This window comes from Photobacterium sp. MCCC 1A19761 (assembly GCF_037389125.1).
Lineage (GTDB): Bacteria > Pseudomonadota > Gammaproteobacteria > Enterobacterales > Vibrionaceae > Photobacterium.
On sequence record NZ_JAZGTF010000013.1, the window covers coordinates 57672 to 173014 of the forward strand.

Here is a 115343-nt window from a genome sequence, read left to right on the forward strand (position 1 = left end):
GTGCCAGTTGCCGTGGCTGTCCTGAATTGCCCGCTCGCCGAAGCCGCCCAGCTCGAGCTTTTTCGCCACATCAATAAAGAAGTTCTCCAGGTTGATGGCCCGGCCGTCGGCGGTTTTTTCTGTCAGCGGTTTCACAATCGGCCAGCGGGCGGTGACGCTTTTGGTCGGCACCCCGTGCCAGGGCACGGCCATCCCCCAGCTTTCATAGGTCACGGTGTCAGGCACCAGATAATCCGACAGCGCCGTGGTTTCATTGATAAAGGCATCGACCGAAACAATCAGGCCGAGCTGCTTGGGATCGGCCAGATTGTCGCGCAGCAAATTGCTCAGGCCCGGCACCCCGTACAGCGGATTGGCCATGTGGTTGATCCAGGCTTTGAGGCGATAGGGATACCCGTCAATCGCGGCGGACAAATGCTCGGTCAGCAGCGGTGCCGAGATCGGATACCAGGGGGCCCGTGTCGGGTAGGGCGACTGCCCGGCCGCGATGCGGCGTTTGTACTCGCTGGTTTTGTGATACGGGAATTTGCTGCGCGACAGGAACACCCCTTTGGGTTTGACCTTGCCCTGAAATTTGGTGAAGTCATAGCGTGGTCCGGCCGCTGCGGTCGGGTAGCCCCCGGCTTTGGCCATCGCACCGCCTTTGCAGTTAATATTCCCGACCAGGGCATTGAGCATCAGGATGGTAAACGAGTTATAAAAACCGTTGGTGTGCATGTTGCCGCCATGGGTATCGACCACCGCTTTGGTGCCGTGGCTGGTAAAGCGGCGGGCCAGATCGACAATGGTTTCTTCGGCAATGCCGCACTGGGCGCTGTAAAAGGCGAGATCGTATTTGAATGCGGCTTCTTTCAGTCGTTGCAGGGACGATTTCACCCGCACCGGGCCGTTGCCGAGCGCGATTTCACGATCGACAAACAGTGCCGCCTCGCCGGTTTGGGTGTGAATGCCCAATGTGCCGGATGTTGCGTCGACAATCACAAACGGGTCGGTGTCCGATAAGGGCTGGCCGGTATAGTCCAGATTGACATCCGACGCGCGCAGGAAACTGCCGTTACGCGGATGGTGGTCATCGCTGATCACCAGATGGGTGGCATTACACCAGTGGGCAGTGTTGGCCTGCTTCATCGCCGGGACGCCCGGCTGGGCGAGGAAGCGGTGATTGTAGCGCTCGTGGGTGAGGATCCACTGGATCATCCCCAGCACCAGTGCCGAATCGGTACCTGAGTTGATTGGCAACCAGTGGTTGTTATCTCCCGCCGCCAGACTGGACGATCCGGCCGGCAGGCTCGGGGTCACAATGGTGTAGTCAAACTGGCGCTCGCTACGGGCCTCGGCCAGCTGGCGCGCCTGACGTTTGAACGGGTTGCCCGCCTGAGCGGGAGACATGCCGATAAACAGCACGTATTCGGCATGGTCAAGGTCCGGTTTTAAGTGGGCGAATTTGTCCAGATCGCTCATCAGGGCACCGGAACCGGCGCGGAACGCATAGCCGCAGTAAGAGCCGTGGTGGCCGAAATTGCGGGTGCCGAAGCTGTTGAAGGCAAAGCGCTTGAGAATGTCATCCCGGCCTTCGTTTCCGGCATTGGTGACCAGCAACTGGTTGGCTTTGGGGCCGTATTCCGGGTTGGCCGGGTCGAGCGGGGTGTCGAGATCGCGGATCACCCGCAGGCCGTTGACATGGCCCTCGCCGAACAGATCGCCGCCTTCAACGATTTCTTCGATGAGCTGCTCGTAGCTGATCGGGATCCACTTGCCTTCGCCCCTTTTGCCGACACGCTTCAGCGGCTGGGTGATCCGGTACGGGCTGTTGCGGATCTCCATCATTCCATTGCCCCGGGCACAGGCGGTCGAGCGTCCGGCCAGCCCGGCCTCTCCGGCGAGTCCCAGATAGGCTTGCTTGACCGGGGTTTCAAAAGGGATCTGTTCATGATGGGACAACGGATGATACGGGTTGCCCGAAATGCGCAGGATCTCGTCGCTGTGATTATCGATCCGTACCCGCAGCCCGCACAGGGTCCAGCAGCCGAAGCACATGGACGGGGCCACCCGCTGGTCCGGGTTGGGAATAACCCGGCCGCTGTCGGTGACGGTCATTTCCGGTGCCAGCGAGTTGCCGTGGTGCGGATGGCGGGTGGCTTGCCCGGCGGTGCCTTCCAGGACGCCGTCGAACATGTGTTTGGCGGTGGTGCTGTAGCCTGCGGCAAAAGCGCCGACGCCGCCCACCGCCAGACCGGATTTTAATAGCTGTCGTCTTGTCTTATCCATGGTGTTGTCCTCTTACTGGCTGATGTGCGGGTGGTTCATGGGATGGTGCGGATCAGGCGGTGCGGTCCCGGTTTTGGCGTTGCCCTGGATCAGTTCCGATCCCAACAGTGCCAGCGCCAGCCACAGGCCGAACATTCCGGCAATGCCGAGTAGGCCGTTGGTGCCGAGCGGCAGCTGATAAGGGTAGGGACCGGCATCAAAGCGGGCGAGGGTCTGGACTTCGATCATGCTGATCCAGCGGGTCAGCCAAGCGGCGACCAGGGTGGTGAGCGTGAGCAGGCCCAGACTGAGTCGGCTCACTTGCCGCTCGCGCCCGAGGACCAGCCAGCTGGACACCGCGGCCAGCAGCATGCTCAGCGATAACACCGACAGGTTGATGATCCAGTCTGAGCGCTCATACAAGGTAAAACCGGGATTGTTGGCGGCCCAGATCGGGATCAGCAGGAACGCCAATACCGCGGCGGAAGTGGTGGTTTGTCGCAGTAATCTGTGGTCAAACGGCGTCAGTTGCGCCGAGTGGGTGCGATCAGACGGCAACAGGCTGTAGATCAGCGCCGTGAAACCGACGGCGGCCAAAAATGCGGTCACGAACCAGAGCAGCGGCGATGCCGGTTGGTGCCACAGGGGGCGGCTGGCGACGACGGCGATCTCGGCACCGGTATACAGGGCGATCGTCAGCCCGGACAGCGCCGTCACGATGGCGGAAGCCAGCAGGGTGTGGTTCGGGGTTGACCACGACCCCAGCGTCAGCCAGGCCAGTTTACGGATCAGTGGGCGCTCACTCTGACTGAGGGCTGCGAGATCGGCGCGCAGGTACAGCCAGGCCGTGAACACGGCCAGTGCGGTAAATATCGGCAAAAACAGCGATCCTAGTGACATCCAGGACCAAGGGGTGAAATGGGCGTAGAAGTGCCAGGCGCGTCCGGGCTGGTGGAGATCGCCGGTCAGGGCGAGCGGACCGACCATGGCCCCGATCGCCATCACCAGCACCAGCGCGGCCCGCAACCGGTGGCTGGTCTGACGGCGAAACAGCAGGCTGAGCACAAATAGCAGGGCGGCGGCATAGGCCGAACCGATGTAGAAAAAGTACTGCACTACCCAGGGAAGCCAGGCGACATCCTGCGCCGGGACAAGAATTTCGGTGATCATCATGCGTGGGCTCCTTGGGGATCATAGATCGCCGGTTGACCGTCGATTTGGGAAGTAAAACGTTCATCCATGCCGATATAGAACACATGGGGGTTGGTGCCGGCTTCGGGCTTGAGCACCTTCAGGTCGTCCTGGTTTTCCGCCATGATGCGGTTGATCTCGCTGTTTGGATTGTTGAGATCGCCGATAATCCGGGCGCCGCCGACACAGGTCTCGACGCAGGCCGGGAGCAGTCCGGCTTCCAGCCGATGGGCGCAGAAGGTGCATTTGTCGGCCGTTAATGTGTCCTCGTTGATAAAGCGGGCGTCATAAGGACAGGCCTGGACGCAGTAGGCGCAAGCCACACAGCGTTGGTTGTCGACCATCACCACGCCGTCTTCCCGCTGGAATGTTGCCTGCACCGGGCAGACCTTGACGCAGGGCGGGTTGTCGCAGTGGTTGCACAGCCGCGGCAGGGTAAATGCCTTGACGGTCTGGGTGGCGGTCGAGCCGTCATCCAGGGTGACTTCGTACTGTTTGACCGTTGTGCGGAACTGGCCGATTGGGGCCTGGTTTTCGATGCTGCACCCGACGGTACAGGCCTGGCAGCCGACGCATTTGCGCAGGTCGATCACCATGGCGTAGCGCTTGCCGGACTGGCCTTTGCGCTCGGGCAGCTGGTTGTTGCGAATGACGGGACTGGCGGCAACCGTCCCGGCGACCGGAATTAAGGCGGCACCGGCGGTAATAGCACCGATGCTGTTGAGGAATCGTCGTTTGGTGGTATCCATAGCGAACCTTTGTTGTGACCAGTGAAATGGGCCTGAGGAAATTGTCAGCAATTCGCCAAGTGCTTGATATTGTGGTTTTCCACATATCCGGCTTTGGTTTGATCTGGGACAAATGCCGTTGCCGGGGGAGAGCTGATATGCTGAGGCGGCATTTTAGGGGGGCGGGGAATCGTGGTCAGAACCAGGGAAATGAAATGAGACGGAACTACGCTGCAAAAATCAATCAGTGGCCACCTTTGTGGGCGTGGATGGCAGTGGGGCTGAGCCTGTTGATAGTGTCGGCCGCCTGCCGCAGCGCGGCGTCCGATGATTTGCCGGGCGATTTACCGGGCGTGAGCGCAACTGCAATCATTCAAGTGGATCAGCGCGCACCGCTGACGGTGGTGGAGGTCGGGGTACTGGCGACTCGCGGCGCACAGGCGGCCCGACAGCGCTGGCAGCCGACCATGGCTTGGCTGTCAGCGCAGATCCCGCACACCCGGTTTGTGATCCATCCATTTGATTTAGAGGCAATGGAGCAGGCGGTCAAACTGGGCATGATTGATTTTGTGATCACCAATCCCGGTCAGGCGGTTCAGCTCGGGCGTCAGTATGCGCTGTCCTGGCTGGCGACCATGACCAGCCGTTCGCCGGTCAGCCCGACCCATGGCATTGGCTCGGCGCTGGTGGTGCGCCGGGATTCCCCGTATACCCGGCTGGCACAGTTGAGCGGGATGCCGATTGCCGCCGTGGCGGAAAGGGCATTCGGCGGCTATTTAACCCTGCGCTATGAAGTCGCCGGACAGGGGCTCAATCCCAATCATTATTTTTCAGACGTCTCCTTTGTCGGGTTTCCGCTGGATGCCGGTGTGTATCAGTTGCGGGATGGGGCCGTGGACGCAGCCATCGTGCCGGTGTGCCTGCTGGAGAACATGCATCAGGAAGGGCTGATCGATGCCGGTCAGTACCGGGTGCTGAATGCGATGTCGCCGCCCGGGTATGGTTGTCAGGTGTCAACACCGCTCTATCCGAACTGGTCGTTTGCTCGCACAGAGCGGGCCGGGACGACGATGGCGAAAGCGATCGCCCGTGCGCTGCTGGCGATGCCGGGCGATCATCCGGCGGCGCTGGCAGCTGGTGCCGCAGGCTGGACTTCGCCGATCCCCCAGCTGGTGGTCGACAAATTGTATCAGGCGCTCGATTTGCATCCGTTGCAAAAACCCTGGTGGCAGGCGGCGATGATTTGGGTCAAGCAGAATCAGCACTGGGCCTGGAGTGCGTTCTTTTTGGTGGTGATTTTAAATATATACCACTTCTGGCTGGAATATCGGTTCAGTCGCAGCCAGAAAGCCCTCGAAGCGACGTCCCACCGGCTGAAAGAGAAAAGTGCGCAACTGGCGCACGCCCAGCGGGTGGCGATTGTCGGTGAGCTCGGCAGCAGTCTGGCCCATGAAATCAACCAGCCGCTGGCGGCCATACGCAATTACAGCGAAGGGGGGCAAATCCGGCTGAGCCAGTTGGACCGGACGCAGGGGGGGGCGCCACAGGACTTGCTTCCGGTGTTTGAAAAGATCCATACCCAGGTCGAGCGGGCAGATGCGATCGTGCAGCGGTTGCGGAACCTGATCAACAAGCGGGCGGTGAAAACCGAGCGGTGTGATATCGAGCAGTTGCTGAGTGAGACGCTCGAGCTGCTCGATCATGATTTGCAACTAAAGCAGTTGCGGCTGCACCGTCTCAGTCATGGGTTGCCGATCTCGGTTGTGGTTGATCCGGTGGGCGTCCAGCAGGTGCTGGTAAATGTGATCACCAATGCCGCCGATGCCTGTCTGGCCCGGCAGCACCAGGGCGCGGCACCGGACTGGCAGGGCACTATCACCATTGCCACTTTGTATCAGCCGGATGCCCTGCACATTACCGTAGCAGATAACGGCGTGGGCTTAACCGCGCATGATGCGCCGCTGACCCAGGCGTTTGTCAGCACCAAAGCCGATGGGTTGGGGCTGGGTTTGGCGATCTGCCGGGATGTGGCCGAAGCCCATGGCGGTCAGTTCAGTCTGGCCGCCGCTGAGCCGCGCGGGTGCTGCGCGACCCTTGTATTGCCGGTCATAAAATCTCAAGCAGAAGGAGTGTGAGATGGAGCGTGTTTATTCCGGTCAAGAGCCTTTTCATAACCAGCCACAGCTGCAACGCCAGCAGCGGAAGGCGCTGCCGGTTCATGTGGTGGATGACGATGCATCGGTTCGCGATTCGCTGGCATTTATGCTGGAAGGATATGGTTTTACGGTCCGCACCTATGCCGACGGACCGCTGTTTCTGGCGCAGGCTGATCTTGAGCAACCGGGCTGCGTGATCCTCGACAGCCGGATGCCGGTCATGCGTGGTCAGCAGGTCCACCAGTATTTGTCCGAACATCACAGCCCGCTGGCGGTGATCTACCTGACCGGCCATGGCGATGTGCCGATGGCGGTTGATGCCCTGCAGGCCGGGGCGGTTCACTTTTTTCAGAAACCGGTCAAAGCGCAAGCCTTGGCTGACGCGATTGAGCAGGGCTTTCAGGCTTCCGTCACCACGATGGCTCAGCTGCAATCGCGGGCAGCGTTTCAGTCGCTGACCCAACGGGAGAAGGAGATCCTGAGGTTGATCATTGCCGGAAAACGCAATCAGCAGGTGGCCGATACCCTGTGTATTGCAGTGCGGACCGTTGAAGTGCACCGGGCCAGCCTGATGAAAAAATTCGCCGCCAAAACCGTTGCCGAGTTGGCCTACTTTTACGGCCGGGTTGTTGAAGCATGACTCAAGCTCGGCATCGGTGACGAGCCCTCGACGCACTTTCGATGGTTTTGGCATCACCCTGATTGAATTGTTGTCTTTATGGTCTAGTCCATTTTGTTGATGTGTCATCGGGTGCAAATCAATCGAGTGAATATCGATTTAATTCATTGATAAATAAAATTTTAATTTTATCCGATTGGGCATGCCGCTTATCCCCTTTTGGGCCCAAGACGTGAGTTTTTCTGCCAAAGCGACTGTTTATATTCATTTTTTTGTTATTGAACTGTAATCCATTTCATCCGTGTTTGTCATAAATGCGCCCTAGTATGGCCTGCGTTCCGGTGTGGACTAGTCCATGAAAAGAGGCAGGACGCTCCACGGCCATGACTCACACGAAAAGGGAAAACCATGTTCATCACAACAAAATATGTCTTACCGACAGCGGTACTGATCAGCTCAACGCTGCTGCTGGGGTGTCAGGACTCCGAAACCAGTACGGCAGAGAATAAAGAAAGCGGTTCGGGCGGTGATATCAGCCAGCCGGCAATCAAAATCGTGCCGCCACCGAGCGCCGAAGCGGCCATCAACTTCTCGATTTCCCCTTATTTGCAGCAACCAAGCGCTTCAGGCATGGCCGTGTTGTTTGAAACGGATGCCGAACAGCCGGAAGTCTGGGCCAGGCCAGCAGGCAGCCAGGGCGAATTCACCATTGTTCAATCGGTCGCTGTGGATCACACCCATCTCTATAGCACGACCCTGGCCGGGCTCGTTCCGGGAACGCTTTATGAGTACTACATCGTCGCCCGCCAGGCCGGTGGGGAAGGGGAAAGTGATGTTTCGGTGATGTCGGCGCGTTTTGCCTTCAAAACCTATCCGGATGGCGAGCAGAGTAAGGCGCCGTTTAACCTGGTCGCCATCAGTGACACCCAGAACAACAGCACCCTGGGCGCGCTGAGCGATTTGGTCAGCAAAGGGATCATTCCTGAGGTGTGCGACGGCGCTGCCGAGCAGTGTGCCGATGCCATTGCCGCGATCACCATTTCCGGTGATATCGTCAACAGCGGCGACAGTCTGCTGCAATGGCGACGGGATTTCTTCGATCAGCTCAAAGCGATCACCCCGTATGTGCCGCTGGTGGCGGTACCGGGGAACCACGACTACTACGGCAATGCCGAGTTGTCCAATTACCGTCATTTCTTCCAGCAGCCGGAAAACGGTTCAACCGGCTATGAAGAGCGCTGGTACTCGCTTGATTACGGCAACTTACGCCTGATTGGCCTGGACAGCTACCCGGTCTCGAAGAATCACGGTCAGTTCCAGGCGGAAATTCTGGGGATCCAGCGCCAGTGGCTGCGTGAACTGCTGGTCAATACCGAAGCGGACGCCAATATCGACTATGCCCTCAGCATGTTCCACCACCCGTGTTTGTCCGAGCTGTGGTTATCCGGCGAGAGTATCGGCAGCTGTGAAATGGTCGCGGAGATGGAAGATTTCACCACCCGCAGCGGCAAGATTTCCGGTCACTTGTTCGGCCATACCCATGCGTACTCCCGGGGGCAGTCGAAAGATATCCATCACTTGTGGCTGAATGCGGCGACGGCGGCCGGGTATCGTGAAAAAATCAATGACGATAACTACTACCACAACAACACCCGTGATTACGATACCTTCGCCATCAGCCAGAGTGAGTTTGGGTTTAACCTGTTGCAGTTTAACCAGCAGGATGCCTTAGCGATGTCTTTGACGCGCTACAGTGCCAAGGTGAAATCCAAAGCCGACGGACTGGCCAGCCTGGAAGATACTTTCACCATTTCAGATACTTTGACGATGCGTCCCGGCCAGGTCGATGCGCCGCAAGTCTTGTCCGGCAGCGGCCAGGTTGATTACAACGCCCTGAATCTGGCGATCAGCTACCCACAGCCGGAGGCTATTTACGAAGTGCAGTGGCAACTCAGCCAGGATCCGAATTTTGCCCAGGGTGTATTTGATATCTGGGGGAATAAAACTCGCCAGCACAATATCTGGCCGATGCAGGATGGCACGATTCAGGGCACCCCGACCGACACCCAGCAGGGCGTTGATTTAACTCAGATTAATTTGGCGTCATTTTCCGGTCAGGTCAAAATGGGCGGCGATGAGAGTTACAAATGGCAAAAACGGACTTCGGAGCACTCCCACGATTCATTCCGCGACCCCTTCGCCGGTAGCTCTGCGCCAACGCTGACCGTGTTGCCGGGCGATACCTGGCACTGGCGGGCCCGGGTGCGGGACAAGCAACTGAACTGGTCGGACTGGAGTGATACCGCGACCCTGAACGTCGCTGCGGGCACAACCCAGACGCTGCCGCTGCAAAATGCCGGCGCCGAAGCCAACGATTTGAGTGGCTGGACCCTGGAGCAGGGATATTGGCGGATTTTGGAAGATGTCGACAATATTCAGGCCAAGGAAGGAACCTATTACTTCTCGGCGCGGCCAAATGACAGTGTAGCCAATAATGACCCATTTGACGTGATAAGCCAGACGCTAAACGTGTCCGGCTACAGCACGGCAATCAAGCAGGGCGCCGCCTTCGTTAAACTGAGTTTCAACAGCAACGGTTGGGGCGATGGTGACCACGCGGTGGTGAGTTTGCAGCCGCTGGACACGAATGGCACCTCCTTGGGTGAGCCGGTCACGGTGAAAACCGAGAGTAAAAAGCAGCAATGGCTGAGCAATGAAGCAAGCCTATTACTCCCGGCCGGAACCGGTTCAGTGAAACTCACTGTGCAGGCGGTGAAGAAGTCCGGCAGCATGGCGGATGTGCATCTGGATCATTTCGTCCTGACGGTGACCACGCCTTAACGGCTGAAGCCAATCTGAGTACCCATCCAGTCCTTCCACCAGGGCTGGGTGGGTGATTCAGCACTGCCGCATTTAGATTGCTCGATCTTGTCTTATTTGCTGACGTTTGATACTTTTTTGACCGAAGAGACGTTGACCTTCCCCCTGGGGGAAGCTTTAATCTATTGATAGTTTTCTGATTGACGGTCGGGTATGCGTTTGACTTCCATGCGTACAATTTGGGTTACAGCTTTGACGGTGCTGGCGCTTTTAGTGTCCGGTATCGCGTCAAGTTTACCCATGATGACCTTTCAGATGCTGACCCAAGCCAACCCGGCACCGTGCCACAGCGCTTCAATGTTGCCGGATACCCCCGTCGTTTCGTCGATGGTTTCAGCTGCTTCACATCATGCCCATCATGCGCCGCCAACAATCGCCGCTGTAGAACCACAGCTACCGGCGTCGCAGGTATTGGACAACGATCACCCGGCGTGTCTGAGCGACATGAGCATGATGCACGATGATTGTTGTACAGCTTCCTGCCTGAATGCGTTTGCCATGCTGCCGTTGCATGATGAAACCACCACCTTTGCAGCTCGGCTGGCCCTGATCGACCGGGAACCGCTGGCTGCCGCCGTGGGGATTCCCCGCGCGCTGTACCGACCTCCCATCGCTTAAATCCATCAATTACCCCGTGATCTCGCGTCGGCGCTGACCGCCGTCGCGGTGGACTGTTTGTGGCCCGAGGACTGCCTCGTGCCATGTTGATGATGGATCTCCAAAGTGAATATAAAACCAACAATACTCGCGGTTGCGGTGAGTGTCGGTGGTGTCGTTGCGTCGTGGCCGGTTGCCGCGGCGAACACCCCAGTTGCACCCGCAGCGGTGCAGCCCAGCACCTTAAACCAGCTGATTGCCCTGGCATTGAGCCATGATGCCGGACGGAAACAATTTGATGCCCAAACCAACGCGCTGCGTCAGACGGCGGTTGCCAGCGCGACCGAAATGGACCCGAAACTGAAACTTGGCTTTGGCGGCCTGCCCGTGGACAGCTTTCGGTTTGACGAAGACCCGATGACCAACATTTCGGTTGGCCTGATGCAGCAGTTTGAGCGTGGCGAGACGTTATCGCTCAAGCGAAAACAGACCCACCAGAAGGCGGATGGTGTTCAGTGGCAAACGGCCCTGCGGGAGCGGGAGGTCGTGAACCAAGTTACCCAACTGTGGCTGGAGCTGGGCTATCAGCAGACTGCCGCGCACATCCTACATGAAAACAAACGTCTGATGCAGGAAATGGAACGCTTTATTCAGACCAATTACTCGCTCGGCAAGAGCGAAGCGCAGGATTTGTTGCAGGCGCAGCTCCAGGTCAGCCGACTGGATGAGAAATTACAGGCCAATACCCAGATGCAGCGCCGGATCCAGTCGCAACTATCGGAGTGGCTGGGGGCGGCATGGCTGGCCCAGGAAGGGGCGGTGAAGGCCAGCAACCAGTTGGCCTGGCCGTTATTGGCGCAAAAACTGCAGCAAGTCTCGGGGGCTGAGCATTATGCGCTGCTGAGTTCCCATCCGAGTGTGCAGATGGCGGACACGGCCATTGCCGTCAACCGGACGCAAGTGGCGATCGCAGAAGAAGCCTATGCGCCGCAGTTCGGGGTCGAGGTGATGTATGCCTATCGGCAGGCCAACAATATGCGGGGCGAACCGGCTTCGGATTTGCTCAGTGCCTATTTAACCCTGGATATTCCGCTGTTTACCGACAACCGCCAGGATCGCACACGCGCTGCAGCGCAGCATCAGGTCGGGGCGGCGCAATCGAATAAAGATCTTCTGTTGGCGCAGATGAATGCCAAGGTCAATGCCCTGCTGACCGATAAAAGCAACCTGGAGCAGCGTCTTGCACGCTATCACAATACGCTCTTGGTACAGGCAAAAGCGCGAACCCGGGCGGTTGAGCGTGGTTATCAGAACAACACGGCTCAGTTTAACGATGTGATCATGGCCGCCAGTGATGAACTGGCACTGGCGCTGGAGCAGGCACGTTTAACGACGGACCTGAACCTTGTCAGTAGCAATCTGGCATTTTTCCTCGGTGGTGACCGAGTCACTGCCACACAGACCTCATCCACCCTATCTGACCGTCAGTCCATGATCGCAGGAGAAACACCATGAACACGTTAACCACGACCGCACTGGCGTTGCTGATCGGCGCTGCGTTGGGGGTTGCCGGCACACAACTGCTGCGTGAAAACCCATCCGCCACGCCGACCGAATCATCGGGAACCTCTGCAAATACGGCAAGTCATGAGCCGCTGTACTGGGTCGCGCCGATGGATCCGAACTATAAGCGTGATAAACCCGGGAAATCGCCGATGGGGATGGATTTGATCCCGGTCTATGCCGATGATGTGGCGGGGAGCAGCACCAAACCGGGCACGGTAAAGATTGATCCGGCGGTGGAAAATAATCTCGGGGTGAAAACGGCCGCGGTTGAGCTGGGAAAGCTGTCGCCCCGAATCTCGACCGTCGGGTATATCGCTTTTGATGAGAGTCGTCTATGGCAGACCAATGTCCGGGTCAGCGGTTGGGTCGAGAAACTGATGATCAACGCGGTTGGCGAGCAGGTCCGCAAAGGCGATGTGTTGTTTACTCTCTATTCGCCGGACCTGGTCAAGGCGCAGGAAGAGTTGCTTAATGCTTCCCGGACCGGCCGCACGGCGCTGGTCAAAGGGGCGCGGGAACGGCTGGTCTCCCTCGGTGTTGACCGGGCCCAGATCCAGCAAGTGCTCACGCGAGGTACAGCGGCGCAGACCATTCAGATCAAGGCGCCGGCTGATGGCGTGATTGCCAGCCTGAATATTCGCGAAGGGGCATATCTGTCTCCGGCGCAGGCGGTGATCAGTGCCGGTCCGCTGCATGAGGTTTGGGTAGATGCCGAAGTCTTTGAGCGACAGGCCCATTGGATCAATGCCGGCAGTCGCGCATCCATGACCCTGGACGCTTTGCCGGGACGCGCTTGGGAAGGGGCCGTGGACTATGTTTATCCCATTTTGGATCCGAAAACCCGCACCCTGCGGATGCGGCTCAAATTTTCCAACCCGAAGGGCGAGCTCAAGCCCAATATGTTTGCCAATATCACCTTGCAACCGGTGACGGCAGAGTCGGTGCTGACCATCCCGAAATCGGCGGTGATCCGTTCCGGTGGTATGACTCGGGTGGTGCTGGCTGAAGGCGAGGGCAAATATCGCTCAGCAAGAATTGAAGTCGGCCGGGAGGCGGATGACAAAATTGAGGTGCTGCAAGGACTGACCGAAGCAGATCGGGTGGTCACTTCCGCGCACTTCATGCTGGATTCGGAGTCGAGCCAGAGCGCGGACTTGTCTCGCATCAATGGCGTGGAAGCGGCTGCGGAAACAGTCTGGGCCAAAGGTGAAATTACCGCGGTCATGGCGGATCACCGGATGCTGACAATCCGTCATCAGCCGGTGACGGCATGGGACTGGCCGGGGATGACAATGGATTTTACCGCCAGCCCTGAGCTGGATCTCTCCACTGCGCAGCCCGGACAGCCGATCGAGTTTGAGATCCGCAAGACGGAGGACGGTCAATACGAAGTGGTTGACTTCAAAGCCGATAAACATGCACCGCCTGCCGAAGCCTGGATCCGTGGTGAAATCACCATGCTGATGGCTGATTTCGGGATGGTGACGGTGAAGCACGAGCCGGTTGATGTCTGGCAATGGGATGCCGGTGAGATGAATTTTTCAGTCGGGGAAGAGATTGACCTGAGCGGCCTGGCAGAAGGGGATTCCGTACGTTTTCTGGTGCGCCAGCAGGGCGGTGAATATGCGCTGCAATCGCTTGAGAAAGCAGGAGTGCAGCCATGATTGGAGCCATTATTCGCTGGTCGATTGCCAACCGTTTTCTGGTGTTGATCGCCACCTTGTTTCTGACGTTTGGTGGGCTGTACAGCGTGAAAAACACCCCGGTTGACGCCCTGCCGGACCTGTCTGATGTGCAGGTGATCATCAAAACCAGCTATCCGGGCCAGGCGCCGCAGGTGGTTGAGGATCAGGTCACTTATCCGCTGACGACCGCGATGCTGGCGGTGCCGGGTGCCGAAACCGTGCGCGGTTATTCGTTCTTCGGCGACTCCTATGTCTACATCATTTTTAACGATGAGACTGATATGTACTGGGCCCGATCGCGGGTGCTGGAATATCTGAGCCAGGTTGCGCCCAAGTTACCGCCTAATGCCAAGCCGACGCTGGGTCCGGATGCCACCGGCGTGGGTTGGATTTACAGTTATATCCTGCAGGATAAAACCGGCCAGCATGATCTCGCCGAGCTGAGGAGCTTGCAGGACTGGTTCCTCAAATATGAGTTGCAGACGGTGGATGGGGTGTCGGAAGTCGCCACGGTCGGCGGGATGGTGAAGCAGTACCAGGTGCAGATCGACCCGGCCAAGCTGCGCGCGTATAACCTGACATTGCAGCAGATCAACAAGGCGATTGAGGACGGCAACCGGGAAACCGGCGCATCGGTCATCGAAGTTGCTGAAGCCGAGCATATGGTGCGCACCACCGGTTATCTGTCGGGGATTGATGACATCGCCGCCTTGCCGCTGAAGGTGACGGAACAAGGCACGCCATTGCTGCTGGGCGATATTGCAGAGATCAACCTGGGGCCGCAGATGCGTCGCGGGATCTCTGAGTTTAACGGCGAGGGGGAAGCGGTCGGCGGCGTGATTGTAATGCGGTTCGGTGAAAATGCCAGTGAAGTGATTGACAACGTCAAAACCAAGCTGACGACGCTGCAACAGAGCCTGCCGGACGGCGTGGAAATCGTGGCGACCTATGATCGCTCAACCCTGATCAACGCCGCGGTTGAGAACCTGTGGCACAAGCTGGCGGAAGAGTTCATCGTGGTGGCGATTGTCTGTGCCCTGTTCCTGTTCCACCTGCGCTCCTCGCTGGTGATCGCCCTGAGTTTGCCGGTAGGGATTCTGGCGGCCTTTATGGTGATGCACTGGCAGGGGATCAACGCCAATATTATGTCCCTCGGCGGGATTGCGATTGCTATCGGGGCCATGGTCGACGGGGCGATCGTGATGATCGAGAACGTGCACAAGCATATTGAACGCACACCGCTGACCGATGAGAACCGCTGGCAGGTGATTGGCCGGGCCGCCGAAGAGGTTGGTGCGCCGTTGTTCTTCTCGCTGCTGATCATCACCCTCAGCTTTGTGCCGGTGTTTGCCCTGCAAGGGCAGGAAGGCAAGATGTTCTCGCCGCTGGCCTTCACCAAAACCTACGCGATGGCAGCTTCGGCCGGTCTCGCAATCACCCTGGTGCCGGTGCTGATGGGTTACTTTATTCGTGGCAAGGTGCTGTCCGAGCATAAAAACCCGATTAACCGGGGGATGGTGGCCCTGTACCGCCCGCTGCTCAATCTCAGCCTGGCTTACCCGAAATCGATGATCGTACTGGCGCTGGCCCTGATGGGATCGGCCTATTATCCGATCAGCAAAGTCGGCAGCGAGTTCATCCCGCCGTTGGATGAAGGCGATCTGATGTACATGCCGACCACCTATCCGGGGATCTCGATCGGCAAGGCGCGTGAGCTGTTGCAACAAACCAACAAGCTGATCAAAACGGTGCCGGAAGTGGCGACGGTGTGGGGCAAAATCGGCCGCGCGGAAACGGCAACGGATCCGGCGCCGCTGACCATGATCGAAACCGTGATCCAACTGAAACCCCGCGATCAGTGGCGCGAAGGGATGACGACGGCGTCGCTGCGCCAGACCTTAGATGAACTGGTGCAGTTCCCGGGGCTGACCAATGCCTGGGTGATGCCGATCAAAACCCGGATTGACATGCTGGCCACCGGGATCAAAACCCCGATTGGGATCAAAATCGCCGGACCGGATCTGGCGGTGATTGAGAAAATCGGTGCCGACCTGGAGCCGATCCTCAACCAAATTCCGGGTACTGCCTCGGTGTATGCCGAGCGAGTGGCCGGTGGGCGTTACGTGACCATTGATATTCTCCGCCGTCAGGCAGCTCGTTACGGGTTGTCGGTTAAAGAGGTTCAACAGGTCATTTCGACCGCGGTCGGCGGACTGAATGTCGGAGAAACCATCGAGGGGCTGGAGCGCTATCCGATTAACGTGCGTTATCCGCAGGATTATCGGGATTCGGTGGTGAAGCTGCAAAACCTGCCGCTGGTGACACCGAACGGTGCCCGGATTGCGCTGGCCGATGTTGCCGATATTCGTTACGAGGACGGGCCGCCGATGATTAAAACCGAGAATGCGCGGCCCAATGGCTGGGTGTTTGTCGACATTGAAGGGCGTGACCTCGGCTCCTACGTGCTTGAAGCCCGTCAGGCCGTGACGGAGCAACTGAACCTCCCGTCGGGATATTCGCTGGCCTGGTCCGGTCAGTATGAGTACATGGAGCGTGCCAAGGCACGGCTGAGTGTCGTCACTCCAATCACCTTAGTGATTATCATGCTGCTGCTTTATTTCAGCTTCCGTCGGGTCGGCGAGGTGCTGATCATCATGGCAACCTTGCCGCTGGCCATGGTCGGTGGCCTGTGGCTGATGCACGGGCTGGGCTACAACTTCTCCATTGCCGTCGGGGTCGGCTTCATTGCCCTGGCCGGGGTGGCGGTGGAGATCGGCGTTATCATGCTGGTGTATCTCAACCAGGCCTGGACTGCGCACAAGGCCGATCGGGAGCAGCATGGCCAGCCGCTAGAGAAGCAAGATTTAATTCATGCCATCCGCGAGGGGGCCGGGTTGCGGGTCCGGCCGGTCATGATGACGGTCAGCACCGTGATTATCGGCCTGATCCCCATCATGTACGGCGCCGGCACTGGTTCAGAGGTGATGCAGCGCATTGCAGCGCCGATGATCGGCGGCATGGCTTCGGCGCTGCTGCTGACTCTGCTGGTGTTGCCGGCGGTGTTTAAGCTCTGGAAAATCCGGGAAATTTCAACCCCTGATATCTAAGCAACTCAATTACAAAAGATGAAAACAAGGCCCCTGAGCAACAGGGGCCAATCTTGAATCACGGAGATATGATGATGAAAAAGACACTGATTGCAATGACACTGGCCCTGATGACAACAACGGTGCTGGCGGACGCCAGCCACGGCCATACGGCACAGGGCGGGATGAAGATGGACCACAGCAAGATGGGGCAGGGCGCGATGGATCAGGCTTCTATGAATCATGCAGATATGGATCACAGCAAGATGGATCATGGCAATATGATGGACATGGAAGGGATGTCTGATGTCGGGATGCCGGCGAAGGGGGCCAAGCCGGACAAAGTGGTGCATGTGATCCTGTCGGATGATATGAAAATAACCTTCAAGAAAAATGTGACGATTGCGCCCGATGATGTGGTGCAGTTTGTCGTGATGAATACCGGCAAGATTGATCACGAATTTTCGATCGGCTCTGCGACCGAGCAGTTGGCGCACCGGAAAATGATGCGGGAAATGACCGGCGGCCATATGCACGACAGCGGCAGTACCGTGACGGTTCAGCCGGGGAAAGCCAAACAGCTGCTATGGCATTTCCATGGTGAGAAGCAGGTTGAATTCGCCTGTAATATTCCGGGCCATGCCGAAGCCGGCATGGTGAAAAAACTCGCGTTGGAATGAGTTACTGCTGTGGTGTCAAAGCCTCCCCGCCTTGGGGAGGCTTTATTTTGAAGTGTTCGTGGGGGCGGGAGCAGGTGCTGGATTTTAGACCCAGATTCTGCCCCGGATAGTGGTGCCAGACTCAGGCATGCCCCAGCAGGCGGAAGTTCCAGTTTTCCAGTTCGTTGGTCTCCAGGCGCTTGTCGAGGGTGCGGGTCCAGCTTTGCGACAGTTTCGACTGGGCTTTGAGGCGCATCAAGGCGTCGCGGTTGAGTGGATCTCCGAAATAGATATCGCATACCTCGCGCAGCGTCATGGCATCGGGTTCGCGTGCAATCAGTTTGAGTGGATCATCGACACTGACGTAGCCCGGCTGGATCACCCGGTATAACCAGCCGCAGCGACTGATGTCCTGCATATCGACTGAGAACTTCTCGATATCCCAGCGTTGATTGAGTTTAAAGCATGGCGAGCGGGGCTGGCTTACTTCAATGATGGCCTCTCCCCACTGATAGCGATCGCCTAGACACACCGTTTCTTCGGTCATGCCTTCGGAGCTGAGGTTTTCGCCCATTCCCGGTGCTTGCCAGTTTTTCTCGATACCGTACTTCTCACGCCAGTAGGCATAGTGCTCCGCCGGGTATTGGTGCAACGCTCGCTCGGTCCCGCCGTGAAAGCGTTTCTCAGCACATTCATCTCCCTCCAGACCGGTTTCTGACAGGTAAATACGCTCGGTGGTCGGCACCTTGTCGATTGCAGTTTCCATGCCGTAGCGATGGGCGACTTTGCCGCGAAAAACTGCGTTCAAAACGGTCACTTGTTCCATAAATGCCTTACCTCCGGATGATGAGCGATGCCTGTAATCAGATTGAGCATGATATGCGCTTGGTTGAGTTCGGCTATCTTAAAGCTTGCATTGGGAAGGTCAAATGTTTCATCGGACAGATGATCGGCCCAGACGGCCAATAATGGACCGGGGGACTGGTCAAAGGTCGAGAGAAGGCGGGCGCTTGACTCTGGTTTGTAGCTTTGTAAACGCCATTCGCTGACGTTCCGGGATCAGGCGGTACGCGCTTATATGCCGCTCGCGAACGGGGGCTAGCCCCCGGTTCTGTGTCTGTCCCCTGGCCCGAAACGATTAGCTACGAATTTTTCAGGCGACCAGTTGCGTGCCAAGGTGACAGTTGCGGGCCAAGGTGACAGATGCGCGGATGACGCCGTCTATTCACGGCAGGGTTCTCTGACCGGAGCGGGCTCAGTGAGCTGATGATGCCAGAACTGCCGGTAATCCGGCCGTTGGGCTAACAACTGCTGATGCGTTGCGGCACCTTCTTGCTGGCCGTGGACCAGATAAATCACCTGATCGGCATGAGTGACCATGCTTTCCCGATGCGAGATAGAGATCAGGGTTTTGTCCTGTTTCAGCTCGGCCAGCAGATTCAGCAGGGCAGCTTCGTTACGCACATCCAGTGCCGCGCTGATTTCATCAAGCAGGATCACCCGGGCATCGCTGAGGATGGCGCGCGCCAGGGCAATCCGCTGTTTCTCACCCCCGGAGATTGCACCACCGGCTTCCCCGATTTGGGTGTCGTAGCCTTGCGGTAACTGACAAATGAAATCATGGCATTGCGCCATGTGGCACGCCCGGTAAATCTCGTCTTTCGTCAGTTCCGGACGAACCAGGCTGAGGTTGTTGAAAACGGTGTCATCCAGCAGGTGGATATCCTGGCTGACCAGGGCGACCTGGCGATAGAGGGCGGCATCGGAAAATGCATGGATGCTGTGGCCATCGTACTGGATCTGATCGCGCTCAACCTGCCAGAACCGGGCGAGCAGGTGCAGCAGGGTACTTTTGCCGGAGCCGGACGGACCGACAATCGCGGTTAAGGTGCCGGGTCTGGCTTCAAAGTTAATTTGTTCCAGCACGGGTTGCGCCCGGCCGGGATAACGGAAGCTGAGGTGACGGACGGACACTGTGCCCTGGATCGCGATATCTTGCTCGTCGGTTTGGATCGGGTCGCTGTCGAGCAGGGCGGTGATCCGTTTAGCGGCTTGCTGCATGAATCGAGATTCGGCCATTGTCAGGGCAACTTGCGTCAGTGAGCGATAAATGCGCACGGAAGCGATCAGAAAGACCAGAAAGACGCTCAGTTCGACGTGTTGGGAGAAGTATAAGTCGAGTCCGACCAGCAGGAAGACCAGAAATCCGGCTTCAGAGAACAGAATAAACAGGACCGGTACCAGACCCACCCGGATTTCATGACGTAGGCTGGTTTGGCGGGTTTTCTCGATTGTCGCCTGGAGTTTGGGAAACAGGGCGGCCCCGTTGCCGCTTTGCTTGATGTCACGGATCCCTAAAATCCAGTCCATGATACTGCGGTTGTTGGTGGCAATCTGCTGGAGCAGGTTTTGAGACACCCGGTTCGCCTGATGCCGCATGGTGACCTGAAGCAGAACAGCAATCGGGACACCGGCCAGCAAGCTGACCGCCAGACGCCAGTCATAGATCAGCAGGCATACCGCGACGGTGACGAGCAGGCTGATTGAAGCGATCACCTGCGCGAAATGGTGAGAGAAAATCGATTCGGTAAACTCGACATCCTTATTCATACTCTGGCTCAGTCGGCCGCTGTCGTGCTGCTCGAAAAATCCCAGCGGGACTTTAAAGAAATGCCCGGCGAGGGATTCCCGCAACGCTGCACAGGTGGTGTAGGTTATGGTGCCGGTGTGCACAATACTCATCCGGGTGATGAATGCCCGGAACAGTAAGATGGTCGCAATGGCTAAGGTGGTCATCAGGATGGTACTTGCATCCGGGTTGCCGTTCACCAGTTGCTGAACCAGATGGATAAACAGCCCGTAGGGCAACCCGAGGCAGATCCCTTCCAGCATGGCCAGAGAGACACTTTTGGTCAGATCTCGGGTCGCAAAAACCGGGAGATCACGCAAGAGACTAAGCATAAGTCGGCTCCTTCGATACGGTTGCCTGAGTTTGGTGATGGATAGCAACCAGCTGCTGGTATTCGGGACAGCGTTGTAGCAGCACGTCATGGCGATCGAATCCTACGACTTTGCCCTGATCCATCACCACAATGCGATCCGCTTTCTGGGCCATCGCAATCCGGTGGGTGACAAACAGAAACGTTTTGTCTTCCAATGCGGAAAACAGACGTGAAAGCATGTTGACCTCAATCAGCGGGTCAAAAAAGCTGGTGGCTTCATCGAAGAGATACACTTCGGGCGATTTCAGGAGCTGTCGCGCAATAGCCAGACGCTGCTTCTCTCCGCCACTGAGTTTGACCTGATGGCCGCCAATGGCGGTATCCAGTTCCTGCGGCAGCCGCTGCACGAAATCCCGGGCCTCGGCTTGTGAGAGTGCCTGCCAGATTTGCGCGTCGTCGACCGGTTGTCCCATCGCCAGATTCTCCCGCAGCGTTGTGTCGAAGATGTGGTTGGTTTGCATCACAATGCCAACCTGACGGTAAAAATCCTGCTCGCGATAGGCGGTGACGGGCTTGCCATCAAAGGCAATGGTACCTTGCTGTGGTTTGAGGTATCCGCTCAGGAGTTTCATCAGGGTACTTTTTCCTGAGCCGGAGCCACCGACAATGGCAATTTTTTCACCGGCACGGATAGCCAGCGACACGGCCTCAACAGCAGGTGTCGCGCGTCCGGGGAAACAGTACGAGAGCTGTTCTGTGTGGATGGTGTGCAACGGTGTCGGGAATGGTGCTTGTCCGTGTTCGCTGGTTTCGGCTTGCTCCACAGCGTTGATCCGGCTGACGCCCTGCATGATCTGGTTGAGGTTGCCGGTAAACATCATCAGGTTGTAAAACGGCTCGGTCAGGGTCAGACCGAGCATCATAAACAGCACAAATCCGCCCAGGCTCAGTTCATGGTTCAGCGTCATCCAGGCGGCAACCGGCAACAGAAGCACCAGACTGAAATCCAGCGCGACTTTCAGAATGGCAAACGGCCAACTGGCTTCGCGCATCCAGTCACCGACAATCACACTGTAGCGCTGCACACTGGTTCTTAAAGGGTTCATTCCCCCACCGGCATGGGTGAACATCCGCAGTGCCGTTACGCTGCGGATCAGTTGTGTACTTTGCCGGTTCATTTCGGCCAGCGCCTCGTAATAGCGATTCGCTTTTTCTCCAAAGCCCCGGTACATCACACTTTGCATACCCAGCGCCAGCGGGATTGGCACCAGCGCCACCAAAGCCAGTCGCCAGTCAAACCAGAACAAGACCACGGCGGCCAGAACCGGCGTCAGTAAGGCAGCCGCGAGATCGTTGAGATGATGCGCCACGAACAGTTCGATGCGATCGACATCTTCATCAATCACCTGACGTAGATCGGCGCTGCGGTTCTGATCAAAAAACGCCAGAGGCAGATGCATCAGACGTGCGGTGAGCTGGGTTTTGATAGCCGCCACCAGACGAAATGCCGCGTGGTGGGAAAATAGGGCGGCAGTAAACATCAACAGGTATTTGGCCAGCGCCGCACCGACGGCGATCAGGGTATAAGTCATCACCTCGGCTTCGGTGAGCTGTGCCGTGTGCAGGCCGTCGATAATCAGGTAGATCACCACGGGTGGAACCAGGTTGAGCAGCACCTGGAGCAAAGTACAGAGAGTGGCTGCGGCGAGCAGGGTTTGTTGGCTGCCGCTGACACGGAGTAACCACTTTAAGCTACTGAAAGCATTCGCTTGCATTGTCATGTTCCTGAAATCAGAAAAACGTTCGCCATACGTTAATGCCGTTGGAATTTGGTTTCTGCCCGAATCGGGAGTGTTTTCACCGTTAAAGGGAATATTTTCGGGGGTCTTTTGAATGAGGCGATGCGGTTACCCGAAGCTCCGGGTCAGGTTCGCGGAAAGGGGGGACGGACGGATGTCACTGAATGTCATCAAAAAACACAAAATAGATCTTGATCACATTTCAGAGCTGAATTATATTTGTTTTGAAAGTTAATTACGGAATTTACTTTCACTTTTGATGCGGCGGTGTCGTGTTGAGCAGGTGGTTTTCGTCGCCTCAACCGTCAAAGCGCACTTCTCAACGATTGTGAAACTCAGGAGCCGACTATGAAACAACTACGCCACTTTTTCTCGCTGTTTTCTAACCAGATGGATTACGACCGAAATCAGTTTGCGATTCGTGCCAATCGTTCACTACAAGGTTGATTTTCATCATCTTTAATTGTTTTATCGGACAAGTTTTCTTCTGCTGATTGCTGCTCAGCATGGCAACCTGACTCATTCAATACCCGGGACGTGGTAGGGTATGAATGAGTAGGGATATCCCCACAAACGCCTAAATTTGCCAGTTGCTGCTTCTGGCCCTCTGTTGAAGTTTATCTGCATCTCATCCTACTCTCTTTTTACACTCCTCTTTACCAGCCTCCTTTGTCTGCCCCTTGGCTCGTTTCCATCCGCTTTGTGCCTGAACCCGCAGAACAATATTATCCCCAGCAACTGTTGATAATCGCTGGAATGCCCGAATTCTGGGTCGGTATAAAGTTGAAGACCTTCAGCGCCGGTGGATAACTCTGGGTCGATTTGCACTACAGTGATCAGAGAGCTTGATGTAATTTGTCTGAGACGATTGGGAAAGACTGGACTGATGGTCTACCGGGTAATGGCCGATATTGTTGTTATTTTACACCTTCTGTTTATTGTGTTCGTCGTCTTTGGGGGTGTCCTGCTGTGGTGGCGCCGTGCCATTGCCTGGTTGCATGTGCCGGCGGTGATTTGGGTGTTGGTGCTTAGCCTGATGGGCTGGATTTGCCCGCTGACGCCGCTGGAAAACCGGCTGCGAATGATGGCGGGGCAATCGGGTTACCCCGGTGGCTTTATCGACCATTACCTGCTGCCGATCATTTATCCGCCGGGGCTGAGTCATGCGACGCAGCTTTGGGTCGGACTCGCGGTGTTTACACTCAATCTGCTTCTCTATCTCCTGCTTTATCTCTGGGTCTATAAAGGCGAGGCCACCCGCAGGTTCAGGGGGCGCGGGAATTGATGAAAAGGGTATTTGTCTGGGGAGTCGTGGGTTATACGGTATTGGTTATGACGTGTTGTTCCTTGCAGCGACAGTTTCTGTATTTTCCGCAACCGGCCAGCGCGCAGTTTGGTGAGGAAAACATTCGTTTTCAGCTGGATGATCGGGTTCTTCAGGGCTGGGTGATCAACCCCGGACAGTCACGGGCGCTGATTTATTACGGCGGCAATGCGGAAAGCATTGAGATGAATATTCCTTTCTTTCGGGCTGTGGTGCCGGACTACAGTGTGTATCTGATCCCGTACCGGGGTTATGGCAATAACCCGGGTCAGCCGACGGAGTTGGGGTTGTATCAGGATGCAATGGGCGTGTTTCAGGCGGTGAGTGAAAATCATCCCTTTATCGCCCTGATGGGACGTAGTTTGGGCTCCGGCGTGGCCACATATGTGGCGGCGGAACAGCCTGATCGGGTTGATCGGTTGCTGCTCGTCACCCCGTTCGACAGTATCGAGCAGGTTGCGAAAACCATTTACTGGATGCTGCCGATCTCCCTGCTGATTAAAGACAGGTTCGCTTCGATTGAGCGGGTTCATGCCATCCGGGCCAAGACATTTATCTTTATTGCCGAGCAGGACCGCGTGATCCCACGTGAAAGCGCTGAACACTTGGTCGCGGCTTTTGGCTCGCAACTGAAGAACGTTGTGGTGGTGCAAGGGGCCGATCATAACAATATCGCTCAGTTTCCGGTGTATGTTGAAGGGGTTCGGAGAGCGCTGTCCGTCATCCCTCCGTAAACCTTACTCAATAATTATGTGTTATAAATACTCCAGGTAATGCCGAGAGGCCGGTATTGATGGTGCAATGCCGATGTCGCGTTTTAAATGCTCGGAAATGGCACCATTGACAGGCTGACTCGTCAGGTGATGCATCCGTTTTTTCCAGGAAAAATACCAGGTTGGCAGTGAAATGCTGAATTCCAGATCCCAATTTATCGCGACTTTTATCATCATACGTTCCTTTCTCTGCGTGACTTTCTGGACAAAGTATGGGCATGATGGCGCGCAAACACGAACGATGAATGATTACAGTTAATATAAGTACAGGTTATGGATAATCGATTACGTTGGCTGGCCGGGCTGCGCTATTTTGAATCGGCAGCAAGGCTGAGCAGCTACAGTAAAGCGGCGCAGGAACTTCACGTCAGCCAGGCGGCAGTAAGTCAGAAAATCCGGCTGTTGGAAGACGGCTTACACTGTAAATTGTTTTTCCGCCAGGGGCGGGACATGATGCTCACCCGCAAAGGGCAGACGTTGTATCAACAGGTCACATCCGGCTTTGAACATATTCTTTCTGGCTTAAATGCCATTCAGTCTGAGCCGGTGGAAGGGATGCTGGCGGTGAACACGACCCCGTCGTTTGCCTCGCGCTGGCTGATGCCGAAGCTGTGGAAGTTCACCATGCTTCACCCCAATATTCCGATCCGGGTCTATGCCACCACGGAAGATCCGGAGATCAAATACGGCAGCATTGATGTTGCGATCCGCCAGGGGTACGACAGGCAACTGGGGGAAGGCATTGAGCAGACCATTTTGTACGAAGAGCCGGTTTATCCGATTTGCTCGCCGGAGCTGGCACAGTCACTGAAACTGGAACATCCGGCGCAATTACTGAAGTGCTGGTTGATCCACGGGGTGGAAACGAAAAGTTTCACCTGGGAGCGATGGTTTAACATTGCCGGTGTCACGATGCCCGACGCGCAGGTGCAGTGGATGGAAGTCAGCACCTTTGATATGGGGCTGAGTGCGGTGATGGCCGGCCATGGTGCGTGTCTGGGCACCGAAAGCCTGGCCGGTGATTTTATCGAGCGCGGTCTGCTGGTGAAACCATTTGATATCGGCATGACCCCCGGGGTCCGGTATACCGTCTATCATGATCCTCATTCATCCCGCCGAGCCCGGATCCAGGCGTTTACCGACTGGCTACATCAGGAAGTGGCGCAAGGTGGTGCGATGTCCGGGAATCAAGGATCCTCGGCATGCGCCGAAGCGGATTGAATCTGCGTCCGGATCACTTCCAGGCCGGATTTGAGTTGCGTGCGGCTGGTCGGGCCGGTCAGTGAGACCCGGATCGCCGCCGGGGCCGGATAGTGATCGACTGCGAACATTTCGGCTTCGCGAACATGCACGCCATCTTGCTTGAGCTGGTGGCTCAACTGGCGTCCGGTGAGTGGTGCCGGTAACGGGATCCAGACATTGAACCCCGGCACGGCCCCATGGCCTGCGCCGGGAAAAATTTGCTGCAAAATGCGGTGACGCGCTTTCAGCTCAGCGGCAATTTCCTGATCAACGGCATCCATCGCGCCGTTGGTCAGCCACCGGCAGACCAAGTCAATCATGAGCGGGCTGATATGCATGCAACTCGCGCGCAGAGCTCGCTGCATCGGCAGGGATAGCGAGCGCGGCATAATGATATATCCGACCCGTAAGCCGCCGGAAAAATACTTCGAGAAACTGCCGACAAACAGGGTGATATCGGGCGCAATCGCAACCAGCGGTGTTCGCCGGTGCTCCGGCGGGCAATAGAGTACGTCATCTTCAATGATCAGTACCTGGTGTCGCCGGCAGATTTCGATCACCCGAAGCCGTCGGCTGTCGCTGAGGCAGGCTCCGGTCGGATTTTGGATGGCCGGTGTTAAATACAATAAACGGGGCTTGTGCCGCTGGCATTGTAGCTCCAGATCCTCCGGAATGATCCCCTGCGCATCGAGCCGGATCGGCACCAGCTTTCGCTCAGACTGCTGACAGCTATGAAGAAACTCCGGGTAACACAACCCTTCGACCAGAATCGTCTCTTTCGGGCGCGTGAGTGCCTGAACCAGCACCGACAGTCCGTGCTGACCGCCATAGGTCCAGAGCAAACGGCGGCTGTCCATCTCGTATTTGAAGCGCTGTCCCAGCCAGTGTTGCAGCGTCTGGTTGTGGCCTTGTAAGCCTTCCGCACTGCAATAATCCAACACCGCGCGCTGGGCAATCGGTTCGAGGGAGAGATCCTGGAGTGTCCGGGAGAGATGCTGCTGCTGGTTGATCAGCAGGGGGCGACAAATCGCCAGATCGATGCCGCTTTTGGTGGTTACCGGGTGATAAAACGCCCGCGACTCATGGTGGCGATCTTTGACATAAGTGCCGCTGCCGACTTTGGGAGCGACCAGGCCCCGGTGCTCCAGCTCCTGATAGGCCCGGGTCACGGTGCCGACCGTCACACCCAGCCGATAGGACAGAATGCGTTGCGGTGGGAGCTTGGCGTGCGCTTCGAGCTCGCTGCTTTCGATGGCTTCGGCAAAAGCGTCGGCCAGAGCCATGTACTTGGGTCCGCTGCGGCTACTGATGTCGGGAATGAACATTGTCCTGCTCTCGAGGGGTACAATTGAAACTGAGGACAGGATAAATAGGGTGCCGGACGAAAGAAACAGAAGAATTGTCATGGTGACGCATTATTGTTAGGTCCGGCGCGATTGTTCCTTTTACGCTGTTTGCCATTCAATAAATAGAAAAAGGGAAAATGATGGCAACGCTATGGGAGATTATGCCGGCGATGAGTGTTCTCGCCTTTGTGCTGGCGATTACCCCCGGCCCGAATAATTTCTTGCTTGCCAGTTCCGGCGCCCAGTTCGGGATGAAGCGATCGCTTCGGCACCTGTTGGGCATCCGCCTGGGGATCATGGTGTTGATTGTGCTGTGTGCCAGCGGTGTGGGGGCGACGATGACGCAGCATCCCGGAATTTATCAGGCGCTCCGTTATCTCGGGCTCGGGTACATGCTGTGGATGGCCGGGAAACTGGCACTATCAAGCGCATCCGGCATGGCGGCAAAACAAACCGGTCCGTTGTCGGTGCGACAGGCGACTTTGTTTCAGTTGGGCAATGTCAAAGCCTGGATGGCCTGCCTGGCGCTGGTCAGCAGTTACAATTTACCCGAGCAATACTGGTCCTCAGTGCTGATGATCCTGTTGGTGTTTACCGCGTTTGGTTTTATGGCGAACAGCTTATGGGCTTATATGGGCTACGGCATGCGCTGTCTGCTGGATTCTCCGAAAAAGCAGCAAGGATTTAACGTAGCTCTGGCGCTGCTGACCGTTGGCACACTGCTTCCGGCTTTTTTGAATTAGGGGGATTTGGACGGAATCTTGTTTAAAAGATATCGGATTTTGCGTGAATCTGGCTGACATCTCATCGGTTGAATTTTTGTGTTGAATTAAGACTTTACAGCGCCGCTGTCAGGTCTTATCATACGCCGCACTTACGGAGAGATGGCTGAGTGGTTGAAAGCACCGGTCTTGAAAACCGGCATACGTTTATAGCGTATCTAGGGTTCAAATCCCTATCTCTCCGCCACATTGAAAAAGCCAGCTTAATTGCTGGCTTTTTTGCATCGACTGCTTGGCAAAGAAAGAGATAGGGTGCGAACCCTAGACAGGGTTCAGCCGAGCGCAGCGAGACAACGTTGCTAGCCGAAGGCGTTTTCAGGCAACGGCCCGAAGGGCGAAGTAAATCCCCCCTTTAACCCGAAGCGCTCCGACACATTTGAAACCCCAGCTTCCGAGCTGGGGTTTTGTGTTTCTGGGTGTTTGAATGGAGTTTCGGGATTTGAATATCCCCAGCTTGAACGAATAAACCGCCGTATCATGACTTTGTCGCATGTCTGTGCGAGAGTGTGTTCTATTCTAAACGCAAGCAAAGCAGGGAGCGGATTGCATGGAAGAGCTATGGGTAAGATATCTCCATTTTCTGGGAATTATTTTTTTGGCTTCGATGCTTGCCATTGAAAATGCATTGCTTACCGAAAAACTCAAAGCCGAGACGGCAAGGAAATTAGTACTTACTGACGCAATGTATGGTTTAAGTGCCATCGTTACTTTGGGCGCGGGGTTGATATTGTGGTTTTCGGTCGGCAAGCCCAGCCAGTTTTATACCGGTAATGTCATTTTTCATGTAAAGATCGGTTTGTTCTTCTTGATTGCACTGATGTCTTTAATACCGACAATATTCTTTTTGAAACACAGAAGAAATGAAAGTCCAGAGATTCAAGTTCCAAGGTATATCATGCGTATCAAACGGCTTGAGGCGACGCTGTTACTCCTGCTCCCTTTCTTAGCGATACTCATGGCGCGTGGCTACGGAATGACATCATAGCGGTATGGGTTCGCTTTGAGCTTATTGCACAACTTTGAATACTACCTTGAAATTATGAGGCGACAATGGAACTGACCACTTTAGTTGATAACTCCCGATTGGCGGACCGACCTGATCTTGCCGTTGAACGAGGGTTGTCCCTGCATGTGAAAACCCAAGGGCGACAGATCTTATTTGATGCCGGAAGTAGCCAGATATTTTGTGACAATGCTACGCGATTGAACATCGATCTACAGACAGTTGATGCCGCGGTCATTTCGCATCGCCACCATGACCACTGTAATGGCATCACGCATTTTCTCGATTGTAATGCCGAGGCGCCGGTGTATTTCCGGGCCTGTGATGAGGCAGCGTATTCCTTCCGGGCTTTCGGCTTTAAGAGTAATGTCGGTATTGCCAAGGATCTGTTGGAAAAGGCCGGAGAACGGGTGAAATTCGTCAGTCAGATGACGGAGATCCTGCCGGGCGTTTTTGTGGTTACTGAGCTTAGTCATCAATACGAGCAGCCGAAAGGAAATCAGTATCTGTTTACGGATGCGGGACAGGGCCGCAAGCCGGATACCTTTGAGCATGAACTGATGATGGTCGTCAAAGAAGAAGACGGCCTGGTTGTATTCACAGGCTGTGCGCATCATGGGGTGCTGAATATGGTGGAGACTGCACTTTCTCTGTTCCCCGATACCCGAATTAAAGCCGTCGTAGGCGGGTTTCACTTGGTCGGGCTTCCGCTGCTCAATGGTATCGGTGGGACACCGCAGGATATTGAGGCCATTGGTCGCACGTTATTGGGTTATCCGATCGATAAGCTCTATACGGGCCACTGTACCGGTATGAAGGCGTTCGGAATATTGAAAGAGGTGCTTGGTGAGCGCCTGGAACATCTGCCGACCGGACGTCACGTCGTCATCTGATTTTTCCCGCGCAGCTCGCTTGATTCGAGCTGCGTTGGCCCTGTCGCTTTCTTCATTTCCTACCTGCTGAAAATAACGAATCTCGCTCCCCCGTGACGCGATCATGCTCGGCTTGCTGCGCTCTGTCTTTTTCCACTGCTTGTCGGCCGTTATGGCCGGTCAATCACTGTGACGTGTCTCCTGAATGAAAAATCATTTGGTCCGGGCCTGACGGGGTGGGTGATTTTTTAATGAAAACACTATTGATCTGTTCAAGATTTGATCATATTTTATCTATAGTGTTTTCGGATAAGGTGGTTTCATGAAGAAGAAAAGTGAGAAGGTCCGCGAGAAAATTCTGGATGCTGCGGTCGATTTGATGAGCATGGAGGGCTACAAGCATGTCTCGATGCGCAAAATCGCCAAGCAAGCCAATGTCGGCGATGCCACGATTTATAACTACTTTCCGAACAAAGAAAGTTTGCTGTACGGCTACTTTGCGGATCAGGTGAAAAAGTCGGTTGAAGAACTTCAAACCATTGAGGATTTTGAAAGTTATTCACTGCAAGAGAAAATCCAACTGCTCATAGAAACCAACCTGACCCAGATGCTGCCGTATCGCGAGTTTGTTCAGGAAGCCTTTGAGATGACTTTTCTCACGCCTTTGGCCAAATTCGGCCATGTCTCGCCAATTAAATCGCAGCTCAGTGATCAAATCAGGCTCTATCTGTCTCAGGCTTATACGCAGGGAGTGCTCGAAGAAGAAAGCCTGCACGAGTTCATTCCGTCCCTGTTTTGGGATTATTACCTCGGCATGGTGATGTACTGGCTCAAGGATGATTCGGAAGATTTTACCAATACCACGCAACTGCTCGATCTGAGCCTGAACTTTGGTATTTCTTTACTCGCCAGCGGTGTGCTGAGCAAAGCCGGGCAAATGGCGTCGTTTCTTTTGCGCCAGCATATGTTTTCAGGATTTGAGCTGATGGCGAAGCAAATGGGTCAGCTGCGGGGGTTAACCGGGAAAAGGGCCGAATGATGAGCAAGGTTCCGACCAGTAAAATCCATCGTAATGCCATTGTGGCCGGTACTGCGGTCAAACTGGGAGCGAATGCGGTCAAAAACCGGACGCAATCACTGCTGTCGCCTCGGGGGAGCAAGCTGAATACCCAACAGACTGACGCAGAGCAGGCCGAGATTATCTTTTCTGCCTTGGGCCGCTTAAAAGGCACGGCGTTGAAAGCGGCGCAAATGCTGGCCTTGGAAAATAGCCTGGTCCCGGAAGCCTACCGGGAGGCGCTCAATAAGGCCTGTTACCGCGCGCCCGGACTCAACCGCGCCGTGGTGAGAAAAGTATTCATGAGCCAGTTTGGCTGCCCGCCGGAAAAGCTCTTCGCAGCGTTTGATTACACGCCCTTTGCCGCCGCAAGTTTAGGTCAGGTTCACCGGGCCGAAGACTGCAACGGCAACTTGTTGGCGGTGAAGGTGCAATACCCGGGAATTGCCGAGAGTATCCACGCCGATATCGCGACGCTGTCAGTCTTGCTCAAGGCGGTCCCATCTCGTTTTCATTTCGAGCAGATGTTGCCGGAAATTGAGCTGCGGCTGATTGAGGAGACTGACTATGAACTGGAATTTCGCCGACAGTCAGACTTCTATGCCGGTTGTGATATTGCGAACTTGCGCGTCTTGCCGCCCATTGTTGCCTATTCCTCAAAGCGCGTGATGAGCTCGCCCTATGTCGCTGGTTTGCATATTGATGAATGGCTGGAGAGCGGCCCGCCGATCTCGGCCCGAAATGCCGTCTGCCAGGCGCTGTGCGATCTGTTTTTTACCTCGATTTCCCGCTATGGCATGTTGCATGCCGACCCGAATATCGGGAACTTCCTGATCGATAAGGACAATCGGTTGGTGGTGCTGGATTTCGGTTGTACCGTCCCGGTTGATCCTGATACTGCGGCGGCGTTTGTGGCGCTGCTGAAAGCCTATAAGACGCAAGACATTGAGCAGGTCATTTATTATTTCAATCGCCTGTATATGAATCATCAGGGAGTGCCGGAAAAGATGAAGAACAACGCACTCTTCATTGAGTATCTGGCTTGGCAGCATCAACTGCTGGCCCCGGCATCCTTCGATTTTTCTGCCCATCCGAGTTATATGGCACAAGGGGTGTCGTTGGCCGTGGACGCGCATAAATACAGTGAATTTCCGGTGAATCCGAGCAAGGAGGTGCTGTTCCTTGAGCGCGTCTATTACGGTTATCTGCAACTGTGTCAGCGAGCCGGCGCGTGTGTCCGGTTTGAGATCGATACCTTATTTGAGGAGCAAGCGAATGTCTGATTTGAATCTGTATTTGCTTATTTCCGGCGCGATTGCCTTATTCACGGCTTTTTTGCATTTGATTGCCGGTCACTTTCATCCGGTACTGCCGTTTTTCAGCACCCGGATGGATGACAGGGTTAAGGGAACCTTTTACGCCTGCTGGCATATGGTGACCGTGTTGCTGTTTGCTTCCGCGGCCAGGCTTCTGTTCAGCGCCTATGTTCCGGTCGATGCTTTATCCGTTCAGATGCTTTCCGGTCAATTTATTCTGTTTGGCTTGGTGTTTCTGGCCGTTGGCCGATCTCTCAAGATCAAGCGCGCGTGGGTACGTTTGCCGCAGTGGATACTGCTGCTCCCCATCGGCGTATTTGGATTTCTGGGTTCTGTTTAAAAGAGGATGCCATCATGATCAAAACTGTTGCTGTGCCAATGTCACCGTTGCTCGAACATACGCTTCCCAAGGCGCAATTTGCCGATGCGTATGAAATTGCGCTGAACGATCCCAATCAGGATATCTGGGATATCACCTACAAGTTGTTCACCGAGGGCCAGCAGGATTGGATTAAAGCCCTGATGGGGCTGCGTAACCTACTGGTGACGCCGTTTGGCCTGAAAACCGGGCCGATGAACGACGGGGAGCAGGTGTTACAAGAGCGCATCGGTATATTTAAGGTGTATGAGAAAACAGCGCATGAGGTACTGCTCGGGGAAAATGACCGGCATCTGGATTTCAGAATTTCGGTGTTGAAAGATACCGCAAATGCGACCCTGACCGTCACCACCAAAGTCGAGATGCATAACGCCCTGGGCCGCGCTTATATCACGGTGATCGAGCCGTTTCACCGCATGATTGTCAAAAGTATGATCCGTCAGGCGAAGAAGAAAGGGGCTTTTTAGTGGCTGGGGAGCTTAGGCTGGTGGCGCTGGTGGTGCAAAATCGGCTTACGGATTTTCCATGATCCCGTGGGCATTTCTTGTCGGTGTAAGTACATATAAAACCGGATGGTGAACGCAATTTATTGCTTAAGAGGATGGTTTGGGTTGGTCGTGTCGGTGTTTATATGCGCCAGATTGAGCTGCGTGTCAAAAAAATATCGCTAGACGACATAAAGGCGTGCAGTTTTAGAGGAGTTCTTTACACTAAGCATCTGTCTGCACAGTTGAGATGGAAGCAGGCCAGCTTGATGCCTTTCACAAGTGATCAAAGCCATATGTCGCGAAGGCTAGTTTAAGTGCAGATACCGAACCCTGAACCTCCACCACCCAGCCAAGGAAAATTGCGGTTTATGTTATTTAATAAATCGGTACAAAAAGAAAATCAAAGGCTTAAAGAAGAGTTACATGCCTTATCGCAAGTGAAAGACAGCTTAGAAGCGGACATGCTTCGGGTGACACTGGATATCAATGGCAAGATTGTGTCAGTGAATTCGTTGTTTCAAAGACAAATGCAGCTGATTGCAGAGCATGTTGAAGGCAAGCATATTACGACACTTGTACCGGAATCTTCCCGAAATACAACCCACTTTCAGTTGATGTCGGATGCGGTGCGGCAGGGGAGGCATTGGAACGGTGCGTTACAAATCCAGAAAGGGAATGGGGAAGAAGCCTGGCTAAGGGCTATCTTACAACCGATCATGACGTCGACCGGGGGCATGAAGCATATCTACATTTATGCATCTGAGTTGACCCGAACCATTCAAACCTCGCGTGAGCAGGAAGATTTAATTAAAGCGTTGCACCGCTCGACAGCCGTGATTGAATTCAGTCTGGAAGGCGTCATTCTGGAAGCCAATCAGAACTTCCTGACGTCCATGGGCTATAAAAAAGCGGAGATCATCGGTAAACATCACCGTATGTTCTGTGATCATTCGGAAGTTCACTCTCCGCAATACACTGCCTTCTGGGAAAAGCTGGGCCGGGGGGAGTTTGTATCCGATCGCTTCAAGCGGATCGACAGTTACGGTCATACCGTGTGGCTGGAAGCGACGTATAACCCGATTTATGATGCCAACGGCGAGCTGTATAAAGTGGTGAAGTTTGCCACGGTGATCACGGATCAGATTAACCGTGAAATCGCAATTGCGGAAGCGGCAGAGATTGCGCACGAAGTGTCGGCGACGACCGGTGAGCAAACCACGCAGGGGAACCAGGTGATTGAATCGACCATCGGCAAGATGGGAGAGCTGGCCAACCAGATGGCCGATGCGAATGAAGGGATCCAGGCGTTGAATGCGCAATCGCAAAAAATCAATGAACTGGTCAGCAGTATCGACGGGATTGCCAACCAGACCAACTTGCTGGCGCTGAACGCGGCGATTGAGGCGGCCCGGGCCGGTGAGCAAGGACGGGGATTTGCCGTGGTTGCGGATGAGGTACGTCTGCTGGCTTCGAGAACCAGCCAGACCACGGAAGAGATCATGGCGGTGGTATCGGAGAACCTCAAGCTGACAGAAAATGCTGTGCAGATGATCGAGCGGGGCTTGGCCCAGGCTTCAGAGGCACTGGAGTTGTCGAAAGAAGCCGGTCAGGTGATGCGTGATATCCGGATGGGCGCGCAAAAAGTTGATGATGCTGTAGGCAGCTTCGCCAAGCAGCTCTAAACGATCAGCGCGAAACGATCGCAGCACAACCGGTGATTTCAGGGAGGAAGGCGGGTGAATCTCAGGCAACTGGAAGTCTTTTACGCGGTAATGAAAGCGGGTACGGTCTCCGGGGCCGCCCGTAGCCTGTACGTTTCCCAGCCCAACGTGACCCGGGTGCTGGCCCATACCGAGCAACAGCTCGGGTTCGCGCTGTTTGAGCGGGTGAAGGGACGCCTGATCCCGACCCAAGAAGCGCTTGCGCTGCTGCCGGAAGCGGAAAAAATCTATCAACAGCTGGGACTGTTCCGGTCCCTGACGCAAAAGGTTGCCCGCGGTGCACAGCACCTTCGCATCGGTGCGCCGCCTATTCTGGCCAGTGCGATGCTGCCGCCGGTGATCGCGGTACTGAGCCGGCAAGGCAACATGTCGATAGAGCTGATCACCGGCAATAAAGATGAATTGAGCCAGGGGTTACTCCGCCATGAACTCGACATCGCCGTGGCTTTTGGGGATGACTGTCCGCCCGGCCTGAATTGTGGTGTGCTGACATCCGGACGGGTTCAGGCTGTTGCGTTCATCGAGCTGTTCGACCTGTCGCCGGAGCCAATCACTCTGGAAACCGTGGTGCAGTCCGGGGTGAATATTATCGGCCTAGATACCCGGGATCCGCTTGGGGCGATCCTCGATCATATGATCCATACCCTCGCTCCGGAATATCACTACGCACTGGCGGTGCGGAGCTATAGCGCGGCGGTGGAGTTGGCCAAACTCGGCCTCGGCATTGCGCTGGTTGATCCCTGGACGGCGCAAGGACATCGCGATAACCCTCAGCTGACGGTGGCTGAGCTCTCGCCTGCAGTACCGATACAGGTTTCGGTGTACAGCGCGATTCATCAACCCCCCTCGGCGGCCTGCCGGTTGTTCGAAGCGACGCTGAAAGCGCAGCTGTAATATCGAGCTGTAATATCGAGCTGTAATATCGAGCTATAATCTCAAGCTATAACCTCAAGTTATACCTGTCCAATAGCAAAGTATTCGTCCTTTTCATCTCAGGTGCTTAGATTAATCACATCACTTGAATACATGGATGGACACTGATGCAAATTCCTCAACCTTATTTACTGTTTCTCGGGGATGTGACCGACCCGTTATCGGCAAAAACAGCGCGCGGTATTCTTCACTGGCGCCCGGAGAGTTGTGTCGGCCAGCTTCGTTTAACGGCGCAGACGGTCTCCCTGTCGCTGCCGGATCTGTCGTTGGTGGATGCGAAAAATCTGGGGGCTCAAACGCTGGTGATCGGCACAGCCAACGCTGGCGGGGTGATCCCGACGGCCTGGCAGCAGGTGCTGAAAGAGGCAGTGGTAATGGGCTTTCACATCGCTTCGGGCATGCACCAGCGCTTGCGGGATATTCCCGGCCTCAGTGCGCTGGCCGAGCAGAATCAGGTGCAGTTGTTTGACGTCCGGCACTACGACGCCCCGCTGGCGGTGGGCACAGGACAAAAGCGTGCCGGAAAGCGCTTGCTGACGGTGGGCAGTGATTGCTCGGTCGGGAAAATGTATACCGCGCTGGCACTTGAAAAAGCCCTGACGCAAGCTGGTCTGTCGGCCCGGTTCAAAGCCACCGGCCAGACGGGTATTTTGATCCAGGGGCAGGGGATTTCGGTCGATGCCGTGGTGGCAGATTTTATCTCCGGCGCTGTGGAAACGCTTAGTCCGGATTTTGACTCGCATGTGTGGGATGTGATTGAAGGCCAGGGCTCATTGTTCAATCCATCTTTTGCCGGGGTGAGCCTGGGGCTGTTGCATGGGGCGCAGCCCGATGCCTTGGTGTTGTGCCATGAGCTGGGTCGGTCGCATATCCGCCATCTGCCACACATGCCGATGCCAGAGATTTCGGCGGTGCTGGCCGAAAATATTCAGGCTGCGAAACTGACTAATCCAGCCGCTGAATTTGTCGGGATCTGCCTCAATACCTCGGCGATCGCCACCGAAGAAGCGGAGGTTGTATGTGAGCAGTGGCGTGAGCAGTATCAGCTGCCGGTCACAGATCCGGTGCGCTTTGGCGTGGACAATATCATTCAACAGCTGGTTAACCGAGGTGCCTGATGCAGATCCAAGCGAAACCCGAACATATCCCGTTTGCCAAACCCTTTCGCATTGCCCGGGGCGCCCGAACCCACCTGGATATTGTGCGGGTGATGATCACCGACGGGGAGTACTCGGTTGAAGCCGAATGTACACCTTATGCCCGTTATGGCGAGGACACCGCATCTGTGTTGGCGCAAATCGAACGAGCGATCCCGACGTTGGCAGCGCTGTCGGCGCAGCAGGCCAAAGTGGCGCTGCAAACCCTGTTGCTGGCCGGGGCAGCCCGGAATGCGCTCGATTGCGCCTTATGGTCGCTCATCGCCCGGCAATGTAACAGCCAGTTTCCGTCGCGTTATTTTCAGTTGCAGCCTGCGCTGGAAACGGCAATGACGGTTTCCATCGGGACACCGCAGGAAATGGCCCGACAAGCGCGGGACTATGTCGCTCAGGGAGCCACCTTGCTGAAAGTAAAGCTGGATGCGGAAAACATTGTCGGCCGGGTGACCGCAGTCCGGGATGTCGCGCCGGATGCACGGATCATCTTAGATGCTAATGAAGCCTGGGCGGGGATGGATCTTCCTGCGCTGTTTGATGCGCTCGCGCCGCTGGCTATTGCGATGATTGAGCAGCCTCTGCCGGCCGGGGATGATGATGCCTTGGGCCACTTTGACCACCGGATTCCGGTGTGTGCCGATGAGAGTTGTCATACCCGGGCAGACTTGGCGCATGTTCGCGGCCGCTATGAAATGATCAATATTAAGCTGGATAAAACCGGCGGACTGACCGAAGCGCTGGCGCTCAAAGCCGCCGCGCGGCAGGATGGATTATCGGTGATGGTCGGGTGTATGCTCGGCACATCTCTGGCGATGAGGGCTGCCCTGCCTATTGCCCAGGATGCCGCGGTGGTCGATCTCGACGGCCCGGTGCTCATTGGCGAAAGCGGTCCGGAAGCACTGACTTACCGGGACGGCCAGTTATTTCTCTGAACAACGCCCGCTCCGATGTGATGCGCCGGGGCGGGCGTTTGCTGTGGGCGCTCATGTGACTTTCAAACACGGCTGGTGGCCGGGATCACATTGATGCACGCACAGGCTTTGTTATTGGAAAGCAGGCTCGATGGTGCCGTTGAACGTCTGCTGGATAAAGTCACGGACCGGCTGTGACTGGTAGATTTTCACAAACTTTTGGTAATCGGCATTGTTTTTATCGGCTTCGCGCGCGGCCACGACCATCACGGCCAGCGCTGCATCTTTCGGTTCCAGATAGAGGCCAAATTCTTTCGGATCCAGGCCCGATGACATGATGTAGTTCATCGTAATGGCGGCAGCATCTACGTCTTCGAGGCTTCGTGGTAACTGGGCAGCTTCAATCTCAATGATCTCGAGCTGCTTCGGGTTCTCAACGATATCGTTCAGCGTCGCTTTGTGGCCGACACCCGGTTTGAGCGTGATGAGATTGGCATCGGCCAACAGCAGCAGGCCGCGTCCGCCGTTCGTCGGATCGTTCGGAATGGCAATGCGCGCATGATCCGGCAATTCGGCGAGGCTATTGAAGGTTTTGGAATAGATCCCCATCCGCATCAGAATCGACTCACCCATAGAAACTAAATGGCTGCCGTTGTTGGCATTGTATGTTTGTAAAAAGGGCAGATGCTGGTAACTGTTGAGATCCAGGCTGCCGTCTGCAAGTGCCGCATTAGGCGTGATGTAATCCGAAAACTCGATCACTTCCACTTTTAATCCTTGTTTTTCGGCTTCCCGGGCAACAGCTTCCACCACCTGGGCATGCGGGCCGACGGTTGCGCCGACTTTTAATACTGCTTCTTCTTGTTGGCCGCAGCCGGTTAATCCCAGCACCAATGCTGCACCGAGTAACCACTGACTGACTTTCTTATTCTTTTGCATCATATCCTCCATGTGGACGCTAAAGGACGTTTGGACGTCTAGAAAGCTATCCTACGTATTGTATGAGAATATGCAACTGATTATTTCATTTATTTCTCAGAGCAAGGTTCAGGCTCGGGCCGCAGGTGTCATGAACCCGGGCTGGGTGGTGATGACTGTCCCAGTCTCGGTATATAAATTCGGTTCAGAAAGGGGGGACTCAAAAATACGAAGCATTTTCATCCTGATGTCATTACATTACCCGGGGCTCTGGATGAGATCCAGACGGAATTGTCGTCGGTAATCACGGCATGCAATCCCGCAAACTCAGGAGAAGGAAGCGATGAAAAGAATTTGTTTAGTGACGCACACGCAAGCGACTCATTCTGTGAATGGTCAGGTTGGCGGCTGGTTTGATTCGGAACTGACGGAGCACGGGCGCGCTCAGGCCGCTCGTTTAGGCGAGAAAATCAAAGCGCATGGTTTTGAGCTTGAAAAGCTGCAAGTTTATTCCTCCGATCTCAAGCGCGCAGTACAGACAACGGAGGCGTTGGTTGCCGGGTTGGCACTGGATGTGCTGTATGATGCCAGGTTGCGGGAGATGTCGTTTGGCCGTCACGAAGGGATGGATCAAGCCGCGCATGATGAACTCATGCAGCCGGTGAGTTCCACAGGGGAGCGGCTGGATCACCGGATCTGTGACGGTGCGGAGTCCCGCCGGGAAGTTGCGACGCGAATTGTAGCGTGTGTTCAAGAGATCATGCACCAGCCGGGTGATGCGTTAATTGTGACGCATGGTTTTGCGGCGACCTTCGTGATTGCGGCATTTCAACTGATTGATATTGAAAGCATGGACTATATTGCATTTAAGGTGAATCCGGGCAGCGTGTCGATCCTGGAAGCGGATGATTTATTTCAAAATCGCGCCGTTTGTTTGCTCAATGGGTAATGCCTGCGCTGCCGAGTGTGATTGGCGGCGGGATGGGGCGACATGGGCAGCAGCAGGTGCTGATGCCGTGCTTTGCAGAGAAAATTGTTAATTCAGGAGCAAGGTGAACATGGAAGTGATTCGAGTGTCCCGGAAGGAAGATTTGCGTGGTGTGCTGGCGCTTTACCGAGAGCTGCGGGGGCACGATCCCGTGGTCAGCGAACAGGTGCTGGCATCGAACTGGGATGAAATTCAGGCCAATCCTTCTATTCAGTTGGTGGTCGCTGAAGTCGACGGGCAACTGGCATCCACCTGCCAGCTTGGGGTTATCCCCACCGTGACCAATGCTGGCAGGCCGTTTGGTGTGATCGAACATGTGATCACCGGGCAGGATTATCGCCGTCGCGGTCTGAGCCAGAAAGTGCTCGAGAAGGCGCTGGCACTGGCTTGGGAGCAGGGCTGCTATAAAGTGATGCTCCTGTCTGGAGAAAATCGAGTCGCCGCGCACCGTTTGTATGAAAAAGTGGGTTTTCAGGCGGGGATTGAAAAAGGGTTCGTGGTGAAACGACCACATGATGAAGGAAGATGATTTGGATATTCAATTCAGAGCAGCAACGAAAGATGATCTCGAAACTTTAGTATTGATGCTGCAGGATGATGCACTTGGTTCACAACGTGAAGACGGAACTTTGCCGTTAAATGCCAAGTATCTTCAGGCGTTCGAGGCCATTCAGGCGGATCCCAATAACCAATTGATGGTCGCAGAGACCCAAGACCGGGTGGTGGGGATGTTGCAGTTGACTTTCATTCCATATCTTACCCACATCGGTTCCTGGCGGTGCCTGATTGAAGGCGTTCGGATCCTCGCCGATTACCGTGGTCAGGGCCTGGGTGAGCAGATGTTTCAGTATGCGATTGGTCAGGCGCAAGAGAAAGGCTGCCAGTTGGTTCAGCTCACCTCAGACAAGCAGCGTTTGGATGCGTTGCGGTTTTACGAGAAGCTGGGATTTGTCGCCACGCACGAAGGGTTTAAGTTGCGGTTAGCGGAGCAGGAGTTACGTTAAAGCCCGGTTTAACTTTACGCTCTACCGCATCCCCTTGGTTTATCGATTTCCAAGGCGTTGAATCTGTAGTTCACCCTGTGGCTCTTTTGGATACGGGACTCTTTGGCAAAGGAGCCCAGCTTCCATCCGCAGGTGTTTAATCTACACAAAACACCAACTGGAGCACAAATTTAACAAAAGGTTTTAAATTTCCTCGGGGGGCGTAGGGCCGGGGAGGATTGATACTGAACTAATTGCACACAAAATACGCGCAATTTTAAATGAGTAATTGTTCATATCAATGGATGAAGCCAATGAAGAAAAAGCTAATCGCAGTTTGTATTCTCCTGGGCTCCGGGAGTTGCTACGCCGATGTCCCTGCACCTTATATCGTGAATTACGGTCCCTCCAGTACGGTGGTGGAGGTGCTGGATGATGATCTGATCCACATCTCTTTCCGTCATCACCAAAATACACAAGGGAACACGACGATCCCCCATACCGAAATGGTCTTTAAAACAGACTATACCGGTCCCGCTTTGTACGAACCCAATGCGGACGGATTTCGGACCCAGGCGCTGAGTGTCCGTATCGATCGGGAGAATGGCTGCCTCAGTGTGGTCGAGTTACAACACAACAATCAGCAAAGTGCCACAATCTGCCCGGCAATTTATGATCAAACCTGGCACGGCGCGTCGGTACAAAATTTAGGGATCCATTCGGTGTATGGCTTGGGTCAGACGTTCGCGCCGATTGACCCTAACCGAGGTGCTCAGGTGAACGGCGAGTGGCTGGGAACCGGGGGCTTCGGGACCCCGGATGATCGCGGCAATACGTTCAGCAGTATTACTTATACTGACGGCGCCTATGCCGGCGCGACCACACCGCGCTTGCAGTTTCCGGTGCTCTATGCGGTCGGTGAGCAAATGAACTATGCCCTGATGCTCGATTCCAAGCTCAAAAACAGTTTTGATCTGTCGAAGCCCTGGTGGGAGATTCGCAACAAGACTGCGCCAGAGACCAACCTGTATTACATGAGTGGTCCTGACTTGCCGGATCTGCGCCGTGATTTCATGGAGCTGGTCGGCCGGCCGCCGGTACCGCCGAAAAAAGCCCTGGGATTGTGGATTTCTGAGTTTTCGTTTGATAACTGGGGTGAGTTGGATGAGACCATCCAGACGCTGCGTCAGCACCATTTCCCGATTGACGGTGCCTTGCTCGATGTGGCCTGGTTTGGCTTTAAGCACGCCTGGCAGAACAATAGTGAAGCCAACCCGATGGGGGATTTGCGCTTTGATGAGCAAGCCTTCCCGAACCCGGCAGCCAAAGTCGCCAGCCTGAAACAGGATGGGATTGGGCTGATCACGATTGAAGAGTCTTATGTCTCGAAGCAGGGCAATTATCACGGCGAAAATTACAACGGCATGGCGGCACAGAACGGTTTCGCCAAGGACTGTGGCTCGAACAACTTTACCGAGTTTAATAACTGGTTCGGGGTGAGCGGGATGATCGACTGGTCAAATACGACCGGTGCTGCCTGGTGGCATGATCATGTCCGTAAACCGAATATCGTTGATTTGGGGATCCTCGGTCACTGGACCGATTTGGGCGAGCCGGAAGACTATCGCGCTTACTCGTGCTATCAGGCCGGCGATCATGCCCAGTACAACAATGTCCATAACCTGCTGTGGAGCAAGTCGATTTATGACGGTTATGTCCGAAATCACGGTCAGAACCCGCAGCGGCCGTATTCGATTGCCCGGGCCGGGACCATCGGCTCACAGCGCTACGGCGCCGGTTTGTGGTCCGGTGATATCGGTGGTCGCCTGGATCACATGAACCTGCATCACAACGCAGCGATGCAGATGTCGTTCGCCGGGATCGACTACTACAGCTCTGATGTCGGTGGTTTCTGGCGCAAGGGGGATGATAAAGGCAACCGTGACACTGCCATTGCGCCGGGAGCCGGATATAGCGAAGATGAAATGTACAGCCTGTGGTTCGCCAATGCGGCCTGGTTGGATATTCCGTTGCGTCCGCACGGCAATAACTGCGGGATGCCGGGTGCGACGGGGAATGACTGTATTGTGACGGAAACGTCGCCGGCACTCATCGGCAATACTACCGGGAACCTCAGTAACCTGCGTCAGCGTTATGAGCTGATCCCTTACTATTACTCGCTGGCTCATCGCGCTTATCAATATGGTGAGCCGGTGATCACGCCGATGCCTTTCTATTATCAGGACGATCTTAATCTGAAAGGCATGGCCGATCAGAAGATGATTGGTCGGGATATTCTGGTCGCCGGACTGACCACACAGTTTGCGGAAAGCCGGGATGTCTACCTGCCAGCGGGGACCTGGTACAACTACCACACCGGTGAACAATACCAGAGTGTGAGTGGCGTAACGCTACCGCAGGTGAACCAGTGGATTGAGGCGGAAAATCGCAATCGCGTCCCGGCATACGCACGGGCGGGGGCCATTATTCCGATGATGTACGTTGATGAACAAACCAAAGATGTGTTTGGTCATCGGCAGGATGGCAGCACGCGCAATGAATTGATCGTCAAGGTCTTCCCGTCGGAGTCCGCGAGCAGCTTCACGCTGTATGAAGATGATGGCAGCACAGTTGAGACCTATGATGCCCAGTCGAGACCGCATTATCAGGTGCGTGAAACCTGGCTGAGCCAGAATCCTGTCAGCAGTGGCGTTGAAATTCTCATTCATGCCGCGCAGGGGAGCTATGCAGGTGCAAGCAGTGAGCGCAATAACGAAGTGCGCACACTGGTTGCAGCAACCGAGAAGGTGGCGGTCACTCTGAACGGTGAACCGCTACCGATGCTGGCCGATCGTCAGGCTTTGGAAAACACTGGCAGCAAAGGCTGGATCCGGGAAGGAAATCTGATCTCTGTCCGTACCGGCGTTGTTTCGGTTGATGCCGACAAGAAGATTGTGATCACGAGTGAGCCGTGCAGTAGTGACTGCGGTTTTGCTGCCAACCTGCCGAGCTTAATGATTCGGGGAACCAATAACGGCTGGAGCACGACAGACATGGTGCTCATTGCGGATCACACCTGGCAGGTCGATACGACATTTGGCGCCGAGGCTGATGCCCGGTTCAAGTTCGATGTGTTCGGTGACTGGCGTCAGAATTACGGGGATGACGACGCTGATGGCCAGCTGGAAGCGAGCGGGGCGGATATCACGATCACCCAAGGTGCCGGAAGCTATCGCATCACACTGTTCGACGATCGCAACACGTATTCAATCACTAAGTTATAAAACAAACACCTCCCTTTACCGTGCGCCGGCCGTCTGGTCAGCGCGCGTCTTGTTGTGAACAGACTTATCCCCTGATGCTGTGAATATCTATCGCCAGGCCACGGTCGCCAGGATGGAAAACCGCTGTAAATCAGCGGTTTCTTGGTTCGATTCCCGTGGTGACGAATTGGTATTAATCCAGCTCTATCTTCTTGAGCCGGTACGCCAGGGCCGGTCGGGTGAGTCCTAATAGACGGGCTGCCTGGGAGACATTGCCATCGGCTTTGTTCATCGCATGTTGAATGAGCTGGCGCTCTAACACATCAATGCTGAAGTTATCGTCCAGCTGCTTGTCTATCCAGTGGTCGTCAATCGTGGCGGGTTCTTTGGGTTCAAGCTGACCTTTGGCGTTGATGATATTCAGTGGATGGGTCAGCTCGGCCAGTGACGGGAAAAAACTCTCCAAATCGATACTCTGGTTATTTTCCGTCAAAATGATCCCCCGTTCGATCATGTTTTCCAGCTCGCGGATATTTCCCGGCCACTTGTAGTGCATCAGGGCTTGCAGCGCTTTATCGGTCACCCCGAGGGTCCGTTTATGGTACAGGGTGTGGTATTTTTCCAGAAAGTGCTCGATCAGCAGCGGAATATCCTCGCGCCGCTCACGGAGGGGCGGAATTTGGACCGGATAAACATTTAGCCGGTAATAGAGGTCGGCCCGAAATCGCCCTTTTTCGACGGCGGATTTTAAATCCTCATTTGTTGCGGCCACGACACGGACATCAATGGTGCGCAGTTGATTGTCGCCGACCCGCTCCAGTTCACCTTCTTGTAAAACGCGCAATAAACTCGCCTGGGCACGGGGCGAGAGCTCAATCACTTCATCGAGGAAGATTGTCCCCTGATTGGCGCGTTCAAATTTACCTTCGCGCGAGTGCGTGGCACCGGTATAAGCCCCTTTTTCGACTCCGAACAGCTCCGCTTCAATCAGATCGGGCGGAATACAGGCGCAGTTGACCGCAATAAAAGGCTGATCTTTGCGATCGCTGCTCAGGTGCAGCCCTCTGGCGACCACTTCTTTGCCGACGCCGGTTTCACCTTGTAGCAAGACTGAGACTTTGGTTTTTGAGGCTTTGGCGATGAGATGACAGACCGACTTAAACGCCTCGGAGTTGCCAACGGAGTTGAGCAATAAGTCGTCATATTCAGGGTTGTGATAAATCTCTTTGAGGCTTGTCACTTGTTGCTGCAGCGCCAGAAGCTCTTCGATGATCGAGTCGGGTTGGAGGGCTTGTTCGAGCTCGGTCTGGTTTTCCCATTCTTCTGCCGGTTTTCCGACGATGTGGCAATGTTCGCTGCCACATCCGGTACATTGTGTCTCCTGGTAAATGATTTTTCGGCCCATGTAATAGCTCGAAAAACCACTGGCGTAGCCGAGCAGCGTCCAGCAAATCGGAATGTCGGATTGGCCGTATTCATGAAGATGCACCTCGGCTTCATAAGAGTCGTGCCAGTCAAACTCGCCGTGGAAATGGCCGGTTTCCAAATCAAAGCTCAGGTTTGTCGGTACGACTTTGGCCATGCCTTTGATGGTATGCAGTTGCGGCCCGGCCAGGAAGGCATCTTCCGTGGTAAAGTCAGGACGAATTTTATGCAGCATATCGGCATCTCTTAATCCAGAGTAATAGCCAAAACGCATCAGGAATCCGGCGGCTCTTTTTACACCTAAGGTTTCGATTAACTCTTTTCTGAGTAACCCCAGCGCAGTTGAATGGATGAGTAACATACGTTGTTCATTAAACCAGACTTTTCCGTCTTCACTGGAAAATTTAATTTGTGATATCAGGTCGTGAGGTTCTGGAAGTTGCGGGGAAGTACGAATATCCATCATAACATTGCCTTTCCTTGAATCCCGAAATCAAACGGGTGACATGATTGCTTCGCAAGTGAAATCCATGAATCACTTTTCATTAAAATAGGTGAGTGGGTGCGAATCGCAGCTAATGTTCAAACGCATTATTACCTTAATCAAATGATCCATTCCTGTCACTCATATTTATCATTCGATCAACTTAATTAACTTTTTATTTACACAAAACTCCATCTCCTGCTCGTTTTCCCTTCTCAGATTTGCTCATGATTGAATTTTATTTTTGTTCATAAACAGTGCTTTATGCCTGTCTCTCCTATTTTCGGGTGTGTTCAAAACCTGATGTGGCATACCCGTTGCACTAAGGGGTATACCCGCTGCGATAGGGGAGATACCCGTGCATTAGGGGATTAGCCTGAATCAGAAAAACAAACAGGGAGGCAACATGGAGGCGTTGAAGGCAAGGGAGGACGATCAACATCGTACGGGATTTGAGCAGCTCACCAAGTATGTGAGAGTCCGAAGCCCTGACGATGCTCGATTTGTTGAATTCGACTTCGCGATTGGTGAGCCAGGCCTGTTCGTTGAACTGATCATGCCCAAAGCAGCCTTTGAGCAGTTTTGTCAGGTAAACCAAGTGACACATATGACCGACGAACAGATGGCCGCCGTCGACGCTGAAATGGATAAGTGGCGTTACGGTGAAAATACGCTGATGTCGAAAAATCATAGCCATGTGTCGGAACAGCAATTATGAATCAGCTGGGAATTGTTTGATGAGTATTGAAATTAAAACCGCAACACTCGATCCGGTCCGAAATACTTACGCGCATACTGAACGTCGCTTCGGTGATAAGCCGGCGACCCGATATCAGGAGGCCAGTTACGATATTCAATCGGAAAAGTATTTCCATTATCGCCCGCTTTGGCAGCCGGACATGGAATTAAACGACCCGCGTCGTACCGCAATTGTGATGGAAGACTGGTATGCGTTTCGGGACCCCCGTCAGTATTACTACGGCACTTATGTTCAGCAGCGTTCCAAGATGCAGGAAGCGGCAGAAAGCAATTACGCATTTTTTGAAAAGCGCAATCTCGCGGAGCAACTCAGCGACGATATCAAAGCCAAAGTGATTCGTTTTCTGGTGCCGGTTCGCCATCTTGAACATACCGCGAACCTGAACAACTTGTATGGCACTTCTCTCGGCTACGGCACCGTCCTGACCCAAGCCTTGCTGTTTAACGGCATGGATCGGCTTGGCATTGCCCAGTATTTGTCTCGCATCGCCCTGCTTTTGGATCACAACAGCAGTGAGGCGTTAACTGAGGCGAAATCCTACTGGATGGACGATCCCGCCTGGCAAGGAATGCGGGCGTTGTGCGAAGAAACCACGGTGACAAAAGATTGGTTTGAAGTGTTCGTGGCTCAGGACATCGTGATGGATTGTCTGGTGTACGACCTGGTGTTTAATCAGTTTGATCAGTGGCTGGTGGCGCATGGCGCGCAGGATATCGGCATGCTGACAGAGTTTATGCGTGGCTGGCATGCGGACAATAGCCGCTGGGCCGACGCGGTGCTCAAAACCGCCGCAGAGGAATCTGCGCAGAATCTGTCCTTGCTGGAAGCCTGGATTTCCCAGTGGAAAGCAAAGGCAATCGCTGCATTAGCGCCGGTGGCGAAAGATATGCTGGATGATGCCGAGGCGATCGATAAAGCCGTGGCGGTTCTGGATAAGCGTCTCGCGAAAGCTGGGCTGTTGAAGTAAGGGGATAAGGAATGTCCAAGGTTTATCTCGCACTGCAAGATAATGATGAATCTCGCTATATCGTTGAAGCCATTGAAGAAGATAACCCGGATGTCACCGTGATACACATGCCGGCCATGATCCGTGTGGAAAACAACGGTCGGCTGGTGGTTCGCCGGGAATCGGTTGAAGAGAAGATGGGCCGCGCTTGGGATGTGCAGGAGTTGCATCTCAACCTGATCACCCTGGGTGGCAACGTCGAAGAAGACGACGATGAACTCTCTTTACACTGGAACGAGTAAAAAGGTATCTCATTATGGCTGCGAAAAAGCTCAATATTAAAGATAAGTACCGCCTGCTGACCCGTGATCTCGACTGGGAATATTCTTACCAGGATCGCAAAGCGGCGTTTCCCTACGAAGAGTTCGAAGGGATCAAAATCACCGACTGGTCCAAGTGGGAAGACCCGTTCCGCTTAACCATGGATGCCTATTGGAAATATCAGGCGGAGAAAGAAAAGAAACTCTACGCCATCTTTGATGCGTTTGCCCAGAACAATGGCCACCTCAATGTGTCGGATCCGCGATATGTGAACGCGATTAAGCTGTTTCTCTCGGCCGTGACGCCGCTTGAGTATCAAGCCTATCAGGGATTTGCACACACCGGCCGTCAGTTTGGCGGCGTAGGGGCGCGGATTGCCTGCCAGATGCAGTCGCTCGATGAACTGCGTCATGTCCAGACTCAGATCCATGCCATGAGTCACTTCAATAAGTTCTTTGACGGCTTTCAGGACTTCAGCCACATGCACGATCGGGTGTGGTATCTCTCCGTGCCGAAGTCATTTTTCAATGACGCCCGCGCGGCTGGCCCCTTCGAGTTCATGATCGCCATCGGATTCTCATTTGAATATGTCCTGACCAATCTGCTGTTCGTTCCCTTCATGTCCGGAGCGGCGCACAACGGCGATATGGCGACCGTGACCTTCGGCTTTTCAGCCCAGTCGGATGAAGCCCGCCATATGACCCTGGGTCTGGAAATCATCAAATTCCTGCTGGAACAGCATGAAGACAATGTGCCGATCGTCCAGAAATGGATCGACAAGTGGTTCTGGCGCGGTGCGCGCTTACTGAGCGTCGTGTCGATGATGATGGACTACATGTTGCCGAATAAGGTGATGTCGTGGAAAGAGGCGTGGGGAGTCTATTTCGAGGAAGCGGGCGGCGCACTGTTTAAAGATCTGGCGCGCTACGGGATCCGGATGCCGAAATACGCCGATGTGATCGAAAAAGAGAAAGAGCACCTGTCCCACCAGACCTGGTGGACCTTCTACACCCATGGTCAGGCGACCGGTTTCCATACCTGGATCCCGACCGACGAAGAGCTGGACTGGCTGTCTGAAAAATACCCGGAAACCTTTGATAAGTACTACCGTCCTCGCTGGGAGCTGGCGAAAGAGATGGAAGCCAAAGGCGAGCGTTTCTACACCAAAGCGTTGCCGCAGTTGTGCACCACTTGTCAGATCCCAATGTTGTTTACCGATATGGACAACCCAACCCAAACGGTTTACCGCAGCAGCCAGTATGAAGGGGAGCGTTACCACTTCTGCTCCGATGGCTGTAAAGACATTTTCGATGACGAGCCTGAAAAGTATGTGCAGTCCTGGCTCCCCGTCCATCAGATCTTCCAAGGCAACTGCGGTGGCCCCGACCTGACGGACGTTCTGGGTGAGTTCTACAAGATAAATCTTGGGGCGGACAATCTGGATATGAAAGGCTCACCGGATGAGCAGCGTTGGAATCAATGGAAAGGCAAAGCCTGAGTTGAAACGGATGACAAACAGGCGGGCAGTGGCATCGGCCATTGCCCCCAGATGTGAGGAATAACCATGCCCGTTAAAGCAATCTCGCCGGACTATAAAGGCGAAAAACTCGATAAGTTTGAAAACTTTCATGGCAATCAGATCGTTTACGTCGGTTGGGATCACCACCTGATGTTTTGTGCGCCCTTTGCGTATCCGGTGTCGCCCGAGATGCCGTTTCAGACCTTACTCACCGAAGTGATGCCGGAGGCATTTGGCCTGCATCCGGAGTTTAAGGATATCGACTGGGAGAGCGTCCAATGGAAACTGGATGAAGCCGATTTCATTCCCCAGCCGCAGGTTGGATTAGCGGCTCAGGGGATCGGCCATAAATCGGTGTTGCGCTTTCACACACCGGGCCTGAATGGCTATCAGGGCGCGGGTGTTTAAGGAGGTCAGGATGACATATGAAGTGACGGTTGAGCCAACGGGTGATGTCATTGAAGTTGAAGAGGGGCAGACGATTCTGGATGCCGCCCAGCGGCAGGGGGTCTGGTTGCCTTTTGCCTGCGGCCACGGCACCTGCGGTACGTGCAAGATCATGGTCACCGAAGGAGATGTCGATGTCGGAGAGGCGTCTTCGTTCGCGCTGATGGATATTGAGCGAGACGAAGGCGTGGTCCTGGCCTGCTGCGCCATCCCGGAGTCGGATCTCACCATTGAAGCGGATGTGGATGTCGACCCGGATTTCCTCGGCCATCCTGTTCAGGATTATCAAGGCGTGGTCACCGACATTTGCGACCTGTCGCCGACCATTAAGGGGCTGATCCTGCAGTTGGATGATGACATTGCCTTTCAGGCCGGTCAGTACGTCAACCTGCATATTCCCGGGGTTGAAGGGACCCGCGCGTTCTCGATTGCGAGCAAGCCGTCGGAGCATCGTGCGCTGGAGCTGCATGTCCGTCTGGTGCCCGGTGGGGCGGCGACCACCTACATCCATGAGCAACTGGCAGTCGGGGATACCCTGAAGGTCTCCGGACCTTACGGCCAGTTCTTTACCCGGAAGTCGGATGCCAGAGATGTCATCTTTATCGCCGGTGGCTCGGGGCTGTCAAGCCCGCAGTCGATGATCCTCGACTTGCTGGAGGCCGGCGACCCACGCCAGATTTACCTGTTTCAGGGCGCACGCAATGTCTCTGAACTCTATCACCGGGAATTGTTTGAGGAGCTGGCACAGCAACATGCCAATTTCTCCTATATCCCGGCTTTGAATGAGCCTGAAGACAGTGATGACTGGCAGGGCTTTCAGGGTTTTGTGCATGAAGCGGCGCAGGACTATTTCGACAATAAATTCAATGGCTATAAGGCTTACTTGTGTGGTCCGCCGCCCATGATTGATGCCGCCGTGACGGCACTTATTCAGGGCCGGTTGTTCGAGCGCGATATCCATATGGAACGTTTTGTCACGGCCGCCGATGGTGCGAATGAGCAAACACGTTCGGCGCTGTTCAAACGCATTTAACCGGGGAGGCACCCATGGCAACAGAGGCATCGGACTCTGACGTGACGACATACCGCATTTCTGTGGTGAACCGAAACCAGCAATACAGCTGCCGCCCGGATGACACGCTTCTGGCGGGCATGGAGTTGAAAGGTGCCCGGTGCATTCACGTCGGGTGTCGGAGCGGTGGATGCGGGATGTGCAAAATCCGGATTCTGGCCGGTGAATTTGAAAGCAAGCGCATGAGTCGTTTGCACGTCACGGAAGCTGAAGCGCAACAAGGATTTGCCCTGTCATGCCGGGTGTTGCCGCGCAGCGATATGGTCATCGAGTCGGATCATTTTAAACCGATTCAATAACGTGAAATCAGCAAATAACAAGGATAGTACGATGAAAAAAGGTGTTATTCGCCCGGGGCATGTCCAGCTCCGTGTATTAGACATGAATGAAGCATTGAATCACTACCGCGATCTGCTGGGTCTGATTGAGGTTGAAACGGACAGCCAGGGCCGGGTGTATCTGAAAGGCTGGACTGAAGTCGATAAATTCTCCGTGGTGCTGCGCGAAGCTGACGCCCCGGGCATGGACTTCATGGGCTTTAAGGTGATGAGTGACGCAGTGTTGGATCAGTTGCAACAAGAGCTGGTGGCATACGGCTGCCCGGTGGAAGAGATCCCGGTCGGCGAGCTGAATGGCTGTGGGCGCCGGGTTCGCTTTGAAGCTCCAACCGGGCATTTGTTTGAGCTGTATGCCGAGAAAGAAAACACCGGTAAGTGGGGCGTGTCTCAGGTGAATCCGGAAGCATGGCCTCAGGATCTGAAAGGCATGAAAGTGAAGCGGTTTGATCATTGCCTGCTGTATGGCCCGAATATCGAAGGAACCTGTGCGCTGTTTCAAGAGGTATTAGGGTTTGACTTGGCAGAGCAGGTGGTGGATCCGGAAGGTAATAAAGCCGGCGCTTTTATTACTGCCAGCATGAAGGCTCATGATGTGGCGTTTATTGAATGTCCGGACAAGGGCAAATTCCACCATGCTTCTTTCTTCCTCGAAACCTGGGAAGAGGTGTTGCGCGCTGCGGATCTGATCTCCATGACCAATACTTCACTGGATATCGGGCCGACCCGTCATGGTCTGACGCACGGCAAAACCATCTATTTCTTCGATCCTTCCGGGAACCGCACTGAAGTGTTCTGCGGCGGTGATTACCACTACCCGGATCACGAGCCGGTCACCTGGACGACCGAGCAACTGGGCAAGGCGATTTTCTACCACGATCGTCAGCTGAACGAACGGTTCCTGACCGCACTCACCTGATTCAATGATTGACTGATTTTCAGTGCTGGCCTGAGTCAGCACAGGGAGAGTCATGCCTGCTGAATAGGGTATGGCGGCCCATGCCCTTAAACAGAGAGAACGAAATGAAAGAGTTTAAGAACTTTATTAACGGTGAATTTGTCACCACGGCGAGCGGTAAACAGTTTGAAAACCGCAATCCCGTGGATAACAGTCTGATCGGTCTGGTGCATGAAGCCGGTGAACCGGAAGTGGCTGCAGCTGTAGCGGCGGCCAAGGCCGCGATGAAGGGGCCGTGGGGCAAGATGTCACAGGCAGAGCGGATCAAATTGTTAGACCGAGTTGCCGCCCGGATTAATGAGCGTTTTGACGAGTTTCTGGATGCGGAGTGTAAAGATACCGGCAAACCCCGCTCGATTGCCTCACATATTGATATTCCTCGTGGCGCGGCCAATTTCAAAGCTTTCTCGGAAACGCTGGCCAACCATCCGACCGAAGCGTTCAAGCTCGATACCCCGGATGGAAAAGGGGCACTGAATTATGGCCATCGTCAACCCAAAGGGGTGATCGCCGTCATTTGTCCCTGGAACCTCCCGCTGCTGCTCATGACCTGGAAAGTCGGTCCGGCGCTCGCTTGCGGCAATACCGTGGTGGTCAAGCCATCGGAAGAAACACCGGCCACGGCAACCTTGCTGGGTGAAGTCATGAACGAATGTGGTGTACCGGCAGGCGTGTACAACGTGGTCCATGGCTTCGGGCCGGACTCTGCGGGGGCATTTCTGACCACCCATCCGGATATCGATGCCATCACCTTTACCGGTGAAACCCGCACCGGTGAGGTGATTATGCGAGCCGCTTCGGTGGGTTTGCGCAATATCTCACTTGAATGCGGTGGCAAGAACCCGGGCATCGTCTTTGCCGATTGCGATCTCGACAAAGCCATTGAAGGCACCATGCGTTCGGCCTTTGTGAACTGTGGTCAGGTTTGTCTGGGAACCGAGCGGGTCTATGTCGAACGCCCAATTTTCAATGAATTTGTCCAGCGCCTGAAAGCAGGCGTCGAACAATTGAAGCTGGGGCGTCCGGAAGATGCCGGGGTCGATTTCGGACCTTTGGTCAGTCAAGAGCACAAAGAAAAAGTGCTCTCTTACTACAGCCTGGCGGTTGAAGAGGGGGCCAATGTGGTGATCGGCGGTGGTGTACCGGAGATGGGACCGGAACTCAACGAGGGTGCCTGGGTCGAGCCGACTATCTGGACCGGGCTGGCTGACGATGCCCGTGTGGTCACTGAGGAGATTTTCGGCCCGTGCTGCCATATCCGTCCGTTTGATACCGAAGAAGAAGTGATCGCACTGGCGAACAACACCAAATATGGCCTGTCAGCGACGGTGTGGACCGAGAACACGTCCCGTGCCTGCCGCGTTGCAGAGTCATTGGAGGTGGGCATTGCCTGGGTTAACAGCTGGTTCCTGCGCGACCTGCGTACCGCTTTCGGCGGGGCCAAAGAGTCCGGTATCGGGCGGGAAGGCGGGGTGCATGGGCTGGAATTTTATACCGAACTGAAAAATGTCTGCATCAAGCTGTGAGCACTCACTTATTCCGTAGGTGCCATGATGGTGTGGCTACGGGATGGGGATGAAATTCAGCGTTTTTCAGCACGCCCTGCGATAAAACGTTTTGTCGCGGGTGTGCTGTGACTAAAGGAAGAGCGAAACAATGATGAATCAGGAACAAATTATTCAGTGTGGCGACGAGTTATATGAAGCGTTAACCCAACGCCACACGTTGCGTCCGCTGACCGAGCGTTTTGACGGGATCACGATTGAAGAGGCCTATCACATTTCCCTGAGAATGATGGATCGCCGTGTCGAGGCGGGGGAAACCGTCATCGGCAAGAAAATCGGTGTGACCTCCAAGGCCGTCCAGAACATGTTGAATGTGTACCAGCCTGACTTCGGCTATTTGACGGACAAGATGGCCTATAGCCAGGGTCAGGAAATGCCGATCAGCGAGCAACTGATCCAGCCGAAAGCCGAAGGTGAAATAGCCTTCATCCTGAAAAAAGATCTGATGGGTCCCGGCGTGACGAATGCCGATGTACTGGCTGCGACCGATTGCGTGATCCCGTGCTTTGAGGTGGTGGATTCGCGGATCGAAAACTGGCAAATCAAAATTCAGGACACCATCGCAGATAACGCCTCCTGTGGCCTGTTTATTCTGGGCGATAAGGCCGTTGACCCGCGCAAAGTTGACCTGATGACCTGCGGCATGGTGGTCGAGAAAAACGGTGCAGTGATTTCAACCGGGGCTGGTGCTGCGGCGCTGGGGAGTCCGGTCAATTGTGTGGCATGGCTGGCCAATACGCTGGGGACGTTCGGGATCCCGCTCAAAGCCGGCGAAGTGATTTTGTCCGGTTCTCTGGTGCCGCTGGAGCCTGTGCAAGCCGGCGATTTCATGAGTGTCAGCATCGGTGGTATTGGTTCGGCATCGGTCCGTTTTGTGTAGAAGGTGATCAACAATGAGCAAAAAGCTGAAAGCAGCGATTATCGGACCGGGCAATATCGGGACCGACTTGTTAATGAAGATGCTGCGCTCTGAATGGGTTGAGCCGGTCTGGATGGTCGGGATTGACCCGGAATCGGATGGGCTCAAACGTGCGCAGGAGATGGGGATCAAAACCACGGCTGAAGGTGTGGATGGGCTGCTCCCGCATGTGATTGACGATGATATCCGCATCGCCTTTGATGCAACGTCTGCCTACGTTCATGCGGAAAATAGCCGTAAATTGAATGAACTGGGCGTGATCATGGTCGACTTAACCCCCGCAGCGATTGGACCGTACTGCATTCCGCCGGTGAATCTGGTCCAGCACGCGAAAGAGCTGGAAATGAACGTCAACATGGTGACCTGCGGCGGGCAGGCGACGATCCCGATGGTCGCAGCCGTGTCTCAGGTTCAGGCAGTGGAATATGGCGAGATCATCGCCACCGTATCTTCCCGCTCAGTCGGACCCGGCACCCGCAAGAACATTGATGAGTTTACCCGAACTACGGCCAATGCGGTGGAGAAGGTCGGCGGCGCCGAGACCGGCAAGGCCATCATCATCATTAACCCGGCCGAGCCGCCGCTGATGATGCGTGACACTGTTCACTGCCTGACCAAAGAAACGCCCGATCAGGAAGCAATTACGGCATCTGTTCACCAGATGGTGAAAGAAGTACAGAAATATGTGCCGGGCTATCGTCTGGTGAATGGCCCGGTGTTTGACGGCAACCGTGTCTCCGTGTTCCTGGAAGTGGAAGGCTTGGGCGACTATCTGCCGAAGTATTCCGGCAATCTGGACATTATGACCGCGGCTGGTTTGCGGACGGCGGAGATGTTTGCCGAAGAAGCGTACAACGATGCTATTTCGTTACCGAATCGCGCTTAAGTTGAGGAATCAAGAATGAATTTGGAAGGGAAGAAAGTCGTTCTCCACGACATGAGTCTGCGTGACGGGATGCACGCCAAACGCCATCAGATCTCGCTTGAACAGATGGTTGATATTGCGACCGGGCTGGATGACGCCGGAGTGCCGCTGATTGAAGTCACGCATGGTGACGGGCTGGGAGGCGCGTCGGTGAATTATGGTTTTCCGGCGCATTCGGATGAAGCCTACCTCGATGCGGTCGTGCCGAAAATGAAACATGCCAAAGTATCGGCACTGCTGTTGCCGGGCATTGGCACAGTGGATCACTTGCGGATGGCGAAGGATTTGGGCGTGAGCACGATTCGTGTGGCGACCCACTGTACAGAAGCCGATGTCAGTGAGCAGCATATTGGTCTGGCCGCCAAGCTGGGGATGGATACCGTGGGATTCCTGATGATGGCGCATATGGCCTCGCCGGAGAAAATTCTGGAGCAGGCGAAACTGATGGAATCGTATGGTGCGAACTGTATCTATTGCACCGACTCGGCGGGTTACATGTTGCCGGAGGAAGTCAGCCAGAAAATTGGTTTGTTGCGCGCAGAGCTGAATCCGGGGACCGAAATCGGTTTTCATGGCCACCACAATATGGGGATGGCGATTGCCAACTCTCTTGCTGCCGTTGAAGCCGGTGCCGTGCGAATCGATGGTTCCGTTGCGGGGTTAGGTGCGGGCGCGGGTAATACACCGCTGGAAGTCTTTGTGGCTGTACTGGAGCGGATGCATGCCGTTCACGGTGTCGATCTCTACAAGATCATGGATGTGGCCGAAGATCGGGTGGTACCGATGATGGAGCAGCCGATTCGGGTCGATCGTGATGCGCTGACGTTGGGCTATGCCGGCGTTTACAGCTCGTTTTTGTTGTTCGCCAAGCGTGCAGAGGCCAAGTACGGCATCGCTGCCCGTGACCTGCTGGTTGAGCTGGGCCGTCGCGGTACGGTCGGCGGACAGGAAGACATGATTGAGGATTTGGCATTAACCCTGGCGAAAGAAAAAGGATTGATCTGATGGGAAATCTAACACAGCAACAAATCAGTGAACTGGCAAACCATCTGGAAAATGCCGAATTGGGCGCATACGAGGTGACCAAGATCACCAATGATTTTCCGGAGATGACTTACGACGATGCATTTGATATCCAGTGGGAAATCCGTCGCCGCAAAGAACAACGGGGCCATAAGATTGTCGGCATGAAAATGGGGCTGACCTCCTGGGCGAAGATGTCCCAGATGGGCGTTGAACATCCTTGTTACGGATTTCTGGCGGACTACTTTGCCGTTCCGGAAGGCGGGGAGATCCAGCATGATCAGCTCATCCATCCCAAAATTGAAGCCGAGCTGGCCTTTGTCACCAAAGCGCCGCTGAAAGGGCCGGGAGTCCATATTGGCGATGTGCTGCGGGCGACGGATTTCGTCATGCCTGCGGTGGAGGTGATTGACTCCCGCTACCAGGATTTCAAATTCGATCTGAAAAGCGTCATTGCCGATAACTCTTCCTCTTCACGGTTTGTCACCGGTGGCCGGATGGCAGATCCAGCAGAGCTGGATCTCAAAACGCTGGGGGTGGTGATGGAAGTGAACGGTGAAGTTGTCGAAGTGGGCGCTGGTGCGGCGGTCCTGGGACATCCGGCTGCGTCGGTGGCAATGCTGGCCAATATGCTAGGTGAACGTGGCGAAGAGCTGCCGGCGGGCTCATTTATTATGATTGGGGCGATTACCGCGGCGGTACAAGTAAACAAAGGGGATGCATTCTGTGTGCATTATCAGGGATTGGGTTCGATTTCCGGTAAGTTCGTCTAATTTCACAAGCGTTGATAAGGATTAACAGAATGCCAATAGTACAGGTCAATATGATGGAAGGGCGCACGGATGAGCAAAAAGAGAAGCTGATCCGCAATGTCACTACGGCCATTATGGAATCGTTAGATGCGCCTGAGCAGAGCGTGCGGGTCTTGATCAATGAAATGCCGAAAATTCATTTCGGCATTGGTGGTCAATCGGCTCAGAAACTCGGACGTTAGTTCGCCGGGAGCAATCGCCAAAGCTGAAGTAAACACCAGAAGGGCATGACCGTTGGTCATGCCCTTTTTTGGTTGCCGCGAACGGTGTGCCCGACCTGAAGTGGTAATCAATTCCAGGCTCTGATGTCGTTGAGGGCTTTAGGATGATGACAAAAGCGGCATCGGCTTGGGTGCGCGTCTCGTTGTGAACACACTTATCCCCTGTTTCTGTGAAGATCTTCTGCCAGCCCTTGGTTTTCGGGTCGGTATAACTTTGGGCGAAGAAAATAATGTGGACAATTTTTCAGTGTTGGCGCGATGTTGTTGGCGTAATAAGGTGTAATTTCTCTTTCGGGCCACTTTGCTACATTTCCTATGCCTGAGTTGTTGTGAACGTCTTGTTACTTTTTTCAGCTCCGCGTGTTTTGCTGGAAATAGAAGGGTGCGTAGAGGCGTCGTGGATGACAGCTCTTAATCTTATTTATTCGAATTAAAGGGACGTTTTATTATGTCAAATAGCATCGTCGGTCTATCCAGCCCGGTTTATCAGTTCCAACGGACTTTGGCCTATACCCTGGGCCAGTCAGCTAATGTACTGGTCTCTAAGCTGGATGATCAGAACTCTGTGAATGTGGTGGCAGCCACATCCGATATGGCCAAAGCGATTGCCCAGGTGATCAAGCTGGAGCAGCAACTGGGCAGTTTCAACGTCAAAGTGTGGGTGAAAGATCTGGACGGCAATACCTACGAACCCGAGCAGGGGGATTTGGGTACAGAGCTGTTCGTCGAGCTGGCGCGGATTGCGTTGGTTAATAACCCATTGATCCAGAGTGTATCAACGATTATCGATTTTTCCGGGAATAAAGTGCCGGGGATCGCGGTGGTTCCGACAGCCATTCAATTCTGGAATGACAATCTGGCCAACCCATCGTCATTTACGACGTTGCTGGCCTCGGATGGCTTTGAGCAGGTCCTGCGCGAATCGTTTAAAGTGTATAACCAGGGGAAAGATATCGGAAATCAGTAATCGCTGCTCCCGAATAGGTGATTGACCCGAATCATCATCGAGATTCCGTCCTCGTCGACTCATCCGAATAAACGCCGCTGTTGCGGCGTTTCTTGATTGATGTACCAGAAAAACTTCCTGTTGCGCCGTATTTCACGGTCTGATCCCCCCGCGCCATCTAGGTGACCTGATTAAATTCATATTGGAATCAGTTCTTTACTCTGAGAATTTTTGAGAGGTTTTGCAATAAAATGACGTTTCATTGTCATTCGTCTGACAAATCAGGGTGAGATCATGGTTATCTTGCACCTGCTCACGGACAGTTTCATTCAGCGGAAGAAAGCCGTTGAAAGTATGGATAAAAATAAGAGATAGCTCAATTATCACAAAACAGGACTAAGAAGAATGACAAAATTAGCAGCGGTAATTTCAGCCACTTTACTGATGGCATCAACAGCACACGCAGAAATTTACGTCGGTGGTAAAGCCGGTAAGACCTGGCTGGAAGACGCGTGCCAGGCCGGTACCCAATGCGATAAAGACGACACAACATATGGTGTGTTTGCCGGCTACAACCTGTCAGAAAACTTGTCTGTTGAAGCGGGTTACGACTATCTGGGTAATTACAAGAGCACCACGTTTAACGATCATGTGGAAGCGATCACCCTGGCACCGAAGCTGAGCCTGCCTCTGACGAACGATCTGGCGCTATACGGTAAATTGGGCGCTGCATATGTCAAGTACGGCAGCCAGGATGATTTTTCTTACCTGGGCGCAGCCGGCGTTGAATACAGCATGAGCCAGAATGTGACGTTGCGTGCTGAATACCAGAACATTTCCGACGCCAGCAACGATCTGGTCCGTGCGACTGGCCACTCTGCGACGCTGGGTCTGGCTTATACGTTCGGTGGCAACAGTAAGTCGGTGGTCAAGACTGAGCCTGTGGTTTACGAAGAGCCAGTGGCCTATGAAGCCCCTGTCGCAGAAGCTCCAGTCGCAGAAGTTGAGCCGGTTGTTCAGGAAGAGCCTGCACCGGTTGTACCTGCCGCGCCGGTTGAAAAGGAAGCTGTCGTTGAGCCTGTAATCGTCACCAAAACCTATCAAACACAAACCCTGGGCACTGGCAGCTTTGCCCTGAACAGTACCGAGCTGACGCCGGAAAGTGCGTCAAAGCTCGATGAGCTGGTGGCGTTTTTGAATGAGTACCCGCAAGCCAAAGTGGAAGTCGTCGGTTACACGGATGCTTCTGGTGCGGCATCGTACAATCAGAAAATTTCTGAAAAACGTGCCGGTTCGGTTGCCGAAGCGCTGATCAATAAAGGAATTAAGGCAACACGCATCGAGGCGCGTGGCGAAGGTGAAAACAACCCAGTTGCCTCAAATGAAACGCCTGAAGGCCGCCAGCAAAACCGCCGTGTTGAAGTCACCGTACCGGCGTTTGAATATCAAGTTCAAGCTTAAGTCTGACAACCCGACTTGCTGAGATGAACAGCCTCCCGACCGGGAGGCTTTTTTGTTGGCCCATCGAAGCTGCTGGCACTGAGGGTTAGATTTTCCGTTGCCGGTTGTATTTCTTAAGTATTCCTTAAGCTCCGGCGCCTATGATTTTACTGATGACCCCTGTCAGGCCGAGCGGTGTGATAGCGGGAAAAGCAGGGAGCTTCAGCAGGCCGGTTTTGCTTGGGGGCTCGCTGCGCATGGACTACATAACAGGGAAGCGATTTTGTGCGATTCAACGTGAGAAGCCGTACGCCGGTTGCACGGGTTCGTGTCGCGCTTGCGTTGAAAGTCCTTGTACTCAATCAGCAGAATTATCATAGAGGAAAGTTATGGCTAGCGTATATGTGTGGGATAAGGTCGTGCGGTTGACCCATTGGACGGTCGCAGTGTTGTTCTTGAGTAACTTTTTCTTGTTGGAAGAAGGCAGCGAGCTGCATGAATGGGCGGGTTACCTGATCCTGGTGGCGATTGGAGTTCGTCTGGTATGGGGCATGATGACAGCTTCTCATGCCCGGTTGAGTGCGTTCAAGCCTTCGGTGCCGAAGGCCATCGCGCATATCCGGGAAGTGTTCAGAGAAAAACGCGATGATCATGTCGGCCATAACCCGGCGGGCGCTGTGATGATCTGGGTGATGTGGTCTCTGATCATTTTGACGGCGTTATCGGGCTGGTCGATGGAAGAGAAAGTGTTCGGTAACAAAGATCTGATGGAAGAAATCCATGAGTTTCTAGCCAATCTGACCATGATCGCCGTGACCCTGCATGTCGGAGCTGTGGTATTGATGACCAAAGTGACCCATAAGCCTTATCTGCAAGGTATGCTTCCCCGGCGCCGCGCCGATAAATAACCGGTCGACGGGTATATCGTCAACCGCTGTATCATCAACCCCTGTATCATGTAAAAGCCGCTGCGGGACAGCGGCTTTTGTGTTTTGGGGGCCAGATTTTTATTGTTTTCAGCTTCCATTTTTTCGCTGGCGAACAATGTCTTCGGTCCGTCGCAACAGATAATCCTTGAACGCTTGGCAACGGGCCGGCATCGGGTGGCGGGGGCGGAAGTAGAGGTTGATGTCGAACTGGCTGGCGACAAAGTCGGTGAGCAGCACTTTGAGTCGACCATCGGCCAGCGCTTCGCGCACCACGGAGTGCGGCAGGTAGGCCACACCAGCCCCCCGAATCGCCATATCTCGCAAGATTTCGCTGTTGTCACACTCCAGGGCATCGCTGATGGTGACCGCCCGGTTGACCCCGTCGAGACAGAAGTACCAGCGATTGCCGCCGACTAACGAACTGGCATAGAGGCAGCGGTGCTCGCGCAGGGCTTCTGGCTCGGTCGGAATGCCGCACCGGGCCAGATAACTGGGCGCAGCGCAGGCGAACAGGGGCTCGCTCAGCAGCAGGCGGCGGATCAGCAGGCTGTCCTTTTCTTCGGTTTCCCGGTTGGTGGCTTTGGCGCGAATAATGAAATCGACATGGAGCGGATCAACTTCACCCGCTTCAATGAACAGCCGGAAGTTCACCTGAGGATGCATTTCCATGTATTCAGTGATGATCTCACGCAGGAAGTAGGCGGCAAACAAGGGGGTCGAGGAGATGCTGATCACCCCGCGCTGTTCGTCGGCCATGCTTTCCACTTCGGCGCAAATGGTGTCGATTTCCGGTAATAATGACGAGAATCGCCGATAGAGCACTTCCCCGGCATCGGTCGGCACCAGTTGGCGGGTACTGCGTTTGATCAGCTCCACGGCCATCAGGGTTTCCAGCTCCTTCACCCAGCGGCTGGCGGCTGCGGCAGAAATTCCCCAGGCCTCAGCGGCTTCCCGAAAGGAGCCATGCTGGAGCACCGAGCAGAAAAATACGATTTTATCGAGTTGCTGTTGGCGGGGATGGATCCCGGCGGGTGGCAGTGACATAACAATTCCTTGTCGCCTTGTTCCTGAACCTGTCTCCTGAGCAATGATGCCCGTCAGGAGAGGATCCACCAACCGATTCGCCGGGTTCTTGCAACTGGCCTCACACTCCGCTGTCAGTCATGACTGTCCGAAGGTGCGAACACCGGGGCGAAGAGGCATGCAGGCATGAGTTTGAGATCCGGGTCAATCAAGGGATGAAATGCCATTTGGGCCAGAATGTCCCGTTCCAAATCTATGCCGGGCGCGATTTCTTCCAGCACCAATCCTTGGGCATCCAGACGAAACACAGCCCGCTCGGTGATGTATCGGACGGGTTGCCCGGTAGCGACGGCGCGGGCGGCGGAAAAGGTAATTTGCTCGGCCCGGCGGACAAATTTTTGCAGGCGGCCTTCCCGGAAAATCTCGATTTGACCGTCTTTCACCGCAATGTCCAATCCGTCGGCGGTAAACGTGCCGCAGAAATACAGCGACTTGGCATGCTGGCTGATATTGATAAAACCGCCGCAGCCGGGCAGTCGGGTTCCGAAGCGGGAGACATTGATATCACCGCTGCGGCCGCACTGTGCCAGGCCGAGAAAAGCCTGATCAATGCCGCCGCCGTCGTAAAAGTCAAACATCTGATCCTGCGTAATAATGGCTTCGGGGTGGCAACTGGCGCCGAAATCCAGCCCGCTGGCCGGCAAGCCGCCGATAGCCCCGGGCTCCACCGTCAGCGTCAGGCTGTCCAGAATCCCGGTTTGTCCGGCAACGGTCGCGATATACTCCGGGACGCCGATGCCCAGATTCAGCACCGCGCCCGGGGTCAGCTCCAGCACCGCTCGTCGGGCGATCAGAGTCTTGGCATCCAGCTGGGACCGGGCTGGGTTCTGCCGGGGCAGGGGAGTCGAAGCGGGGCGGCTGGTGACAAAATCCGGGTTGAATGGCGTCGCGAACGTTTGCATGTGTTCGGAGAGATCGTTGCAGATTACCACCGCATCGACAAAGATCCCGGGAATTTTAATCTCGTGGGGCGACAGGCTTCCGGCGGGAACGACCCGCTTGACCTGGACGATGATCTTGCCGCTCTGATTTCGTGCCGCCTGAGCCGCAGCGAGACTTTCGACGACCAGACACTCTTCTTCCATGGTGATGTTGCCGTCTGTATCGGCGGTCGTTCCCCGTAATATGGCCACATCCACCGGCAGTCGGCGATAGAGCAGGTATTCTTCACCGTCCAGCTCAAGGACCTGAACCAGATCTTCCCGGGTCATTGCATTGATTTTGCCGCCTTCCAGGCGCGGGTCGACGAAGGTCCCCAGACCGGTGGTGGTCAGGGTGCCCGGTTTACCGGCTGCCGTATCCCGCAACAGATGGGAGATCACGCCTTGCGGCAGGTTATACGCCTCGATTTCATTGGCCAGCGCCATGTGTTGCAGGGCCGGAACCAGACCCCAGTGCCCGCCGATTACCCGTTTGACCATGCCGGGTTGCGCCAGGTGGTTGGCTGCGCGGCCTGTGCCGTCTCCCTGCCCGGCGGCAAAAATCAGCGTCAGATCCTGTGGGCCGGATTCGCGCGCAAAGCGCTGGCCGAGGGCGCGGATCACCGATTCCGGGACAACCGAGCCGATAAAACCGCCCAGCATCAGGGATTGGCCGTCCTGGATCCAGGCTGCCGCTTCCTCTGCGGTAAGTTGGGTGACTGGCATGACATTTTCCTTGGTCGTGTGTTGATGTCCGAAAGTGTATGAAGCCTGCCGGGTTGGTTGAATATCACTGATGAAATTGTCTTTTTCATATTTGCCATTCGAGGATGGGTGTTCTTATTTAAGTTATTGAAAATAAAGTGTTTGGTTGGTCATTGTTCCGTCATGAATCCTTCATTTAAGCCACCGGAATATGAGCCGGGTCTCATTTTGTCGGGGTGCCGTAGATCGCGGCAAAGAGCGGTGTTTTCATTCGCCGCGATGCGGTCTAGCATGTTAACAACCTGTTACATTGATCGCTTCAATCGGAGAAACTGAATATGGATGTTGCCGTTATACTCCTGACCCTCATTGGCCTGATGTATTTTGCCTATCGTGGGGTCTCCGTACTGGTGCTGGCGCCGATCCTGGCGATGGCCGCTGCATTGCTGACCAGTGACTTTCCCTTTCTGTATGCGTTGTCGAACGTGTTCATGCCGGCCGCCGCGAACTACATCAAACTGTACTTCCCGGTGTTCATTGCCGGGGCGATTTTCGGCAAGCTGATGGGCGCGTCGGGGGCCGCCCGCACGTTGTCGGCCTTTATTATCCGCAACCTGGGACCCCGGCATGCCATTTTGTCGGTGGTGCTGGCGACAGCTTTGCTGACTTACGGCGGGGTATCGCTGTTTGTGGTGGTCTTTGCCATGTATCCGATTGGGGCGGAGACGTTCCGCGCAGCGGGGATCCCGAAACGCCTGCTGCCGGCGGCCATCACTTTGGGTGCCTTTACCTTTACTATGACGGCGTTGCCGGGTACACCGCAGTATCTCAATACCATGCCGACTATCCCGTTCGGCACCACCATTTATGCCGCGCCGCTCCTTGGGTTGCTGGCAGCGGTCATGATGCTGTCACTGGGGATTTTGTGGATTAAATATCGCGCCCAAAAAGCGATGGCCGCAGGTGAAGGCTACGGTGAGGATAAAGATCAGAATCAGCATGAATCGGCAGATACACCGGCCCCAAGCGTCCTGATGGCGCTGACGCCAATCCTGCTGGTGTTTGTGATTAACTTCCTGCTGACCAACGTTTATTTCAAAATGCCGGATGTGGTGGCGAATTATCAGGCTGTTGAGGCAACCATTAACGGCACCTGGGCGGTCATTCTGGCGCTGGGCACTGCGATTGCCTTTATGCTGGTGGCGTTTCGTCGTTACCTGTTTGATCCGAATCAGCATGTGTTCGACGGCTCGGTCGGCTCGCTGCTACCGATTTTCAATACCGCCTCAGAAGTGGGCTATGGTGCGGTGATCACGGCGCTGTCTGCTTTTGTGGTGGTGAAAGCCGGGATTGCAGCGATTGATATTCCGGACCTGTTCAAAGTGGCGATCACCTCGACGAGTCTGGCCGGGATCATCGGCTCCTCGTCCGGCGGGACCGGGATGGTGCTGGCACTGCTGGGCAATGATTTTCTCAGCACGGGCATCAACCCGGAAGTCTTGCACCGGGTGGTTCTGCTGGCTGCCGGTGGGCTCGATACCCTGCCGCATTGTGGCGCGGTGATCACCTTGCTGGCGGTGTGCAAACTGACGCATCGCCAGAGCTATGGGGATATTGCGGTAGTCACGATGGCCATTCCATTATTGGCGGCGTTTACTGTGATTGTGGTGCATCTGTCGACCGGTCTGGTCTGAAGTCATATCTCGAGATGGCGAATAAACAACGCCCCGGCACTGTGCCGGGGCGTTTTTATTTTTTCGGAAGCAAGTTTTATCGGAAGCTATTTGTACAGGAAGTAAGCGGGAAGCTATTTCATCCGGCAGGGTTGGAGATAGATGGTATCCCCCGGGAAGTAGCCGTCCTGACTGGGATGGCGGGCATGCAGGCGGCACAAATCCTGATGAATGCTGATCGCCTCGACCTGAAAGGGTTCTTGTTGCCACTGTGCATCCCGCTGGACTTCAATGGTCAGTTGCTGCCCGGTACGGACCGTTTGGGGCGATAAGCGGATGAGATAGGTATGGCTGAAGGCAAGCAGCCAGTAATCATCAACGGTGACCAGCCGACCTTCGCCGGGGGAGAGAACACTTTCGGTATATTGCAGTTGCGGCGCTGCCTGGACCGGAATACTCAGGAGCTGAGTGAGCAGCAGAATCGGGAACAACGCTTTCATGGTGTCGTCTCTGAATGTGATTGCTATGGCTGTTGATTTTTATGACGATTGATTTCTATGACTATAGTGTCAGGTGGTAAGGCGTGCTTCTCAGGAACGAAAATCACACGGAATGAGCGTGGGGATCACCCTTGTGTCTTCTTTTGGAACCACATTATTGTCAGGATGGACTTCGAGTGGCATGCTGCCGTTTTTATGTTTCAAGGGAATAAAAATGAAGGTCTTTGGGTCGATGATCCTCGCGGGTTTGCTCTGTGGGAACGCGCTTGCAGCGCAACCGTCCATTGTTGTGGCATACCAGACGCCGAAAGGAAAAGATGAAACACAGGTTAGGCAGCTGATTGAGCAAAGCGAGGTGAATGACACCCTGGTGGCACTGTCAAAGTCGTACTTTGTTTTTGATCAGACACTGACCGTCAAATACGGCGGTGAGGATGGGCCGATGTATGATCCCGAGGTGCATACGGTGTTCATCCCATACGGTTTCGTCTTAGAAGCCATCCGGTACTTCCGGGACAATGATGATCAGCAAACATCGGGCAATCAGCCGACATTGAGCGCGATGGATACGCTATTGCATACCTTGCTGCATGAAGCTGGTCATGCATATGTCGCCGATCAGAATATTCCGGTGCTAGGCAAGGAAGAGGACGCGGTTGATAACTTCGCAACCTTGATGATGATCCGCTATGTCGACGGTGGCGATGATGCCGCTATCAGCGCGGCTAATATGTTTGCGTACGAGTCGAACGACCGGACCGATTTTTATGATTTCGGTGAGTATATTGATGAGCATAGCTTCGATTTGCAGCGCTACTTTTCCACCCTGTGTCTGGTCTACGGCAGTGATCCGAAGCAATACGCCAAATTGTTAGATGAAGTCGAGAATGATTACCTCGCCGAGCGCAAAGAGTTCTGTATCGAGAACTATCAGCAGTTGGATCAAAACTGGCATGTTTATCTGACCGATCAGCCGTGATCTGGGGGCGTCGCTAGAGACCAAAGACGGTTGACGCTTTGGTTTGGCTTCGGGCAAGGCTGTTGGATGAACTGAAAATGGGGCGCCGCATTTCAGGCATTGTTTATCAATTGTAAACTTATGTTACTATCGCGCGCTTATGCATTTAATTGACTCGCGATACGGGTTGGTATAGCCACTAGCGGCGGAGGCCGTGGCGAGATCACATGGTAAAGAAGTGACATGATTCAAACCAAGCGAACCATCATTGAGATCCTGCCGGTGCAGGACGCCTCCCTTTTGCTGGACTATTACGTCGAAAACCAAGCACATTTAGCGCCGTGGGAGCCAATCCGGGGCGAGGATTATCTGACGCTGGAGAACTGGCGCAATGTGCTGCAGAAAGCGACGGAAGATTTTGAAAGCGGCAAAGAATACCGGTTTGTAGCACTGACGCCGGACCGACAGGAAGTGATCGCCGTCTGCAACTTTACCGGTGTGGTGCCGATGCCATTTCAGGCGTGTTTTCTCGGTTACTCCATCAGTAAAAAGTATGAAGGTCAGGGGGTGATGACGGAAGTTCTGTCCGCGACGATCGACTACATGCTGACGGAGGTCGGCCTGAACCGCATTATGGCCAACTATATACCGCGGAACGAGCGTAGCGGGCGTGTGCTGGAAAAACTCGGTTTTGAACGCGAAGGCTATGCCCGGCGGTATTTAAACATTGCCGGCGTCTGGGAAGATCATGTGCTGACTGCGAAGATCAACGATTAAACCGGAATGAGGCCAGCGGTTCTGTCGAGGAGGCAACGCTGGCTGCTTTGTTTTCTGAGGGTTTATCAGGCCATTCATAAGAGCCATTCATAAGAGCATGAGCAAACGCGAAGGAGACAGCGTGAGAGACGAGAGCATGACGGTGAGCCTGGTTCAGGCCCCGGTTTCTAAAGGCGATGTTTCAGCCAATCTGGATATGCATCTGGATGCTATCGCCGTTTCTGCCCGTCATGGTGCGGATGTGGTGGTGTTTCCGGAGTTGTCGCTGACCGGGTATGAACTGTCCCTGGCCGGAGAATTGACGCTAGATTCGCGCCCTGAGGTCATTCAGTACTTATCTGAGGCTGCGATGCGTCATCAGGTTGTGGTGATCGCCGGCGGACCGCTAGCTGCACACGGTGATCATCAAGCGCATTATCATGGCTATCCTCAAGAACAACGCCAAGGGTCGCGGCCTTATATCGGCGCGATCATTTGCTCGCCCTGTGGCGCAGTTCAGAACTACGCCAAACAGTATTTGCATCAAGGCGAAGAAACCTTCTGTGCTGCCGGAAAGCGAAATATCACGATCGTCCACAAGGGCTATACGCTTGCCCTGGCAATTTGCGCTGATTTTTCAAACCCGGCACATGCCGCAGATGCAGCAGCCAACGGCGCCGACCTGTACCTTGCCAGCGCACTGATTTCTGAAGCCGGTTACGCCGCGGACGCACAGATCCTGTCCTCCATTGCCCGCAAACATCAGTTTCCGGTCCTGTTAGCGAATCACTGCTGTGAAACCGGCGGCTGGAGCGCTTGCGGCAGAAGCGGCGTGTGGGACCAGTATGGCGAGCAGGTGGCTGCCGCGAAAGGAACGACACCCGGCATGGTGTTATGCACGCTGAAGGGAGATGCCCTGAGCGGAACCATGGTTTGTTTCGCGGATGCCCCGTTAGCGCTGTGATGAATGTGTATTTGGTGGCATAAACCCTTATTAGTCCGAGATTAACCCGGCAGTGCTTTTCATTGATAACTTTATCGATTAAATGCGGGATTTATGCCGAGCATGTGTCAATTTGAAAATCATGATTTACGCTGTTTTCAATCATAATTTCGGGCGACTTAACACTCTTTATCCATGGCACAAAAACGCGATCATTCTCTGAGGTTGTTTCTGTATATTGTTGATTCATCAGTATTAAGTGCTGGTGATCCCAACCGTATAAAGAGAGCCCGATGTCTTTTCGTTTGCTTCAATCGTATCCTGCATTTGGCAGGCATGTCTGTGCCACCACCCTGACGTCTTTTGCCGATTTCTTCATGTTAATCATGATGCCCTGGATGGCGTTGAGTGTTGCCGGCGGCGGTAAGAGTGCGGTGGCCGTGGTCATGGCCATCGAGAGTTTTCCGCGCGGATTGGCCATTATTTACGGTGGACGGCTAGCCGATAAGCTGGGAGCAAAGCGTCTATTGATCGGGGCGAGAATGGCGCTGGTGGTCTTGTTTTCATGCTTTGCCGTGTTGTTGGCCAATGACTGGGTCAATATTTACGTTCTGTGCTTGTTTGCTCTGGGCTTTAGTTTGTTCAGTGCTGCGATTGCGCCGGCAACGGAATGTATTGTGCCTTCCATCGTTGAAAAAGAGCATCTCAGTGCCGCGAACAGCCTCATCATGAGCACCATTCAGCTCTGTCAGATCATTGCGCCGGTGGCTGCGGCGGGCTCGATTGCCTTTTTGGAAACTGCCGGTCTCGGCCATCAGGCCCAGTACCTCTACCCGATTGTGGCGGCTGCGCTCATGCAATTGCTGGCCATTGGGTTGATCCAAAAGCTGCCGATCGCCAATCAACAAACGGTCCTGGTAACGGGATTTGTCGAGAGTGTGAAAACGGTATGGGCGAATGATGAAGTACGTAACATCATTTTGCTGCTGTTTCTGGTCTGCGTGTTTGCTGTGGGGCCTTCCAGTGTGGCGTATCCGCTGATCGTGGTTGAGCGGTTTGCTGCAGAGGTGGCGAATTACGGCCAGATGTTCTCGGTCCAGGCTGTGGGTGCGATCCTCGGCTATGTACTGATTGCCCGGATGAAACTGACATGGCAGATCGTCAGCAAAGTCTGCTTTTTCCAGTTGCTCATTGCCGCGTCGTTGTTTGCCCTGTCGCTGTTCTATCAAAAATACCTGATCCTGATGGTGGTCGCGATGATCGGCTTTGCCGATGCCTGTATCCGGGTCACGGTGATCACCCATCTTCAAACGACGACGGAACGACATATTCTGGGCATGACTTTGTCGATGGTGATGCTCTCGGTCGTCGGGGCGATTCCACTCTCGCGTGCGTTGTCAGCGATCGTCGTGGAGTATTACTCGGTGGATGTGCTGCTGATGGGCAGCGGCCTGCTGACTGCAGCGACGATTGTGACGCTTTATGTGTCCGGGCGGCGCAAACCGCTGCCTCAGCCTCAGTAAAACAGCGCAGCTCATGCTGAGGGTGGTTATTTAGTGACAAACAAGCCGGCGTGGTTTTCGGTTAATGATCTTGTTGAGAGTCGTGATTTAAGGAGTGTTGATGATGATTCATCATGTATCAATCGGGACCGTCGATGTTCGTGCGGCAGTTCAGTTTTATGACGCGGTACTGGGTGCCTTATCGATCAAACGGACGCATTTGATCGACAATGTCGCAGCCGCCTATGGCGAGCAGTTTGAGTTTTGGGTCGGGAGTCCCTGTGACCATCAGGCATCGGCCGGGAATGGCGCTCATGTTGCTTTTCAGGCGCCGGATCAAGCTGCTGTTGATGCGTTTTATCGCGTTGCTCTCGCACAGGGGGCGCAATGCGAAGGTGAGCCGGGCTTGCGTCCGGCATATGGAGCGACCTATTACGCGGCCTATGTTCGCGATCTGGATGGCAATAAGATCGAAGCCGTTGCCATGTAGCCGTTTTGGCGATGCAGCAATGGAGCCGTCGCATACGCGACTGTGTCAAAGAAGAATGAAGGACGTTTACGTAAAGGGAAGTCATGGCTGAGATCACTGTGCGTCATAGTGAGCCGAAAGATGCTCAGGCGATTCAAGAAATTTACGCCGGGACAGAGGCGTATTCGGGAACTTTGATGTTGCCATATCCATCACAATCACGCTGGACGTCCCGGATGGAGAACATCCCGGACAATATTTACAGTTTTGTGGCGGAGTATGAGGGCTGGGTGGTGGGCAACCTCGGGTTCGAATTGTTTCAAAACCCCCGGCGCAGACATGCAGGGACCTTTGGGGTCGGTGTACGGGATGACTATCAGGGCAAGGGCGTTGGCAGCGCCTTGCTGGCCGCGATGCTGGAACTGACCGACAACTGGCTCAATGTCCGGCGGATTGAAATCACGGTGTTTACGGACAATCATCCGGCGATGGCGTTGTATGAAAAATTTGGATTCGTGGTTGAAGGTGAATCCAAAGACTATGCCTTCAAAAATGGTGAATACGCCAGTGTCTACCATCTGGCAAGGCTTTGTCGTCATCGATAGATCGCCACCGATAGCCGGGTTAAGAATAGCTGTATGATGAATAGTCGTGTCATGAATCGTATTGTTATTGATAGTGACGTTATGGATAGTGACGCCGTGAATCTTGGCGTCAATCATCGAAAAGGAAATGATGGTGAAATGTTTGGTTGTGCGGGCACACCCGCTGGAAAAAAGTCTGTGTCGTTATCTTTCGGAGCAAACCATCGCACATCTGAGCGATAAAGGTTACGCGGTCACGGTGAAGGACCTTTATCAGGAAGCTTTTGATCCGGTGTTAACCCCTCAGGAACGGCAAAGCTACTATCAAGAGCAGTTCGATGCGCAGCGGCTTGCGGAGGAAATCAATCAGCTGAAAAGTGCTGAATCCTTAGTCCTGATCTTCCCGACCTGGTGGTTCGGTTTCCCGGCCATTTTGAAGGGGTGGTTCGACCGGGTCTGGGCGCCGGGACATGCCTATCACCATGCGTCTGATCTGGGAGCAATCACCCCGGCGCTGGAGAATTTGCGGGAAGTGAAAGTGATCACCACCTTAGGCTCGCCGTGGTGGGTTGATCGCTTTGTCTTGTGGCAGCCGGTGAAGCGGGTCCTGAAAATTGCTTTGCTTGGCGCGTGTGCCAAACAGAGCCGGTTTCAGATGTTGTCCCTGTATCAAAGTGAAAAAGCATCAACCGACCAAGTGGAGCGCTTTGTTGAGAAGATCCGCGCGAGATTCTAATCATGGTGAATGGAACATTTATCTAAAACGGATCGAGACTGGAGAAGTAAGTGGGAAGGGTGGAAAAAATATTAGTCAGCGCCTGCTTGTTGGGGAGTAAGGTTCGTTATAACGGCAGTGACTTAAAGGCTGAGGGAGATGACTTTGCGTGGTTGCTTCGCACCCAGCACATTGTCTCGTTCTGTCCGGAGGTCTCTGCCGGACTGCCGACCCCGCGAGCGCCAGCGGAAATTCTGCATGGTGTCGGCGAAGATGTGATGTTGGGGAAAGCCAAGGTGATGGCGGACGATGGCACCGAAGTCACTCAGGCATTTATGGCCGGGGCTCAATTGGCGCTAGATACATGCCGCCAGAAGGGCATTCGCTATGCCGTGTTAACCGAATCCAGCCCTTCCTGCGGTCGAAACACCATTTATGATGGCAAATTCAATGGCCGCAAGATTCCCGGGAAAGGTGTCACGACAGCCCTGCTGGAAGCTCACGGGATCAAGGTCTACAGTCAGCACCAAGTAGGGATGTTGCGGGCTGAGTTTTCAGGCTAACAAGCTAAGCCTTCAATCTAACTTAAATCATCAGCGGAGAGGGTGTATAACCCTCTCGGCAAGTTCGTCTTGATGGGGGCATCGCTTAACCGGGAAGCGGAATGAATTCTTCTTCGTCGCCGGGGACAACCGGGTATCGACGGGCCTGCCAGTCCCGCTTGGCCTGTTCTATTTTATCTTTCTGGCTGGAGACAAAATTCCATTCGATGAAGCGACGGGAAATCGCGGCGCCGCCGACCAGCGCAACCCGGGCGTCGGTGACGGCCTGAACCGGACATTGGGAGGCGCCCGGCAATACGGCAAATGCATGCTCCGGGATTGCTTCGTTCCCGACGGTGATATTCCCCTGAACGACATAGAGCGCTTTTTCTTCAGCGACCGGGAGCGGGAAAGTATGTCCGGCCGGAATATCGGCTTCCAGATACAGGGTGTCGTAGAAACATTTCACCGGCGACTGCACTCCAAAAGCTTCTCCCATCATCACTCGTATCGTGACGCCATCCAGGAGCAGGAGCGGTATCGTGGTATTCGGATAGTGATAGAAGGCCGGTTTGATATCTTCCATTGCCTCCGGTAGTGCGAGCCAGAGCTGCAGGGCATGCACGGTTCTGGGGTGACGGGTCATTTCCGGCCGCTCATGCTCGGAATGCACAATGCCCTTTCCGGCAACCATCAAATTGATATCGCCGGGCTGAATGGTTTGTTCGGTACCCAGCGAGTCCCGGTGCAATATTTCGCCTTCGAACAGGTATGTCACTGTGGCAATCCCAATGTGCGGTCTGACGTTTAAGCTGTGCTCGGTATCGAATTGTGCCGGCCCCATGTGATCGAAGAATACCCAAGGGCCGACTTTCTTGAGATGGACGCTGGGCAAGGCACGCCGGACCATAAACCCACCGATATCTTTATCTTTGGGGAAGATCAACTGACTGATGCTCTCCCCACAGGGAAGTTGTTCGCAGGGTAACTCGGTGGTCAAAGATTGATTGCTCATGAGATACCTCCGGCGTTCGAGCATGGATGCATTCCATCAGTGTATGCAGAGAAAGGGAAATGCTCATTTATTTTGAGACGATTTTAGAATGGACTCGGATGAATTATGCATCATAGTTCATTTTGCCCTGTGTGGGTGTTGTGCATGGATTGGTTTCGATGTAGCTTAGGGATACGGTTTTTTCAGGAATAAAAATATGTCGGACTTAAATTTTTGGCTGTTATTTCTTACCACTGCATTTGCGCTCAATATTGCGCCCGGCCCCGATCTTTTATTTATTCTAACCAAGACAATTCGTAGCGGAAAAAAGGTGGGGTTAGCATCTGCTGCTGGCGTCTGCACTGGTGCCTTATTTCATGTGTTTGCGGCCTCGGTTGGTTTATCCGCGATTCTCGTTTCGTCAGCATTAGCTTTTAGTATCGTCAAATATATCGGCGCAGCCTACCTATTATATCTTGCGTATCAATCGTTGAAGTCGCCGGGATTCGATTTGAATTATGAGCCAAGTTCGTCAACAGAAAATGTATTTGAAGCATTTAAGCAAGGCGTGCTTGTTGATATTTTAAACCCTAAAGTTGCGATATTTTTTATGGCATTTCTGCCACAGTTTGTTCGTGATGGGGCGGGCCCTGTTTCTCTTCAGCTCTTCTATTTAGGCTTAATCGTCATTGCTGTTGCAATAGTGGTTGAATCCGCTTATGTCTTGGCGGCAGATAAACTATCTCACCGTATGCGGCGAAGTAAAACGTTCAGTGTGTGGCTTGATCGAATTGTAGGGATGATGTTTGCAGGTTTAGGAATTAAGTTGGCATGGTCAACGAGCTAATCATGAAACCTGCTCGCCCTGTTTGATTTCGTTGATGAAGTCAGAAAGCCGTGCCACATGTGTGACACGGTTTTTTCATCACTCCTGGATATTGGGGGAAGCAGTATAAGCCGCACTCCAGAGGTATTGCTCAGACGGGTTGCGCTCGTAGACTTTGACGCCCCAGATATTTTCCTGGGTGTCGGTGAGAACCCAGGTGACTTTCCAGTTATTGGGTAGGGTGATATAGATGATTTCATGATCTCCCTACCTCTTTTCTTGTGTATTTTATTTCCTACCTCTATATCAGTAGTTGTCGCTTGAAAAATGTACAAATGACTGGTCGCCGAAGCGGGGGGAACTGGCATTAATGCGTGATATTAGTGTCAAATTTATATGTGATGGCAGCATGGACTGATACTGGATGGGGTGTTTGGCCCAGCGTTGTCGTTTGAGCTGTAGAGGTTCGTGCGCGGTCCGGCCTGTTTTCAGACTGAGTTGCAGAGATAATATTGGATGTGAGTGAAGTGATTAGATTAGTGAGCAGTATTTCAAACTGATAATACACGGCTTGCATATCATTCTGCGCTGCTTTAGATTGGCCGACTTCATTGATAACTTACTTTTGAACGAATGACAGGGATTTCAATGGCTTCACTGCTGAACCCGAAAGTTGATCTGCGTAAACTGATTTTGCTGCTGACCGTCGCCAGTGTGCTGATCACCCTGAGCAACGCCTTATATTCCATCTATAAAGTGCAACGTGATCTGCTGCTGGAAAAAACGCTGAATGCAAATCAGGTGTATGCGGCGAAGATGGCAGAGACTACGGATATTTTTATTGAAGCCGCGCAAGAGCAGTTGGAATACAGCGCCGGCATCCTGAGCCAGGCCATGCGTGATGATGCTGTGCTGATGTCTGAAGCCGATCGATTGCGCCGGCAAACCCAAACATTCAACTCCGTGTACATTGTGAACGCTCAAGGGGTGATTGTTGCGGTCTCTCCGGAAACTTTGGAAGTCAAAGGGGCGCAACTTTCGTCTGAAAATTCGTTACAGCCATTGCAGGCCCAACGCCCTATCGTCACTGATCCCTATATATCACTGGCCGGGAACTACCTCATCAGTATTTCAAACCCCATTTTCTCCGCCCAGGGCGAGTATCTGGGGTATGTTGCCGGGACGATTTATCTGGAAAAGCAAAACATCATTGCCAGTATTTTGGGTAAGCATAGTTACCAGGATGGCTCATATCTGTATGTGGTCGACCGGACGAAAACCCTGATCCATCATCCTGAGAAAGCACGGATTGGCATGGTGATTACCGATAATGCGGCCATCAATACCGTGCTGACCGGAGAAAAAGGGGCCAAGGACATTAAAAATCATCTCGGGATCGACATGTCTGCCGGTTTTGCCCCGGTTGAAAGCACCGGTTGGGGGATTGTGGCACAGCGGCCAAAAGCCGCGACGTTGTCGGAATTGGATGCACAGATGGCCGATGTCTTCGTGAAGACGATCCCGATCGGGTTGGTGACGCTGCTGGGGATCTGGATTTCATCTATTTTCATTTCGAAGCCGCTGTGGCAACTGGCAAGTGGGGTGCGCTCCATGGAGCGGGCTGATACGGTCGAGCATATCCGGCAAATCAGCTCCTGGTATTTTGAAGCGGCGCACCTGAAGGCAGCGATCACCCGGGGGTTTGGTTTGATGTCCCGTAAAATTAACCAGCTGGATGTCGACAGCCATACCGATTCGATGACCGGCTTATTGAACCGGCGCGGGATGCTTAAAGCTCTAGATGCATTGGGTGAAAAACAACAGCCATTTTCGGTTTTGGCACTGGATATTGATTTCTTTAAACAAGTGAATGATTCCCACGGCCACGATGTAGGTGATGAAGTGATCACCATTGTGGCAAGTCTGATGCAAGAGCAAGCACGGCGGGATGATATTCTTTGTCGCTCCGGTGGGGAGGAGTTTTTGATTTTCCTGACTGACACGAGTCCGGAAACGGCTTATGAAGTCGCAGAACGTCTGAGGCAAGTGGTTGAGCTCTGCGAGATCCCGATTGTCGGCCAGATTACAATTTCTGTAGGGATTGCGCATTGGTCGGGGCGCGATGCCAACATCAATGTTGTGATGAAGCAGGCAGATAACGCCCTGTATGAAGCCAAGGCCAATGGCCGCAACCGGACAGAGATTTGTGCCGAACTGCTGTGCGCGGTGCCGGAGTTGAGTTAAGCCTTTCAGGCAGAGGACCGATGTAATTTGTACCATAGGGCAATGACGAGCGTCATTGCCCTTTTTATTGTGGCTGGATTTTAGGTATAGGTGATGTCGCGTTGTCCGATGACGGTCGCTTTCCCTTGTACACTCACGCGGGTGATCGTCTGGCCCGAATATTCAAGGGCCGCTTCAATGCTGGATGGGCTCCCCATCGCCAGGCCTTGTTCGAATCGAAACTTGCGCTTACCGGGAAAAACGTGCTGCGCCAGGTAACAACTTAATGCGCCGCCGGCACTGCCGGTTGCGGCTTCTTCATCGATCCCATACAAAGGCGCAAAGTTTCGGCAATGCGCGGTAATGCGATTATCAGAACCTAATTCGAACACATGAAAACTGATCGCTTCAAAATCCCGGCTGTATTCAGCAAGGCTGGCAAAATCAGGTTGAAGCTGCGCCAGAGTGCCGGGGGCTACCGGAACAATGATATCCGGCAACCCGGTTGAGACGGTTTCGATCGGCAACTGCGTCTCGCGGATCGCTGCTTCAGGGATCCCAAACGCCCGGCACACGTCATCGACCGCCGGACCCGGGCGTGTTTGTGGCAGCGTCTGATCCATTCGGACAACGTTTGTTTCGATCTCTATGCCCAGAAGCCCGGCTTTGGTTCTCTGGGGGTATCGTCCCGGTTGGAGGAGGCCTTGATCCCGCATGGCTGAAAAGGTCGCCAGGGTTGCGTGACCGCAAAAATCGACTTCGCCTTCCGGGGTAAAGAATTCAACGTTAAAGTCAGCGTCGGAGCCGGTTTGCACGAAAGCGGTTTCCGAATAGCCCACTTGCCGGGCGATATCCGTTTTTTGCTCGCGCGTCAGGTTTGGGGCGCCCAGCACGACTCCCGCGGGATTGCCGCCGCTGCCGTTATCGGTAAATGCATTGACCAGCAGTACGGTGAGTGAATTGTGCATGGAAGTTATTGAAGCAGAAGGTATTGTCATCTCGAGGCTTTTCTTGAAGCGGGTAAATTCGTCCTGAAAGCCATCATAAAGGCAAACGACAAACTTGCAAGGCGGATGATAAACCGTGTTTGTTACAGGAGCGGGAAGAGACGGAGCATGCCGGGTTGTGCCTCGACCCGGCGAACTCGCTACAGGATCACCAGCCCTAGTGGCGATAAGAGCTGTTCTTGTTGCCAGTCACAGATTTTGACGCCGAATAACGACACCTGACGAATATCCAGCCCTTCCAGATCGACATGGGTTAAATCGCACTCTTCCAGGTTGAATTGATCCCATTGATCGGCGCTGAACTCACCGCGGGATAAGTCTGATCCTTTGAAACTCGCGCCGGATAGGTTGGCACCATGCCAGCGGTTTTCAAATAAGTCACATTTTTCAATGATGGCGCGTTCAAAGTTACTGTAGGTCAGGTTGCACCCGGTGATGTACACCGAGCAGAAGTAAACGGTATGGCTGACATGGTTGGCGAAATTCGCGCGCTGAAAATTGGCACCTTTCAAGTCACATTTACGCAGCTCTAGTCCAAAACAATTGGCTTGACTGAAATTACACATTGCCAGCATACAGTTACTGAAGCTGGCATCTTTCAGATCAGCGAATCGGAAGTTGCACCCTTCCAGTGATTGCGAATTGATGAACTGACAATCAATGAACTGAGCATCTTTTAAATCAGCATGGTCGAAGTCACATTGAAAAAAGTGGCAACGCTTAAAGGTATGGCCTTGTAAATCCTGTTTAGAGAAATCATGCTGGTGGAAAGTCAGATCAGTTTGAATCACATTTTCTCCCGGGTTGCTCTCAACCATGTCGCCTAAAGTAGGCATCGTATCTGAAGTTCAAGCATTTTTCACTTGAAATCCGACAGATTAAGGCCGATTGCATTGTCCTTCAGAGCGCGGCCTTTAAGGGAGAATTGATTCTTGAAGCCTGTCGGCCGGTACCTTGAAATCTGCAAGACAGTACCCGAGCGGGCATGAAATGCAATTGGGCTGTCCGGGCAGTTGCTGTGGGTTACAAATGTCGGTCATCCCGACTATGCAGCAGGCGTTGCAGCCGCTCGACCTCATCCAGTAAATCAAGCGCTATTGCAATGCCGGGGACATTCAGTCCCAAGTCTTGCTGCATGCGACCGGCGCGTAATGCCCGACGCAGGTTAACGGTGGCGAAACGCCAGTGAATGGGCCGATCGCCCTGCGGATCGAGCACGCCTTCTTCAACCAGCGCGATCACCCATTCGGCCGGTTGACCGCAGGCGCGGCAAAGCTCAGCCAGGCTCAGCGTTGGTTCATGCTCGGCAATGACGGTAATGCTGAGCTGACCTGAAGTGACTTTTTTCTTCATGACTTAAACCCAAATTGGCTACGGGGATTAAAAGGCATCAGATCCTGCATCTGCCGGAACAAGGCTTTTTCCTGCTCGGTTTCTACTTTAGGCTGGACGATATTCAGGGTGATCAACATATCCCCGGGAGACGTCCCAGGAAGTCCCCGGCCCCGAAGCCGCAGGATTTTGCCGGACACTGAATTGGCCGGTACGGTCACCTCAATGGCTCCCGTGGGCGTCGGGACCTTGATTTTGGCGCCCAGTGCGGCCTCCCATGGCGTAACAGGGAGGGACAAACACAGATTTTTCTGTTCAAGCCGGTAGAGCGGATGCGGACGAAAGCTGACTTCCAGATAAAGATCGCCCGCCGCGCCGCCGCCATGGCCGGGCATGCCCTTGCCGCCGAGACGAATGTGCTGACCTTCCCGGACCCCTTTGGGGATCTTTAAATTTACGGTCTGAGACTGCGCGCCGTCTAGCGGAGATGCAGGCAGGGTGAGAGAGCGTACCGCGCCATGAAAACTGTCTTCAATATCAATTTGAACCTTGGCGTGGATATCTTCACCCTTGGCCGAGAAATGCTGGTGTGCGCTGCGGGTCCGGTGAGCCCGATCGGGTCTGTGACCAAAGTGGCCGCCGAACAGCGATTCGAAAAAATCGGAAAACGCAGCGGCATCGCCCTGGTTGAACCCGTCACTGGAAAACTCAAAGTTGCCTTCCCAGTCCGGCGGTACATGAAAGTTCTGCCCGGTGTGCCAGTCTTTCCCTAGTTGATCATACGCGGCACGCTTCTGGGGATCCTTGAGCACTTCGTAAGCCTCTTTGGCCTGGATAAACTTTCGCTGGGCGTCGGGATCCTTCGACACATCCGGGTGGTATTTGCGTGCGCTTTTCTTATAGGCCCGCTTGATGTCCGCCAGCGTCGCATCGCGGGGGATCTCAAGGATGGCGTAATAATCACGATATTCCATAGCACCACGATTTAGACTGAATGTTGAAAAAGACCGAAAGTTGAAATTGGCTCAACGCCGCGGGAGATCGCAGTTCATCGCGTTTGAGATAGTGTGCGTCTCCGGAAGACCCTGATGTACCGATATCCATTCCAGTATAGGCAAATGCTCAATAGTACTGGTTTCATTGGAGAGACAAGACGGCGCACTGGCTAATGGGCGAACTGTTGCCAAATTTCCCGCATGACGGGGAGTACCGAAACAACCAAGAGAAAAGACATCGCAAGATTAAACCAGCGCAAGTAGGTCATATTTTCGAGGTAGCGACGAAGGAGCGAGCCGAACATGAGCCAGATTCCGACACAGGGAAAAGAAACAATAAAGAAGGTCGTAGCAATCGTCATGTTCTGAAACGCATAGTGTTCTCCAACGGTGGTAAAAGCGGAGATTGCTCCAATCGCCACGACCCATGCTTTCGCATTTACCCATTGAAACAGAGCGCCTTTGATGAACCCGAACGGTTCGGCGGTTTGGCTTGCTTTGTCAACACCCCGGCTTCCGGCAATCAGCCAGGCTAAGTACAACAAATAACCGGTACCGGCTATTTTAATGATCAGGCTGAGTTGCGGAAATAGCTGAAATAAATGCCCGAAGCCCTGTCCGACGAGCAAGAGCATGAAAGAAAAACCGACACAGATACCGGTGAGCAAAGGCAAGCTTTTGCGGATCCCGAAGTTAACCCCGGAAGTCATGACCATGATGTTATTCGGGCCGGGCGTTACTGAAGAAGAAATGGCAAAGAGCACCACAGACAATATGTATTCCACCTTGAGTTCCTCCTGAACGTTGGACGCTGATCCCGACGGATCCCTGAATCAAACTAAAAGCAGTTTTTATCGAACGAATGGTTTTTATATCGAACGATTGGTGTTTATATTGAGCGACGAAGGTGTGTTTGTCAAAAAAAACGTTCGTTTGTTATAATGAACGAAAACGCTAAGAGTTATGAATTGAGCTGTTGACTGTTATGACCAGAAATGAACCGCCTATCGCGCAAATTGCGGCAACCCTGCACGCTGAGCGGCAACGCTCGGGACTGAGTATTGCTGAGGTCGCAAGACGAGCCAAGATCGCGAAATCGACGTTATCTCAGCTGGAAAATGGTGTCGGGAATCCAAGTATCGAAACGCTATGGTCCATCTGTGTTGTCCTTGATATCCCGGTGTCCCGTCTGCTTGAATCCCCCAGACAAGAAACGAAAATTATTCGCTATGGCGAGGGTGTATCCGTCTCTTCCGCAAACATGGACTATCAAGCCACGTTGCTTGCAGCATGTCCGCCTCACGTCAGCCGGGATATTTACTGGATTGAAGTCAAGCCCGGACAGCCTCATTATTCCGAGCCGCACCATACCGGCGTGATCGAGCATGTGATTATCACCAAAGGCAGGGCCAGACTCGGCTTGCTCTCGGAGAGCTATGAACTCAACGAAGGGGATTATATTTCCTACCCCGGTGATTTGCCGCATATGTTTGAAGCCCTTCAGGAAGGTACGCGCGCCATGCTGATTTCGGAACATCGCTAGCACCGAGTCACGGCAATAACCGCTGACGGGATTGCGCCCAAGCAATCTACAATTTGTGTTTCAAGTGTTGTACATTTGCGTGATCGAATTGTCCGCGAAAATAAAGCGCTATTGTATAGGCTAAAAAGTACACATGAATGAAAGATATGAGAGTGGCCTGGAAAGCTACATGGCGATCTTTGGTGAAAATGGCAAGAAAGCCCTTGATGGCTTAAGTCTGATCTCACCTGATCTTGCGAAGTATATGGTTGAGTTCGGGTTTGGAGATATTTATCAGCGCTCGCAACTTGATGTTCAACGTCGGGAACTGGTAACGATTTCAGCGCTAACGGCATTGGGAAATTGCCAGCCGCAACTGTCTGGCCATATTCAAGGGGCACTGAATATCGGCTGTAAACCCGTAGAAATTGTTGAGGTGATCATGCAGGTTGCGTTATATGCAGGCTTTCCCGCCGCGATTAACGCTATGTTGACGGCGAAAGATGTTTTTATTGAACGCGGTATTTTGGAAGCTGAGTAAATATTGATTTTGAAATTATCTATTTTACATTCAGGTTTCCTCGCTTAATACGAATGGTAAGGAACACAAATTGTTCCTTACCTATGAATCAACACCTCGACAATACAACCCGCGGAAATAAATATTCGATCGGCTATAACGGGCCATCAGGACGGATCAAGCACGATTGACGATCTTTATGGGCTTTGTTTCCTGTCGCGGAGGTTGTATTGAGGTTACTTGACGTAGTCAAACGTTGCTGAACGGAGCAGTTTTTCTATAACGCCTTCAAAGCTGATACCCGCCTGTTTCGCGGCCATCGGAAACACACTGCGCGTTGTCATGCCGGGTACAGTATTCATTTCGATGAGATAGATCTCACCCTGATCATCCAGAAAAGTATCAATGCGTCCCCAGCCTCGGCACCCAAGGACTTGATAGGCCTTGAGGGCGATAGCTTGCATCTGCCGTTCTTGTTCCGGGGTCAGATCGGATGGACAGTGATAGGTTGCAGTTTCATTGCCAAATTTGGCATTCCAATCGAAGAACGTTTCGGATTTGATTTGGACTACCGGTAAGGCCTGGTCATCCAGAATGGCACAAGTGTACTCGCGCCCCTGAATAAAGGCTTCAACGATGACTTCCTCATCATATTCAAAAGCAGCAGTCAGTGCTGAAAATAAGTCTTGCGGGTTATCGGCTTTAGTGACACCCAGGCTGCATCCCTGATTCAAAGGTTTGACAACGACAGGGTAGGATAGCTTGGATAGTGTCTCTTTGATTGAGTCGGAAGGCGTTTTTTTACTTACAATCATCCATTCAGCTGTGTTGAGGCCATTGGCTTTCCAAATTTCTTTGGTTTTGTGTTTATTGAGTGACGTAGAAGAGGCAAGTAACCCACTGCCGGTATATGGGATTTTGAGCATATCGCACAGCGCTTGAATATGGCCGCTTTCACCGATACCACCGTGCAATGCGATGAATATGCGATCAAGATTGAAGAAACCCTGCAGGGTCACATCAATGTGGCGAGGATCAATTTTAATCGCTTCATACCCCAGAAGCTCCACAGCCTTGGCAATACATTCGCCTGATTTCAGTGAGACAGAGCGCTCACTTGAATCGCCACCATTCAGAATACCAATTCTCATTTTTTACCACTTGTTCAGATACATACGACTGATGTGCATCTTAATTGATATTCATATTAGTTTATAGTGTTAAAACACATAATAGTGACGCATGATTCAGGCGCTTATCAACGTTGGTCATGGTTAGCAGGGCAGGTTACGTTACAGTGGTATCTGGTCAAATAGGTTGGCTGGCCTTGGTTCGATAACCGCCTATTCCATTGTGCTTAACTTCTCGAGTTTTGCTGTGAAATGCGGTGATTGAGTCACAAATTAATGGTTATATCAGTACGGTACGATATCCCGAGTTCTGTAAAGCCACCATAACACCTCAATTTCTGGATGTGTCCAGATCTGTTCAGGGTTAGCGCAATCATGCTTCGTTAATGACCTTTTGATTTATAACTTTGTGTAAATTTATAAATACAGGTCTAATCAGGAAATTTATGAGGCAAAGTGGAATTCTGCTCATTCCTTTTCCATGGTTTATGCACTGTTATGAAAACCATAGCAGGCAGCGAACTGGTACAGGTTGTTCTCATGCAGTTACACCAGTCGTTTCCGGCAAAGGTCTGCCGGATTGGTTGAGAGTTGAAGGACAGTTCAACACAATCATTCTCCAGGGAAGAGTTATGAAATCAAACCTTAATAAAATTACATTGGCTATCTCGCTAGGTTCACTCTTTACACTCACCACTTTGCCAAGCGTGGCAGCTGAAATGGTCAGCGTAACCGACCCGTCAGTTTTGCAGCAGGGGATTAATGCGCAATCGGCAACGCCGTTGGCGACGCGCTTCCAGCCGGTCAAAACCATCACTTTGCCAAATGGGACTCAAAAGGTACGTTACCAGCAGGTTTATCAGGGCGTACCGGTGTTTAATACGGCGGTGACCGCGACAGTAGACGCTCAGGGAGCCAGCCAGGTACATGGGGTGATGGCACAGGGCCTACAGCAGGATATTGCGGTGATTTCTCCTAAGCTGGACGCCCAGCAGGTGCTGACTATTGCCAAGCAGCAACTGAAGCGAACAGTGAAGGGCAATGATGCCAAAGGGTTATCGACTGAGAATGAACAGGCTGCACTGATGATCCGCCTGGACGACAATGATGTCGCCCGCCTGGTGTATCTGGTAAATTTCCTGGTCACTGAGGGTACACCGTCTCGTCCGTATTTCTTCATTGATGCCAACAGCGGTGAAGTGATCGCTCACTGGGATGGCCTGGCGCATGCAAAGGCTCTGGGGACCGGCCCTGGCGGAAACCAGAAAACCGGGCAATATCAGTTTGGGGTCGATTACCCAGCACTTGAAGTCGATAAGGTTGGCACCACTTGTACCATGATCAACGATGCCGTCAAAACGGTGAACCTCAATGGCGGGACGACCGGTTCGACAGCTTTTAGCTACGAATGTGCGACGGGCGATAATTACAATGCGTATAAACCAGTAAACGGTGCTTATTCACCACTGAATGATGCGCATTATTTCGGGAAAGTGGTCTTTGATATGTACAAAGACTGGCTGAATACCGCGCCGCTGACTTTCCAACTGACCATGCGGGTTCACTACAGCAGCAATTATGAAAACGCCTTCTGGGATGGCCAGGCCATGACGTTTGGGGACGGCCAGAACACCTTCTATCCGCTGGTTGATATCAACGTCAGCGCCCACGAGGTCAGCCATGGCTTTACCGAACAAAACTCCGGGCTGATTTATCGCAACATGTCCGGCGGGATCAACGAGGCATTCTCGGATATCGCCGGGGAAGCTGCCGAGTATTACATGCGCGGTACGGTCGACTGGGTGGTCGGCAGCGATATCTTCAAGCAGGCGGGTGGTTTACGCTACTTCGATCAGCCATCCAAAGACGGGCGATCGATTGATCATGCGTCACAATACACCAGCGGTCTGAATGTCCACTATTCCAGCGGCGTATTTAACCGTGCTTACTACCTGCTGGCAAACACCGCCGGGTGGGATGTCCGCAAAGGCTTTGAAGTGTTTGCGGTCGCGAACCAGTTGTACTGGACAGCGAATTCAACCTTTGATCAGGGGGGCTGTGGCGTTGTCAAAGCTGCGACTGATTTGGGCTATAACAGCGATGATGTGGTCAGTGCATTTGCCACAGTCGGTGTGAATGCTGCGTGCGGCACCACGCCACCTCCGGGAGACCTAGAACTGAAAAACGGCCAGCCGGTCAGCGGTCTTGCCGGTGCCTCAGGTAGTGAAGTGCATTATACCTTCACGGCAACCGCGGGTGCTTCAGCTCGTGTCGCTATCAGCGGCGGGACCGGGGATGCGGATCTGTACGTGAAGGCCGGCAGTAAGCCGACTACACAGTCCTGGGATTGCCGTCCATACCGGAGTGGCAACAATGAATCCTGTACGGTCAATGTGGCCGCCGGACAAACGTACTATGTGATGTTGAAAGGGTACAGCCAGTATTCCGGCGTGACCTTAAGCTTAAACTACTAAGCACGACGCCATCCGGCATATAGCCGCAGCTCCTTGGGGGCTGCGGCTTTTTTATTTGGCGGATTAATCTTTTGATGGTTTGATATCGACTTATATTCATTCCTGAGCATCCGATTAATAGCAAAGGCGAAAGATCGCAATCTCAATCAGGCAACAGAGGTTTTCCGCCGTTATGATTTGCATGACTTCAATAACGGGGAACACAAGGCGAATCAATGAATGTCGCAGAACACCATAAGGCGCGCATCCGCAAAGTGTGTGAGTTTATTCAGCACAACCTGGATGACGCGATTTCGCTGGAGCAACTGAGCGCGGTTGCCGGTTGCTCAAAGTTTCACTTCCATCGGATTTTTCAGTCCTTTATGGGCGTGAGCACCATGCAGTTTGTGCAGCTGAGCCGGATGAAGCGTGCGTCCTTTCGGTTGGCTTTTGAACCGGAACGCAGCATTACCGACATTGCTTTCGAAGCATCCTTTGAGAGTTCGGAGGCCTTCTCGCGCGCTTTTCTGCGCTGGTTTGGTCAAACGCCTTCCCAGTTTCGAAGTTGTCCTGAGTGGCAGTCCTGGTACGCCCACTACGAATTTCATCCACCGATAAACGGGGACAAACCTATGGAAATAACCATCGTCGATTTCAATGAACAGCCAGTGGCTTTGATTGAGCACCGAGGCCACCCGCAACGGGTGCTGGAAACCGCAGCCAGGTTCATTGCCTGGCGTAAAGAAACCGGTTTATCGCCGGTCAATAAGAGTGACACGTTTGGGATCCCTTATCGTGATCCGGTCAATACCCCGGAAGAAGAGTTTCGCTTTGAGATCTGCGGGACCCATGCGGGCGAGGTACCGGAAAACAGCTATGGTGTGAAGGCCGGACTGATCCCCGCAGGGCGCTGTGCAGTTGCCCGTCATCATGGCAGCCATGATCGGATCAGTGAAACCGTGTATTACCTCTATCGTCAGTGGCTCCCTTCCAGTGGAGAAGAACTTCGGGATTTTCCTTGTTTCTTCCACTACCTGAATTTGATCCATGAAGTTGATGAATGTGAATTGATGACCGATATTTATCTGCCGCTCAAGTAGGTCAATCGAGCAGGGAAGTTGTTTGGAAAAGCGGCCACTGATGAATGCAGTGGCCGCTCTGGTACCGGTACCCATTAGAGGGCCCTGAACGCAAGCAGTTGCGCGACCAACTGCGACTTCTCAATGACCGTCACGGCTTTCCCGCGACGCAGCGCGACTTGCTCACTGTTGACCTCCTTCTCGCCGACAATCAGGATGTTGGGGATCTTTAGCTGGTGGAATCGTTTGATCTTCCGCGATACTGAGCAATTGCTGTGATCGGTCATCACCGGCAGGTCGGCTGCTTTAAGCAGCGCTGCCAGGGCATCGGCATATTCGGCCGCCGCTTCGTTGACTGGGACAATGGCAGCCGGTAGGGGATGGATCCACTCCGGCAGCGCGCCCTGGGTGACCTCAAGCAGCATGCCGATCCAGCGTTCAATCGAGCCGTACATCGCCTGGTGCAAAATCACCGGGTGCTCGCGCTCTCCGGCAGCATTGGTAAAGGCAACCTCGAAACGGCCCGGCAGATTAAAGTCGAGCTGGATTGTCCCGCACTGCCACTCACGGCCAAGACTGTCCTGCAGCGCCAGCTCAATCTTGGGTCCGTAAAAGGAGCCTTCACCGACTTGAAGTTCATAATCCATCGATTCATCCCGGCAGACATCCATCAGAATTTGCTCGGCCTGATGCCAGAGGACTTCGTCGCCCAGTGCCGCCTCGGGACGCGTCGAGATCTTCACCGTGAGCTGCTGATAGCCATACTGGCGATACACCTGCCGGGCCCGTTCCAGGAACTGGCTGACTTCGTGTTTGATTTGAGACCAGGCACAAAACACGTGTGCATCATCCTGCGTGAACTGGCGTAGACGTAAACATCCGTTCAATGCACCTGAGGCTTCATTGCGGTGGACCAATCCGAATTCGAACAGCTTGACGGGCAGATCCCGGTAACTGTGCACGCCGCGTTTGAACAGCAGGATATGGCCCGGACAGGACATTGGCTTGAGCGCATAGTCCTGCTCGCCCGCCGGATCGCCGCCGAAGAACATATCTTCGCCGTACATCGCCAGGTGGCCGGATGTCTGCCATAACTCTTTTTTCAGAAACTGCGGCGTGCGCACTTCCTCAAAACCGTATTGCAGATAAAGCTCGCGGATATGTTGCTGAATGTCCTGAAACAGACGCCAGCCGTTCGGGTGCCAGAAGATCATGCCCGGTCCCTGGGGCTCGGAGTGGAACAGGTCGAGTTGTTGTGCGATTTCACGATGCGTTTTCATAAAGGTCTCCTTGGTTTGTGAGACTCTGAGCGAAACGCAGGATGCGGATATGAAAAACCCTCTGGCGAATCGCTCAGAGGGTTGAAGAAAAAACTCGAACTTACCCCCCGAACAACCTGGTGGTTTCGGTGGTGGTGGTTTGCTGGATCGGCATCGCCGATTGTGGGTTCGAGATATTTTTCATCATGGTCAAATTAGTAACAGACTGTTTTTGAAAAGACAATCACTTTTTGGCGATTGGTACGACGGTGCTCAGGCATGATCGACACATGACCGCGATGGCATTTCATCGGGTCGTGAGCCGGAAGTAAAACGTCAAGTTTGCGTCAATCCAACTGGTTGGCAATATAACGAAGTACGCCCCCGGCGTTGAAATACGCCAATTCTCTTTGGTTATCGATTCGGACGATTACCGAGCATTCCTGCTCTGAACCATCCTTTTTGCTAAGTATCAAATTGAGATTTTGTTGAGGCATAAGTTCATGATTTAAGTTAATCGAGATCGTCTCATCTCCTTTCAGTGAAAGGTCGCCGACTGTTCTGGGTGCGAGCAGTTGAAGTGGTAAAATGCCCATTCCTACCAAGTTACTGCGATGAATACGCTCGAAAGATTCGGCGATCACCGCCCTTACATTCAGCAGCAGGCAGCCTTTGGCAGCCCAATCTCTGCTGGATCCCGTGCCGTATTCTTTGCCGGCGAAAACCACGAGCGGGAGGCTGTCGGCGATCGCATGCTGGCTTGCCTCATAAATTGTGATCACGGGCGGTTGCTCGTGAACTCTCACGTTTTTATCGCGATTTTTGTTCATCGGACCATAATAGCGTGTCACACCACCCACTTCAGGCGCGACCATTAGGTTCTGTATGCGTCGATTGGCAAACGTCCCGCGAACCATGACTTCATGGTTTCCTCGACGGGCACCGTAACTATTAAAGTTCTGTGGGGATACCTGATGCGCGATTAAGTACTGGCCCGCAGGACTTAGTTCTGAAATTTGTCCCGCGGGTGAGATATGATCGGTGGTAATGGAATCACCGAGAACGGCTAATATTCTAGCGGATTGGATCGATTGGGTGCTGATCTCGCGCTCAAAAAACGGCGGGCGTTGAATATAGGTCGATGCCGGATCCCATGGGTAACAGACGCTGTCCTTCATGGTTAAACTTTGCCAGCGCTCATCTCCTTGATCGATGCTCTGGTAACTTAACCTGAACTGATGTTTGGTGACTTGGCGAAGTGCATGATTGAGCATTTCGTCAGTCGGCCAGAGATCCCGTAGATAAATCTCTTCACCATCACCGTTTGTTGCAATGGGCTCGTGCTGTAGATCAATCCGCGTATGGCCTGCCAGCGCAAAAGCAATCACCAGTGGAGGGGAAGCCAGCCAGTTGAGCCGAACGGCCGGGTGGATGCGTCCTTCGAAATTGCGGTTTCCCGAAAGCACCGCACTGACACTCAGTTGTTGTTGCTCGATGTCCGCTTCAAGCTGGCCGTTCAGCGGACCGGAATTCCCGATGCAGGTTGTACAGCCAAAACCGACACGCTGAAACCCCAACAGGTCGAGATACCCTTGCAATCCCGTATCATCCAGGTATCGCGCAACCGCCTGAGAGCCGGGTGCCAGCGATGTTTTTACATGGGCTGGAACCGAAAGCCCTTTCTCTACGGCTGCTTTTGCGAGCAAACCTGCGGTTAGCATCACGGCGGGGTTCGAGGTGTTGGTACAGGAGGTGATTGCCGCGATGACCACATCACCGTTTGTTAATCCATAAGGCGATGCACCACGATCTGTTTTATCGGTGGCTTTCTGCCCCATGAGTTCGAGGTGCTCTTGTGTTTTACGTTTTATCGCGCCCAACGCGAGGCGGTCCTGAGGTCGTTTGGGGCCAGCGACAGAAGGTTCAATCGCCGATAAGTCAATGGCGATGTTCTCCGCATAGACCGGGGGCGGCGTCTTGCTGTCCCACCATAGCCCTTGCGCCATCGCGTAGGCTCTCACGCGTTCGATCAGCGGCTCTGGCCGGTTGGTGAGTTGCAAGTATATCATGACTTTTTCATCCACCGGGAAAAGGCCGCAGGTTGCACCATACTCTGGCGCCATATTCGACAGAGTTGCCCTGTCTGCCACGGTCAGTTCTCCGACGCCGGGCCCGTAAAACTCAACATACTTACCAACAACGCCATAATTCCTCAGGTGCTCGGTAATGGTTAAGACAAGGTCGGTTGCAGTAACACCTGCCTTTAAAGCGCCATCCAGCCGGACGCCGACAATACGCGGAAGATTGAGACTGAGCGGCTGACCGAGCATCGCCGCTTCGGCTTCGATCCCCCCGACTCCCCAGCCAAGTACGCCCAAACCGTTGATCATGGTGGTGTGACTGTCGGTACCGACCAGCGTATCCGGGACCAAAATTCCACCTTCCTCCCGAACAACCTGTGCCAAGTATTCCAGATTCACCTGGTGACAGATCCCGCGTCCCGGCGGAATGACCGTCAGGTTGTCAAATGCGTGTTGCGCCCATTTCAGAAACTGGTATCGCTCCTGATTACGTTGCATCTCCAGTTGTCGATTCGCTGTTAATGCCGATTTGCTCCCCGCCTGGTCGGCAATCACCGAGTGGTCGATGACCAAATCAACGGCGCAAACAGGGTTCACACGTTGTGGATCACCACCGGCCCCTCTGATCGCATCGCGCATCGCCGCCAGGTCAACCAAAGCCGGCACGCCGGTATAGTCTTGCATCAACACACGGCTGGGATGAAATGCCAGTTCGGTGACGTCATCCTGCCTACGATTTGGGAGCCCCTCGTCGACACTGCAAAGCGCTGAGATGATGGCAGACGTCGTGGCATGCCCCTCGTAATGGCGCATCACATTTTCGAGCAACAGCCGAGTCACCAGCGGTAGTTGCGCTAACTCGACTTGAAAATCTGTTGCCAGCCTTTGCAACGACCAATACTGATACTCGGTGCCATGCACCGTCAGTGACTGAAGGTATCGTTGACGCCAGGCTCGTTTGCTATTCGGGATCATCTTCGTTTCCTCTGAAACCATATATGTAAAACAGCATGTCCTTTACGCGGTAAACATTATGTTTGGTTATCCTTGTACGAGGCATCTCGTTTTAACAGCCAACTGAGCAGCATCATTCCCGCCAGAGCTGAGAATAGGGAAGCGGATAAGATACCCAGCTTTGCGACATCAACGAGCGCCGGGCTCAATGCCAAGTGGGCAATAAATAACGACATGGTGAATCCGATCCCGGCAAGCATTCCACCCGCAACAAGATAGAGCCAAGGCAGCTCTGGCGGTCGTACAGCCAGTTTGAGGAGTGTTGCCAACCCGCAAAATAAGATGATACCAATGGGTTTGCCGATGACGAGACCGGAAAAAATAGCTATGTACAAGGAGCCGGACAGTTCTGAAAAAGAGAGCTGAACACCAGCATTTGCAAAGGCAAACAGAGGCATGATGACAAAACCAACCCAGGGATGCAGTATCACTTCGAACCGCTCCAGAGGTGAAAGCGCTTCTCGGGCTGCCGCTTCAGCGGTTTTTAAGATTTGGCGATCAATACGAAGCACATTACGCTTGCTTGTTGTTGGAGCCGGAACGACACAATCCATGATCGTCAGCAGGCGCTCTTTACTGACCCATCTAACTGTAGGCGTCATTAGTCCCAGGATCACACCAGTCACCGTAGGATGTATTCCCGACGCATCCACCGCGAGCCAAATCAACCCACCAATGGATAAATACATAGTAATACTGCGGATGCCGAGTTCAGCCATGATCTTCACCGTAATAAATCCGATCACGGCCAGCCCAATCGCATAAATATCAATCGATTCTCCGTAGCCAACGGCCACAACCACAATGGCACCAATGTCATCGATGATCGCTAAAGAAAGCATAAAAACCCGCAAACTTTTTGGCACGCGCGGGCCAAGTAAAATGAGGCAGGCAATGACAAATGCGGTATCCGTAGCCATTACGATCCCCCAACCATGCTGCCCAGGCTGATCCAGTTGAAATAGCAAATAGATCAATGCCGGAACCAGCATGCCACCGACTGCCCCTGAAATAGACAGCATGGCTAAGCGTGGGGTTTTTAATTCTCCCAAGACGATTTCACGTTTCAGCTCCAATGCGACCAAGAAGAAAAACAAGGTCATCAGGGCATCATTAATCCATTCCTGAAGCGAACGCTGAAACTCAAGCGATCCGACGGTGATCCCGATGGGGGTATCCCACAGGGACAGAAAATCCTCCGCCCATGGGGAGTTAGAGAGGGCTAGAGCAACCAGCGTAAAAAATAAAAGTACGGCCCCAGCAGCAGCCTCAATTCGTAAAAAACGGGTAACGGGTTGAGTGATCCAGTCAACATGTTCGCTCGGCAATTGAGTTGGATGCCCTCGTTCATGGGCCCGAAAAGCTGTTTTCTTCATGGACTTTCAGATTCAGTTTGATTGTCCGTTACTGGGTTTATTCTCTTCATAAATTTAAATAAGTCACTCTCCGTGGACAGCACCAAGGTGGTATTTTCTGCCATGATCGATTGGTAAGCCTGCAGCGTTCGGGTAAATTCATACAAGCTGACCGCCTGGGCACTCTGGTTGTAGGCCTGCGCATAGATTGCAGCGGCTTTGGCATCGGCCAAGCCCCGAATTTCTTCCACTTTGCGATACGCTTCGGATTGGATCTTATTTAAATCACGCACGCGATCGCCCCGGATCCGGGCCGCTTCCCCGTATCCTTCCGAAAGAAATCGCTCGGCAATCTGGCGACGCTCACTGATCATTCGGTCATAGATTTTGGGCCTGACACTTGCGTTGTAGTTAATCCGTTTAAAGCGAATGTCTAATAATTCGATACCAAAGACCCGAATTTTGTCAGTCGCGGCCTGGTAGATTTCAGCCTCTACAACCTGGCGGCCCTTATGGATCGGCACCAGATTCCCCATCGCCGTGTCTCGCTCCGTGCCGGTCAACAATGCGTCACGTAAAGGAAGCCGATCTTTGGTGGTTCGGATGATTTCAATCAATTCATGTTTCGCCACCGCGTTGCGTGTTTCGCTGCCCAGAATGTCATCCAGCCGGGACTGCGCACTGCGCTCATCGCGTAAACGAAGAAAATACTGCAAAGGGTCCGTGATCCGCCAACGCGCAAACAAGTCGACCGAGATGTACAGTTTATCCTTCGTCGGCATATCGGAGGGATTTCCGTCCCACTCCAGAATCCGCTTGTCTATCGTATTGACCTCTTGGATAAAAGGCATTTTCACCTTCAGTCCAGCGTCGGTGATCGGCAGGCCGACCGGTTTACCAAATTGGGTGATGATGACCTGCTCGACTTCGCTTACCGTATAAAGGGTGCCTTTCACGGCAAGCATGATGAAAACGAGGAGTATCACGGCCATCGGCGGGAGAAACTTCTTCATGGTTGATCGCCTTGCTTTCCTGTTTGATCCTGAAGATCAAGGAAAGGTAAGATGCCGTGGGTTTGTTCATCAATAATAATTTTTGAATGCATAGATGGCAGAATTTCTTGCATCGTTTCAATATAGATTCGCCGGCGGGTCACTTCAGGTGATTTGTTATATTGAATCAGTAATGCATTGAACCGGGCAGCATCCCCTTCGGCTTCATTAATTCTTTTGATCCGGTAACCATCTGCTTCTCGAATCCGCTGATCTTTTTCACCTTCTGCCAACGGGATCACTTTGTTGTAATCTCGACGTGCCTCGTTAATCAGCTTTTCTTTTTCTTGCTGCGCTTGGTTGACTTCATTAAACGATTCCTGAACCGGTTTGGGCGGGTTGATATTTTTGAGCTGAACCTGATCAATATTAATCCCCATCGTATATTTCGTCACAAGCTCCTGCATTTTTATCAGCACTTCAGATTCAATTTCTTGTCGGCCAATAGTGATGACTTCATCGACGGTTCGATCGCCCACGACTTCCCGCATCACCGATTCTGAAACGTCCCGCAGGGTAGCGCTGGGATCGCGGACTTCGAAGAGAAACTTGACCGGTTCGGCAATTCGATACTGGACCACCCATTCAACCAGCGCAGCGTTTAAATCACCGGTTACCATCTGAGTTTCCAGTTCACCATCATGTTCAGAGGTGTTCTGATAAGGGTTGTTCGCACCAGGTGTGCTGAAACCAAACTCTTGTTTGAGCTGGCGCTTCACAGGAACAATCGTCGCCATATCAACACCGAGCGGTAGTTTGAGATGTATGCCAGGCGGTATTTCATACCGAAACTGACCAAAACGTTGTATCACAGCCACAGAATCGCTGGGTACGGTATACACAGCTTGCCAGGAACTGATTGCAACAATAACAACCAGGAAAAGCAAAGCCACACTTTTTAGACTACCTTTCGGAAGCAGACGCTTCATTACGCTTGCTCTGTGTTTCAGGCGACGGCCAAGGTTGCGGGGCGAATGTGAGTTAGGCTCAGGCCGACCGTCAGGAGGCAGAGGAAAGGAGGGATCAGTCTCTGTTGGCATGAGTGCCCCCTTAATCATTCTATATTCGGCAAAGCAACAGACGGTTATTCAAGGTTGGTTTGCTTTGGTAGATCTTTCAAGCGATGGAAGGAAAAATGGGGAATTGATATGCGACAGAATGAGTTTTTCAGGCAAAGGCGTTTACTGAATCTATCAGACTTTCCCTAACGGATACTTCGCTGAACAACTACAATCATAGAGTCCTTAACCATCCCTAAAATAGTCAAATCAATATAGTTGATAGGTGATAATATGTTTGATTGGCTTAAAAATATGTTTTCGCATGAGAAAAATGAGGTTGATCGTGACACGGAAAAAAAACGAACGGATGATCACCAGATTCGCGAGAATAAAAAAGAGGAACACCCACAGACGTCTTCATCAGATAAGCAACACGAATAGTATCCTCACTTGCTTATGCTGATTTAAGGAAGCTGACTACCAGCGTTTTATGATAGTCGGCTTTCTTCCTATTGATTTGTTATTCCATGAATATACGCATACTGAACGCTGATTCAAATCGAGGAAAACTGAAAAAAGAAGAACTTGCGATCAGCATTAGCCACGGCATCGCATTGCTCGGGCTGCTGGTCGGAACCCCTTTTCTGATCATCGATGCGCTCCGGCGAGGGGATATTGGATACATGGTCGGCGCCTGTATTTTCTCCGCAACGGCGATATTGCTATACCTGTCCTCAACCATATATCATGCGCTGTCCTTGGGCCGGGCCAAGCGGATTTTTCGGATCATCGATCACGCCGCAATTTTTTTACTCATCGCAGGGACATACACGCCGTTCACCCTGGGGGTATTGAAAGGCGCATTGGGCTGGACGCTTTTCGCACTGATCTGGTTCCTTGCTTTTATCGGCGTCATGCTGAAAACGTTTCAAAGGTTGAATCACCCCGTTTTATCAACCGGCCTTTATCTCTTGATGGGCTGGCTGATTGTCTTTGCGCTCGAGCCAATGCTGGCCAGTGTGCCCATGGCGGGGATACTCTGGCTACTGGCTACTGGCTACTGGCTACTGGCTACTGGCTACTGGCTACTGGCTACTGGCTACTGGCTACTGGCCGGTGGCCTCTCCTATACGCTGGGCGTTGTGTTTTTTGCGACCGATTCACATTTACTGTACGGGCACTTGCTTTGGCACCTTTTTGTCATGGGCGGTACCACATGTCATTTTTTTGCTATTTTCTGGTATGCTTATTAATAACAATGATGTAAATGACCAAAAATTCAACTTTCACGGTCATATGATTCCTTATGATTAATGTTTTCGGTAAATATAGGGGGTTATTTAATACAGTGATTCATCGTTCAGTATTAAAAAAACTCAGAAATTATTTCTTATCTTCCGCCACTTCAAGGGCTGTTTGGATCATGTCCGTGAAATGTTTTAAGTTATCAAGGAGGTATTCCAGGTTAGATGTTTCGCAACCTGTCACTTCACTTTTGATGAGCTCTAAAGCACATGCAGCAGCAATCGCTCTTTTGGTTTCTGCATTCTCAGTTTGATGGTAAATCGACCGCGTGTTGGCTGCGACAGTCTCAATATGAATTTTTAATAATTCCGAAAAAACGGATAATTGATTACTATTCATATGCATTAATCCTCACTGAAAATAATAGGTTTCTGAATAAAAACAGAGTAATTATAAATCACGCCTATTAGTAAAATGAATATAATCCGTAATTATATCTAAATTATTGATCGTAAGAGCTGTTCTCGTGGGGAAGAGAACTCACCACCAATGGTGCTATCTGTTTAGTTTTAACCAGTAAAACGAACTTTAGCCATTCCAAAAAGAAAAGGCCACAATGCGGCCTTGGTAATGACGGTTTGGTTTCCCTGAACGTGGCGGGAATGTGCGGATGTCAGGCGGCGAATTCATCGCTGAACAGGTCGGCAAATCCGATGCCGCTGAGAGCGCATCGTTCGTCGATATCCGACAGATCGCCGCTTACGCCCACAGCCCCGACCACATTTTGCTGGGCATCGCGGATCAACAGGCCGCCGGGCACCGGGACCATGTTTCCGTGGGCGAGCACGTTCACGGCAGAAATAAACGCGGGACGAGCGTCTGCATCTTGCGCCAGTTTTCTCGATGAACATCCCAGGGCCAGTGCCCCCCAGGCTTTCGCAATGGCGATGTCCGGGCGCATCATACTGGACCCATCCTGGCGTTGCAGCGAGATGAGTTTTCCGCCGCTATCAAGCACTGCGACGGTGAGCGGGGCCGTGTTCGACTGGGTGCTCGCCTCAAAGGTGCCATGCGTGATGGCTAACGCTTGTTGTAGACTTAAACTTCCCATGTTTACTCCTGATTTCTGTTAATTATACCAATCACAGTAAGTAAATGATTGGAAATAGCGTAGGGAAAACGCTTGAGAACAAGGCAGAATTTTTTGATAAGTAGTTATTCTACAATCAAAAATTCTAACGCAGTTATCGAGCGTTTTAACAAGCTAGGATGACCAGTTACTTACTACGATTGGTATTAAGCTGCTCCTTGCAGCAGCGCATAACTGGGTAGAGTCAGGAAGTTGGCGAAGGCGTCAGCTGTGGACAGTTTATAAAAAAGGTCAGCGGTTTCTTTAAACCGACCCACAGCGTAACGCGTATCACCAACTTCCTGTTTTATGGTCTCCAGCTCTTGATAGAGCCAGGTTTGAAAGAGTTCTGCCGTAAAGCGTTGCCCGTCATCGAGTGTGATCCCGTGATGGATCCACTGCCAGATGTTGGCGCGGGAGATTTCCGCAGTGGCGGCATCTTCCATCAGGCCGTAAATCGGCACACAGCCCATGCCCTGGATCCAGGCTTCGATGTAATAGAGCGCAATCCGGATGTTTTTCCGCACCCCGGCTTCATCGCGGGTGCCGGGGCAGGGTTGCAACAGCAACTCGGCGGGGATCGGGTGGGTCGGACTCTGGAAATTCAGCTGGTTGGGCTGGCCGTCCAGATATGGGTTAAAGACCGACATTGCCAGATCGACCAAAGCCGGGTGGGCGACCCAGGTGCCGTCATGGCCGTTGCGCGCTTCCCGCGCCTTGTCTTCGATGACCTTGGCGGTGACTTTTTCCATCTCGGCCGGATCTTTGGCCGGGATAAAGGCAGACATGCCGCCCATCGCCAGGGCGCCGCGGGCGTGGCAGGTGCGTACCAGCAGCTGGCTGTAGGCATTAAGAAACGGTTGATCCATCCCGATCCCATGGCGATCGGGCAGGATCCGATCGGGATGCTTCTTCAGGGTTTTGATGTAGCTGAAAATATAGTCCCAGCGGCCGCAGTTCATCGCCACGATGTGATCTTTCATCGCATACAGCATCTCTTCCATCTGGAATACCGCAGGTAGGGTTTCGATCAGCACCGTGGCCCGGATCGTCCCGCGTGCGACGGCAAAGTGATCTTCGGTAAAGCGGAACACATCGTCCCACCACTGCGCCTCTTCCATGCTTTCCAGTTTCGGAATGTAGTAGTACACCCCGAGGTCTTGCTCGGCACGGGTCTGGTAGTTGTGGAAAAAGTACAGCGCGAAGTCCATCAGGCAACCCGGGATCGGCTGGCCATTGAACGTGATTGATTGCTCCGGCAGGTGCAGGCCTCGCGGACGGGCAATCAGAAGGGCGGGGTCGTCATTCAGCGTATAGTGTTTGTCTTTTTGTTTATCGTGATAGCTGATGGTGCCCCGATTGGCATCGCGCAGATTGATTTGCCCTTCAACCATATTTTCCCAGGTCGGCGAAGAAGCATCTTCAAAGCAGCACATGAAAACCTTGGCGCCGGAATTGAGCGCATTGATCACCATTTTGCGATCAACCGGCCCGGTAATTTCCACCCGGCGATCCTGAAGGGCTGGTGGAATGGCGGCAACCTGCCAGCTTTTGTCGTCGCGAATAGCCTGGGTGTCTTCACGAAAGTCCGGTAGCTCACCGGCATCAAAGCGCTGTTGCTTGCGATCGCGCTCAGCCAGCAGCCCATTGCGGCGCTCACCGAATTCACTGACCAGCTTCCCTAAGAAGTCCAGCGCCTCCGGCGACAGAATCGCCTGATAATCCTCGTTTTGGGTCGATCCCCGAATTTCTAAACAGGCACCCGGTGCTCTGTCTGTCTCTGGTGTAAGCATGTTTATGTCGTCTCCTTTTGAACAATATCTTACGATTTTGTGTACAAAAAATAAGATATGGAATTACTTATATTGGATTTTATGTAAACAAGCAAAGGGTTTTTTAACAATTTCGTTTCATTTGAAAAAGTCGAAAAATATTTCCGATAGTGGTTCCTAAACTATTTTTCAATAAAGACAGCAGGTTATGAGATAGCAGACAGAGCAAGCGGTGACCAGATGTTAAGAAAAAGTTTTGCAAGGCTTGCGAAATTTTCTACATTGTCCATAGTATACAAAATAACGAGAAATTGTATACAATGAAATGGAGGTCTGAATGGCTAAGATGAAAGCAATCGAAGCTGCAATCGAAGTGCTGAAACGCGAAGGTGTAGATATCGCCTTTGGGGTGCCCGGTGCGGCGATTAATCCGATGTATGCGGCAATGAAAAAGCTGGGGGGGATCGACCACGTGCTGGCCCGCCACGTAGAAGGGGCGTCTCACATGGCCGAAGGCTATACCCGCTCTGCACCGGGAAACATCGGGGTATGTATCGGCACATCCGGCCCGGCCGGCACTGACATGATCACCGGGCTGTACTCGGCCTCGGCAGATTCCATCCCGATCCTGTGTATTACCGGCCAGGCACCGCGTGCCCGCCTGCACAAAGAGGATTTTCAGGCGGTCGATATTGAATCCATTGCCAAGCCGGTGACCAAATGGGCCACCACGGTGCTGGAGCCGGCGCAGGTGCCGCGCGCGTTTCAGCAGGCTTTTCATCTGATGCGCTCTGGCCGTCCCGGTCCGGTGCTGATTGATTTGCCGCTGGATGTCCAATTGGCGGAAATTGAGTTTGATATCGACAGTTATGCGCCGCTGGAAGCGTACAAGCCCAAAGCGACCCGCGCTCAGGTAGAGAAAGCGCTGAGCATGATGAATGCATCTGCCAAGCCGGTGATTGTGGCCGGGGGCGGCATCATCAATGCGGATGCTTCTGAGCTGTTGCAGCAATTTGCAGAAATTACCGGGGTGCCGGTGATCCCGACGCTGATGGGCTGGGGCACGATTCCGGATGATCATGAGCTGATGGCCGGCATGGTCGGCTTGCAGACCGCGCACCGTTACGGCAATGAGTCGCTGCTGAATTCTGACTTCGTGATTGGGATCGGTAACCGCTGGGCTAATCGCCATACCGGCTCGCTGGATGTGTACACCGAGGGTCGTCAGTTTGTGCACATTGATATCGAACCAACCCAGATTGGCCGCGTGTTCTGCCCGGATCTGGGAATTGTTTCCGATGCCAAAGCCGCATTAGAACTGCTGGTGGAGGTTGCCCGTGAATGGCGCGATGCCGGAAAGCTGGCCGATCGCAGTCAGTGGGTCGGGGAATGTCAGGCGCGTAAATCAACGCTGCTGCGTAAAACCCATTTTGAAGACACCCCGATCAAACCGATGCGCGTGTATGAAGAGATGAATAAGGCGTTTGGCCGCGAGACCTGCTACGTCAGCACCATTGGTCTGTCGCAGATCGCCGCTGCGCAATTCCTGCATGTTTATCAACCGCGTCACTGGATCAACTGTGGTCAGGCGGGCCCGTTGGGCTGGACGACGCCGGCGGCACTGGGCGTCAAGGCGTCTGATCCGAGCCGCGACGTGGTGGCGATCTCCGGCGACTATGACTTCCAGTTCATGATTGAAGAGCTGGCAGTCGGGGCGCAGTTCAACCTGCCGTACATCCATGTATTGGTGAACAACTCCTACCTGGGGCTGATCCGCCAGGCGCAGCGTCAGTTTGATATCGATTACTGTGTCCAGTTGGCCTTTGAAAACCAGAATGCACCGGAGCTGAACGGCTATGGGGTCGACCATGTCACTGTGGTTGAAGGCTTGGGTTGTAAGGCGATTCGCATCACCGAACCGGACCAGCTTCAGACTGCGTTTGCCGAGGCGCGCGAGCTGATGAACCAGTACCGGGTGCCGGTGGTGGTGGAAGTGATTCTGGAGCGGGTCACCAACATTGCGATGGGTGTTGAAATCAATGCCATCAACGAGTTTGAGCCCCTGGCGGAGAGTATCGCCGATGCCCCGACCGCACTGGCACATCTGGGAGAAGGCGCCGGGCAGGCTTAATCGCCGCGTTGTCATCGTACATATCACCTGTGGCTTAGCCCCTTGGGCCACAGGCCATGGAGAACATTGTTAAGGACAGAACCATGCCAAAATTTGCTGCAAATCTATCCATGCTCTTTACCGAACACGACTTTCTCGATCGCTTTGAAGCGGCGGCGAAAGCCGGGTTTGACGGGGTTGAGTACCTGTTTCCGTACGATTATCCGGCGGAGGAAATCAAATCCCGTCTGGCGGACAACCAGCTTCAGCAAGTGCTGTTCAACCTGCCGGCCGGTGACTGGACAGCCGGGGATCGCGGTATCGCTGTCGACCCGGCTCGGGTTGAAGCATTCCGCGACGGTGTGCCACTAGCGATTGAATACGCCAAGGCGCTGGGCTGTACTCAGGTGAACTGCCTGGCCGGGATTGTGCCGGAGGGTGTTTCAGCCCAGCAGGCGCATGCGACTCTGGTCGACAACCTGCGTTTTGCGGCGCAGGCGCTGGAAGCCGAAGGGATCCGTCTGGTGATTGAAGCCATCAACACCCGCGATATTCCGGGCTTTTTCCTCAATACCACGGCGCAGGGCAAGGCGATTGTCGCGGAAGTCGGCAGCGCGAACCTGTCGCTGCAATACGACATTTACCACATGCAAATCATGGAAGGGGATCTGGCCGTCACCATGCAGGATAACCTGGGCCAGATTGCCCACGTCCAGCTGGCCGACAATCCGGGCCGCCATGAGCCGGGCACCGGTGAGATCAACTATCCGTTTGTGCTGAGCCAGCTCGACTTGCTCGGGTATACCGGCTGGGTCGGTTGCGAGTACAAGCCGAAAACCACCACGCTCGAAGGGCTGAACTGGCTGAATCAGTACCGCTGAGGCGTTTAGAGACTTATCGAAGATAAATTTGAAATGAACTGATTGAAATTCAAGCAAGATCAAGGAGAGAAAGCATGAAAATCGCATTTATCGGCACCGGGATCATGGGCAAACCCATGGCGCAGAACCTGCAAAAGGCCGGACATACCATTGTTCTGTCGGATCACTTCATCCAGCCACCACAGGAGCTGGTGACTGCCGGCGCTTTGGTGTGCCGCAACCCAAGTGAGGCGACCAAACTGGCGGATGTGGTGATCCTGATGGTGCCGAACACGCCTCAGGTACAGGAAGTGCTGTTTGGTGACAATGGCGTCGAGCACGGCATCCAGGCCAGCGGCAATGCGGCCAGCAAGCTGGTGATCGACATGAGCTCGATTGCGCCGATCCCGACCAAGGAATTTGCCGCACGGATTAAAGAAAGTGGTGCGCAGTATCTGGATGCGCCGGTCTCCGGCGGTGAAGTCGGTGCGATCAATGGCACCCTGAGTATCATGGTCGGCGGCGATCAGGCGGCATTTGATCAAGCGTATCCGTTGTTTGAAATCCTGGGCCAGAACATCACCCTGGTGGGTGAAAACGGTGCCGGACAAACCTGTAAAGTGGCGAACCAGATCATCGTGGCGTTGAACATTGAAGCGGTGTCGGAAGCGCTGGTGTTTGCTTCGAAAGCAGGCGCCGATCCGGCGCGGGTGCGCGAAGCACTGCTGGGTGGGTTTGCCAGCTCGAAGATCCTGGAAGTCCACGGTGAGCGCATGGTGAAAGGCACTTTTGAGCCGGGTTTTAGAATTTCGCTTCACCAGAAAGATCTGGACTTAGCCCTGAACGGCGCTGAAGCGCTGGGGGTATCGCTGCCAAATACCGAAACGGCGCAGGCACTATTTGATGAGTGTGTTGCCCTCGGCGGCGAAAACTGGGACCACTCGGCCCTGGTGAAAGCGATTGAAAAACGGGCGGGTCATTCGATCCGGGACTGATCGACGACTGTTTCCCTGAAACCTTGAGGTGGCAGCGGCTTGCTGCCGCTTTCTCGGTGATCACAGCATTCTTACTAAACCGCGCGCTTTTGTCTCCTTTGCCGCGCGTTCCCGCTGTCCGTGTCGGCAATGGGGCTGGCCGTCTCCGACCTGGCTCAGCACCCGGCATGCAGGCCGCCGACCATGGCAGCGGGATCTTTTCTCTGAATTCTCAGTTTTTATCCGTCGACAAGGAGTTGAAGATGGACATCGATGCGAAACACGTTTTGCGGATCTTATACGACAGCGCGGTGAAACAAGCGCTGCCACAAGGTCATATGGCTTCATTTCTCCCGGAATCCCTGTTTACCCAGACGCGCCAAAAGGGCGGGCGAACCGTCGTGATTGGCGCCGGGAAAGCTGCTGCGTCCATGGCGCAGGAGCTGGAGCGGATCTGGCAGCATGAAACCGCTAAGCTGGCCAGCATCCAGTCGGAGCCAACAGATTCGACGAAAATCCCTGAGCTGGAAGGGCTGGTGGTGACCCGTTACGGCCATACGGCGTCCTGCGGGATGATTGAAGTGATTGAAGCGGCGCATCCGGTGCCGGATGAAATGGGGATGGCCGTCGGCGAGCGGGTGCTGGAACTGGCGGCCGGACTGAGTGAAGCCGACACTCTGATTTGTTTGATTTCCGGTGGCGGCTCGGCTCTGCTCAGTCTGCCGGCCCCGGGGATCTCACTGGCCGAGAAACAGGCCCTCAATAAAGCGCTGCTCCGCTCCGGTGCCGCCATTGATGAAATGAACTGTGTGCGCAAACACTTATCGGCGCTGAAAGGGGGACGGCTGGCAAAACTGGCATATCCGGCCCAGGTGATCACGCTGGCCATTTCGGATGTGCCGGGAGACGACCTGAGCGTGATCGCTTCCGGCCCGACCGTGCCGGACAGCACCACCCGGTTTGATGCGCTGGCAGTTCTCGAACGCTATCAGATTGACGTGCCGCCTGCGGCGCACCAGTGGCTCAATCAGCCCGCATCGGAAACGGTGAAACCGGACGATCCGTGCTGGAGGCGTTGCCAGAACCACTTAATCGCGACCCCGCAAATGGCGCTGGAAGCAGCGGCTGCCGAAGCGCAGGGCCTGGGGATCCCGGCTTATATCCTTAGTGACTGTGTTGAAGGGGAAGCCCGGGACGTCGCTAAGGTCCATGCTGCGCTGGCGCGCCAGGTGGCCACACGCCAGCAACCGTTTCAGACCCCTTGCATCCTGATCTCCGGCGGTGAAACCACCGTGACCGTGAAAGGGGAAGGGCGCGGTGGCCGCAATTGTGAATTCCTGCTGAGCCTGCTCAACGAACTGAAGGGGCAGCCGAAGGTATATGCGATTGCCGCAGATACCGACGGCATTGATGGGGTGGAAGATAACGCCGGGGTCTGGATTTCACCGGGAACCTGGGCGCAGGCACAGTCGGAAGGTTTAAAGCCGCAGGACTACCTGGATAACAACAACAGCTACGCCTTTTTCGAGCAGACTGACAGCCTGGTCTTTACCGGGCCGACGCTGACCAATGTAAACGATTTTCGCGCCATTTTGATTCTGTAATGCATTGCTTGAATTCAGCTTCAACATTGAAGGACGCCGTCTGGCGGCACAACCTCCCTGTCTTTGTGCGCCGGGCGGCGTCTTTCAACCGCAGAATACGTTGTTTACGCACACAGTTTTGGTGCGAACTTGACTCAGACGCCATTTTTATCCTCCGCACATTGGTCTTTCTCTTTGATTTCTTTAGACTTGATGAACGATTGATCACCCGGAACCCGCAATGACTCGGATCAGGCAAAAAAATCAGGCGCATATTATTCAGGTTGCCAGCGAGCAGTTTGCAACCCACGGCTATTCCGCGACCAAAATTGTCGATATCGCCAAAGCCGCAGAGATCCCCAAGCCCAATGTCTTTTACTACTTCAGCTCGAAAGACAAGCTCTACTTTGCGGTGCTGGAAACCGTCACTAAGCCGTTGCTGGCCGCTTCGCGTCCAATCGAGGCGCTGGATGATCCAATCGAGGCGCTGACCCGCTATATCCAGACCAAACTGATGATTTCCCGGGATCATCCCCACGCGTCGCGGGTATTCGCTAGCGAAGTCATGTCCGGCGGCCAGTCGCTGCCGGAAGATATCCGTGAAGAGCTGTTTCAGCAGTCCCAGATGATCATGGATAAATTTGCCACCTGGAGCGAGCAGGGACTAATGGACCCGGTGCCGCCGCATCACCTGATGTTTATGATTTGGTCCGCCACCCAAACCTATGCTGATTTCAGCTGGCAGATCTGTAACGTGATGCAAAAAGAAGCCCTGAGCCATCAGGACTACGAGGACGCCGCCCGGTTCCTGACCCAACTGGTGATCAAGGGATGTGGGGTGAAGAGTCATGCTTAGCAGGAGTGTGAACTTTCGAGCCGCTTTTTGTATTTCTTGCTAAATTGACCTGGAGACTGCAGTACAAGTTTGCATAACTCTTTCAGTGCAATCGGCAAGATTGTTAATTGGCCAATTTGACTAAATCGGCGTGAACTTTTCGTGCAATCAGTGCTCTTGTGACGTTGGCTCACTGACCACTTTGATTTTCTGTTTTTCTACAAACGACCAACCAAAACGCTATTTTGACGTTCATATCAACCCCTTCGAAGTAAGCACGATATCCCGGATAGTTCCTCACCGGGAACGTTCACCCATGATAAATTATGAATATTTCTCATGATCGATATGAAGTAATAACACTCTGCTTATGGCTCTGGATCACATTAGAATCGAATCCTAGTTAGGTTATTTGACATAAATCAAAGAAAAACTGGAAAAGCCACAAAAGAAAACTAGAAAGAACACGGGAAAAATTCAGGCTTTCTCTCGGACATTGGATACCAGATCACGATGAACAAAGACTTTAAATTTAAGATTCATAGCATTTGCTTCGATGAAGACTATCTCCCTTCAGACAATACGCGGATCACAACCAACTTTGCGAATCTAGCAAGGGGAGAGAGTCGTCAAGCGAATTTGCGTAACACCCTAAAGATGATTGACAATCGTTTTAATGCCTTGGCCCATTGGGATAACCCGCATGGAGCACGTTACTCGGTTGCGCTTGAAATCATTTCTGTGGATGTGGATATTGAAGGCAGTGGTCAGACTTTCCCGTCAATTGAAGTTTTGAAAACCAATATTGTTGACCATCAAACGAATGAGCGGATTGAGGGGATTGTCGGGAATAACTTCTCTTCTTATGTTCGTGACTATGACTTCAGCGTATTGCTGCTGGATCATAATAAAGACCAGCCGACATTCAGTATTCCGGATAATTTTGGTGATTTGCATGGAAAAATGTTTAAGCATTTCGTGAATTCAGACGCTTATAAACAGAATTTTAAAAAGCCACCGGTTATCTGTCTGAGTGTTTCCGATAACAAAATCTATCATCGCACTGAAAATCAGCATCCGGTATTAGGGGTTGAGTACCAGCCGAATGAGTCATCTTTGACTGAGCAATACTTCAAAAAAATGGGATTACAGGTTCGCTATTTTATGCCGCCAAATACTGTCGCACCTTTAGCATTCTATTTCTTTGGTGATTTACTCAATGATTATACGAATCTTGAGCTAATCAGCACCATCAGCACGATGGAAACGTTTCAAAAGATCTACCGGCCTGAAATTTATAATGCGAATGCGGTTGCGGGCAGTCGGTATCAACCCAATTTGAAGAATCTGGATCATTCATTAACGCAAATTGTTTATGACCGAGCCGAGCGTAGCCAGCTGGCGATTGAACAGGGCAAATTTACGGAGCAGCACTTCATAAAACCGTACCAAACCATTCTAGAGCAATGGTCTGCTCAATACGCCTGAACCATCACGAGAATAGAAAGCAGCCTTTATGATGAAAAAATTATTACCGACTTCAACGTCAGGCAGTTTGCCGAAACCATCCTGGCTGGCCCAGCCAGAGGTACTATGGTCACCTTGGAAACTGCAAGGTGGGGAATTACTGGACGGCAAACACGATGCGCTACGTGTGTCATTACAAGAGCAGCAGCTCGCAGGGATTGATATTGTCAGTGACGGCGAGCAAACACGCCAACACTTTGTGACGACCTTTATTGAGCACCTGAGCGGCGTTGATTTTGAGAACCGGAAGACCGTTAAAATTCGTGACCGCTATGATGCGAGTGTCCCGACGGTCGTTGGTCCTGTTTCTCGCCAAAAGCCCGTTTTTGTCGAAGATGCCAAGTTTTTACGCCAGCAAACCAAGCTGCCGATCAAGTGGGCCTTGCCAGGTCCCATGACCATGATCGATACGCTTTATGATGACTATTATGGCAGCCGTGAAAAACTGGCCTGGGAATTTGCCAAAATCCTCAATCAGGAAGCCAAAGAATTAGAGGCTGCTGGTGTGGATATCATCCAATTTGATGAGCCTGCATTTAATGTGTTTTTTGACGACGTGAATGAATGGGGTATTGCGTGTTTAGAGCGCGCCATTGAAGGGCTGAAGTGCGAAACCGCGGTCCATATTTGCTACGGCTATGGCATTAAAGCCAATACCGATTGGAAAAAGACCTTGGGCACCGAGTGGCGGCAATACGAAGAAGTGTTCCCGAAGCTGCAGCAATCGAATATCGATATTATCTCGCTGGAATGTCACAACTCTCGGGTGCCCATCGAGCTGCTTGAACTGATCCGCGGCAAAAAAGTGATGGTTGGGGCCATTGATGTGGCAACCCATACGATTGAGACGCCAGAGGAAGTCGCTGATACCCTGCGAAAAGCACTTCAGTTTGTCGATGCAGACAAGCTTTATCCGTGCACCAACTGTGGGATGACGCCTTTGTCTCGTGAAGTTGCAAGAGGGAAGCTGAAAGCCTTAAGTGCGGGGGCTGAAATCGTGCGAAGAGAACTGTTGGCCTAAGACGAATCAAGTGTCCGGATTGCGCGACGATTGCATCGTAAACATCATGAACGCCGGACACTTCATCAACAGTTCAAACAGCGAATGAATTCCCCCTCATCCGTGAATGTGAGGGGGATTTCCCTGATTCAAAAAGGGCGTCACATGACGCAGCATACGTTCGACAAATTCATCCTTCTCCCCGACAGGGGCAAAATAATGCATTGCGTTCTTCGCCGCCTGAATCCCTTCTAAACGGGCAATGACCCAGCAAGCAAGATAAGAGGATGCCAGACAGCCTTCCTGCACAACAAGCCATTGAAATGGCAAGTGCTGTTGGTGACACCTCACCACCAACAGGTACTGTGCTCATGGACGGTGTACCGGTGAACGCTTTGTATGGGACGGTCGATCAATATGTGGAGCAGTGACTGACGTTGACACAGAACTATGAACACCCTCCAGAGTGTCATCGCCTTTCTTTTCCTATCGTTTTCGATGATACTCTTGCACATTATTGTTTAGTTGGAAAACGTCATGCCTCAAGCAAATTCTGTGGTCGTACTCGACTTTGAAACCACTGGTCTCTCTCCTAATCAGGGTGACCGTGCAATTGAGATCGGTGCGGTTAAATTAGTCAATGGTGAGGTTGTCGATACTTTTCAGCAACTCATGAATCCTGGCTTCAGAGTGAACTCATTCATTGAAAGCTATACCGGTATCACCAATGACATGTTACGTACAGCACCAAGCTGCGATGAGGTGATGGCATCGTTTAGTGAGTTCATTGCGGGTGAGAATCTTATCGCGCACAACGCTTCGTTCGATAAACGATTTCTAGACGCAGAGCTTGAGAGAATTAACAGTGGTTATTCAGGAGAGTTCGCTTGCTCCTTACTGGTGGCAAGACGGCTGATTCAAGATGCACCGTCACACAAACTTGGTGAGCTTGTTCGCTACAAAAACATCGATAACGACGGTGTTTTTCACCGAGCATTAGCCGATGCACAAATGACAGCCAAACTTTGGCTTCAACTGGTAGAGGACTTAGAGAAATTAGGTATCGCCAAGCCTAGCTTTCAGTTTATGCAAACCGTTAGTAAAACGGCAAAAGGAAAAGTGAATCTGCTACTCGCTAAAAGTCGTGCTTAACTCACTCATACTCAAACGCTTCTTCATCAAATATTTGATTTCGGGCTCTTTGACGCTTAAGTGAATTTCTAAATATCAGCGACAAGGTTCGTTATCATAATGAATGTCGCTGTATTTCTATATCAAAATAATTATGGGACAGAAGTGAGCCAGTAAGTTTGCTAAATTAGTAATTAATGAATTACTTCACATGTTGGAAATAGGCGATATTTGTTTAGGAGAGTCTGGTCATTCCACTAAGATCCAGCTCAAATCCTAGAGTACGCGGGCTTTTATTTTTGAAGACTTAAGCTATTTTAAAGCCATTACAATACAAAGGATTGAGGCTAGACTTAAAATGCCAATGGTGATCATAGACGGATTTGATATGAAGTTAACCACTCCCACTCGGAACAAGGAAGAAACACAACTATTTCTCAGCCAATCACCATACCCTTATGAGATACCAGGCTTTATTGAGCCTCAAGGTTATCGCTTGATGCGCTCTCGTGATAAATTAGATGCTGATGGTACAAAATTCACCATAGCTCTGATTTACAATGGCAGAGATAATACACACTATCCTCGTCTGGATGAAAACTATCTCGATTCGGAAACTGTCTACAAAGTTACCGTTTTGAGCCGCCCGTCTCCTAATGCTTATCTTGCAATAGAAAACTGTTCGCAAGTTTTGGTTTGGAGGCAAATTGCGGGCCCTCACAGCGCTGCTACCAGAGGGCTACCAACGCTGGTTTTTAATCACCTTTTAGACAATCATAATATTGTAATCAGTGACGATCAGCAAACGGAAGACGGGAAGCGCTTTTGGTTAGATAGAATGGGTGAGTCCTTTACCACCTCGAACAAATCAATTTACTACGTTGATCTCAACGTTGTATTTGAAGACTCAATGACACCTAGAATCGCTCATATTGCCACCTTTCACGATCTTCTAGAGCACTATGTGCCTAACGGTTGGGGAAATACAGAAGAGTTTAAAGACAGGCTCTTCATCCTTTCTAAGGAAACAACAGGATTAGCCACACTGAAAATGGAAGATGGCAACATTGAAGTAGCTGCTGTTATCGGTAGTCGAGAATTTCAACATAAAGTTGAAGGGCGTGAAATCAAAGAATTCGATAAAATCGATGAAAAACAACAAACCCTTATGAAGAATATCCTTGACCCTGTAAATAATTCTGTGTAACTGCCCTGGGTTACAAGTATTCAGTTAATCGGTCTTCGAACATAATCATAAATCGGTTCAGGGCTTGCCGCCAGTTTCTAATTGGCATCGTCCATTTCTTGGAGGCATCCTGGATCGCCAGATAGATAACTTTTCTCGCTGATTCATCGGTCGGGAACAACTTGCGCTTTTTAATCGCTTTCCTGATGACGCTGTTGAGTGATTCAATCGCGTTGGTCGTATAAATCGCTTTTCGTATGTCCTGTGGATAGTTGAACAGAGTATTCAGGTTATCCCAATGAGCTGTCCAAGAACGGCTGATTTGAGGGTATTTGGCGTCCCATTTATCAGAGAAACGCTCAAGCGCTAATAAGGCTTCATCCTCGGTTGCTGACTGGTAGATTTGCTTAAGGTCAGCCGTCACTGCTTTGTAGTCCTTCCACGGTACGTATTTAACCGAATTTCGTACCATGTGCACGATGCATAGCTGGATTTGGGTTTCAGGGAACACGGAGTTGATGGCATCGGGAAAGCCCTTCAAGCCATCGACACAAGCGATAAGGATGTCTTTGACTCCGCGGTTTTGCAGCTCAGTCAGGACATTGAGCCAGAATTTGGCACCTTCAGTTTCGGAGAGCCACATCCCCAGCAACTCTTTCTGGCCCTCTAAATTGACGCCTAGAGCGAGGTACACGGACTTGTTTATTACCTGCTTATCCTGACGAACTTTGACCACGATACAGTCCAGATAAACGATAGGATAAACCTCATCGAGAGGGCGAGATTGCCACTCGACAACTTGTTCTAAGACAGCATCAGTGACCTTGGAAATGAGTGTTGGCGAGACGTCGGCGTCATACATTTCTTTGAAAGTGGCGACAATTTCGCGTGTCGTCATCCCCTTGGCGTACAGGCTTAAAATTTTGTCATCCATTGACTGAAAGCGGGTTTGATGCTTTTTAACGAGCTTGGGTTCAAAGCTGGCGTGACGGTCACGTGGCGTATCGATTGAGACCTGGCCGTCATCAGTAATGAGCGTTTTGCTGGAGTAGCCATTACGACAGTTTGTCGACGGGTGTTCAGCGTTTTTTTCATAACCAAGGTGCTCGTCTAATTCAGCATTGAGCGCAGTTTCAACGGTCACCTTGGTTAGCATTTGGCGAAAGTCGTTGAGGTCACTTTCCGTCTTGATGGACTTCGCTGCTTCACGAGCAAACGCTTCGAGTTGTTTTTTATCCATGAGCCTATCCTTAGCCATTACTGGCTTTAATAATAGGCAATTACACGAAGTTATTTACAGTCTCATATCCTTCGTGACGAATAGAACCGTTCTTATCAAATGAATGAGCCAGAACAGATTGCTCTGACTCTTCACTGGACAAGAGTGAGCTTAACGCTCACTGTCCGGAATTACCGAACATCACAATAGACTCTTGATATGGAGTTGATCACTCGCTTGCTCAACTCATACTCTTCATTTCTAATCTGACAGGTTGCCAAAGACAACCTGTCAGGATTTAGTCGATCTATTCTCTATGTTTAGATTTAGGGCGTTTGGTGTGCAGTTGTAGTTGATGGTGTAATTAGGAAACATTTTCAAAACAAACAGCATTGCTTCATCAATAACATCTGAGCTGTAGTGAAATAGGATGTTTTTTTCTCTAAATCCACACTCTTGAATCACCTCTTCAGATGATTCAATCGACGCTGTAACCATCTTTATGACGCTTAGTACCTCATGACTATATATGGTCATACCAATAGTATCAGAAGGTGTTTGAAACCCTTTCGTGTTTGATTCTAAGCGAGAATATACATCATCTTTAATTTCTATTGAGATGTCTTTGACTATATATTCGTTGTTTCGATTTTCTTCAGGTTTTAAATTCAAAGCCTTATTTAGCTTATCCCAGGTTTCATGCGTAGGGACGGCTTTTCGATTTTCGTATCGTCCTGGCATAACCTCGGAAATTTCTGCTTTTTCTGCCAGTTGCTTAAGAGTAAGCCCTGAATTAACACGGGCTCTTTTCAATTCTTCAGGGAAGTTTATAGCTGTTGGTGCCGGTAACATAGATAAAGATCTCCATTGTGTTATTTGAGTTCGACAAGGTACTTTTGATACCTGGAAGTACTTTAAGGTATCCTTTTGATACTTTCAAGTGCTAAAATGGGTATCTTTAGGTGCTTTTTTTCCTGTGAGTTCTAATTTTGATAGGAGTTGTGCTCACTTTTGGGGGATATCGAGCAATAGTTCTGCTGTCATCGCTTTAGCTCAGATATCACAAACCCGCATTAACAGACTGTGAATGAGCAGATACACTAACAAGAAAAGGGGCATAAGTGAGTTAGAAAACATGCCAATCGCCAAAATGATCCTCAAACATCCTGCTACACACCCCCAACAAAAAACCGCCCTGCAGCCAGTGCTGACAGGGCGGAAGCGGACAATCTCTTCTTGTTAGGCTTTTATCTGCGCATGCTGTCCTGCGCTTTTTGCGCCAGGCGTTTGGCGGCGGCGCGGTGGCGGTGCAGGAGTTGCTCCATATCGACGCCTGAAACCACTCCGTCGTAGACTCGCCATTTGCCGGCGACCATCACCCGGTCGGCTTGTTGCGCGCCGCAGAGGATCAACGCGGCCAGTGGGTCGTGGCTGCCGGAGAACCGGATGTCATCTAGGGTGAACATCGCTAAGTCTGCCTGCTTGCCGATGGCGAGGGTGCCGATGTCGGTGCGTCCCATTGCCCGGGCCGAGCCGGATGTTGCCCAGCGCAGGGCATCAACATGGGTCACGCTGGCAGAGCCGTATTGCAGCCGTTGCAGGTACATGGCCATACGGACTTCGGCGATCAGGTTGGAGCCGTCATTGGAGGCGGAACCATCGACGCCGAGACCGACTTTCACCCCGGCCGCTTCCAGGTCACGGTTTTTACAGATCCCGGAGGCCAGCATCATGTTGGAGGTCGGACAGTGACAAATCCCGACGCCCGCTTTACCCAGGCGCTCGATTTCCTGCTTGTTGAAGTGGATGCCGTGGGCCAGCCAGGTCCGATCGTTGAGCCAGCCGACTTCTTCGAGGTAGTCGACCGGCCGCATGCCGAATCGTTCGAGGCAGAAGTCTTCTTCATCCAGCGTTTCACACAAATGGGTGTGCAGCATCACCTGGTGCTGCTCGCCGAGGTAGGCGGTTTCTTTCATCAGATCTGTGGTGACGGAAAACGGCGAGCAAGGCGCCAGCGCGATTTGGGTCATCGCGCCGTCATGGGTCTGGTGATAGTCGCGGATCAGCCGGGTGCTGTCATCGAGAATGGCCTGCTCGGTCTGAATCGTGTGCCGTGGCGGCAGGCCGCCGTCATCTTCGCCCAGGCTCATGGAGCCCCGGGTGAAAATCGCCCGGACACCGAGTTTTTGCGCGGTTTCGACCTGCAAGTCGATGGCATGCTCCAGACCGTTAGGGAGCAGGTAGTGGTGATCGGAAGCCGTGGTACAGCCCGACAGCATCAGCTCGACCAGTGCCAGCTCGGTCGCGACCTGCATCATCTCGGCATCAAGATTGGCCCAGACCGGATACAGGCTTTTGAGCCAGTGAAACAGCTCCTTGTTGAGCGCATCCGGGTATGCCCGGGTCAGGGTCTGATAGAAGTGATGGTGGGCATTGACCAGTCCGGGGGTGATGACATGACGCGAGGCGTCCACGGTATAGTCGACGGGTGTGGTCGGAGTCTGGTTCAGAGCGAGCAGTTCGATAATTTGATCGCCCCGGACCACGATGCCGCCGCGGGCATCATCGGCGGTGCCGGTGTAAACGGCGAGTGGATGTTTAATCCAGATGGTTTCCATTCATGTGATTCCTTAGCCATCTCTGCCTTTGCAGGGGAGAGGGTCTTTCATTGTGATTTACGGTGGTTGAAATGCCTGAACGGGGCCGATATGGACCCGATCAGGCGTGAAAAGACAGCCGTGTCTGTTGGCCGCTGGCAGCTCGTGACTGACAGCGCGGCTCAGCAGCCAAGCAGGTACGGCCGTCTGAGTTTAGTCTTGCTGTATGTTGAGCTGCTGACGCGACGGTGCCTGCTCCTGCACGGCGGTTTCCTTGGTTTCCGCTGTCGCTGCGACAGTGACGTGCTCACTGTCGTGCTCGGCCAGCTCCAGTTCAACCTGGGCCTGACTTTCGACCAGTGCTTCGCGCTCTTCCTTGCGGGTCGATTTCGGCAACAGCTGGTTGAGGATCACGGTGACAATGGTACCCGTGGTGATCCCGGAGTGCAGGAAGTTGGACAGATCATGCGGCAGATGCTGGAGCAGGCGAGGCTCGAATGTCACAGCCAGGCCCGATGCCAGACCGACACAGATCACCAGCGCATTGCGCTTGGTATCGGCGGCCTTGATCAGCATCCGGATCCCGGCATAGGCGATCATCCCGAACATCACGAAGCCGACCCCGCCGAGAACCGGTTTCGGAATGGTGACGGCAATGGCTGCCAGCTTCGGAAACAGGCCGCCGAGGATCAACAGGCCACCAGTGGCGGCAACCACGTAGCGGCTGGCCACGCCGGTGATCCCGACAATGCCGACATTCTGGCTGAAAGATGCAAGCGGCATGGCTGTCAGCAAAGCGGCTAGGGTGCTGCCCAGTCCGTCGCCCAGTAGGCCGCGTTTGAGATCTTTGCCGTCGATACGGGTCTGGCAGTTATTGGCCAGCGCCATGAAATCCCCGGTCGCTTCGGCAATGACCACGATGTAGACCAGACTCATGCTGACAATCGCACCGGCAGAGAAGGTGAGGCCGTATTTCAGTGGCTCAGGGCCACCAATCCACGGTGTCGCAGCGATTTGCTCCAAATCGACCATCCCCAGCGATAGTGCAACCAGGTAGCCGCCCGTCAGACCAATCACAATGGCAGAAGCGGCGACGGCGCCGCGACAGTACACCGACACCATCACCACAATGCCCAGCGACACCGCTGCGAGAAAGAGTTTCGGCAGCGTGGCGAACTCCTGGCTCACCGCTGGTGCGTCACCGACCCAGTTCATCGCCACAGGCAGGATCGTCAGGCCGATTAAGGTGACGACTACGCCGCTGACCACGGTCGGGAACAGCTTGCGGACTTTGTCCATATAGAAGCTGGCGAGGATCACGAAGAAGGAGCCGATCAGGGCCGCGCCCATGATGCTACCAACCCCGCCGTCTTTGCCGATACTGATGGCAACGCCGAGAAAGCCGAAGCTGGAGCCCATCACCACCGGCAACCGGATCCCGACCGGGCCGATGCCGATACACTGGGCAATTGTCACCACGCCTGAGACCAGCAGGGCAGCGTTGATCAGAGAGACGACTTCGCCACTGGGCAGGCCAATGGAAGAGCCGACAATTAAGGGGACTGCAACGATCCCACCAATGGAGGCCAGCATATGTTGCAATGCAAGGAGAAAGGTTAATCCATAAGGAGGTCGTTCGTTTAAGGTATACAGTAGTTTCATTGACTGTTCCTCTCAGCGCCATGTCCGTTCATGGCTTTTTCTGTGTTGGGTTCACGACCGCTACATCCGGGGCAGGGCCATCCTTGTCCCCCGCGCTGTAAAGGATGCTGACCAGGGCAGCGCGGGCTGTTTATTTCCAGCTGAATTTCAGGTACACGGATCCGACAGAGCTGACCGTCACGGTCCTCTGGATCAGGCGGGCACCTTTTACTCTTTGTTGATTGCTTGTGTCGCGGATGCGGCTGTACTGCCGCCGCATCAAATACCTAGCCGATGTAGATCAGTTTGGCGATAAAGAGCGCCGTCAGCGCATACATCGAGGTGGAGACATCCCGTTGATGGCCAGTGGTGACTTTCAGTACCGTGTAGGTAATAAAGCCCAGGGCGATCCCGTTGGCGATGGAAAACGTCAGTGGCATCATCAGCGCCGTGATGGCAGCTGGTGCCGAGTCGGTGAAGGATTTCCAGTTCACATGCTGCATACTGCTCATCATGACGAATGCAACGTAAATCAGCGCGCCCGAGGTGGCGTAAGCCGGGATCATCCCCGCCAGCGGCGAGAGGAAAATGGCCGCGACGAACAGGGCACCGACGACCAGCGCCGACAGACCCGTGCGGGCTCCGGCAGAAACCCCGGCCGCACTTTCGACGTAACTGGTGACCGG

At 53.2% G+C, this 115343-nt stretch carries 102 protein-coding genes and 1 tRNA gene (2 of these 103 cut by a window edge); 70 read left to right on the plus strand and 33 right to left on the minus strand.

Annotated features, from left to right (window positions below; genetic code table 11):
* The 3 genes in view from VV869_RS14155 to dsrO are tightly spaced (at most 12 nt apart) and all read right to left on the minus strand, a layout consistent with a single transcriptional unit that may run on beyond the window.
* A protein-coding gene (locus VV869_RS14155; protein ID WP_337735564.1) for a tetrathionate reductase subunit A crosses the window boundary here: on the minus strand, nucleotides 1-2268 show its 5' portion. Its footprint begins 825 nt before the window's first position; the window shows 2268 of its 3093 coding nt (coding positions 1-2268); its start codon is at nucleotides 2266-2268; its stop codon lies beyond the left edge, outside the window.
* Nucleotides 2269-2280: 12 nt separating this feature from the next.
* Nucleotides 2281-3420: an NrfD/PsrC family molybdoenzyme membrane anchor subunit gene (nrfD, locus tag VV869_RS14160; protein WP_337735565.1), complete on the minus strand. Its 1140-nt coding sequence runs from the start codon at nucleotides 3418-3420 to the stop codon at nucleotides 2281-2283.
* Nucleotides 3417-4187: a sulfate reduction electron transfer complex DsrMKJOP subunit DsrO gene (gene dsrO, locus VV869_RS14165; RefSeq protein ID WP_337735566.1), complete on the minus strand. Its 771-nt coding sequence runs from the start codon at nucleotides 4185-4187 to the stop codon at nucleotides 3417-3419. The genes nrfD and dsrO overlap by 4 nt, the downstream gene beginning before the upstream one ends.
* A 194-nt stretch (nucleotides 4188-4381) precedes the next feature.
* Here dsrO and VV869_RS14170 point away from each other — a divergent pair, with 194 nt between their 5' ends.
* From VV869_RS14170 to copI, 8 genes are all read left to right on the plus strand, one after another.
* A complete protein-coding gene (locus tag VV869_RS14170; protein WP_337735567.1) occupies nucleotides 4382-6301 on the plus strand; it encodes a sensor histidine kinase in 1920 nt (639 codons plus the stop codon).
* A gap of 1 nt (nucleotide 6302) precedes the next feature.
* The gene (locus VV869_RS14175) at nucleotides 6303-6962 is read left to right on the plus strand and encodes a response regulator transcription factor (RefSeq protein WP_337735568.1); all 660 of its coding nucleotides are present in this window, start codon (nucleotides 6303-6305) and stop codon (nucleotides 6960-6962) included.
* Nucleotides 6963-7349: 387 nt separating this feature from the next.
* Nucleotides 7350-9782: a metallophosphoesterase family protein gene (locus tag VV869_RS14180; protein ID WP_337735569.1), complete on the plus strand. Its 2433-nt coding sequence runs from the start codon at nucleotides 7350-7352 to the stop codon at nucleotides 9780-9782.
* Between the two features lie 279 nt (nucleotides 9783-10061).
* The gene (locus VV869_RS14185; RefSeq protein ID WP_337735570.1) at nucleotides 10062-10439 is read left to right on the plus strand and encodes a hypothetical protein; all 378 of its coding nucleotides are present in this window, start codon (nucleotides 10062-10064) and stop codon (nucleotides 10437-10439) included.
* Between the two features lie 105 nt (nucleotides 10440-10544).
* A complete protein-coding gene (locus VV869_RS14190; protein WP_337735571.1) occupies nucleotides 10545-11933 on the plus strand; it encodes a TolC family protein in 1389 nt (462 codons plus the stop codon).
* Nucleotides 11930-13648: an efflux RND transporter periplasmic adaptor subunit gene (locus VV869_RS14195; protein WP_337735572.1), complete on the plus strand. Its 1719-nt coding sequence runs from the start codon at nucleotides 11930-11932 to the stop codon at nucleotides 13646-13648. The genes VV869_RS14190 and VV869_RS14195 overlap by 4 nt, the downstream gene beginning before the upstream one ends.
* The gene (locus VV869_RS14200; protein ID WP_337735573.1) at nucleotides 13645-16776 is read left to right on the plus strand and encodes an efflux RND transporter permease subunit; all 3132 of its coding nucleotides are present in this window, start codon (nucleotides 13645-13647) and stop codon (nucleotides 16774-16776) included. Before VV869_RS14195 ends, VV869_RS14200 begins: the two co-directional genes overlap by 4 nt.
* 74 nt (nucleotides 16777-16850) lie before the next feature.
* The gene (gene copI, locus VV869_RS14205; protein ID WP_337735689.1) at nucleotides 16851-17435 is read left to right on the plus strand and encodes a copper-resistant cuproprotein CopI; all 585 of its coding nucleotides are present in this window, start codon (nucleotides 16851-16853) and stop codon (nucleotides 17433-17435) included.
* 121 nt (nucleotides 17436-17556) lie between these two features.
* Here copI and VV869_RS14210 read toward each other — a convergent pair whose 3' ends face one another.
* The 3 genes from VV869_RS14210 to VV869_RS14220 form a co-directional block, all read right to left on the minus strand.
* Nucleotides 17557-18240 (minus strand): MOSC domain-containing protein, encoded by a 684-nt coding sequence (locus VV869_RS14210; RefSeq protein ID WP_337735574.1) that lies wholly within the window; start codon nucleotides 18238-18240, stop codon nucleotides 17557-17559.
* Nucleotides 18241-18635: 395 nt separating this feature from the next.
* Complete coding sequence (locus VV869_RS14215) at nucleotides 18636-20375, minus strand: ABC transporter ATP-binding protein (RefSeq protein ID WP_337735576.1); 1740 nt, start codon at nucleotides 20373-20375, stop codon at nucleotides 18636-18638.
* On the minus strand, nucleotides 20368-22131 hold the full coding sequence (locus VV869_RS14220) for an ABC transporter ATP-binding protein (protein ID WP_337735577.1): 1764 nt from the start codon (nucleotides 22129-22131) through the stop codon (nucleotides 20368-20370). Before VV869_RS14220 ends, VV869_RS14215 begins: the two co-directional genes overlap by 8 nt.
* Before the next feature lie 925 nt (nucleotides 22132-23056).
* Between VV869_RS14220 and VV869_RS14225 the strand changes: the two genes are divergently transcribed.
* The gene (locus tag VV869_RS14225) at nucleotides 23057-23440 is read left to right on the plus strand and encodes a DUF2784 domain-containing protein (RefSeq protein ID WP_337735578.1); all 384 of its coding nucleotides are present in this window, start codon (nucleotides 23057-23059) and stop codon (nucleotides 23438-23440) included.
* A 47-nt stretch (nucleotides 23441-23487) separates the two neighbouring features.
* A complete protein-coding gene (locus tag VV869_RS14230) occupies nucleotides 23488-24213 on the plus strand; it encodes an alpha/beta hydrolase (protein WP_337735579.1) in 726 nt (241 codons plus the stop codon).
* 21 nt (nucleotides 24214-24234) lie between these two features.
* Here VV869_RS14230 and VV869_RS14235 read toward each other — a convergent pair whose 3' ends face one another.
* Nucleotides 24235-24429, minus strand: coding sequence for a hypothetical protein (locus tag VV869_RS14235; protein WP_337735580.1), 195 nt, complete (start codon nucleotides 24427-24429; stop codon nucleotides 24235-24237).
* Between the two features lie 96 nt (nucleotides 24430-24525).
* Here VV869_RS14235 and VV869_RS14240 point away from each other — a divergent pair, with 96 nt between their 5' ends.
* The gene (locus VV869_RS14240) at nucleotides 24526-25473 is read left to right on the plus strand and encodes a LysR substrate-binding domain-containing protein (RefSeq protein ID WP_337735581.1); all 948 of its coding nucleotides are present in this window, start codon (nucleotides 24526-24528) and stop codon (nucleotides 25471-25473) included.
* Here the strand turns inward: VV869_RS14240 and VV869_RS14245 are convergent.
* On the minus strand, nucleotides 25440-26819 hold the full coding sequence (locus tag VV869_RS14245; protein ID WP_337735582.1) for an aminotransferase-like domain-containing protein: 1380 nt from the start codon (nucleotides 26817-26819) through the stop codon (nucleotides 25440-25442). The genes VV869_RS14240 and VV869_RS14245 overlap by 34 nt on opposite strands.
* A 158-nt stretch (nucleotides 26820-26977) precedes the next feature.
* Between VV869_RS14245 and VV869_RS14250 the strand changes: the two genes are divergently transcribed.
* The 12 genes from VV869_RS14250 (at nucleotide 26978) to dgcA (ending at nucleotide 37477) form a co-directional block, all read left to right on the plus strand.
* Nucleotides 26978-27583, plus strand: coding sequence for a LysE family translocator (locus tag VV869_RS14250; protein WP_337735583.1), 606 nt, complete (start codon nucleotides 26978-26980; stop codon nucleotides 27581-27583).
* Between the two features lie 135 nt (nucleotides 27584-27718).
* A tRNA-Ser gene (locus VV869_RS14255) sits at nucleotides 27719-27809 on the plus strand.
* A gap of 360 nt (nucleotides 27810-28169) precedes the next feature.
* Nucleotides 28170-28607, plus strand: coding sequence for a DUF2214 family protein (locus VV869_RS14260; RefSeq protein ID WP_337735584.1), 438 nt, complete (start codon nucleotides 28170-28172; stop codon nucleotides 28605-28607).
* Nucleotides 28608-28672: 65 nt separating this feature from the next.
* Complete coding sequence (locus VV869_RS14265) at nucleotides 28673-29518, plus strand: MBL fold metallo-hydrolase (RefSeq protein ID WP_337735585.1); 846 nt, start codon at nucleotides 28673-28675, stop codon at nucleotides 29516-29518.
* 301 nt (nucleotides 29519-29819) lie between these two features.
* Nucleotides 29820-30536 (plus strand): TetR/AcrR family transcriptional regulator, encoded by a 717-nt coding sequence (locus VV869_RS14270; protein ID WP_337735586.1) that lies wholly within the window; start codon nucleotides 29820-29822, stop codon nucleotides 30534-30536.
* On the plus strand, nucleotides 30533-31837 hold the full coding sequence (locus tag VV869_RS14275; RefSeq protein ID WP_337735587.1) for an ABC1 kinase family protein: 1305 nt from the start codon (nucleotides 30533-30535) through the stop codon (nucleotides 31835-31837). The genes VV869_RS14270 and VV869_RS14275 overlap by 4 nt, the downstream gene beginning before the upstream one ends.
* The gene (locus tag VV869_RS14280) at nucleotides 31830-32210 is read left to right on the plus strand and encodes a hypothetical protein (protein WP_337735588.1); all 381 of its coding nucleotides are present in this window, start codon (nucleotides 31830-31832) and stop codon (nucleotides 32208-32210) included. The genes VV869_RS14275 and VV869_RS14280 overlap by 8 nt, the downstream gene beginning before the upstream one ends.
* Nucleotides 32211-32224: 14 nt before the next feature.
* Complete coding sequence (locus tag VV869_RS14285) at nucleotides 32225-32716, plus strand: DUF2867 domain-containing protein (protein WP_337735589.1); 492 nt, start codon at nucleotides 32225-32227, stop codon at nucleotides 32714-32716.
* Between the two features lie 389 nt (nucleotides 32717-33105).
* Nucleotides 33106-34419 (plus strand): methyl-accepting chemotaxis protein, encoded by a 1314-nt coding sequence (locus VV869_RS14290; RefSeq protein WP_337735590.1) that lies wholly within the window; start codon nucleotides 33106-33108, stop codon nucleotides 34417-34419.
* 54 nt (nucleotides 34420-34473) lie between these two features.
* A complete protein-coding gene (locus VV869_RS14295) occupies nucleotides 34474-35352 on the plus strand; it encodes a LysR family transcriptional regulator (RefSeq protein WP_337735591.1) in 879 nt (292 codons plus the stop codon).
* Nucleotides 35353-35498: 146 nt separating this feature from the next.
* Entirely contained in the window at nucleotides 35499-36509 is a 1011-nt protein-coding gene (gene dgcN / locus VV869_RS14300; protein ID WP_337735592.1) for an N-acetyltransferase DgcN, read from the plus strand.
* The gene (gene dgcA, locus VV869_RS14305) at nucleotides 36509-37477 is read left to right on the plus strand and encodes an N-acetyl-D-Glu racemase DgcA (protein WP_337735593.1); all 969 of its coding nucleotides are present in this window, start codon (nucleotides 36509-36511) and stop codon (nucleotides 37475-37477) included. The genes dgcN and dgcA overlap by 1 nt, the downstream gene beginning before the upstream one ends.
* Nucleotides 37478-37588: 111 nt before the next feature.
* On the opposite strand, the gene VV869_RS14310 is transcribed toward dgcA, so the two are convergent.
* A complete protein-coding gene (locus VV869_RS14310) occupies nucleotides 37589-38395 on the minus strand; it encodes a MetQ/NlpA family ABC transporter substrate-binding protein (RefSeq protein WP_337735690.1) in 807 nt (268 codons plus the stop codon).
* A 322-nt stretch (nucleotides 38396-38717) separates the two neighbouring features.
* Here VV869_RS14310 and VV869_RS14315 point away from each other — a divergent pair, with 322 nt between their 5' ends.
* The 4 genes from VV869_RS14315 (at nucleotide 38718) to VV869_RS14330 (ending at nucleotide 43629) form a co-directional block, all read left to right on the plus strand.
* Nucleotides 38718-39323 carry a histidine phosphatase family protein gene (locus tag VV869_RS14315; RefSeq protein ID WP_337735594.1) on the plus strand — a complete coding sequence of 202 codons (606 nt, stop codon included), beginning with the start codon at nucleotides 38718-38720 and terminating at the stop codon, nucleotides 39321-39323.
* A gap of 109 nt (nucleotides 39324-39432) precedes the next feature.
* Nucleotides 39433-39891, plus strand: a complete 459-nt coding sequence (locus tag VV869_RS14320; protein WP_337735595.1) for a GNAT family N-acetyltransferase — start codon at nucleotides 39433-39435, stop codon at nucleotides 39889-39891.
* On the plus strand, nucleotides 39875-40366 hold the full coding sequence (locus tag VV869_RS14325) for a GNAT family N-acetyltransferase (RefSeq protein WP_443147320.1): 492 nt from the start codon (nucleotides 39875-39877) through the stop codon (nucleotides 40364-40366). The genes VV869_RS14320 and VV869_RS14325 overlap by 17 nt, the downstream gene beginning before the upstream one ends.
* 293 nt (nucleotides 40367-40659) lie before the next feature.
* Nucleotides 40660-43629, plus strand: a complete 2970-nt coding sequence (locus VV869_RS14330; protein WP_337735596.1) for a TIM-barrel domain-containing protein — start codon at nucleotides 40660-40662, stop codon at nucleotides 43627-43629.
* 172 nt (nucleotides 43630-43801) lie between these two features.
* Here VV869_RS14330 and VV869_RS14335 read toward each other — a convergent pair whose 3' ends face one another.
* Entirely contained in the window at nucleotides 43802-45499 is a 1698-nt protein-coding gene (locus tag VV869_RS14335; protein WP_337735597.1) for a sigma-54-dependent Fis family transcriptional regulator, read from the minus strand.
* A gap of 424 nt (nucleotides 45500-45923) precedes the next feature.
* Between VV869_RS14335 and VV869_RS14340 the strand changes: the two genes are divergently transcribed.
* The 17 genes from VV869_RS14340 to VV869_RS14420 all read left to right on the plus strand — a co-directional run bounded on the left by VV869_RS14340 (nucleotide 45924) and on the right by VV869_RS14420 (nucleotide 60634).
* On the plus strand, nucleotides 45924-46235 hold the full coding sequence (locus VV869_RS14340) for a phenol hydroxylase subunit (protein ID WP_337735598.1): 312 nt from the start codon (nucleotides 45924-45926) through the stop codon (nucleotides 46233-46235).
* Between the two features lie 19 nt (nucleotides 46236-46254).
* Complete coding sequence (locus tag VV869_RS14345) at nucleotides 46255-47244, plus strand: aromatic/alkene monooxygenase hydroxylase subunit beta (RefSeq protein ID WP_337735599.1); 990 nt, start codon at nucleotides 46255-46257, stop codon at nucleotides 47242-47244.
* Nucleotides 47245-47255: 11 nt separating this feature from the next.
* A complete protein-coding gene (locus tag VV869_RS14350; RefSeq protein ID WP_337735600.1) occupies nucleotides 47256-47525 on the plus strand; it encodes an MmoB/DmpM family protein in 270 nt (89 codons plus the stop codon).
* A gap of 14 nt (nucleotides 47526-47539) precedes the next feature.
* Nucleotides 47540-49042, plus strand: coding sequence for an aromatic/alkene/methane monooxygenase hydroxylase/oxygenase subunit alpha (locus VV869_RS14355; RefSeq protein ID WP_337735601.1), 1503 nt, complete (start codon nucleotides 47540-47542; stop codon nucleotides 49040-49042).
* Nucleotides 49043-49108: 66 nt separating this feature from the next.
* On the plus strand, nucleotides 49109-49471 hold the full coding sequence (locus VV869_RS14360) for a phenol hydroxylase subunit P4 (RefSeq protein ID WP_337735602.1): 363 nt from the start codon (nucleotides 49109-49111) through the stop codon (nucleotides 49469-49471).
* Nucleotides 49472-49481: 10 nt separating this feature from the next.
* Complete coding sequence (locus VV869_RS14365) at nucleotides 49482-50543, plus strand: NADH:ubiquinone reductase (Na(+)-transporting) subunit F (RefSeq protein ID WP_337735603.1); 1062 nt, start codon at nucleotides 49482-49484, stop codon at nucleotides 50541-50543.
* Nucleotides 50544-50557: 14 nt separating this feature from the next.
* Nucleotides 50558-50881 carry a 2Fe-2S iron-sulfur cluster-binding protein gene (locus VV869_RS14370; RefSeq protein WP_337735604.1) on the plus strand — a complete coding sequence of 108 codons (324 nt, stop codon included), beginning with the start codon at nucleotides 50558-50560 and terminating at the stop codon, nucleotides 50879-50881.
* Nucleotides 50882-50912: 31 nt separating this feature from the next.
* A complete protein-coding gene (locus tag VV869_RS14375; protein ID WP_337735605.1) occupies nucleotides 50913-51836 on the plus strand; it encodes a catechol 2,3-dioxygenase in 924 nt (307 codons plus the stop codon).
* A 104-nt stretch (nucleotides 51837-51940) separates the two neighbouring features.
* Nucleotides 51941-53401: a 2-hydroxymuconic semialdehyde dehydrogenase gene (locus VV869_RS14380; protein WP_337735606.1), complete on the plus strand. Its 1461-nt coding sequence runs from the start codon at nucleotides 51941-51943 to the stop codon at nucleotides 53399-53401.
* Nucleotides 53402-53534: 133 nt separating this feature from the next.
* On the plus strand, nucleotides 53535-54320 hold the full coding sequence (gene dmpE / locus VV869_RS14385; protein WP_337735692.1) for a 2-oxopent-4-enoate hydratase: 786 nt from the start codon (nucleotides 53535-53537) through the stop codon (nucleotides 54318-54320).
* Nucleotides 54321-54333: 13 nt separating this feature from the next.
* Nucleotides 54334-55245, plus strand: a complete 912-nt coding sequence (locus VV869_RS14390; protein ID WP_337735607.1) for an acetaldehyde dehydrogenase (acetylating) — start codon at nucleotides 54334-54336, stop codon at nucleotides 55243-55245.
* A gap of 15 nt (nucleotides 55246-55260) precedes the next feature.
* On the plus strand, nucleotides 55261-56289 hold the full coding sequence (gene dmpG / locus VV869_RS14395) for a 4-hydroxy-2-oxovalerate aldolase (RefSeq protein ID WP_337735608.1): 1029 nt from the start codon (nucleotides 55261-55263) through the stop codon (nucleotides 56287-56289).
* Nucleotides 56289-57080 (plus strand): 2-oxo-3-hexenedioate decarboxylase, encoded by a 792-nt coding sequence (gene dmpH / locus VV869_RS14400; RefSeq protein ID WP_337735609.1) that lies wholly within the window; start codon nucleotides 56289-56291, stop codon nucleotides 57078-57080. Before dmpG ends, dmpH begins: the two co-directional genes overlap by 1 nt.
* Before the next feature lie 29 nt (nucleotides 57081-57109).
* Complete coding sequence (locus tag VV869_RS14405) at nucleotides 57110-57301, plus strand: 4-oxalocrotonate tautomerase (RefSeq protein ID WP_337735610.1); 192 nt, start codon at nucleotides 57110-57112, stop codon at nucleotides 57299-57301.
* A gap of 487 nt (nucleotides 57302-57788) precedes the next feature.
* Nucleotides 57789-58307, plus strand: a complete 519-nt coding sequence (locus tag VV869_RS14410; protein WP_337735611.1) for a hypothetical protein — start codon at nucleotides 57789-57791, stop codon at nucleotides 58305-58307.
* 384 nt (nucleotides 58308-58691) lie between these two features.
* Nucleotides 58692-59747, plus strand: a complete 1056-nt coding sequence (locus tag VV869_RS14415) for an OmpA family protein (RefSeq protein ID WP_337735612.1) — start codon at nucleotides 58692-58694, stop codon at nucleotides 59745-59747.
* 368 nt (nucleotides 59748-60115) lie between these two features.
* Nucleotides 60116-60634, plus strand: coding sequence for a cytochrome b/b6 domain-containing protein (locus tag VV869_RS14420; protein ID WP_337735613.1), 519 nt, complete (start codon nucleotides 60116-60118; stop codon nucleotides 60632-60634).
* A 108-nt stretch (nucleotides 60635-60742) separates the two neighbouring features.
* Here VV869_RS14420 and VV869_RS14425 read toward each other — a convergent pair whose 3' ends face one another.
* Entirely contained in the window at nucleotides 60743-61699 is a 957-nt protein-coding gene (locus VV869_RS14425; protein WP_337735614.1) for a LysR family transcriptional regulator, read from the minus strand.
* A 113-nt stretch (nucleotides 61700-61812) separates the two neighbouring features.
* A complete protein-coding gene (locus tag VV869_RS14430; RefSeq protein WP_337735615.1) occupies nucleotides 61813-63384 on the minus strand; it encodes an acyl CoA:acetate/3-ketoacid CoA transferase in 1572 nt (523 codons plus the stop codon).
* 317 nt (nucleotides 63385-63701) lie between these two features.
* Here VV869_RS14430 and VV869_RS14435 point away from each other — a divergent pair, with 317 nt between their 5' ends.
* On the plus strand, nucleotides 63702-65057 hold the full coding sequence (locus tag VV869_RS14435) for a GntP family permease (protein ID WP_337735616.1): 1356 nt from the start codon (nucleotides 63702-63704) through the stop codon (nucleotides 65055-65057).
* Between the two features lie 113 nt (nucleotides 65058-65170).
* Here VV869_RS14435 and VV869_RS14440 read toward each other — a convergent pair whose 3' ends face one another.
* Nucleotides 65171-65536, minus strand: coding sequence for a hypothetical protein (locus tag VV869_RS14440; protein ID WP_337735617.1), 366 nt, complete (start codon nucleotides 65534-65536; stop codon nucleotides 65171-65173).
* 214 nt (nucleotides 65537-65750) lie between these two features.
* Between VV869_RS14440 and VV869_RS14445 the strand changes: the two genes are divergently transcribed.
* From VV869_RS14445 to VV869_RS14480, 8 genes are all read left to right on the plus strand, one after another.
* Nucleotides 65751-66515, plus strand: coding sequence for a DUF4344 domain-containing metallopeptidase (locus VV869_RS14445; protein WP_337735618.1), 765 nt, complete (start codon nucleotides 65751-65753; stop codon nucleotides 66513-66515).
* A gap of 222 nt (nucleotides 66516-66737) precedes the next feature.
* Nucleotides 66738-67271: a ribosomal protein S5-alanine N-acetyltransferase gene (gene rimJ / locus VV869_RS14450; RefSeq protein WP_337735619.1), complete on the plus strand. Its 534-nt coding sequence runs from the start codon at nucleotides 66738-66740 to the stop codon at nucleotides 67269-67271.
* Between the two features lie 121 nt (nucleotides 67272-67392).
* A complete protein-coding gene (locus VV869_RS14455; RefSeq protein WP_337735620.1) occupies nucleotides 67393-68214 on the plus strand; it encodes a carbon-nitrogen hydrolase family protein in 822 nt (273 codons plus the stop codon).
* 272 nt (nucleotides 68215-68486) lie between these two features.
* A complete protein-coding gene (locus VV869_RS14460; protein WP_337735621.1) occupies nucleotides 68487-69716 on the plus strand; it encodes an MFS transporter in 1230 nt (409 codons plus the stop codon).
* A 100-nt stretch (nucleotides 69717-69816) separates the two neighbouring features.
* Complete coding sequence (locus tag VV869_RS14465; RefSeq protein WP_337735622.1) at nucleotides 69817-70185, plus strand: VOC family protein; 369 nt, start codon at nucleotides 69817-69819, stop codon at nucleotides 70183-70185.
* Nucleotides 70186-70268: 83 nt separating this feature from the next.
* Nucleotides 70269-70769 carry a GNAT family N-acetyltransferase gene (locus VV869_RS14470; RefSeq protein WP_337735623.1) on the plus strand — a complete coding sequence of 167 codons (501 nt, stop codon included), beginning with the start codon at nucleotides 70269-70271 and terminating at the stop codon, nucleotides 70767-70769.
* A gap of 127 nt (nucleotides 70770-70896) precedes the next feature.
* On the plus strand, nucleotides 70897-71484 hold the full coding sequence (locus VV869_RS14475) for an NAD(P)H-dependent oxidoreductase (protein ID WP_337735624.1): 588 nt from the start codon (nucleotides 70897-70899) through the stop codon (nucleotides 71482-71484).
* A gap of 59 nt (nucleotides 71485-71543) precedes the next feature.
* On the plus strand, nucleotides 71544-72026 hold the full coding sequence (locus VV869_RS14480; RefSeq protein WP_337735625.1) for a DUF523 domain-containing protein: 483 nt from the start codon (nucleotides 71544-71546) through the stop codon (nucleotides 72024-72026).
* Nucleotides 72027-72111: 85 nt separating this feature from the next.
* Here the strand turns inward: VV869_RS14480 and VV869_RS14485 are convergent, their stop codons facing one another.
* Nucleotides 72112-73020 carry a pirin family protein gene (locus VV869_RS14485; RefSeq protein ID WP_337735626.1) on the minus strand — a complete coding sequence of 303 codons (909 nt, stop codon included), beginning with the start codon at nucleotides 73018-73020 and terminating at the stop codon, nucleotides 72112-72114.
* A 196-nt stretch (nucleotides 73021-73216) separates the two neighbouring features.
* Here VV869_RS14485 and VV869_RS14490 point away from each other — a divergent pair, with 196 nt between their 5' ends.
* Complete coding sequence (locus tag VV869_RS14490; RefSeq protein ID WP_337735627.1) at nucleotides 73217-73846, plus strand: LysE family translocator; 630 nt, start codon at nucleotides 73217-73219, stop codon at nucleotides 73844-73846.
* Nucleotides 73847-74473: 627 nt separating this feature from the next.
* Entirely contained in the window at nucleotides 74474-76069 is a 1596-nt protein-coding gene (locus VV869_RS14495; RefSeq protein ID WP_443147321.1) for a sensor domain-containing diguanylate cyclase, read from the plus strand.
* 80 nt (nucleotides 76070-76149) lie between these two features.
* Here VV869_RS14495 and VV869_RS14500 read toward each other — a convergent pair whose 3' ends face one another.
* The 5 genes from VV869_RS14500 to VV869_RS14520 form a co-directional block, all read right to left on the minus strand.
* Nucleotides 76150-77016, minus strand: a complete 867-nt coding sequence (locus tag VV869_RS14500; protein ID WP_337735628.1) for a PhzF family phenazine biosynthesis protein — start codon at nucleotides 77014-77016, stop codon at nucleotides 76150-76152.
* Nucleotides 77017-77195: 179 nt separating this feature from the next.
* Complete coding sequence (locus VV869_RS14505) at nucleotides 77196-77873, minus strand: Qnr family pentapeptide repeat protein (protein WP_443147323.1); 678 nt, start codon at nucleotides 77871-77873, stop codon at nucleotides 77196-77198.
* Nucleotides 77874-78078: 205 nt separating this feature from the next.
* Nucleotides 78079-78408 carry a chaperone modulator CbpM gene (locus VV869_RS14510; RefSeq protein ID WP_337735630.1) on the minus strand — a complete coding sequence of 110 codons (330 nt, stop codon included), beginning with the start codon at nucleotides 78406-78408 and terminating at the stop codon, nucleotides 78079-78081.
* Complete coding sequence (locus VV869_RS14515) at nucleotides 78405-79361, minus strand: DnaJ C-terminal domain-containing protein (protein WP_337735631.1); 957 nt, start codon at nucleotides 79359-79361, stop codon at nucleotides 78405-78407. The genes VV869_RS14510 and VV869_RS14515 overlap by 4 nt, the downstream gene beginning before the upstream one ends.
* A gap of 191 nt (nucleotides 79362-79552) precedes the next feature.
* A complete protein-coding gene (locus tag VV869_RS14520; protein WP_337735632.1) occupies nucleotides 79553-80167 on the minus strand; it encodes a LysE family translocator in 615 nt (204 codons plus the stop codon).
* A 200-nt stretch (nucleotides 80168-80367) separates the two neighbouring features.
* On the opposite strand from VV869_RS14520, the gene VV869_RS14525 reads away from it, so the two are divergent.
* Nucleotides 80368-80925 carry a helix-turn-helix domain-containing protein gene (locus VV869_RS14525; protein ID WP_337735634.1) on the plus strand — a complete coding sequence of 186 codons (558 nt, stop codon included), beginning with the start codon at nucleotides 80368-80370 and terminating at the stop codon, nucleotides 80923-80925.
* Between the two features lie 169 nt (nucleotides 80926-81094).
* Complete coding sequence (locus tag VV869_RS14530; protein WP_443147322.1) at nucleotides 81095-81445, plus strand: carboxymuconolactone decarboxylase family protein; 351 nt, start codon at nucleotides 81095-81097, stop codon at nucleotides 81443-81445.
* Nucleotides 81446-81660: 215 nt separating this feature from the next.
* Here VV869_RS14530 and VV869_RS14535 read toward each other — a convergent pair whose 3' ends face one another.
* A complete protein-coding gene (locus VV869_RS14535) occupies nucleotides 81661-82575 on the minus strand; it encodes a D-alanine--D-alanine ligase family protein (RefSeq protein ID WP_337735636.1) in 915 nt (304 codons plus the stop codon).
* 611 nt (nucleotides 82576-83186) lie between these two features.
* On the opposite strand from VV869_RS14535, the gene VV869_RS14540 reads away from it, so the two are divergent.
* Nucleotides 83187-85028, plus strand: a complete 1842-nt coding sequence (locus tag VV869_RS14540) for a M4 family metallopeptidase (protein ID WP_337735638.1) — start codon at nucleotides 83187-83189, stop codon at nucleotides 85026-85028.
* 215 nt (nucleotides 85029-85243) lie between these two features.
* Nucleotides 85244-86107: an AraC family transcriptional regulator gene (locus VV869_RS14545; protein ID WP_337735639.1), complete on the plus strand. Its 864-nt coding sequence runs from the start codon at nucleotides 85244-85246 to the stop codon at nucleotides 86105-86107.
* Nucleotides 86108-86181: 74 nt separating this feature from the next.
* Here VV869_RS14545 and thrS read toward each other — a convergent pair whose 3' ends face one another.
* The 5 genes from thrS to hflK form a co-directional block, all read right to left on the minus strand.
* Nucleotides 86182-87543: a threonine--tRNA ligase gene (gene thrS, locus VV869_RS14550; RefSeq protein ID WP_337735696.1), complete on the minus strand. Its 1362-nt coding sequence runs from the start codon at nucleotides 87541-87543 to the stop codon at nucleotides 86182-86184.
* Between the two features lie 149 nt (nucleotides 87544-87692).
* Nucleotides 87693-90401, minus strand: coding sequence for an aconitate hydratase AcnA (gene acnA, locus VV869_RS14555; protein WP_337735640.1), 2709 nt, complete (start codon nucleotides 90399-90401; stop codon nucleotides 87693-87695).
* A gap of 56 nt (nucleotides 90402-90457) precedes the next feature.
* On the minus strand, nucleotides 90458-91816 hold the full coding sequence (gene nhaA / locus VV869_RS14560) for a Na+/H+ antiporter NhaA (RefSeq protein WP_337735641.1): 1359 nt from the start codon (nucleotides 91814-91816) through the stop codon (nucleotides 90458-90460).
* Nucleotides 91813-92808 (minus strand): protease modulator HflC, encoded by a 996-nt coding sequence (hflC, locus tag VV869_RS14565; RefSeq protein ID WP_337735642.1) that lies wholly within the window; start codon nucleotides 92806-92808, stop codon nucleotides 91813-91815. Before hflC ends, nhaA begins: the two co-directional genes overlap by 4 nt.
* Nucleotides 92805-93887: an FtsH protease activity modulator HflK gene (gene hflK / locus VV869_RS14570; RefSeq protein WP_337735643.1), complete on the minus strand. Its 1083-nt coding sequence runs from the start codon at nucleotides 93885-93887 to the stop codon at nucleotides 92805-92807. Before hflK ends, hflC begins: the two co-directional genes overlap by 4 nt.
* Before the next feature lie 488 nt (nucleotides 93888-94375).
* Here hflK and trhA point away from each other — a divergent pair, with 488 nt between their 5' ends.
* Nucleotides 94376-95101 (plus strand): PAQR family membrane homeostasis protein TrhA, encoded by a 726-nt coding sequence (gene trhA, locus VV869_RS14575; RefSeq protein ID WP_337735644.1) that lies wholly within the window; start codon nucleotides 94376-94378, stop codon nucleotides 95099-95101.
* A gap of 130 nt (nucleotides 95102-95231) precedes the next feature.
* On the opposite strand, the gene VV869_RS14580 is transcribed toward trhA, so the two are convergent.
* The 3 genes from VV869_RS14580 to aceB form a co-directional block, all read right to left on the minus strand.
* Entirely contained in the window at nucleotides 95232-95492 is a 261-nt protein-coding gene (locus VV869_RS14580) for a hypothetical protein (RefSeq protein ID WP_337735645.1), read from the minus strand.
* A gap of 274 nt (nucleotides 95493-95766) precedes the next feature.
* Nucleotides 95767-96204, minus strand: a complete 438-nt coding sequence (locus VV869_RS14585; RefSeq protein WP_337735646.1) for a GlcG/HbpS family heme-binding protein — start codon at nucleotides 96202-96204, stop codon at nucleotides 95767-95769.
* Nucleotides 96205-96389: 185 nt separating this feature from the next.
* A complete protein-coding gene (gene aceB / locus VV869_RS14590) occupies nucleotides 96390-98015 on the minus strand; it encodes a malate synthase A (RefSeq protein ID WP_337735647.1) in 1626 nt (541 codons plus the stop codon).
* A 316-nt stretch (nucleotides 98016-98331) separates the two neighbouring features.
* On the opposite strand from aceB, the gene gcl reads away from it, so the two are divergent.
* The 10 genes from gcl (at nucleotide 98332) to VV869_RS14640 (ending at nucleotide 109221) form a co-directional block, all read left to right on the plus strand.
* Nucleotides 98332-100125, plus strand: a complete 1794-nt coding sequence (gene gcl, locus VV869_RS14595) for a glyoxylate carboligase (RefSeq protein ID WP_337735648.1) — start codon at nucleotides 98332-98334, stop codon at nucleotides 100123-100125.
* An 83-nt stretch (nucleotides 100126-100208) separates the two neighbouring features.
* Nucleotides 100209-100985, plus strand: a complete 777-nt coding sequence (hyi, locus tag VV869_RS14600; protein ID WP_337735649.1) for a hydroxypyruvate isomerase — start codon at nucleotides 100209-100211, stop codon at nucleotides 100983-100985.
* Between the two features lie 74 nt (nucleotides 100986-101059).
* Complete coding sequence (locus tag VV869_RS14605) at nucleotides 101060-101959, plus strand: 2-hydroxy-3-oxopropionate reductase (RefSeq protein ID WP_337735650.1); 900 nt, start codon at nucleotides 101060-101062, stop codon at nucleotides 101957-101959.
* Nucleotides 101960-102201: 242 nt separating this feature from the next.
* Nucleotides 102202-103542 (plus strand): glycerate kinase type-2 family protein, encoded by a 1341-nt coding sequence (locus VV869_RS14610; RefSeq protein ID WP_337735651.1) that lies wholly within the window; start codon nucleotides 102202-102204, stop codon nucleotides 103540-103542.
* Between the two features lie 220 nt (nucleotides 103543-103762).
* Nucleotides 103763-104377: a TetR/AcrR family transcriptional regulator gene (locus VV869_RS14615; protein ID WP_337735652.1), complete on the plus strand. Its 615-nt coding sequence runs from the start codon at nucleotides 103763-103765 to the stop codon at nucleotides 104375-104377.
* A gap of 492 nt (nucleotides 104378-104869) precedes the next feature.
* Entirely contained in the window at nucleotides 104870-105844 is a 975-nt protein-coding gene (locus tag VV869_RS14620) for a DUF1852 domain-containing protein (RefSeq protein WP_337735653.1), read from the plus strand.
* A gap of 31 nt (nucleotides 105845-105875) precedes the next feature.
* Complete coding sequence (locus tag VV869_RS14625; RefSeq protein WP_337735697.1) at nucleotides 105876-106904, plus strand: methionine synthase; 1029 nt, start codon at nucleotides 105876-105878, stop codon at nucleotides 106902-106904.
* Nucleotides 106905-107170: 266 nt separating this feature from the next.
* Nucleotides 107171-107314, plus strand: coding sequence for a hypothetical protein (locus tag VV869_RS14630; RefSeq protein ID WP_337735654.1), 144 nt, complete (start codon nucleotides 107171-107173; stop codon nucleotides 107312-107314).
* 106 nt (nucleotides 107315-107420) lie between these two features.
* A complete protein-coding gene (locus VV869_RS14635) occupies nucleotides 107421-108035 on the plus strand; it encodes a 3'-5' exonuclease (RefSeq protein ID WP_337735655.1) in 615 nt (204 codons plus the stop codon).
* A 367-nt stretch (nucleotides 108036-108402) separates the two neighbouring features.
* Entirely contained in the window at nucleotides 108403-109221 is an 819-nt protein-coding gene (locus VV869_RS14640; protein ID WP_337735656.1) for a hypothetical protein, read from the plus strand.
* A 10-nt stretch (nucleotides 109222-109231) separates the two neighbouring features.
* Here VV869_RS14640 and VV869_RS14645 read toward each other — a convergent pair whose 3' ends face one another.
* The 5 genes from VV869_RS14645 to VV869_RS14665 form a co-directional block, all read right to left on the minus strand.
* Nucleotides 109232-110440 (minus strand): IS256 family transposase, encoded by a 1209-nt coding sequence (locus VV869_RS14645; protein ID WP_337735657.1) that lies wholly within the window; start codon nucleotides 110438-110440, stop codon nucleotides 109232-109234.
* 270 nt (nucleotides 110441-110710) lie between these two features.
* Nucleotides 110711-111271: a helix-turn-helix domain-containing protein gene (locus VV869_RS14650; RefSeq protein ID WP_337735658.1), complete on the minus strand. Its 561-nt coding sequence runs from the start codon at nucleotides 111269-111271 to the stop codon at nucleotides 110711-110713.
* A gap of 395 nt (nucleotides 111272-111666) precedes the next feature.
* A complete protein-coding gene (locus tag VV869_RS14655) occupies nucleotides 111667-113037 on the minus strand; it encodes an 8-oxoguanine deaminase (RefSeq protein ID WP_337735659.1) in 1371 nt (456 codons plus the stop codon).
* Nucleotides 113038-113229: 192 nt separating this feature from the next.
* Entirely contained in the window at nucleotides 113230-114678 is a 1449-nt protein-coding gene (locus VV869_RS14660; RefSeq protein ID WP_337735660.1) for a nucleobase:cation symporter-2 family protein, read from the minus strand.
* 266 nt (nucleotides 114679-114944) lie between these two features.
* Nucleotides 114945-115343, minus strand: partial view of an NCS2 family permease gene (locus VV869_RS14665; RefSeq protein WP_337735661.1) — the 3' portion only. The gene runs 945 nt beyond the window's last position; 399 of the gene's 1344 nt are visible here — the last part of the coding sequence; its start codon lies off the right edge, out of view; its stop codon occupies nucleotides 114945-114947.

Coding starts and splice junctions, on each gene's coding strand:
- VV869_RS14420 (WP_337735613.1), top strand. CDS start 60,116: ATGGCTAGCGTATATGTGTGGGATAAGGTCGTGCGGTTGACCCATTGG.
- VV869_RS14435 (WP_337735616.1), top strand. CDS start 63,702: ATGGATGTTGCCGTTATACTCCTGACCCTCATTGGCCTGATGTATTTT.
- VV869_RS14655 (WP_337735659.1), bottom strand. CDS start 113,037: ATGGAAACCATCTGGATTAAACATCCACTCGCCGTTTACACCGGCACC.
- aceB (WP_337735647.1), bottom strand. CDS start 98,015: ATGCTTACACCAGAGACAGACAGAGCACCGGGTGCCTGTTTAGAAATT.
- VV869_RS14545 (WP_337735639.1), top strand. CDS start 85,244: ATGAATGTCGCAGAACACCATAAGGCGCGCATCCGCAAAGTGTGTGAG.
- dgcA (WP_337735593.1), top strand. CDS start 36,509: ATGCAGATCCAAGCGAAACCCGAACATATCCCGTTTGCCAAACCCTTT.
- dsrO (WP_337735566.1), bottom strand. CDS start 4,187: ATGGATACCACCAAACGACGATTCCTCAACAGCATCGGTGCTATTACC.
- VV869_RS14460 (WP_337735621.1), top strand. CDS start 68,487: ATGTCTTTTCGTTTGCTTCAATCGTATCCTGCATTTGGCAGGCATGTC.
- VV869_RS14440 (WP_337735617.1), bottom strand. CDS start 65,536: ATGAAAGCGTTGTTCCCGATTCTGCTGCTCACTCAGCTCCTGAGTATT.
- VV869_RS14635 (WP_337735655.1), top strand. CDS start 107,421: ATGCCTCAAGCAAATTCTGTGGTCGTACTCGACTTTGAAACCACTGGT.
- VV869_RS14365 (WP_337735603.1), top strand. CDS start 49,482: ATGACATATGAAGTGACGGTTGAGCCAACGGGTGATGTCATTGAAGTT.
- copI (WP_337735689.1), top strand. CDS start 16,851: ATGAAAAAGACACTGATTGCAATGACACTGGCCCTGATGACAACAACG.
- VV869_RS14265 (WP_337735585.1), top strand. CDS start 28,673: ATGGAACTGACCACTTTAGTTGATAACTCCCGATTGGCGGACCGACCT.
- VV869_RS14315 (WP_337735594.1), top strand. CDS start 38,718: ATGAAAAGAATTTGTTTAGTGACGCACACGCAAGCGACTCATTCTGTG.
- VV869_RS14195 (WP_337735572.1), top strand. CDS start 11,930: ATGAACACGTTAACCACGACCGCACTGGCGTTGCTGATCGGCGCTGCG.
- VV869_RS14355 (WP_337735601.1), top strand. CDS start 47,540: ATGGCTGCGAAAAAGCTCAATATTAAAGATAAGTACCGCCTGCTGACC.
- VV869_RS14390 (WP_337735607.1), top strand. CDS start 54,334: ATGAGCAAAAAGCTGAAAGCAGCGATTATCGGACCGGGCAATATCGGG.
- VV869_RS14310 (WP_337735690.1), bottom strand. CDS start 38,395: ATGCAAAAGAATAAGAAAGTCAGTCAGTGGTTACTCGGTGCAGCATTG.
- VV869_RS14425 (WP_337735614.1), bottom strand. CDS start 61,699: ATGTCACTGCCACCCGCCGGGATCCATCCCCGCCAACAGCAACTCGAT.
- VV869_RS14525 (WP_337735634.1), top strand. CDS start 80,368: ATGACCAGAAATGAACCGCCTATCGCGCAAATTGCGGCAACCCTGCAC.
- VV869_RS14235 (WP_337735580.1), bottom strand. CDS start 24,429: ATGATGATAAAAGTCGCGATAAATTGGGATCTGGAATTCAGCATTTCA.
- VV869_RS14605 (WP_337735650.1), top strand. CDS start 101,060: ATGAAAATCGCATTTATCGGCACCGGGATCATGGGCAAACCCATGGCG.
- VV869_RS14320 (WP_337735595.1), top strand. CDS start 39,433: ATGGAAGTGATTCGAGTGTCCCGGAAGGAAGATTTGCGTGGTGTGCTG.
- VV869_RS14645 (WP_337735657.1), bottom strand. CDS start 110,440: ATGGATAAAAAACAACTCGAAGCGTTTGCTCGTGAAGCAGCGAAGTCC.
- VV869_RS14225 (WP_337735578.1), top strand. CDS start 23,057: ATGGCCGATATTGTTGTTATTTTACACCTTCTGTTTATTGTGTTCGTC.
- VV869_RS14475 (WP_337735624.1), top strand. CDS start 70,897: ATGATGGTGAAATGTTTGGTTGTGCGGGCACACCCGCTGGAAAAAAGT.
- gcl (WP_337735648.1), top strand. CDS start 98,332: ATGGCTAAGATGAAAGCAATCGAAGCTGCAATCGAAGTGCTGAAACGC.
- VV869_RS14640 (WP_337735656.1), top strand. CDS start 108,403: ATGAAGTTAACCACTCCCACTCGGAACAAGGAAGAAACACAACTATTT.
- VV869_RS14345 (WP_337735599.1), top strand. CDS start 46,255: ATGAGTATTGAAATTAAAACCGCAACACTCGATCCGGTCCGAAATACT.
- VV869_RS14360 (WP_337735602.1), top strand. CDS start 49,109: ATGCCCGTTAAAGCAATCTCGCCGGACTATAAAGGCGAAAAACTCGAT.
- VV869_RS14210 (WP_337735574.1), bottom strand. CDS start 18,240: ATGGAACAAGTGACCGTTTTGAACGCAGTTTTTCGCGGCAAAGTCGCC.
- VV869_RS14340 (WP_337735598.1), top strand. CDS start 45,924: ATGGAGGCGTTGAAGGCAAGGGAGGACGATCAACATCGTACGGGATTT.
- VV869_RS14185 (WP_337735570.1), top strand. CDS start 10,062: ATGATGACCTTTCAGATGCTGACCCAAGCCAACCCGGCACCGTGCCAC.
- dmpG (WP_337735608.1), top strand. CDS start 55,261: ATGAATTTGGAAGGGAAGAAAGTCGTTCTCCACGACATGAGTCTGCGT.
- dmpH (WP_337735609.1), top strand. CDS start 56,289: ATGGGAAATCTAACACAGCAACAAATCAGTGAACTGGCAAACCATCTG.
- VV869_RS14660 (WP_337735660.1), bottom strand. CDS start 114,678: ATGAAACTACTGTATACCTTAAACGAACGACCTCCTTATGGATTAACC.
- VV869_RS14445 (WP_337735618.1), top strand. CDS start 65,751: ATGAAGGTCTTTGGGTCGATGATCCTCGCGGGTTTGCTCTGTGGGAAC.
- VV869_RS14465 (WP_337735622.1), top strand. CDS start 69,817: ATGATGATTCATCATGTATCAATCGGGACCGTCGATGTTCGTGCGGCA.
- VV869_RS14410 (WP_337735611.1), top strand. CDS start 57,789: ATGTCAAATAGCATCGTCGGTCTATCCAGCCCGGTTTATCAGTTCCAA.
- hyi (WP_337735649.1), top strand. CDS start 100,209: ATGCCAAAATTTGCTGCAAATCTATCCATGCTCTTTACCGAACACGAC.
- VV869_RS14585 (WP_337735646.1), bottom strand. CDS start 96,204: ATGGGAAGTTTAAGTCTACAACAAGCGTTAGCCATCACGCATGGCACC.
- VV869_RS14200 (WP_337735573.1), top strand. CDS start 13,645: ATGATTGGAGCCATTATTCGCTGGTCGATTGCCAACCGTTTTCTGGTG.
- VV869_RS14280 (WP_337735588.1), top strand. CDS start 31,830: ATGTCTGATTTGAATCTGTATTTGCTTATTTCCGGCGCGATTGCCTTA.
- VV869_RS14285 (WP_337735589.1), top strand. CDS start 32,225: ATGATCAAAACTGTTGCTGTGCCAATGTCACCGTTGCTCGAACATACG.
- trhA (WP_337735644.1), top strand. CDS start 94,376: ATGAATATACGCATACTGAACGCTGATTCAAATCGAGGAAAACTGAAA.
- VV869_RS14630 (WP_337735654.1), top strand. CDS start 107,171: ATGCCAGACAGCCTTCCTGCACAACAAGCCATTGAAATGGCAAGTGCT.
- VV869_RS14215 (WP_337735576.1), bottom strand. CDS start 20,375: ATGCTTAGTCTCTTGCGTGATCTCCCGGTTTTTGCGACCCGAGATCTG.
- acnA (WP_337735640.1), bottom strand. CDS start 90,401: ATGATCCCGAATAGCAAACGAGCCTGGCGTCAACGATACCTTCAGTCA.
- VV869_RS14180 (WP_337735569.1), top strand. CDS start 7,350: ATGTTCATCACAACAAAATATGTCTTACCGACAGCGGTACTGATCAGC.
- VV869_RS14220 (WP_337735577.1), bottom strand. CDS start 22,131: ATGCAAGCGAATGCTTTCAGTAGCTTAAAGTGGTTACTCCGTGTCAGC.
- VV869_RS14290 (WP_337735590.1), top strand. CDS start 33,106: ATGTTATTTAATAAATCGGTACAAAAAGAAAATCAAAGGCTTAAAGAA.
- VV869_RS14370 (WP_337735604.1), top strand. CDS start 50,558: ATGGCAACAGAGGCATCGGACTCTGACGTGACGACATACCGCATTTCT.
- VV869_RS14485 (WP_337735626.1), bottom strand. CDS start 73,020: ATGAGCAATCAATCTTTGACCACCGAGTTACCCTGCGAACAACTTCCC.
- VV869_RS14330 (WP_337735596.1), top strand. CDS start 40,660: ATGAAGAAAAAGCTAATCGCAGTTTGTATTCTCCTGGGCTCCGGGAGT.
- VV869_RS14500 (WP_337735628.1), bottom strand. CDS start 77,016: ATGCACAATTCACTCACCGTACTGCTGGTCAATGCATTTACCGATAAC.
- VV869_RS14650 (WP_337735658.1), bottom strand. CDS start 111,271: ATGTTACCGGCACCAACAGCTATAAACTTCCCTGAAGAATTGAAAAGA.
- VV869_RS14540 (WP_337735638.1), top strand. CDS start 83,187: ATGAAATCAAACCTTAATAAAATTACATTGGCTATCTCGCTAGGTTCA.
- nhaA (WP_337735641.1), bottom strand. CDS start 91,816: ATGAAGAAAACAGCTTTTCGGGCCCATGAACGAGGGCATCCAACTCAA.
- VV869_RS14495 (WP_443147321.1), top strand. CDS start 74,474: ATGGCTTCACTGCTGAACCCGAAAGTTGATCTGCGTAAACTGATTTTG.
- nrfD (WP_337735565.1), bottom strand. CDS start 3,420: ATGATGATCACCGAAATTCTTGTCCCGGCGCAGGATGTCGCCTGGCTT.
- VV869_RS14380 (WP_337735606.1), top strand. CDS start 51,941: ATGAAAGAGTTTAAGAACTTTATTAACGGTGAATTTGTCACCACGGCG.
- VV869_RS14610 (WP_337735651.1), top strand. CDS start 102,202: ATGGACATCGATGCGAAACACGTTTTGCGGATCTTATACGACAGCGCG.
- VV869_RS14510 (WP_337735630.1), bottom strand. CDS start 78,408: ATGAAGAAAAAAGTCACTTCAGGTCAGCTCAGCATTACCGTCATTGCC.
- VV869_RS14515 (WP_337735631.1), bottom strand. CDS start 79,361: ATGGAATATCGTGATTATTACGCCATCCTTGAGATCCCCCGCGATGCG.
- VV869_RS14615 (WP_337735652.1), top strand. CDS start 103,763: ATGACTCGGATCAGGCAAAAAAATCAGGCGCATATTATTCAGGTTGCC.
- VV869_RS14275 (WP_337735587.1), top strand. CDS start 30,533: ATGATGAGCAAGGTTCCGACCAGTAAAATCCATCGTAATGCCATTGTG.
- VV869_RS14415 (WP_337735612.1), top strand. CDS start 58,692: ATGACAAAATTAGCAGCGGTAATTTCAGCCACTTTACTGATGGCATCA.
- VV869_RS14505 (WP_443147323.1), bottom strand. CDS start 77,873: ATGGTTGAGAGCAACCCGGGAGAAAATGTGATTCAAACTGATCTGACT.
- VV869_RS14170 (WP_337735567.1), top strand. CDS start 4,382: ATGAGACGGAACTACGCTGCAAAAATCAATCAGTGGCCACCTTTGTGG.
- VV869_RS14490 (WP_337735627.1), top strand. CDS start 73,217: ATGTCGGACTTAAATTTTTGGCTGTTATTTCTTACCACTGCATTTGCG.
- VV869_RS14175 (WP_337735568.1), top strand. CDS start 6,303: ATGGAGCGTGTTTATTCCGGTCAAGAGCCTTTTCATAACCAGCCACAG.
- dmpE (WP_337735692.1), top strand. CDS start 53,535: ATGAATCAGGAACAAATTATTCAGTGTGGCGACGAGTTATATGAAGCG.
- VV869_RS14430 (WP_337735615.1), bottom strand. CDS start 63,384: ATGCCAGTCACCCAACTTACCGCAGAGGAAGCGGCAGCCTGGATCCAG.
- dgcN (WP_337735592.1), top strand. CDS start 35,499: ATGCAAATTCCTCAACCTTATTTACTGTTTCTCGGGGATGTGACCGAC.
- VV869_RS14470 (WP_337735623.1), top strand. CDS start 70,269: ATGGCTGAGATCACTGTGCGTCATAGTGAGCCGAAAGATGCTCAGGCG.
- VV869_RS14230 (WP_337735579.1), top strand. CDS start 23,488: ATGACGTGTTGTTCCTTGCAGCGACAGTTTCTGTATTTTCCGCAACCG.
- VV869_RS14335 (WP_337735597.1), bottom strand. CDS start 45,499: ATGATGGATATTCGTACTTCCCCGCAACTTCCAGAACCTCACGACCTG.
- VV869_RS14270 (WP_337735586.1), top strand. CDS start 29,820: ATGAAGAAGAAAAGTGAGAAGGTCCGCGAGAAAATTCTGGATGCTGCG.
- VV869_RS14260 (WP_337735584.1), top strand. CDS start 28,170: ATGGAAGAGCTATGGGTAAGATATCTCCATTTTCTGGGAATTATTTTT.
- VV869_RS14535 (WP_337735636.1), bottom strand. CDS start 82,575: ATGAGAATTGGTATTCTGAATGGTGGCGATTCAAGTGAGCGCTCTGTC.
- VV869_RS14625 (WP_337735697.1), top strand. CDS start 105,876: ATGAAAAAATTATTACCGACTTCAACGTCAGGCAGTTTGCCGAAACCA.
- VV869_RS14325 (WP_443147320.1), top strand. CDS start 39,875: ATGATGAAGGAAGATGATTTGGATATTCAATTCAGAGCAGCAACGAAA.
- VV869_RS14620 (WP_337735653.1), top strand. CDS start 104,870: ATGAACAAAGACTTTAAATTTAAGATTCATAGCATTTGCTTCGATGAA.
- VV869_RS14530 (WP_443147322.1), top strand. CDS start 81,095: ATGGCGATCTTTGGTGAAAATGGCAAGAAAGCCCTTGATGGCTTAAGT.
- VV869_RS14350 (WP_337735600.1), top strand. CDS start 47,256: ATGTCCAAGGTTTATCTCGCACTGCAAGATAATGATGAATCTCGCTAT.
- rimJ (WP_337735619.1), top strand. CDS start 66,738: ATGATTCAAACCAAGCGAACCATCATTGAGATCCTGCCGGTGCAGGAC.
- hflK (WP_337735643.1), bottom strand. CDS start 93,887: ATGCCAACAGAGACTGATCCCTCCTTTCCTCTGCCTCCTGACGGTCGG.
- VV869_RS14245 (WP_337735582.1), bottom strand. CDS start 26,819: ATGTTCATTCCCGACATCAGTAGCCGCAGCGGACCCAAGTACATGGCT.
- VV869_RS14405 (WP_337735610.1), top strand. CDS start 57,110: ATGCCAATAGTACAGGTCAATATGATGGAAGGGCGCACGGATGAGCAA.
- VV869_RS14580 (WP_337735645.1), bottom strand. CDS start 95,492: ATGAATAGTAATCAATTATCCGTTTTTTCGGAATTATTAAAAATTCAT.
- hflC (WP_337735642.1), bottom strand. CDS start 92,808: ATGAAGAAGTTTCTCCCGCCGATGGCCGTGATACTCCTCGTTTTCATC.
- VV869_RS14250 (WP_337735583.1), top strand. CDS start 26,978: ATGATGGCAACGCTATGGGAGATTATGCCGGCGATGAGTGTTCTCGCC.
- VV869_RS14375 (WP_337735605.1), top strand. CDS start 50,913: ATGAAAAAAGGTGTTATTCGCCCGGGGCATGTCCAGCTCCGTGTATTA.
- VV869_RS14240 (WP_337735581.1), top strand. CDS start 24,526: ATGGATAATCGATTACGTTGGCTGGCCGGGCTGCGCTATTTTGAATCG.